The sequence below is a fragment of the Methylobacterium sp. Leaf117 genome (assembly GCF_001422985.1).
GTDB lineage: Bacteria > Pseudomonadota > Alphaproteobacteria > Rhizobiales > Beijerinckiaceae > Methylobacterium.
Genome location: NZ_LMNL01000001.1, coordinates 683,537 through 796,273 on the forward strand (window position 1 = coordinate 683,537; position 112,737 = coordinate 796,273).

General features: G+C 69.9%; 104 protein-coding genes and 2 tRNA genes (1 of these 106 running past the window's edge). 50 read left to right on the top strand and 56 right to left on the bottom strand.

The window, feature by feature from the left end; translation table 11 throughout:
- Positions 1–247 precede the first annotated feature (247 nt).
- The gene (locus tag ASF57_RS03065; protein WP_056479749.1) at positions 248–766 is read left to right on the top strand and encodes a hypothetical protein; all 519 of its coding nucleotides are present in this window, start codon (positions 248–250) and stop codon (positions 764–766) included.
- Between the two features lie 36 nt (positions 767–802).
- Here the strand turns inward: ASF57_RS03065 and ASF57_RS03070 are convergent, their stop codons facing one another.
- From ASF57_RS03070 to ASF57_RS03085, 3 genes are all read right to left on the bottom strand, one after another.
- Positions 803–1,255 carry a hypothetical protein gene (locus ASF57_RS03070; protein WP_056479754.1) on the bottom strand — a complete coding sequence of 151 codons (453 nt, stop codon included), beginning with the start codon at positions 1,253–1,255 and terminating at the stop codon, positions 803–805.
- A gap of 198 nt (positions 1,256–1,453) precedes the next feature.
- Positions 1,454–2,284 (bottom strand): alpha/beta hydrolase, encoded by an 831-nt coding sequence (locus ASF57_RS03075; RefSeq protein WP_056479757.1) that lies wholly within the window; start codon positions 2,282–2,284, stop codon positions 1,454–1,456.
- A gap of 473 nt (positions 2,285–2,757) precedes the next feature.
- A complete protein-coding gene (locus ASF57_RS03085; protein WP_056479763.1) occupies positions 2,758–3,708 on the bottom strand; it encodes a 2-dehydropantoate 2-reductase in 951 nt (316 codons plus the stop codon).
- 266 nt (positions 3,709–3,974) lie between these two features.
- On the opposite strand from ASF57_RS03085, the gene ASF57_RS03090 reads away from it, so the two are divergent.
- The gene (locus ASF57_RS03090; protein WP_056479765.1) at positions 3,975–4,988 is read left to right on the top strand and encodes a zinc-binding alcohol dehydrogenase family protein; all 1,014 of its coding nucleotides are present in this window, start codon (positions 3,975–3,977) and stop codon (positions 4,986–4,988) included.
- Between the two features lie 85 nt (positions 4,989–5,073).
- Here the strand turns inward: ASF57_RS03090 and ASF57_RS03095 are convergent, their stop codons facing one another.
- The 3 genes from ASF57_RS03095 to ASF57_RS03105 all read right to left on the bottom strand — a co-directional run bounded on the left by ASF57_RS03095 (position 5,074) and on the right by ASF57_RS03105 (position 8,098).
- Positions 5,074–5,952, bottom strand: a complete 879-nt coding sequence (locus ASF57_RS03095) for a LysR substrate-binding domain-containing protein (protein WP_056185900.1) — start codon at positions 5,950–5,952, stop codon at positions 5,074–5,076.
- Positions 5,953–6,131: 179 nt separating this feature from the next.
- Positions 6,132–6,557, bottom strand: a complete 426-nt coding sequence (locus ASF57_RS03100; RefSeq protein ID WP_156375923.1) for a DUF1236 domain-containing protein — start codon at positions 6,555–6,557, stop codon at positions 6,132–6,134.
- Positions 6,558–6,790: 233 nt separating this feature from the next.
- A complete protein-coding gene (locus ASF57_RS03105) occupies positions 6,791–8,098 on the bottom strand; it encodes an alpha/beta hydrolase (RefSeq protein ID WP_082503640.1) in 1,308 nt (435 codons plus the stop codon).
- 415 nt (positions 8,099–8,513) lie between these two features.
- On the opposite strand from ASF57_RS03105, the gene ASF57_RS03110 reads away from it, so the two are divergent.
- A complete protein-coding gene (locus ASF57_RS03110; RefSeq protein ID WP_056479771.1) occupies positions 8,514–11,171 on the top strand; it encodes a glucosidase in 2,658 nt (885 codons plus the stop codon).
- 324 nt (positions 11,172–11,495) lie between these two features.
- Positions 11,496–12,392, top strand: coding sequence for a diguanylate cyclase (locus tag ASF57_RS03115; protein WP_056479774.1), 897 nt, complete (start codon positions 11,496–11,498; stop codon positions 12,390–12,392).
- Between the two features lie 145 nt (positions 12,393–12,537).
- On the opposite strand, the gene ASF57_RS03120 is transcribed toward ASF57_RS03115, so the two are convergent.
- The gene (locus tag ASF57_RS03120) at positions 12,538–12,909 is read right to left on the bottom strand and encodes a PilZ domain-containing protein (protein WP_156375924.1); all 372 of its coding nucleotides are present in this window, start codon (positions 12,907–12,909) and stop codon (positions 12,538–12,540) included.
- A gap of 392 nt (positions 12,910–13,301) precedes the next feature.
- On the opposite strand from ASF57_RS03120, the gene ASF57_RS03125 reads away from it, so the two are divergent.
- From ASF57_RS03125 to ASF57_RS03140, 4 genes are all read left to right on the top strand, one after another.
- A complete protein-coding gene (locus ASF57_RS03125; RefSeq protein ID WP_056479780.1) occupies positions 13,302–14,243 on the top strand; it encodes an aldo/keto reductase in 942 nt (313 codons plus the stop codon).
- Positions 14,233–14,958, top strand: coding sequence for an NAD(P)-binding domain-containing protein (locus ASF57_RS03130; RefSeq protein WP_056479783.1), 726 nt, complete (start codon positions 14,233–14,235; stop codon positions 14,956–14,958). The genes ASF57_RS03125 and ASF57_RS03130 overlap by 11 nt, the downstream gene beginning before the upstream one ends.
- A complete protein-coding gene (locus ASF57_RS03135; protein WP_056479786.1) occupies positions 14,955–16,316 on the top strand; it encodes a hypothetical protein in 1,362 nt (453 codons plus the stop codon). The genes ASF57_RS03130 and ASF57_RS03135 overlap by 4 nt, the downstream gene beginning before the upstream one ends.
- Positions 16,317–16,646: 330 nt before the next feature.
- Positions 16,647–17,120, top strand: coding sequence for a MucR family transcriptional regulator (locus ASF57_RS03140; protein ID WP_056185878.1), 474 nt, complete (start codon positions 16,647–16,649; stop codon positions 17,118–17,120).
- A gap of 67 nt (positions 17,121–17,187) precedes the next feature.
- On the opposite strand, the gene ASF57_RS03145 is transcribed toward ASF57_RS03140, so the two are convergent.
- Together ASF57_RS03145 and ASF57_RS03150 are read right to left on the bottom strand one after the other, a co-directional pair.
- The gene (locus tag ASF57_RS03145; protein WP_244476780.1) at positions 17,188–17,445 is read right to left on the bottom strand and encodes a hypothetical protein; all 258 of its coding nucleotides are present in this window, start codon (positions 17,443–17,445) and stop codon (positions 17,188–17,190) included.
- A 219-nt stretch (positions 17,446–17,664) separates the two neighbouring features.
- A tRNA-Glu gene (locus tag ASF57_RS03150) sits at positions 17,665–17,740 on the bottom strand.
- A 157-nt stretch (positions 17,741–17,897) separates the two neighbouring features.
- Between ASF57_RS03150 and rlmB the strand changes: the two genes are divergently transcribed.
- On the top strand, positions 17,898–18,728 hold the full coding sequence (rlmB, locus tag ASF57_RS03155; RefSeq protein WP_244476781.1) for a 23S rRNA (guanosine(2251)-2'-O)-methyltransferase RlmB: 831 nt from the start codon (positions 17,898–17,900) through the stop codon (positions 18,726–18,728).
- A 22-nt stretch (positions 18,729–18,750) separates the two neighbouring features.
- On the opposite strand, the gene ASF57_RS03160 is transcribed toward rlmB, so the two are convergent.
- Positions 18,751–20,406, bottom strand: coding sequence for a CYTH and CHAD domain-containing protein (locus tag ASF57_RS03160; RefSeq protein ID WP_056479789.1), 1,656 nt, complete (start codon positions 20,404–20,406; stop codon positions 18,751–18,753).
- Between the two features lie 268 nt (positions 20,407–20,674).
- Here ASF57_RS03160 and ASF57_RS03165 point away from each other — a divergent pair, with 268 nt between their 5' ends.
- The 10 genes from ASF57_RS03165 to ASF57_RS03210 all read left to right on the top strand — a co-directional run bounded on the left by ASF57_RS03165 (position 20,675) and on the right by ASF57_RS03210 (position 27,033).
- The gene (locus ASF57_RS03165; protein WP_082503641.1) at positions 20,675–21,511 is read left to right on the top strand and encodes a TlyA family RNA methyltransferase; all 837 of its coding nucleotides are present in this window, start codon (positions 20,675–20,677) and stop codon (positions 21,509–21,511) included.
- On the top strand, positions 21,508–22,764 hold the full coding sequence (locus tag ASF57_RS03170) for a class I SAM-dependent RNA methyltransferase (RefSeq protein WP_056479792.1): 1,257 nt from the start codon (positions 21,508–21,510) through the stop codon (positions 22,762–22,764). The genes ASF57_RS03165 and ASF57_RS03170 overlap by 4 nt, the downstream gene beginning before the upstream one ends.
- A gap of 68 nt (positions 22,765–22,832) precedes the next feature.
- Positions 22,833–23,291: a hypothetical protein gene (locus ASF57_RS03175; RefSeq protein WP_056480230.1), complete on the top strand. Its 459-nt coding sequence runs from the start codon at positions 22,833–22,835 to the stop codon at positions 23,289–23,291.
- A gap of 292 nt (positions 23,292–23,583) precedes the next feature.
- Positions 23,584–23,979, top strand: coding sequence for a hypothetical protein (locus ASF57_RS03180; protein WP_082503642.1), 396 nt, complete (start codon positions 23,584–23,586; stop codon positions 23,977–23,979).
- Positions 23,976–24,377, top strand: coding sequence for a hypothetical protein (locus ASF57_RS03185; protein WP_056180454.1), 402 nt, complete (start codon positions 23,976–23,978; stop codon positions 24,375–24,377). The genes ASF57_RS03180 and ASF57_RS03185 overlap by 4 nt, the downstream gene beginning before the upstream one ends.
- Before the next feature lie 77 nt (positions 24,378–24,454).
- A complete protein-coding gene (locus tag ASF57_RS03190; protein WP_056180451.1) occupies positions 24,455–24,733 on the top strand; it encodes a hypothetical protein in 279 nt (92 codons plus the stop codon).
- A gap of 65 nt (positions 24,734–24,798) precedes the next feature.
- Positions 24,799–25,338, top strand: a complete 540-nt coding sequence (locus tag ASF57_RS03195) for a DUF2934 domain-containing protein (RefSeq protein WP_056479795.1) — start codon at positions 24,799–24,801, stop codon at positions 25,336–25,338.
- A gap of 186 nt (positions 25,339–25,524) precedes the next feature.
- Positions 25,525–25,812 (top strand): hypothetical protein, encoded by a 288-nt coding sequence (locus tag ASF57_RS03200; protein ID WP_056180551.1) that lies wholly within the window; start codon positions 25,525–25,527, stop codon positions 25,810–25,812.
- Between the two features lie 119 nt (positions 25,813–25,931).
- The gene (locus ASF57_RS03205; RefSeq protein ID WP_056479799.1) at positions 25,932–26,606 is read left to right on the top strand and encodes an HAD family hydrolase; all 675 of its coding nucleotides are present in this window, start codon (positions 25,932–25,934) and stop codon (positions 26,604–26,606) included.
- A gap of 217 nt (positions 26,607–26,823) precedes the next feature.
- Positions 26,824–27,033, top strand: coding sequence for a hypothetical protein (locus ASF57_RS03210; protein ID WP_056180441.1), 210 nt, complete (start codon positions 26,824–26,826; stop codon positions 27,031–27,033).
- 34 nt (positions 27,034–27,067) lie between these two features.
- On the opposite strand, the gene ASF57_RS03215 is transcribed toward ASF57_RS03210, so the two are convergent.
- The 4 genes from ASF57_RS03215 to ASF57_RS03230 form a co-directional block, all read right to left on the bottom strand.
- Entirely contained in the window at positions 27,068–27,301 is a 234-nt protein-coding gene (locus ASF57_RS03215; RefSeq protein ID WP_338011490.1) for a hypothetical protein, read from the bottom strand.
- Between the two features lie 103 nt (positions 27,302–27,404).
- Positions 27,405–27,653, bottom strand: a complete 249-nt coding sequence (locus ASF57_RS03220) for a hypothetical protein (RefSeq protein ID WP_200935799.1) — start codon at positions 27,651–27,653, stop codon at positions 27,405–27,407.
- Positions 27,654–27,700: 47 nt separating this feature from the next.
- The gene (locus tag ASF57_RS03225; protein WP_156375925.1) at positions 27,701–28,138 is read right to left on the bottom strand and encodes a hypothetical protein; all 438 of its coding nucleotides are present in this window, start codon (positions 28,136–28,138) and stop codon (positions 27,701–27,703) included.
- Positions 28,139–28,244: 106 nt separating this feature from the next.
- Positions 28,245–28,748 carry a peptide deformylase gene (locus tag ASF57_RS03230; RefSeq protein ID WP_056479805.1) on the bottom strand — a complete coding sequence of 168 codons (504 nt, stop codon included), beginning with the start codon at positions 28,746–28,748 and terminating at the stop codon, positions 28,245–28,247.
- Positions 28,749–28,897: 149 nt separating this feature from the next.
- On the opposite strand from ASF57_RS03230, the gene ASF57_RS03235 reads away from it, so the two are divergent.
- Positions 28,898–29,098: a hypothetical protein gene (locus ASF57_RS03235; protein WP_056180429.1), complete on the top strand. Its 201-nt coding sequence runs from the start codon at positions 28,898–28,900 to the stop codon at positions 29,096–29,098.
- Between the two features lie 31 nt (positions 29,099–29,129).
- Here ASF57_RS03235 and ASF57_RS03240 read toward each other — a convergent pair whose 3' ends face one another.
- Together ASF57_RS03240 and ASF57_RS03245 are read right to left on the bottom strand one after the other, a co-directional pair.
- Positions 29,130–33,416, bottom strand: a complete 4,287-nt coding sequence (locus ASF57_RS03240; protein ID WP_056480233.1) for a translocation/assembly module TamB domain-containing protein — start codon at positions 33,414–33,416, stop codon at positions 29,130–29,132.
- Between the two features lie 200 nt (positions 33,417–33,616).
- Complete coding sequence (locus ASF57_RS03245) at positions 33,617–35,548, bottom strand: autotransporter assembly complex family protein (protein WP_244476797.1); 1,932 nt, start codon at positions 35,546–35,548, stop codon at positions 33,617–33,619.
- Positions 35,549–36,254: 706 nt separating this feature from the next.
- On the opposite strand from ASF57_RS03245, the gene ASF57_RS03250 reads away from it, so the two are divergent.
- Positions 36,255–36,464, top strand: coding sequence for a cold-shock protein (locus ASF57_RS03250; protein WP_056180426.1), 210 nt, complete (start codon positions 36,255–36,257; stop codon positions 36,462–36,464).
- A gap of 277 nt (positions 36,465–36,741) precedes the next feature.
- Positions 36,742–37,116 carry a DUF6481 family protein gene (locus tag ASF57_RS03255; RefSeq protein ID WP_056180422.1) on the top strand — a complete coding sequence of 125 codons (375 nt, stop codon included), beginning with the start codon at positions 36,742–36,744 and terminating at the stop codon, positions 37,114–37,116.
- Positions 37,117–37,265: 149 nt separating this feature from the next.
- On the opposite strand, the gene ASF57_RS03260 is transcribed toward ASF57_RS03255, so the two are convergent.
- Positions 37,266–37,553, bottom strand: coding sequence for a hypothetical protein (locus ASF57_RS03260; RefSeq protein ID WP_056180420.1), 288 nt, complete (start codon positions 37,551–37,553; stop codon positions 37,266–37,268).
- 143 nt (positions 37,554–37,696) lie between these two features.
- Positions 37,697–39,778 carry a TonB-dependent receptor gene (locus tag ASF57_RS03265; protein WP_244476782.1) on the bottom strand — a complete coding sequence of 694 codons (2,082 nt, stop codon included), beginning with the start codon at positions 39,776–39,778 and terminating at the stop codon, positions 37,697–37,699.
- A gap of 726 nt (positions 39,779–40,504) precedes the next feature.
- Between ASF57_RS03265 and ASF57_RS03270 the strand changes: the two genes are divergently transcribed.
- The 5 genes from ASF57_RS03270 (at position 40,505) to ASF57_RS03290 (ending at position 45,993) form a co-directional block, all read left to right on the top strand.
- Positions 40,505–40,993, top strand: coding sequence for a GNAT family N-acetyltransferase (locus ASF57_RS03270; RefSeq protein ID WP_056479811.1), 489 nt, complete (start codon positions 40,505–40,507; stop codon positions 40,991–40,993).
- Between the two features lie 49 nt (positions 40,994–41,042).
- A complete protein-coding gene (locus ASF57_RS03275; RefSeq protein ID WP_056180410.1) occupies positions 41,043–41,309 on the top strand; it encodes a ferredoxin in 267 nt (88 codons plus the stop codon).
- On the top strand, positions 41,306–42,598 hold the full coding sequence (locus ASF57_RS03280; protein WP_056479814.1) for an FAD/NAD(P)-binding oxidoreductase: 1,293 nt from the start codon (positions 41,306–41,308) through the stop codon (positions 42,596–42,598). Before ASF57_RS03275 ends, ASF57_RS03280 begins: the two co-directional genes overlap by 4 nt.
- A complete protein-coding gene (locus ASF57_RS03285; protein WP_056479817.1) occupies positions 42,595–43,839 on the top strand; it encodes a cytochrome P450 in 1,245 nt (414 codons plus the stop codon). The genes ASF57_RS03280 and ASF57_RS03285 overlap by 4 nt, the downstream gene beginning before the upstream one ends.
- A 156-nt stretch (positions 43,840–43,995) precedes the next feature.
- Positions 43,996–45,993 (top strand): HAMP domain-containing methyl-accepting chemotaxis protein, encoded by a 1,998-nt coding sequence (locus tag ASF57_RS03290; protein WP_056479822.1) that lies wholly within the window; start codon positions 43,996–43,998, stop codon positions 45,991–45,993.
- Between the two features lie 718 nt (positions 45,994–46,711).
- On the opposite strand, the gene ASF57_RS03300 is transcribed toward ASF57_RS03290, so the two are convergent.
- Positions 46,712–47,824: an acyltransferase gene (locus ASF57_RS03300; RefSeq protein ID WP_162241532.1), complete on the bottom strand. Its 1,113-nt coding sequence runs from the start codon at positions 47,822–47,824 to the stop codon at positions 46,712–46,714.
- Positions 47,825–48,104: 280 nt separating this feature from the next.
- Here ASF57_RS03300 and ASF57_RS03305 point away from each other — a divergent pair, with 280 nt between their 5' ends.
- Positions 48,105–48,701 (top strand): AprI/Inh family metalloprotease inhibitor, encoded by a 597-nt coding sequence (locus ASF57_RS03305; protein WP_056479831.1) that lies wholly within the window; start codon positions 48,105–48,107, stop codon positions 48,699–48,701.
- A gap of 139 nt (positions 48,702–48,840) precedes the next feature.
- On the opposite strand, the gene ASF57_RS03310 is transcribed toward ASF57_RS03305, so the two are convergent.
- Positions 48,841–50,463, bottom strand: coding sequence for an outer membrane beta-barrel protein (locus ASF57_RS03310; RefSeq protein ID WP_244476783.1), 1,623 nt, complete (start codon positions 50,461–50,463; stop codon positions 48,841–48,843).
- Positions 50,464–50,827: 364 nt separating this feature from the next.
- On the opposite strand from ASF57_RS03310, the gene ASF57_RS03315 reads away from it, so the two are divergent.
- The gene (locus ASF57_RS03315; RefSeq protein WP_056479838.1) at positions 50,828–51,856 is read left to right on the top strand and encodes a KpsF/GutQ family sugar-phosphate isomerase; all 1,029 of its coding nucleotides are present in this window, start codon (positions 50,828–50,830) and stop codon (positions 51,854–51,856) included.
- Positions 51,857–51,860: 4 nt separating this feature from the next.
- Here the strand turns inward: ASF57_RS03315 and ASF57_RS03320 are convergent, their stop codons facing one another.
- Positions 51,861–52,949 carry a glycosyltransferase family 61 protein gene (locus tag ASF57_RS03320; protein WP_056479841.1) on the bottom strand — a complete coding sequence of 363 codons (1,089 nt, stop codon included), beginning with the start codon at positions 52,947–52,949 and terminating at the stop codon, positions 51,861–51,863.
- Between the two features lie 161 nt (positions 52,950–53,110).
- On the opposite strand from ASF57_RS03320, the gene mutL reads away from it, so the two are divergent.
- Positions 53,111–55,060 (top strand): DNA mismatch repair endonuclease MutL, encoded by a 1,950-nt coding sequence (gene mutL / locus ASF57_RS03325; protein WP_056479844.1) that lies wholly within the window; start codon positions 53,111–53,113, stop codon positions 55,058–55,060.
- Positions 55,061–55,079: 19 nt separating this feature from the next.
- Here mutL and ASF57_RS03330 read toward each other — a convergent pair whose 3' ends face one another.
- Positions 55,080–55,691: an FMN-dependent NADH-azoreductase gene (locus tag ASF57_RS03330; RefSeq protein WP_056479847.1), complete on the bottom strand. Its 612-nt coding sequence runs from the start codon at positions 55,689–55,691 to the stop codon at positions 55,080–55,082.
- Positions 55,692–55,767: 76 nt separating this feature from the next.
- Here ASF57_RS03330 and ASF57_RS03335 point away from each other — a divergent pair, with 76 nt between their 5' ends.
- Positions 55,768–56,163, top strand: coding sequence for a helix-turn-helix domain-containing protein (locus tag ASF57_RS03335; protein ID WP_056479850.1), 396 nt, complete (start codon positions 55,768–55,770; stop codon positions 56,161–56,163).
- A gap of 13 nt (positions 56,164–56,176) precedes the next feature.
- Here the strand turns inward: ASF57_RS03335 and ASF57_RS03340 are convergent, their stop codons facing one another.
- From ASF57_RS03340 to ASF57_RS03355, 4 genes are all read right to left on the bottom strand, one after another.
- On the bottom strand, positions 56,177–57,304 hold the full coding sequence (locus ASF57_RS03340; protein WP_056479854.1) for a spore photoproduct lyase family protein: 1,128 nt from the start codon (positions 57,302–57,304) through the stop codon (positions 56,177–56,179).
- A gap of 125 nt (positions 57,305–57,429) precedes the next feature.
- Positions 57,430–57,987, bottom strand: coding sequence for a 16S rRNA (guanine(966)-N(2))-methyltransferase RsmD (rsmD, locus tag ASF57_RS03345; RefSeq protein WP_056479857.1), 558 nt, complete (start codon positions 57,985–57,987; stop codon positions 57,430–57,432).
- Entirely contained in the window at positions 57,984–60,026 is a 2,043-nt protein-coding gene (locus ASF57_RS03350; RefSeq protein ID WP_082503665.1) for a pseudouridine synthase, read from the bottom strand. The genes rsmD and ASF57_RS03350 overlap by 4 nt, the downstream gene beginning before the upstream one ends.
- Before the next feature lie 1,126 nt (positions 60,027–61,152).
- The gene (locus tag ASF57_RS03355) at positions 61,153–61,356 is read right to left on the bottom strand and encodes a CsbD family protein (protein WP_056180530.1); all 204 of its coding nucleotides are present in this window, start codon (positions 61,354–61,356) and stop codon (positions 61,153–61,155) included.
- Between the two features lie 156 nt (positions 61,357–61,512).
- Between ASF57_RS03355 and ASF57_RS03360 the strand changes: the two genes are divergently transcribed.
- Positions 61,513–62,001 carry a nucleoside deaminase gene (locus ASF57_RS03360; protein WP_056479860.1) on the top strand — a complete coding sequence of 163 codons (489 nt, stop codon included), beginning with the start codon at positions 61,513–61,515 and terminating at the stop codon, positions 61,999–62,001.
- A gap of 4 nt (positions 62,002–62,005) precedes the next feature.
- On the opposite strand, the gene ASF57_RS03365 is transcribed toward ASF57_RS03360, so the two are convergent.
- Together ASF57_RS03365 and ASF57_RS03370 are read right to left on the bottom strand one after the other, a co-directional pair.
- Positions 62,006–62,314: a hypothetical protein gene (locus tag ASF57_RS03365; protein ID WP_056180368.1), complete on the bottom strand. Its 309-nt coding sequence runs from the start codon at positions 62,312–62,314 to the stop codon at positions 62,006–62,008.
- 96 nt (positions 62,315–62,410) lie between these two features.
- Positions 62,411–63,898: an MFS transporter gene (locus ASF57_RS03370; protein ID WP_056479863.1), complete on the bottom strand. Its 1,488-nt coding sequence runs from the start codon at positions 63,896–63,898 to the stop codon at positions 62,411–62,413.
- A gap of 130 nt (positions 63,899–64,028) precedes the next feature.
- On the opposite strand from ASF57_RS03370, the gene ASF57_RS03375 reads away from it, so the two are divergent.
- Positions 64,029–64,283, top strand: a complete 255-nt coding sequence (locus ASF57_RS03375; RefSeq protein ID WP_156375927.1) for a hypothetical protein — start codon at positions 64,029–64,031, stop codon at positions 64,281–64,283.
- Here ASF57_RS03375 and ASF57_RS03380 read toward each other — a convergent pair.
- The 6 genes from ASF57_RS03380 to ASF57_RS03405 form a co-directional block, all read right to left on the bottom strand.
- Positions 64,267–65,349: an ABC transporter permease gene (locus ASF57_RS03380; RefSeq protein WP_056479869.1), complete on the bottom strand. Its 1,083-nt coding sequence runs from the start codon at positions 65,347–65,349 to the stop codon at positions 64,267–64,269. The two genes, ASF57_RS03375 and ASF57_RS03380, sit on opposite strands and share 17 nt — an antisense overlap.
- The gene (locus ASF57_RS03385) at positions 65,346–66,269 is read right to left on the bottom strand and encodes an ABC transporter permease subunit (RefSeq protein WP_056479872.1); all 924 of its coding nucleotides are present in this window, start codon (positions 66,267–66,269) and stop codon (positions 65,346–65,348) included. Before ASF57_RS03385 ends, ASF57_RS03380 begins: the two co-directional genes overlap by 4 nt.
- Positions 66,266–67,864, bottom strand: a complete 1,599-nt coding sequence (locus ASF57_RS03390) for a peptide ABC transporter substrate-binding protein (protein WP_056479876.1) — start codon at positions 67,862–67,864, stop codon at positions 66,266–66,268. The genes ASF57_RS03385 and ASF57_RS03390 overlap by 4 nt, the downstream gene beginning before the upstream one ends.
- A gap of 7 nt (positions 67,865–67,871) precedes the next feature.
- Complete coding sequence (locus tag ASF57_RS03395; protein WP_056180351.1) at positions 67,872–68,306, bottom strand: heme-binding protein; 435 nt, start codon at positions 68,304–68,306, stop codon at positions 67,872–67,874.
- Between the two features lie 70 nt (positions 68,307–68,376).
- A complete protein-coding gene (locus ASF57_RS03400; RefSeq protein ID WP_056479879.1) occupies positions 68,377–69,360 on the bottom strand; it encodes an alpha/beta fold hydrolase in 984 nt (327 codons plus the stop codon).
- A 790-nt stretch (positions 69,361–70,150) separates the two neighbouring features.
- A complete protein-coding gene (locus ASF57_RS03405) occupies positions 70,151–72,025 on the bottom strand; it encodes an ABC-F family ATP-binding cassette domain-containing protein (protein WP_056180346.1) in 1,875 nt (624 codons plus the stop codon).
- A gap of 209 nt (positions 72,026–72,234) precedes the next feature.
- Between ASF57_RS03405 and ASF57_RS03410 the strand changes: the two genes are divergently transcribed.
- Genes ASF57_RS03410 through ASF57_RS03425 form a run of 4 tightly spaced genes read left to right on the top strand, consistent with a single transcriptional unit; the run spans position 72,235 to position 75,704 of the window.
- Entirely contained in the window at positions 72,235–72,927 is a 693-nt protein-coding gene (locus tag ASF57_RS03410; RefSeq protein WP_056180343.1) for a Crp/Fnr family transcriptional regulator, read from the top strand.
- A 16-nt stretch (positions 72,928–72,943) separates the two neighbouring features.
- Positions 72,944–74,032 carry an ABC transporter ATP-binding protein gene (locus ASF57_RS03415; RefSeq protein ID WP_056479882.1) on the top strand — a complete coding sequence of 363 codons (1,089 nt, stop codon included), beginning with the start codon at positions 72,944–72,946 and terminating at the stop codon, positions 74,030–74,032.
- A gap of 2 nt (positions 74,033–74,034) precedes the next feature.
- Positions 74,035–74,934 (top strand): ABC transporter permease subunit, encoded by a 900-nt coding sequence (locus ASF57_RS03420; protein ID WP_056479885.1) that lies wholly within the window; start codon positions 74,035–74,037, stop codon positions 74,932–74,934.
- Positions 74,931–75,704, top strand: coding sequence for an ABC transporter permease subunit (locus tag ASF57_RS03425; protein WP_056479888.1), 774 nt, complete (start codon positions 74,931–74,933; stop codon positions 75,702–75,704). Before ASF57_RS03420 ends, ASF57_RS03425 begins: the two co-directional genes overlap by 4 nt.
- A gap of 28 nt (positions 75,705–75,732) precedes the next feature.
- On the opposite strand, the gene ASF57_RS03430 is transcribed toward ASF57_RS03425, so the two are convergent.
- Entirely contained in the window at positions 75,733–77,613 is a 1,881-nt protein-coding gene (locus ASF57_RS03430; protein ID WP_056479892.1) for an AsmA-like C-terminal region-containing protein, read from the bottom strand.
- A gap of 390 nt (positions 77,614–78,003) precedes the next feature.
- On the opposite strand from ASF57_RS03430, the gene ASF57_RS03435 reads away from it, so the two are divergent.
- From ASF57_RS03435 to ASF57_RS03445, 4 genes are all read left to right on the top strand, one after another.
- Positions 78,004–78,732 carry a CoA transferase subunit A gene (locus ASF57_RS03435; RefSeq protein WP_056180324.1) on the top strand — a complete coding sequence of 243 codons (729 nt, stop codon included), beginning with the start codon at positions 78,004–78,006 and terminating at the stop codon, positions 78,730–78,732.
- A gap of 23 nt (positions 78,733–78,755) precedes the next feature.
- A complete protein-coding gene (locus tag ASF57_RS03440) occupies positions 78,756–79,415 on the top strand; it encodes a 3-oxoacid CoA-transferase subunit B (protein ID WP_056180321.1) in 660 nt (219 codons plus the stop codon).
- Positions 79,416–79,555: 140 nt separating this feature from the next.
- Complete coding sequence (locus ASF57_RS26320; protein ID WP_200935800.1) at positions 79,556–79,729, top strand: hypothetical protein; 174 nt, start codon at positions 79,556–79,558, stop codon at positions 79,727–79,729.
- A gap of 339 nt (positions 79,730–80,068) precedes the next feature.
- The gene (locus ASF57_RS03445) at positions 80,069–80,356 is read left to right on the top strand and encodes a hypothetical protein (RefSeq protein WP_056479895.1); all 288 of its coding nucleotides are present in this window, start codon (positions 80,069–80,071) and stop codon (positions 80,354–80,356) included.
- Positions 80,357–80,469: 113 nt separating this feature from the next.
- On the opposite strand, the gene ASF57_RS03450 is transcribed toward ASF57_RS03445, so the two are convergent.
- Positions 80,470–80,970 carry an HD domain-containing protein gene (locus ASF57_RS03450; RefSeq protein ID WP_056479899.1) on the bottom strand — a complete coding sequence of 167 codons (501 nt, stop codon included), beginning with the start codon at positions 80,968–80,970 and terminating at the stop codon, positions 80,470–80,472.
- A gap of 266 nt (positions 80,971–81,236) precedes the next feature.
- Between ASF57_RS03450 and ASF57_RS03455 the strand changes: the two genes are divergently transcribed.
- Both ASF57_RS03455 and ASF57_RS03460 read left to right on the top strand, forming a co-directional pair.
- A complete protein-coding gene (locus ASF57_RS03455; RefSeq protein WP_056180313.1) occupies positions 81,237–81,644 on the top strand; it encodes a hypothetical protein in 408 nt (135 codons plus the stop codon).
- A gap of 342 nt (positions 81,645–81,986) precedes the next feature.
- The gene (locus tag ASF57_RS03460; RefSeq protein WP_056479902.1) at positions 81,987–82,337 is read left to right on the top strand and encodes a DUF3140 domain-containing protein; all 351 of its coding nucleotides are present in this window, start codon (positions 81,987–81,989) and stop codon (positions 82,335–82,337) included.
- An 82-nt stretch (positions 82,338–82,419) separates the two neighbouring features.
- Here the strand turns inward: ASF57_RS03460 and ASF57_RS03465 are convergent.
- A tRNA-Ala gene (locus ASF57_RS03465) sits at positions 82,420–82,495 on the bottom strand.
- A 121-nt stretch (positions 82,496–82,616) separates the two neighbouring features.
- Here ASF57_RS03465 and ASF57_RS03470 point away from each other — a divergent pair.
- Positions 82,617–82,919 (top strand): YggT family protein, encoded by a 303-nt coding sequence (locus ASF57_RS03470; protein ID WP_056180307.1) that lies wholly within the window; start codon positions 82,617–82,619, stop codon positions 82,917–82,919.
- Positions 82,920–83,014: 95 nt separating this feature from the next.
- A complete protein-coding gene (locus ASF57_RS03475) occupies positions 83,015–84,061 on the top strand; it encodes a MaoC family dehydratase (RefSeq protein ID WP_056180304.1) in 1,047 nt (348 codons plus the stop codon).
- On the opposite strand, the gene ASF57_RS03480 is transcribed toward ASF57_RS03475, so the two are convergent.
- Positions 84,037–84,948, bottom strand: a complete 912-nt coding sequence (locus ASF57_RS03480) for a LysR substrate-binding domain-containing protein (protein ID WP_056479905.1) — start codon at positions 84,946–84,948, stop codon at positions 84,037–84,039. The genes ASF57_RS03475 and ASF57_RS03480 overlap by 25 nt on opposite strands.
- A 107-nt stretch (positions 84,949–85,055) precedes the next feature.
- Here ASF57_RS03480 and ASF57_RS03485 point away from each other — a divergent pair, with 107 nt between their 5' ends.
- Entirely contained in the window at positions 85,056–86,024 is a 969-nt protein-coding gene (locus ASF57_RS03485) for an SMP-30/gluconolactonase/LRE family protein (RefSeq protein WP_056479908.1), read from the top strand.
- 100 nt (positions 86,025–86,124) lie between these two features.
- Positions 86,125–86,337, top strand: a complete 213-nt coding sequence (locus tag ASF57_RS03490; protein ID WP_056479914.1) for a DUF4287 domain-containing protein — start codon at positions 86,125–86,127, stop codon at positions 86,335–86,337.
- A gap of 75 nt (positions 86,338–86,412) precedes the next feature.
- Here ASF57_RS03490 and ASF57_RS03495 read toward each other — a convergent pair whose 3' ends face one another.
- Together ASF57_RS03495 and ASF57_RS03500 are read right to left on the bottom strand one after the other, a co-directional pair.
- Positions 86,413–87,213 carry a TSUP family transporter gene (locus ASF57_RS03495; RefSeq protein WP_056479917.1) on the bottom strand — a complete coding sequence of 267 codons (801 nt, stop codon included), beginning with the start codon at positions 87,211–87,213 and terminating at the stop codon, positions 86,413–86,415.
- A 66-nt stretch (positions 87,214–87,279) separates the two neighbouring features.
- A complete protein-coding gene (locus ASF57_RS03500; RefSeq protein WP_056180290.1) occupies positions 87,280–87,852 on the bottom strand; it encodes a L,D-transpeptidase in 573 nt (190 codons plus the stop codon).
- A gap of 247 nt (positions 87,853–88,099) precedes the next feature.
- Between ASF57_RS03500 and ASF57_RS03505 the strand changes: the two genes are divergently transcribed.
- The 3 genes from ASF57_RS03505 to ASF57_RS03515 all read left to right on the top strand — a co-directional run bounded on the left by ASF57_RS03505 (position 88,100) and on the right by ASF57_RS03515 (position 93,384).
- Entirely contained in the window at positions 88,100–88,552 is a 453-nt protein-coding gene (locus ASF57_RS03505; RefSeq protein WP_156375928.1) for a hypothetical protein, read from the top strand.
- A 329-nt stretch (positions 88,553–88,881) separates the two neighbouring features.
- A complete protein-coding gene (locus ASF57_RS03510; RefSeq protein ID WP_244476784.1) occupies positions 88,882–90,216 on the top strand; it encodes an efflux RND transporter periplasmic adaptor subunit in 1,335 nt (444 codons plus the stop codon).
- Between the two features lie 3 nt (positions 90,217–90,219).
- Positions 90,220–93,384 carry a multidrug efflux RND transporter permease subunit gene (locus tag ASF57_RS03515; protein ID WP_056180284.1) on the top strand — a complete coding sequence of 1,055 codons (3,165 nt, stop codon included), beginning with the start codon at positions 90,220–90,222 and terminating at the stop codon, positions 93,382–93,384.
- 131 nt (positions 93,385–93,515) lie between these two features.
- On the opposite strand, the gene ASF57_RS03520 is transcribed toward ASF57_RS03515, so the two are convergent.
- The 16 genes from ASF57_RS03520 to ASF57_RS03595 form a co-directional block, all read right to left on the bottom strand.
- Positions 93,516–94,319, bottom strand: coding sequence for a succinate dehydrogenase iron-sulfur subunit (locus ASF57_RS03520; RefSeq protein WP_056479922.1), 804 nt, complete (start codon positions 94,317–94,319; stop codon positions 93,516–93,518).
- Positions 94,320–94,321: 2 nt separating this feature from the next.
- Positions 94,322–94,621, bottom strand: a complete 300-nt coding sequence (locus ASF57_RS03525; RefSeq protein ID WP_056479925.1) for a virulence factor — start codon at positions 94,619–94,621, stop codon at positions 94,322–94,324.
- A 55-nt stretch (positions 94,622–94,676) separates the two neighbouring features.
- Entirely contained in the window at positions 94,677–96,503 is a 1,827-nt protein-coding gene (sdhA, locus tag ASF57_RS03530) for a succinate dehydrogenase flavoprotein subunit (RefSeq protein ID WP_056479928.1), read from the bottom strand.
- A 47-nt stretch (positions 96,504–96,550) separates the two neighbouring features.
- Positions 96,551–96,964 (bottom strand): succinate dehydrogenase, hydrophobic membrane anchor protein, encoded by a 414-nt coding sequence (gene sdhD, locus ASF57_RS03535; RefSeq protein ID WP_056479931.1) that lies wholly within the window; start codon positions 96,962–96,964, stop codon positions 96,551–96,553.
- Positions 96,965–96,976: 12 nt separating this feature from the next.
- Positions 96,977–97,378: a succinate dehydrogenase, cytochrome b556 subunit gene (gene sdhC / locus ASF57_RS03540; RefSeq protein ID WP_056479934.1), complete on the bottom strand. Its 402-nt coding sequence runs from the start codon at positions 97,376–97,378 to the stop codon at positions 96,977–96,979.
- 167 nt (positions 97,379–97,545) lie between these two features.
- Positions 97,546–98,865, bottom strand: a complete 1,320-nt coding sequence (locus tag ASF57_RS03545; protein WP_056479938.1) for an SLC13 family permease — start codon at positions 98,863–98,865, stop codon at positions 97,546–97,548.
- Between the two features lie 118 nt (positions 98,866–98,983).
- Entirely contained in the window at positions 98,984–101,209 is a 2,226-nt protein-coding gene (locus tag ASF57_RS03550; RefSeq protein ID WP_244476785.1) for a glycosyltransferase family 2 protein, read from the bottom strand.
- A gap of 119 nt (positions 101,210–101,328) precedes the next feature.
- Positions 101,329–103,152 carry an allophanate hydrolase gene (gene atzF, locus ASF57_RS03555; RefSeq protein WP_056479941.1) on the bottom strand — a complete coding sequence of 608 codons (1,824 nt, stop codon included), beginning with the start codon at positions 103,150–103,152 and terminating at the stop codon, positions 101,329–101,331.
- Between the two features lie 4 nt (positions 103,153–103,156).
- Complete coding sequence (uca, locus tag ASF57_RS03560) at positions 103,157–106,699, bottom strand: urea carboxylase (protein ID WP_056479944.1); 3,543 nt, start codon at positions 106,697–106,699, stop codon at positions 103,157–103,159.
- Entirely contained in the window at positions 106,699–107,334 is a 636-nt protein-coding gene (locus ASF57_RS03565) for an urea amidolyase associated protein UAAP2 (protein ID WP_056480245.1), read from the bottom strand. Before ASF57_RS03565 ends, uca begins: the two co-directional genes overlap by 1 nt.
- Positions 107,335–107,346: 12 nt before the next feature.
- Positions 107,347–108,153, bottom strand: a complete 807-nt coding sequence (locus ASF57_RS03570) for an urea amidolyase associated protein UAAP1 (protein WP_056479948.1) — start codon at positions 108,151–108,153, stop codon at positions 107,347–107,349.
- 103 nt (positions 108,154–108,256) lie between these two features.
- Positions 108,257–109,630 (bottom strand): type III glutamate--ammonia ligase, encoded by a 1,374-nt coding sequence (glnT, locus tag ASF57_RS03575; RefSeq protein WP_056479951.1) that lies wholly within the window; start codon positions 109,628–109,630, stop codon positions 108,257–108,259.
- Complete coding sequence (locus ASF57_RS03580) at positions 109,614–110,417, bottom strand: creatininase family protein (protein ID WP_056479955.1); 804 nt, start codon at positions 110,415–110,417, stop codon at positions 109,614–109,616. The genes glnT and ASF57_RS03580 overlap by 17 nt, the downstream gene beginning before the upstream one ends.
- Entirely contained in the window at positions 110,417–111,355 is a 939-nt protein-coding gene (locus tag ASF57_RS03585; RefSeq protein WP_056479958.1) for an ABC transporter ATP-binding protein, read from the bottom strand. The genes ASF57_RS03580 and ASF57_RS03585 overlap by 1 nt, the downstream gene beginning before the upstream one ends.
- Entirely contained in the window at positions 111,352–112,335 is a 984-nt protein-coding gene (locus ASF57_RS03590; RefSeq protein ID WP_156375952.1) for an ABC transporter permease, read from the bottom strand. The genes ASF57_RS03585 and ASF57_RS03590 overlap by 4 nt, the downstream gene beginning before the upstream one ends.
- Positions 112,336–112,424: 89 nt before the next feature.
- A protein-coding gene (locus ASF57_RS03595; RefSeq protein WP_056180233.1) for an ABC transporter substrate-binding protein crosses the window boundary here: on the bottom strand, positions 112,425–112,737 show its 3' end. 701 nt of this gene lie beyond the right edge of the window; the window shows 313 of its 1,014 coding nt (coding positions 702–1,014); the start codon falls outside the window, past its right edge — the gene reads right to left on this strand; it ends in the stop codon at positions 112,425–112,427.

A 112,737-nucleotide genomic window follows, 5' to 3' on the forward strand; every position in this document is an offset into this window, starting at 1 on the left:
CCCCTGATCGAGGACCGGATCGGCCGCCGCGATACCTTGTGCTCCACCGACAATGCCGCTCGATTTGATTCCATGCCCAAATCTGCTCAGCCTCGTCCGAGCGCAAGACTTATCGGTCTTTTTGACTAATCTCGATTCGCATCCACCTAAATAGACTCCGACCCGGAGGGTTTTTTCAGCAAAAATACAGCAGCGCCCGTCACGGCGATGCTTTACACAGAGCCTGACCTTGCCCTGGAGTGAGCCCGTGACAACAAGCCTGCCGAAATCCGCCAGCGTGGCCGCCCTCGCCGTCCTGCTGATGGGCGCCGTCGCGATCGCCAAACCCGTCACCGTCGTCCCCGGACAACCACCGGTCACGGTGGACCTCCCGGCCGGCTGGACATCCTCGGCGATCAAGCGTGGCATCCAGGCCAAGACGTCCGACGCGGAGGTCTTCGTCTGGTTCGAGAGCTTCAGGCCGGCCGAACTGAAGGAGCTCCTCGCGGAACACGAGAGCGACTTCAAACGCCGGGGCGTGACGGTCACCGGCGAAGCGAATATCGAGGAGAAGGACTTTCCGACCTATTTCCTCAAGATCACGGACGTTCCCGCGACCTACGAAGGCAAACCAACCCTTTTGCGCTACGTCGCGGTCTCGCCGAAGGACCCGAACAAGCGCCAACTCCTCGTCAGCGTCTGGGCCTTGCCCCAGGGCGGGACCCGCTATGCCACAGACCTGAACGCGATCTTCGACAGCTTCCGGATGTCCGTCGAAGCGCTGTAATCCCGCCGGCGCGTCTCAGGCTGCCCGGTTCGCGCGCTATCCCGCCGGATCGGTGAGGACCAGCTTGCCCTCGAAGGGGGCCTTCTGGTTGCGGTTGCTGGTGCAGGCATAGGTTTCCTGCCCGGCCTTCAGCGTGCGGATGCGCAGAACGCCCTTGCCGTTCTGCTTGACGAGATAGCCCTTCTCGCTCGCCACATGGACGAGATCGCCATCGGCGTGCAGCACGTTCGCGTTCTCGAACTGCCCCGGGGCGGTGATCGTCACCGGCTCGGCCGCCTGACTGACGATGTGGAGTTCGACGTTGGTGTTGGCCGGAAGCTTCAGCTCGGCCGGCGCGCAGACGGGCTTGTCCCCCTCCATCCGGATGGTCAGTTCGACGGGCGGCATCACATCGGAGGAGGCGGGCGGCAACGGCTTGCTCTGCGCGACGACCCCCGTGGCGAATGACGTGACCGCGAGCGCGCTCAATCCGAGCAAACCATAGCGCATGTGACTGACCTCGACCGATCCGGGTTGGATATCGAGGAAAGGGCCGCGGGAGTCCGCGAGTTCCGGTTTGCGGCGGCACGCCGCAAGGCCTCCTGGCAGGGCGGCAAGGCCCCCTGGCGGGTCGGCAAAGCCTCCTTGCAGGTCGGCAAGGCCCCCTGACAGGTGGCGGGGTCTCGCGGCGTGGCTCGCCCGATGGCCTCAGGCGCGCACGAACGCCAGCAGATCCGGATTGATGATCTCCGGATGCGTCGTGCACATGCCGTGCGGCAGGCCCTCATAGGTCTTGAGCGTGCCTCGCTGTAGGAGGGGGTGCGAGAGCATCGCCGAATCGGCGATTGGCACGATCTGATCGTCGGTCCCGTGCATCACCAGGACCGGTACCGCGATCGCCTTCAGATCCTCGGTGAAATCCGTCTCGGAAAACGCCTTGATGCAATCGTACTGGGCCTTGGCACCGCCGATCATGCCCTGGCGCCACCAATTGTCGATCACGCCGGGCGAGACCTTCGCGCCCTCCCGGTTGAAGCCGTAGAACGGGCCTTCCGGCACGTCGCGGTAGAACTGCGCCCGGTTGGCCGCCAGCGCGGCGCGAAAGCCATCGAAGACGTCGAGGGGCAAGCCGCCGGGATTGGATTCGGACTTCACCATCACGGGCGGCACCGCGCCGATGAGCACCGCCTTGGCCACGCGACCGGGCTCCGAGCGGGCGACGTAGCGCGCCACCTCGCCGCCGCCGGTCGAGTGACCGATATGGACGGCGTTGCGCAGGTCCAGCGCCGCGGCGAGTTCGATGACGTCGGCGGCGTAGGTGTCCATCTCGTTGCCGGTCGCCGTCTGCGAGGAGCGGCCATGGCCGCGGCGGTCATGCGCGATCACCCGATAACCCTGGTTGACGAAGAACAGCATCTGGTTGTCCCAGTCGTCGGCGCTGAGCGGCCAGCCATGATGGAAGGCGATGACCTGCGCGTCCTTGGGACCCCAGTCCTTGTAGGCGATCCGCGTGCCGTCCCGTGTCGTCAGGAAATCCATGGTCTCGGTCCTTCCTCGAGGGTGAACTCTGTGGTGGGGTGAAGTCTGTTCCGCGGCCCCGACGAAGCCCGGTTTGACGGGTGCCGGATCGGGCTGGCCGGCGCGAACGGGAGGCGTGTCCGGCTGGACGCTGAGGGCACAGGCCCGGGCCTTCGCGATCAGCCGGTCTCCGTCCGCAGACCGACGACAGGGTTCGGAATTGCGACTTCGGGATGGAGAATTCGATCCGCCCGATCATGCAGTCTTCGCGTGTATCGCCGATGATGTCTGACGGTATCATCGCAGATCGTCTTGCCGGCAGCGTCGATGTCGTCGGCGAAAGCGACCCGGCCCAAGCGATACAAGCTGCGGGCGACGGGCGAAACCATACGAAGGTAGAGGGTTCCTCTCCCCACAACGTGTCGGCCGCGCAGGCGACCCTCACGTACCGGCGCCTCCGATGATCGACGTCCCAGGTGCGTCAGGACAGCGGCTCACCCCGTCGCTTCGGCGCCCCGCGCTTCGCCGGCCCGGGCTTCGGCCGCCTGCACGAGGGTGCTCAGCAGCCGGTTCACCGGTGTGGGCACGCCGGTCTCTGCCCCCTTCCGGACGATCAGACCGTTGAGATGCGCGATCTCGCTCGGCCGGCCCCGGGCCAGATCCTGCGCGGTGGAGGAATGCTGGTCCGGCATGGCGGCCGCGAGAGCGAGGACGCGGTCGAGGATGTCGCCCGGCACCGCGACGCCGGAAGCTTCGGCGACGGCAACGCATTCGGCCACCACGTCGGCCATGACGGTGGCGATGCCGGGGACCGCAAGCAGGCGTCCGTACGGGAGTTGCGTGATCGCCGACAGGGCGTTGTAGGCGCAATTGACGACGAGCTTCCCCCACAGGGCGTCGACGGCCCGGGCGGAGACCTGCGTGGGGATGCCCGCGGCGGCGAACGCGGCGGCGATCTCCGGGCTCGTCGCGGAGGCGCCGATCACTAGGTCTCCGCGCCCATGGTGCTTCACGTGGCCCGGCCCCACCATCTCGGTGGCGACGTAGACCGCCACCGGCACCACCGGGCGATGGAGAACCGCCTGCAAGCGCTCCGGATTGTCGACCCCGTTCTGGAAGCTCAGCACCGTCGCGTCGGGCAGCAGGTGCGGGGCGATGGCCCGTCCGGTCGCCTCTGTATCGCCGGACTTCACGCAGACCAGCACCCATTCGGCCCCGGCGACGGCGTCGACCGCCGTCGTGGCTCGGACCGGGACCACGATCCGCTCCTCGCCGATCTCCAGCCAGAGCCCACGCGCCTCGACCGCGTCCACGAGCGGGCGCCGCCCGACCAGGACGACTTCGAGCCCCGACCGCGCCAGCAGGCCGCCGTGATAGCATCCGACCGAGCCCGCCCCCACGATAGCGACCTTCTTGCTGGCAACCTTCTTGATGGCGACCGTCATGCCCTGGGAAACCTCGTGGCGAACCGGTGCCGGCGCGACGCCGGCCGGAGCGCCAGTCTGGACCCGCCGGGCGGCCGGGACCAGACGCAGGCGCGGGACAGCAGGCCCGCGCGGCGGACCGGAGCGGGCGCGATGCAGTCGGAAATCCGATCGCAGCCATCAGAACTATGCGTTTCTCAAATGATCGCGTTCGAGCGAGGGTCCTCCCGCGGTGCCGACCCGACAGGTGTTGGCAGCTTTCCGCATCGCCGATCAGGAGCATCCCCATGAAGGCCGTCGGGTTTCACACCTCCCTGCCCATCACCGAGCCCGAGGCTCTGATCGATCTCGACCTGCCGGAGCCGGATCTGCGCCCGCGCGATCTTCGCGTCCGCATCCAGGCGATCTCGGTCAATCCCGTCGACGTGAAGGTCCGGGGCCGCGTCACGGCCGAACCGGGCCGGCCCCACATCCTCGGTTACGATGCGGTCGGCATCGTCGCGGCGACCGGCCCGGAGGTCCGCCTGTTCCAACCGGGCGACGCCGTGTTCTATGCTGGCGCCCTCGACCGGCCGGGCACCAACGCGGAATTCCACGCCGTCGACGAACGCCTGGTCGGTCTCGCCCCGAAGACCCTGACCCCGCAACAGGCCGCCGCCCTGCCGCTGACCGCGCTCACCGCCTGGGAGTTGCTGTTCGATCGCCTGCGCGTGCCCTACGGCGTCATGGCGGGCTCCGACGCGCTCCTCATCGTCAACGGCGCCGGCGGCGTCGGCTCGATCCTGACCCAGATCGCCCGGCGCCTGACGGGGCTCACCATCATCGCGACGGCCTCGCGTCCCGAGACCGAGGCGTGGTGCCGCGCCATGGGCGCCCACCACGTCATCGATCACCGCCAGCCCCTCGACCAGGAACTCGCCCGGATCGGCATTCCGCAGGTTCGCTATGCCGCCAGCCTGGCGGGCAGCGACCAGCATCGGGACGCCCTCGTCGCCGCCCTGGCGCCGCAGGGTGCGCTGGCGCTGATCGACGATCCGGAGACGTTCGACATCGTGCCGTTCAAGCGAAAGAGCCTGTCGGTGCACTGGGAACTGATGTTCACCCGCAGCCTCTTCGGCACGCCGGACATGGACCAGCAGCACCGTATCCTGACCGAAGTGTCGCGTCTCGTGGATGCCGGGCTCCTGCGCAGCACGTTTCGCGAGGAGATGGGCCCGATCAACGCCGCGAACCTGCGCCGGGCCCACGCCGCGCAGGAGAGCGGACGCAGCATCGGCAAGACCGTGCTGACCGGCTTCTGAGCACGCGCGGCAGGGGCGGCAGAGGCCGCTGGGGGGAAGGGCCGCCAGGGGGCAAGGGCCCCGCAACGGCGGCGCCATCTCCGCGTCAGGCCACCAGGGCGAGGCCGTCGCTGCCCGCGAGGCTCTCGGTCAGGAAGGTGATCAGCGGCCGGATCAGGGCGCCGGCCCGGTCCTCGCCGATCACCGTGACCTCCGTCATCGGCAGGGCGGGCCAGAGGTCGGGCGCGCGCAGGATCTGCAAACCCTCCTGCAGGAAGGAGCGGCCGAGCAGCGTCACCCCGAGGCCGCCGGCCACAGCAGCCTGCACACCCATCAGGCTGCTTGCCGTACAGGCCGCGACCCATTCGCAACGGACCGAGTCGAGCGCCGCGATCATCATGTCGCGATAGCTGCAGGGGGCCGGCAGCATCACCAGACGGGCGGGTCTGCTGAAATCCGGCTGGTAGTCGGCGGCCGCCAGCCAGACCAGCGGCTCCCGCCAGATCACCCGGCCGCGCGGGCTCGCGCCGCTGCGCTTGGCGATGACCGCATCGAGCCGATCGGCGTCGTAGGCCTCGAGCAGGGTGCAGCTCAGGCCGGTCATCAGGTCGATATGCACGCCCGGATAGAGCCGTCCGAACCGGGCCAGGAGCTTCGGCAACTGGCCCGGGATGAAATCCTCCGCCACCCCGAGACGCAGCGTCCCGCTGGCCGGGGGTTCGTGCCAGGCGCGGATCACCGCATCGTTGAATTCCAGCATCTGCCGGGCCGCCACCAGCAGGCGCTCGCCGTCCGGGGTCAGGCCGAGGGTCCGGCTGGTGCGCTCGAAGACGCGCTGCCCCAGGATCTCCTCCAGGCGCAGGACCTTCTGGCTCACCGCCGATTGTGAACGGTGGACCACGTCCGCCGCGGCCGTGAAGCTGCCGGTCTCGGCCACGGCCACGAAGGCGCGCAGGAGATCGATCTCAAGATCCGGGCGGCGCATGGCTCAATCGCGATTCTGCTGGATGCCGATCCATCTATGCAGATGTCGCATCGCTCGCAACGCGGACCCGGTCATCTCCGGGTGCGCCCGACGAGATCGGGCTCGTATCCCCGTGGCGGGACGCGTCGCTGCCGGAGCGCGTCCCGCCTTTGCCCTGAGTCCGGACCGCGCCGAGCCGATCAGTCGATGATCTCGACCACCCGGCGGGTGCGCGGCTCCACCAGCACCGGGTGATCGTTGACGATGGTGTAGTTGTAGCCCGAGATCGCGAATTCCGCCGGGACGTCGTAATAGACGATGCCGTCCTCCGGCAGCACCGAGCCGACCCGAAGGTTGCCCGCATAGGCATAGGAGGGCCGGCGCTCGGCCGTGGTGTAGATCCGGAAGCGCTCGCGCCGGTCGATGCCCAGGATGCCGTTGGCCGTGCCGACCGCTGCCCCGATGGCGCCGCCGACCACGGCCCCGAGCGGCCCGGCCGCCATCCCGCCGCGCGCCGCCCCTTCCTCCGCCCCCTGGACGAGGCCCTGCGCCTGCGCGGTGGCGAGGCCCGCCAGAACCAGGGCGGATGCGGCCGTGAAACGCGCGAGGGTCATGGGGAGGGTCATGGGATCAACTCCAGGCAGGCCCGAACCGGGCCGGTCAACGAGGGGGGATGAACGGTTTGGGATACGGTCTCACCACGGCGCGGCGGAGACCGGTAACCCTTGGCGGCAGCCAGGATGCGGAGCCTGGCTGACGCGGGGCTTGGCTGATGCGAGGCTTGGCTGATGCGGGGCTCGGCTGATGCGGAAGACCCCGACGACATCCCAGGACGCATAGCGGAGCGGACCGAAGGGCATCATTCGGGCGTGCCGGTGACGGCCCGCATGGGGGCGCCGGCCAGATCCACCGTCGAGCCGACCGTATCGGTGACGCCGTGCCCGACATTGGACAGGTGCTGCCCGTAGGTTTCCCGCGTCTGCGGATCGAGGATCGCCACCGGCGCCGCCACCGCCAGCGCCGCTCCGGTGGCGACCGTCGAGGCCGCTCCGGCCGCCGTCTGGACCAGCTTGTCGCCCAGCCCGACATGGCTGTCGGAGATCGGCTGTCCATCGGCCAGTCGCTTGCCCAGGAGCGCCACCACCTCGCTCGATGCGAACTTGCCGTGGTTCAGCGAATCCCCCGACTGCACCCCGGTCAGGTTCAGGATGCCGATGTTCTCCCGCTCCAGTTCCGAGCGGTAGGGCTCCTGGTTCGGGTCGATGGCGCCGAGGCGGACCGAATCGCCCCAGACCAGGCGCGACACGGCCAGGGCCCGGTCGTCGCCGGACACCATCAGGGTGAGGCGGGGCCGGTCCTTGCCCATGTCGTGGAACGCCGCGCGGGCGAGGTCCATGTCGACGTCGGGGGCGGCCAGCATCACGTTGCGGATCTTGGCGGCGACGCGGCCGTCGCGGATGGCCATCTGGCGCAGGCTTTCCAGCGCGAGCCAGTTGCCCATGGAATGGGCAAGGACGGTGATTTCGCCGACCTTCGGGTCCTTGGCGAGATCGCGCAGGAGGGTCTCCAGGCCGTTGCGGGAGAAGTTGGTGCTCTCGCGGTCGTAGCCGTAGGCGAGGACGCTGCCGCGGGACGGCCAGGTGAACAGCACCGGCACCACCTCGGCCCCGGAATCGTGCACGATCTGGGCGAAGCGGAAGACCGCATCCTCGAACCGGTTGTTGAAGCCGTGCACGAAGACCAGCACCTGGCGCTTGCGCGATTGCTTCAGGGCACGCCCGGTCCAGGCCGGCACGTCCTTGCGCGCCAGGGGATCGGCCCGCAGGGCGACGAAGTCGGTGGCGGGATTACCCGGCAGGGCCTTCGGCCATTGCACGGTCCCGGCTGCGCGGGTCGCATCGGGCGGAATCGAGACGGCGAGATGGGTGTAGCTCACCGCCGCGCCGCGCTCGCCGGAGAACAATTCCCCGGGCGCGCCCGCACTCTTGCGGTTCGTCACCACCAGCATCTCGACCTGCGAGGTTCCGGGCGCCGTCACCCCGGCGGCCACCGGCAGAAGCACGCCGGTCGGGCGCCCGGCGCAGGCGGGCAGGGCGAGAAGCAGCACCAGGACCGGCATCAGCCGTCGCGCCCGGACTCTACGGTCCGCTGTCGTCCCGATGGTCATGCTCGCCACGCGTGTCTCCCTGTGACCGGACCGAGACGGCCCGTCGGTTAACCAGAGGTTAAGCCCGGGCTGGAGCCCTGGACCGGTATTGCGGCGGGGACGCGGTCGCCGCACCGCCAAACGGCGCTTCCGCCTTCCGAATCGCCTCGCGACCTGCCAGGAAACGGGCGATCACACGATGACGTGAAGGCGCCGCCCCGCCTGCTGGGCCGCCGTGGTTGCGAAATCGCGACGCGTCGGGTGAGCTTGGCGCTGATGATGCATCGGCGCCTGCCCTGACCCCGACCCCACCGGACCTGATGATCGCCTCACCGTTGCCCGCTTCACCGTCCGTCGCCGCGCCGCCCCTCCCTTTCGCGGCGACGGCGGCCCGCATCCGCGCGCCGCGTCCGGCCGGCGGCGAACGGGGGCGGACGTGAGCGAACTCGACGGCTGGGCCGAGCGTCGCCGCATCGCCGAGCAGGGACGCGGCGAACGCCCCTGGTCGCTTTGGGGGCCGTATCTCAGCGAGCGTCAGTGGGGCACGGTGCGGGAGGATTACAGCCGCGACGGCAATGCCTGGCGCTCGCTGCCGCATGACGAGGCGCGCTCGCGGGCCTATCGCTGGGGCGAGGATGGCCTGGCGGGGATCTGCGACGAGCGCGGGCAGATGTGCCTGGCGCTCGCCCTCTGGAACGGGCGCGACCACATCCTCAAGGAGCGACTGTTCGGCCTCGCCAACGAGGAGGGCAACCACGGCGAGGACGTGAAGGAGGTCTATCACTACCTCGACGCGACCCCGAGCCACGCCTACCTCAAGTTCCTCTACCGCTACCCGCAGGGCGCCTACCCCTACGACGATCTGGTGCAGGAGGGGCTGCGGCGCGGGCGCGACCAGCCGGAATACGAGATCGAGGACACCGGGCTGTTCGCCGAGAACCGCTTCTTCGACGTCACCGTGGAATACGCCAAGGAGGACGCGGAGGACATCCACGTGGTGATCACGGCGGTGAACCGGGGGCCGGAGACCGCCGACCTGCACATCATCCCGCAGCTGTGGTTCCGCAACACCTGGTCGTGGCGCGAGGAGGCGAGCCATCGCCGCCCCGCCCTGACCCTGCGCCCGGACGGCGCGATCGCCTGCGACCACCCACGCCTCGGGCTCTACCGGCTCAGCTTCGACGGCTATCCCGATCCGCTGTTCTGCGAGAACGACACCAACCTGCGCCTGCACGGCTGGGAGCCCGATGCCCCCGGCCCGTTCAAGGACGGGCTGCACGCGGCGATCGTCGACGGCGACGACGGCGCCGTCGGGCGGGAATCCGGCACCAAGCTCGGCCTGCATTACTTCCGCCAGCTCGAACCCGGCGAGACCACGCGGGTCACGCTCCGGCTGTCCGCGGGCACCCGCGCCCGTCCCGTCGACCGCGAGGGCACCATCGTGCATCGCCGGGTCGCCGAGGCCGATGCCTTCTACGAGTCGCTCCAGGACGGCCTCGTGGATGCCGATTCCCGCACCATCTACCGTCAGGCCGCCGCCGGCCTGATCTGGTCGAAGCAGCTCTATTCCTACGACGTCCGGCTCTGGCTCAAGGGCGACCCGCTCCAGCCGGTGCCGCCGAAGGAGCGGGACAGCGGCCGCAACGTGCATTGGCGCCACTTCGCCGGGGCGGACGTGCTGTCGATGCCGGACAAGTGGGAATATCCCTGGTTCGCCGCCTGGGACCTCGCCTTCCACTGCCTGCCGCTCGCCCTGCTCGACCCGGACTTCGCCAAGAAGCAGCTCCTGCTCCTCACCCGCGAATGGTACATGCACCCGAACGGCCAGCTGCCGGCCTACGAATGGGAGTTCGGCGACGCCAACCCGCCGGTCCATGCCTGGGCCACCTACCGGGTGTTCGAGATCGATCGGGACCGGCGCGGCGGACGCGGCGACATCGCCTTCCTGGAGGGCGTGTTCCACAAGCTCCTCATCAACTTCACCTGGTGGGTGAACCGCAAGGACGCGGACGGCCGCAACGTGTTCCAGGGCGGCTTCCTCGGCCTCGACAATGTCGGGGTGTTCGACCGTTCGCGCCCGCCGCCCGGCTTCGGCCGCATCCATCAGGCCGACGGCACCGCCTGGATGGCGATGTACGCCCTCAACATGATGCGGATCGCCCTCGAGCTGGCCCTGCACAACGACGTATACGAGAGCACCGCGTCGAAGTTCTTCGAGCACTTCCTGCTCATCGCCGAGGCGATGACCGACATGGGCGGCGAGGGCTTCGGCCTGTGGGACGAGGAGGACGAATTCTACTACGACGAGGTCGATATCCCCGGCGGCGGCATGCTGCCCCTGCGGGTGCGCTCGGTGGTCGGTCTGGTGCCGCTCTTCGCCGTCGAGGTGATCGAGCCCTCGGTGCTCCAGCGCCTGCCGGACTTCGCCCGGCGCCTCAACTGGCTCCTGGAGCACCGCCCGCACCTCGCCTGCCTGGTGTCGCGCTGGGACGAGGGCGGCGTGCAGGACCGCAAGCTGCTGTCGCTGCTGCGCGGCCATCGCATGAAGGCGCTGCTGCGCCGGATGCTCGACGAGGCGGAGTTCCTCTCGGCCCACGGCGTGCGCTCGCTGTCGAAGGCGCACCGGGACCAGCCCTATGCGCTCAACGAGTTCGGCGCCTCCTTCACGGTGCGCTACGACCCGGCCGATTCCACCTCGAACATGTTCGGCGGCAACTCGAACTGGCGCGGCCCCGTGTGGATGCCGATGAACTACCTGATCGTGGAGGCCCTACGCCGCTTCCACACCTATTACGGCGACGACTTCCTGGTGGAATACCCGACCAGCTCCGGCGCCCACCTCACCCTCAGCGCCATCGCGGACGCCCTGGAGGATCGGCTGATCGCCCTGTTCACCAAGGATTCCGAGGGCCGGCGCCCGATCTTCGGCGACCGGCCCCCGATCGCGCCGGCGCCCGGCACCGAAGAGGCGCTGCTGTTCCACGAGTTCTTCGACGGCGACACCGGCCGCGGCCTCGGCGCCTCGCACCAGACCGGCTGGACGGCCCTGATCCTCAACCTGCTGCACACCCGCGCCCGGCGGGCGCCCGCGTAGCGCCGGGCCGGACCACCGCGCGCCAGCACCGTCTTCCGCTCGGGGAAGATGCCGCTGAATCTGCGACGGTTCACCCGGAAACTCGGGAACTCAACCGGTAGAATTAGGGAACCCGTAAATTCTACCGGTCATTGTGGAATCAAGAAGGCGAATTTAAGCGTCGCGAGCAGGGCCGCAGGAGGCATCGACCCCCTCCACGGTCCACGTCAAACCCAACGTGCGACAGCTCGCACTCACTCTAAATCCGGCGTCCGCCGACACGCTCCACCCGATCGCACCCGCCCCGGCATCCGGTTCGCTCGATCAGTCCGCAGAAGGGCCGTTATGCACGTTGTTCTGGTCGATTCGAGCCGGCTAATGCGCAAGGCGATCGCCCGGATGCTGGTGCATGGGGGCCATACAGTCGTCGAGTTCGCGGATTCGGCGGCGGCGCTCGCCTATGTCGCGGGCAATCCGGCCGCGACCTGCGTCCTCACCAGCCTGGAGGTTCACCCCCTGGATGGACTGGAACTCTGCTGGTCCTTGCGCGCCCTCGCGGATGACCGCCGCCCGCTCACGATCCTGGCGATGTCGTCGGCACGCGACACCCGACCCATCGACGAAATCCTGGACAGCGGGGCAGACGACTTTCTGGCCAAGCCGCCGAGTTCGCGGGAGCTGTACGGACGGCTGCGCGCGGCCGAGCGGGTCCTGAAGCTGCAGCATGCCCTGATCAAACAGGCCGACACGGATCACCTGACGCAGCTCTTCAATCGCGGCGCGCTGCTGCGTCTGGCCCGCGCGGAACTCCACGCCGCCTCCGCCGATCAGCCCCTCTCGGTGCTGCAGATCGACATCGACCATTTCAAGAGCATCAACGATCGCCACGGTCATGATGTCGGCGACCTGGTGATCCGCAGCGTCGCCCAGATCCTGCGCGAAACCGGAAGCCTCGCGGGCCGGATCGGGGGCGAGGAATACGCTTTGGTCATGCCGGGGCACAGTCTCGGCGGCGCCTCGGTGGTGGCGCACCGCATCCGTCGGCAATGCTCCGCACGCCGGATGCTCGACCGGACCAATTCGCTGCGATTCACGGTGAGCATCGGCGTGAGCAGCTGGGTCGAGGGCGACGAGGTCGGAACCCTGCTCAAACGGGCGGATCTCGCGCTCTACGCCGCTAAGGCCGCGGGACGGGATCGCGTCGCCGTCACCAGCGCCAAGCTGACGACCGAGTTCGTCTGATCGCGCCTCCCGCCGCGGCCTCGGACACGCGATCCCGGACCACCCGCGTTCCGCTTCGGCCATCGCTGATCGCGGCATCCGAGGGAGGTGCCGATGCCGGGCCGGCGGCGGGCCGCGCCTCTGATCGTCACGGCAAAGCGATGAATCAGTCGAGCCGGCGATGGCGGCGGGTGCCATGGCGTTGATGCGGCGCCCAATCCGTCGCTTCGCGCGAGTCCGCGGGAAGAACCCGCTTGGGGACCAGCTTCGCGAACTTCACGATCCGCACGCCGACGAGATTTCCCACGCGCCACGCGAGCGCCACCGCGCACACATAATCCATTCCAACAACTTTGAGCATGAATTCGTACGGGAGCTGGATGTTCTCGGAGACACTGAGCTTGGCTCCGGTCGCCGAAACATCTTTCACGCCGCAGGGAATTTCAGTTCCCTCCTGCGTCCTGATCAGACCGATCCATTCCGTTTTGCTCCTGCTTGCTCGATCTTCGTGCAATGCAGCATCTTGATCTTGAGTCAAAGAACTGTTCCCAGGCTCTTATCGTCAATATACCACCCGACCATCGGTATTCAATCATGCCTTGTCTGTATCGGAAACGAAACTGAATTTCAGCTCCGCCTCCCGGTGACGCACCAACAACCCCGACAGACCAGAGTGGAAGGCCGCCGGGCGCGATCGGCACAGGCATCGGGAACCCGGCCACGTGTCGACGATGGCCTCTGCAGTCGGGGCCGCTCCGATCAGAGCGCCGCCGGCAACGTCTCCCTGCGGCAGCCACGCGCTCGTCAGGGCGGCACCGATACCGGACTCGGCCCATCTCGACGTCGGCCCATGTCGAAGTCGGCCCATGTCGAAGTCCGACGCACGGCCCTAGATGAAGCTCCGCACCCGTCCCGCCGGAGACCCTGCCGATGCCTCCTTCCCGACGCGCCGTCCTGGCCGGCGCCGGCCTGCTGCCCCTGTCGCTGTCCCGCTTCGGCACGTCCGCCGTCGCGGCGGAGCCGGCCGCCCTGCTGCGACGCCCGATCCCGTCCACGGGCGAGACTCTTCCGGTGATCGGCATCGGCACCTCGCGCCGCTACGAGGTCGAGCCCACCGCTGAGGCGATCGCCCCCTTGCGGGAGGCGGTGCAGCGGTTCGTGGCCCTGGGCGGCAGCGTCATCGATACGGCGCCGAGCTACGGCACCGCCGAAGACGTGCTCGGCCTGATCCTCGCTCCCGATGGCATCCCCGGGCAGGGCAGCCTGCGCGAAAAGGTCTTCCTGTGCAGCAAGGTCGGAACGCCGGGCCGCGAGGCCGGCGCCGCCGAGATCGCCCGCTCGTTCAAGCGCCTGAACACCGGGATGATCGACCTCATCGCGGTCCACAACCTCATCGATCCGTCGGCGAATCTCGCCACCCTGCGGGAGCTGAAGGCGCAGAAGAAGATCCGCTACGTCGGCGTCACGGTCTGGCGCGACAGCCAGTTCGGGGACCTCGAAGCCCTGATGAAGCGCGAGACCCTGGATGTCATCCAGGTCAATTACGCCCTCGACGACCGCCGCGCCGCCGAGCGCATCCTGCCGCTCGCCGCCGAACGCGGCATGGCCGTGATGGTCAACGTGCCGTTCGGGCGCGACCGCCTGTTCAAGGCCGTGCAGGGGCGGGCGCTTCCCGCCTGGACCGCCGAGTTCGATTGCGCGACCTGGCCGCAATTCTTCCTGAAATACGTCCTCGGGCACGCGGCGGTGACCTGCCCGATCCCCGGGATGGCCAAGGCCGCCTATGTCGAGGACAACCTCGGGGCCGCGCGCGGCCGCCTGCCCGATGCCGCCCAACGCACCCGAATGGAGGCCTTCGTCGATGCACTCTAGGTTCATTTCCCGCCGCGTGATCCTGGCGCTCGCCGCCATCGCGCTCGGATCGGCGGCGCCTGCCCAGGCCCAGACGGCGGCACAGCCGGCCCGGATCGGCATCATCGGCGCCGGCAATATCGGCGGCACCCTCGGGGGGCTGTGGGCGAAGGCCGGGCATGAGGTGATGCTGTCCTCCCGCCATCCCGAGACGCTGACGTCCCTGGTCGAGGAACTCGGACCGAAAGCCCGCGCCGGCACGCCCGCCGAGGCGATCGCCTTCGGCGAGGTCATCCTGGTCGCGGTGCCCTACAAGGCCTACCCGCAGCTCGCGCAGGATTACGCCGGCGCCTGGGCGGGCAAGGTCGTAATCGATGCCGGCAACGCGACCCAGGCCCGCGACGGCGAGGTCTACGGCGAAGTGCAGGCGAACGGCATCGCGGCGATCTCGGCCAAGTATCTCGCCGGCGCCCGGGTCGTCCGGGCCTTCAATGCGGCCAACTACAAGGTCTTCGCCAAGAACGCCCGCCGCGACGGCGGCCGCATGGCCATCCCGATCGCCGGCGACGACGCCGAGGCGCTGAAGAGCGTGGCGCAGCTCGTGACCGATGCGGGCTTCGATCCCGTACCGGTCGGGCCGCTGGCGAAGGCGGACAGCTTCGCCATGGGGTCGCCGGGCTTCGGCCTGGACCTGACCGCGCCGGAACTGGCAACCCGTCTGGGCGTGTCGCGGTGACGGCCGGGGCCGGCGCCGACCCGCGCGCATCGACCTGGCTCGGGCGCCTGGTCGATGTGCGACCGGGAGAGGCGCCGGCCCTCGCCTGGTCGTGGGCCTACATCTTCTCGATCCTGGCCGCCTACTACGTCCTCCGCCCGATCCGCGACCAGATGGGCGTCGCCGGCGGGATCGAGAACCTGCCGTGGCTGTTCACCGGTACGCTCGTGGGCATGCTGGCGCTCAACGTTCCGTTCGCCTGGCTGGTCAAGACGCTGCCGCGCGCGCGCTTCGTGCCGCTGACCTACCGGTTCTTCGCCGCCAACATCCTGCTGTTCGCCGGCGGGCTCTATCTCGCCGGCCCCGAGGGCGACGTCTGGATCGGCCGGGCCTTCTTCATCTGGCTCTCGATCTTCAACCTGTTCGTGGTCTCGGTGTTCTGGGCCACCATCGTCGACGTGTTCTCCACCGAGCAGGGCAAGCGCCTGTTCGGCTTCATCGCCGCCGGCGCGACCCTCGGCGCCATCGCGGGCTCGGCCACCACCGCCATCCTGGCCCGCGACGCCCCGACCTGGGCGCTCCTGCTCGGCGCGGCGCTCCTGCTCGAAGTGGCCGTGTTCAGCATGCGCGGGCTCGCGCGTCTGTCCGACCGCCTGCACCGGGCCCCAGGCGCCGGCGCGGCGATCGGCTCAGAGGCGCACCCCGCGGAAGCGATCGGCGGCAGCGTCTTCGCGGGCATCACCCGCACCGTCCGCTCGCCCTATCTGCTGAACATCGGCCTGTTCCTGCTGCTGTTCTCCGTGACCTCGACTTTCCTGTATTTCGAGCAGGCCGGCATCGCCAAGCGCAGCTTCCCCGATCGCGGCGCCCAGACCGCCTTCTTCGCCAGCGTCGACCTCCTGGTGAACCTGCTGACGCTCGGGGTGCAGTTTTTCCTCACGGGGCGGATCGTACGCCGGATCGGCGTCGGCCCCGCCCTCGCGCTGCTGCCCGCCGCCAGCATCCTCGGCTTCGCCGCGCTCGCGGTCTCGCCGACCATCACCGCCATCGTGGTGTTTCAGGTGCTGCGGCGGGCCGGGAACTTCGCCATCGCGCGCCCGATCCGCGAGGTGCTGTTCACCGTCGTGCCGCGCGAGGATCGCTACAAGGCCAAGAACTTCATCGACACGGTGGTGTATCGCACCGGCGACCAGCTCGGCGCCTGGTCCTTCGCCGGCATCGGCGCCCTGGGGCTCGGCTCGACGGCGGTCGCGGTGACCGCCATTCCCCTGTCGGCGCTCTGGCTCCTGAACAGTCTCTGGCTCGGCCGCCGGCAGTCGGAACGCCAGCGGGCGGCGCTGACGGACGAGCGGACCGTACCCGAAGTCACGAAGTCTTAAGCATCCGGGGCGGACTCTCCTGTCGAGGCCGCCGCGCGCGCCATCGCTCCGGTGCGATACCGGCCGTTCCGGGGCGTGGCGATCAGGCCCGCTCAGGCGGCGAGCCGCATGGCAGAGCGCCCTGCACCCGACAGATTCACCGCTTCGCGCTGGAACAATCCAGCAATATTCGTGCGGAACAACCTTCACGGTAGCCTCGGAGTTGTGGACATCTCCTATCCGAATCGTGCATATCTGCCCTGTTGGTCGACGGAATTGGCGGCTGGCGCTTGATAAATGCCTTCGGATGGGCGATTTGCCGTCTGGGGGCGCAGGAAAAGAAAAGTTCGCATGTCCGAAAATACCGAAATTCAAACAACTGACTTCGTCGACCTCGCGGCTGACATCGTGGCGGCCTATGTTTCGAACAACCCGGTTCGCCCGAGCGATCTGCCGGATCTGATCCGCAACGTGCATGCGTCCCTGAGCGGCCTCGCCGGCGGGGTCGCTCCGGTTTCCGAGGAAGCCGAGATCGAGAAGCCGAGCGCCGCCCAGATCCGCAAGTCGGTGACGCCGGACGGCATCGTCAGCTTCCTCGACGGCAAGAGCTACAAGACCCTGAAGCGTCACCTCAGCAGCCACGGTCTCGACCCGCACAGCTACCGTCAGCGCTACGGCCTGCCGGCCGATTACCCGATGGTCGCACCGTCCTACGCTGCCATGCGCTCGGAACTGGCCAAGTCGATCGGCCTCGGCCAGGTTGCCAACCGCAACGAGGACGAGGACGTGCAGCCGAAGGCCAAGGGCGGCAAGAAGGCCGCCTGAAGCGCGTCCCCGCGCGCCGAGACGTCCGAAGCCCCGCTGCCGTCACCGGCGCGGGGTTTCCTCGTTTTCAGGGGTCGGGCAGGGGCGTTGCGCCGAACAGCCAGCGCTCGTCGAGATCGGTCGCGTTCCGCGTGGCCATCGCCTGGGTCTCGTCGCCCTCGGCGAAGATCACCACGTCGTCCGGGCCGACATCGCGGGTCGCGTAGAAATCCCAGCGCCGGTGGATGACGCGCGGGCCGCCGAACACCCGGTAGGCGTTCTGGTAGCGATCGTCGCGGAAGCCGACGTAGTGGACGCAGCGCGGCGGACGAGCCCCGCCGCTCACGATCGCCGATCCGGCCATGCAGGGTGCCGGGGCGACACGGGCTCGCGCCGGTCCGATCCCGCGCAGGCCGGCTTGGGAAGTTCGGTCGTCGGATAGCGCTCGCGAGAAATCGGACCCATCGCCTGAACATAGGGCGGCACGCACACGGGTGTTGCGACAGCGGTCACGAAGACGTCAGCGATGGAAGGGCGGTCGATTGGCCCGTAGGCCTGAGCAAAATGGCGCGCCCTACGGGAATCGAACCCGTGTTTTCGCCGTGAAAGGGCGACGTCCTGGACCGCTAGACGAAGGGCGCTGCTGCGGTGAGCGGTTCTATAGGCGGCTTCGGCCGCGGGGGCAACGGGGGAGGCGACGCTAGTTTGCCGCTTGACGAAAACGGCCCCGGCCGGTTTGTCGGACCCCAGACGCGGCGCGCCTGTTTCAGAGGCGGCCGGAAAGCGGATCGACATCCCATGACGACGCGACGCGACGGCCCGCCGGGCCCGAGGACGAACAAGCCCGGCTTCTCGCGAGGCCCCTTCCGGCGCGGTCCCCCGCAGAACCAGCGCGGCGCCGCCAGCGTGGCGGCGGCGTCGGGCGACCACGTGGTGCTCTACGGCTGGCATCCGGTGGCGCAGGCGCTGGCCAATGAGGGGCGCAAGCTCCACCGTCTGCTCGCCACCGAGAACGCCATGACGCGGCTCGCCGAGGAGATCGGTCCCCTGCGGATCGATCCCGAGATGGTGCGGCCGAGCGCCATCAACGCCCTGCTCGGTCCGGACGCGGTACACCAGGGCCTGTACCTGGAGGCCGACCCGCTGCCGGGGCCGGACCTCGACGAACTCGGCGACGATGTGCTGCTGCTCGCCCTCGACCAGATCACCGATCCGCACAATGTCGGCGCCATCGTCCGCACCGCCGCCGCCTTCGGCGTGGCCGGCATCATCACCACGGCCCGCCACTCGCCCAACGCCACCGGCGTCCTGGCCAAATCCGCCTCGGGCGGGCTGGAGCACGTGCCGCTCATCGTGGTGCGCAACCTGTCGGACGCGCTGGTCGACCTCGGCAAGCGCGGCTTCACCCGGATCGGCCTCGACTCCGACGCCGAGACCGCCCTCGACAGCATCGGCCCCAAGCGGCCGGCGGTGATCGTGCTGGGGGCCGAGGGCAAGGGCCTGCGCCAGCGCACCCGCGACAATTGCGACGTGCTCGCGCGCATTCCGTTCAGCGGCGAGATCCGCAGCATCAACGTGTCGAACGCGGCCGCCATCACGCTCTACGCCCTGAGCCCGCGCGAGGCCTGACGCCCACCCGGGGCGCCCGGCCTCAGCGCCAGAACGGCTTGACGTCGAGCAGCTCGGCATGGGCCGCGGCGGCGGCCTTCAACAGGGCCTTGGCGCCGGCCTCGTTGTCGCCGGCGGCGAGGCCGGCCGCGAACACGGTCTCGCCGGGGATCTCCGACGGATCGGGGCCGGTGACCAGGCTGGACAGCACCATATGGGCGGTGGCCTGGTCGTTCAGGGTGCCGAGGTGGTCCTGCAGGTCCGAGAGCGTCGAGACGAAGGCCTTGTGCCGCTTGTGGGCCTTCTTGCCGGCATAGAGGCTGCCGAAGAACTCGGCCCCGTAGCGCAGCTTCTTGGCCTCGATCCGTACCCGGTGCCGCTCCTCGGCCTCCAGGCGGGCGAGATGGCGGCCGCGCTTGCGGATGCGCCGCAGAACCTTGTTGAGGACCGTGGCGGCGAAGTCGCGGGCGGGCGCCTGCGGGTCGACGCCCTCTGGGACGGCTCCCTCCCGGCCGGCTCCCTCCGCCGCCGTATCCTCTGCCGCCTCGGCCTCGCGCCGGGTGCGCCAAGCCCCCGTCTCGAGCCAGGCGGCGATATCCAGGATGAGGCTGCGCCATTCCTGCGCCTCGAGGGTCGCGATCACGCCGTCATGGGCGCGGTCGCGCTCCGCCTCGAGGCGCCGGCGCAGGTCGTCCAGTCCGGCCTCGTCCGGGCGCCGGGCCATCTCGGCCGGCAGGGTCTCGGCCAGGAAGACGTCGAGGTTGCGGGCATGTCCGAACGGCTCGGAGATGCGCTTGATCTCCTCGCGCAGGGGCGCGGCCACCGGGTCGTTCGCCAGCATCGGCTTGAACAGGGTGAAGGCGGAGCGCAGGCGGCGCAGGGCGACGCGCAGCTGGTGCAGGGCCTCCACGTGCCGGTTGTGGAGGAAGACGTCCTCGTTGCGGCGCAGATGCGCGAGGCAGGCCTGCGCGATGGCCTGGAAGGCCTCCCCCGTGGTGGCCTCCGGGGACAGCCGCACCGGCCGCGCCTTGCTCGGCCGCCGCAGGGTGCCGTCGAGGAGGCTGAAGCCGCGGGCCGACTTGCTGAGGGCGCCGAGGCGCAGCGGCACCGTCTCGGCCAGGGCCTGGGCCAGAGTGAACAGGTCGTCGGGGCGTCCCTCGATCAGTTCGAGTTCCAGCTCCCACAGGGGAGCGTCGCCGTTCCGGGTCTCGATCCGGCCCTCGTCGAACGCGGCCTCGATGCGCGAAGCCCCGTAGCGCACGATGCGGGTGCGCCGCTCGACGCGGGTGACGAAGGCGGGCGCGAGGTCGGCGTCGGAGGCGGCCTCCAGCACGGCGGGCACCGGCGTGTCGCCGAGAACCGCGAGATCCGGAGCCTCGTCCGCGACGGGCATCTCCCACTCGGCCCGGTCGAACAGCCCCGCTCCCGCCGAGGCGGCCTTCACGGTCTGGACGAATCGGTCGCCGTCGCGGCGCACGCGCAGGGTCAGGCCGGCGGCACGCAGGTCGCCCTCGGCCGTGTCGAAATAGGTCGAGGTGAGGAGAGCGGTCTCCGGGCGCGGCGCATCCTGGTCCGACGCGGCATCCTGAGGCGAATCCTGGAGGAACGGGTGCCGGCTCAGTTCGGCGAGGTCGCCCGCCTCGCACTGCAGCTTCAGCTCGATTTCCTGCGGCACATCCGATTCCTGCGGCACACCCATGACTCGTCCTATGTCTCGACCGAGATCCGGCGCAGATCGAATCCGTCGCCCGCGACGGACCGCTCGGCTCCTGCGTCCGGGCACAAACCCGGTCCAGCGCAACCGTTCCGCGCGCGACCTGAGTCGCATCCCCTCCACGTCTATGGCGCAGAGCGCCCCGGAAGGGCGACCGAAATCGTCACGAATTTCGTTCGCCCCCGGGATGTTGTGGTGTAGCGGGAAGAAACGGCCCGGAGGCCGGCGGGATGTCAGTGCGTTGGATGGGGTGATGAATCGGGACCGGCTGAGGGCCGACCGCCTGCTGGTCGAGCGGGGTGTGTTCGAGAGCCGGGCCCGGGCCCAGGCCGCCATCGCCGCCGGACTGGTGCGGGCGGACGACCAGCCGGTGGCGCGGGCTTCGGACCTGCTCGACCGCGACGCGCGGCTCGAGGCGACCGCCCCGCACCCGTTCGTTTCCCGCGGTGGCGTGAAGCTCGTCGCCGCCCTCGACGCCTTCGGGCTCGATCCGGCCGGCCGGGTCTGCCTCGATGTCGGCGCCTCCACGGGGGGCTTTACCGACGCGCTGCTGCGCGCCGGGGCCTCGCACGTCTACGCCGTCGATGTCGGGCGCGACCAGTTGCACGCGTCGCTGCGGACCGACCCGCGCGTCACCAGCCTGGAGGGTGTCGATATCCGCGCCCTCGACCGGTCGTCGATCCCGCGCGCGCCCGAATTCTGTACGATCGATGTCAGCTTCATTTCCCTGCGCCTCGTGCTGCCGGCGATCCTGCCGCTGCTCGCCCCCGGCGCGGCGCTCGCAGCGCTGATCAAGCCGCAATTCGAGGCCGGTCGGGCGCGGGTCGGGCGCGGCGGGATCGTACGCGATCCGGCCATCCACGACGCCGTCTGCGCCGAGATCCAGGCCGTGCTCACCGCCGCCGGGATGCGTGTGCTGGGGCTGATCCCGTCCCCCGTCACCGGCGGCGACGGCAACCGCGAGTTCCTGATCGGGGCCAGACTGGGTCCGGAACCGCGCACTTCGAAGCGCCTGACTTCGGAAAACCCGGATTCGGAAAACCCGGCCTCGGACCCTCCGACCTTGAGACCCTTGGACCCAACTGCATGACCGAGTCCCCCGTGGAAACCCTCGAGATCCGCCGCCTCGGCGCGCGCGGCGACGGCCTGGCCGAGGACGGCACCGCCGTTGCCCTGGCCCTGCCGGGCGAGCGGGTCACGATCCGACGCGCCGGCACGCGCGGCGTCCTGGTGGCGGTGGAGCAGGCCTCGCCCGACCGGATCGCGCCGTTCTGCCCGTATTTCGGTGCCTGCGGCGGCTGCGCCGTCCAGCACCTGGCACCCGAGCCCTATCACGCCTGGAAGCGCGGGCATCTTCTCCAGGCCCTGTCACAGGCGGGGCTGGCTGTCGCGCCGGAGCCGGTGGTCGACGCGCGGGGCGAGGGCCGGCGCCGCCTGACCCTGCATGTCCGCGCCGTCGAGGGGGCCGCCCAGGCCGGCCTCATGGCCGCCCGCAGCCACGACCTCGTCGCCATCGATCTCTGCCCGATCACCGTCCCGGCCCTGCACCGGGCCCCGGCGGTCGCCATCGCCCTCAGCGCGCCGCTCGGCCACGGCCGCAAGCCCCTCGACGTCGCCTTCACCGCCACCGAAGCCGGCCTCGACGTGGATATCCGGGGCCACGGCCCGGCCGCCGAGGGGGTACGCGCGGCCCTCGTTCGCCTCGCCGACGACCTCGATCTCGCGCGCCTGTCCCTGCACGGGGAGGTGCTGGTGGAGCGCCGCGCGCCGGCGGTCGCCAGCGCGGGCCTGCGGCTGGTGCCGCCGGCGGGCGGCTTTCTCCAGGCCACGCAGGCGGGCGAGGCGGTCCTGACCGAAGCGGTGATCGCCGCCCTCGACAAGAAGACCAAGCGGGTGGTCGACCTGTTCTCCGGCAGCGGCCCCTTCAGCCTCGCCATGGCCCGGACCCGCGACGTCCACGCGGTCGAGGGCGATGCCGCCGCGCTGGCGAGCCTCGACCGGGCGGTCCGGGCGGTGCCGGGCCTGCGCCAAGTGACCACCGAGCGCCGCGACCTCTTCCGCCGTCCGCTGCTGCCCCTCGAACTCGACGCCTACGACGCGGCGGTGTTCGATCCGCCCCGTGCCGGAGCCGGTGCCCAGGCGGCCCGCCTCGCCGAATCGAAGGTGCCGCTGGTCATCGGCGTGGCCTGCGACGTCGGCACCTTCGCACGCGACGCCGCCACCCTGGTGGCGGGCGGCTACACCCTGGAGCGGGTCACCCCCGTCGATCAGTTCGCCTATTCCGGCCATCTCGAGGTGGTGGGGGTGTTCCGGCGTCCGCGTCCGCCGCGCAAGCGCCTGTGACATTCGCGGCCGGAGGCATCGGCGCGTGCGCGCTCGACAAGCCGCCGCTGGCCCTTAGATGGACGGACATGCGCGCCCCCATCTCCGCCTTCCTCCTCGTCCTCGTGCCCGCCCTGTTCCTGGCCGACCCCGCCGCGGCTGATTCCTGCGGCGACCTCATCGACCGGGTCGTGGCCGAGACCCAGGCGCGCCTGGTGAACCGGACGACGGATTTCGCCGAACTCGGCGCCGCCGACGGCATCGGCATGACCCTGGCGTGCGGCGACCTCTCGGCCACCGGCGTGCAGTACAAGGGCACGCCGCTGCCGGCCGGCTATTTCGCGCTGGTCGGACGGGCGGGGCATGCCGTGACGGGGCTGGGCGCTGATTCGATCGCCGCAGCGGCCACCAAGGCCCACGAGGCGGCCACGGCGACGCGCCACAGCAAGGTCGACCTCGGGGCGGCCCTCGTGACCTGCTCGGTCTCGGAGATGGGTGGTCGCCCGGTCACGGCCTGCGCGGTGATCCAGAAGGGTGATCGCACCTGAGCGACCGGCGACCGGGGGTTTCCCGCTCCATCTACGACCGCATGGCGATGAGCATGTAGCCGGAATACGCCAGGGCGGCGGCCATCAGGAGGTAGACGTTGGGTTCCATGGCGTCCTGTTAGGCCGTGGCTCCGGCGGGGGTCGAGCCGACGCGCTGCCGCTGCGGCATCCGGTTCCCTTCAGCACCTGTTAACCCTCTTCGGCGGAACCATGTGTCAGGCCCCGTCGGTATCCATCGGGCGCAGGTCCGATCCATGCAGGTCCGATCCATGCAGGTCCGATCGAGGAGTCGATGCAGCTGAGCTTTCGCACCGCCCTGGCAATCACCGGTAGCCTCGCGACCCTCGCGCCTGCTATCGGGGTGGCGACGGCGGGCATGGCCCAGGCCCAGGAACCGCTGTTCCTGCGCATCCGTCCCGCCGGCGAGTCGCTCACCGGCCTCGGCGGCGCGGCGACCTCGGACGACGCGATCGCACAGGCCGCGCGGGCCCGGAGCGAGGCGGTCTGGCAGCGGGCCGAGGCACGGTCCCGCATCGCCATCGCCTCCGTCTGCACGGGATGCCTCGCACCCCTGCGCCCGGCCACGCCGCCGGTTCCGGTGCGCCCGGAGGCGGACGCACCGATTCCCATCGCGGCCGGTCTCGCGGCCGCGACCCCACCACCCCTCGCACAGGCAGACGCTCCATGACGCAGTCCCATCCGACCAGCGGCGCCGTTCCGGACCCGGATTGCCCGGTTTCCCTCGAACTCCTCGGACAGGTCTACCGGGCCGACGAGGACGACCTGCCCGAAATTCTCGACGCCATGTCGACCACCACGCGGGCGCGCCTCGCGGTCTACCTCTACGGCAAGAGCCACATGCACCAGCTCGGCCTGCGGGTGGCGCGGGCCTGCGAGCGCGAGGATCTGGTGCGGGTCGCCGACGAGATCGGCTCCGTGGTCTACGGCCAGTCCCGCCTGAAGCCGGCCCGCCCCGCCGTCCCGAGCCCGGCCGCCGCGCCGCCGAAGAAGATCAGCCTCGGCGGATCGGGCGCCAAGAAGATCAGCCTCGGCGGATCGGGCGCGAAGAACCGCCTGTTCGATTGATCCCCAGGCGACCGTCGGCGCGGCGGGAACGGATTGGCCCGGCGAAAGCTTGACGCTGGCTTTGGGAGTGAGGCTGCATGTTCGGTTCGTGGTGGAAGCTCGGCATGGATGCGACCCTGCTGGCGATGGAATCGCAGCAGGTGATCGGTCTGCGCCTGGCGATGATGACTGCGGGCGGTGCGGCGGCTCAGATCGAGGCCGAGCGCATGGTCACCGAAAAGATCATGGCCGCCAATGAGGCGGTCCTGCTCATGGCGACCGGCGGCTCTCCCGCCCGGGTGGTCGCGGGCTACCGGCGCACGGTGCAGGCCAATGCCCGCCGCCTGTCCGAGCCCTCGGCCAAGGGACGCGGTTAACGCTGGCTTAACCATCCGGTTTCATCTTCGGCGGCACACGGGACCGCACGGATGAGGAAACCGCGATGAACCCCTTCGACCATCAGGTGCGCGAGCGCGCCTATTTCATCTGGGAGGACGAGGGCCGGACCTTCGGCCAGGCCGAGGCCCACTGGCTGCGCGCCGAGCGCGAGCTGCAGGCCGGCTTGCGTTCCGAGATCGCCGTGGTCCACAGCGTCGCCCCGGATCTGACCCTTTTGGCCAGCCCGGCCGAAGTTCTGTCCGGGACCCTGAAGGCCAAGGCGAGCCGGAGCCGCAGCGCCGGCGCCGCCGTCGAGGTCAAGGCCAAGGCGGCCGCCAAAGCCTCGGACAAGGGATCGGCGAAGGATGCCGGCGCCGGCAAGTCCGCGTCGAAGAAGGCGGAGTCCAAGACTGCGTCGGCCAAAACTGCTGCGACCAAAACTGCTGCGACCAAGACTGCTTCGTCAAAGGCTGCTGCATCCAAGACCCAGGCGGCCGACAAGGCCGGCACGACGAAGAGCGCTTCCACCAAGAGTGCCGCAACCCGGGCGCCCCGTGCATCCGCCCGTCACCTCGGTGCCGAGAGCGTCGCCACGGTGCACTGAGCTTCGCCCGAGGCTTCTCGGACTGCGATGAGAGCAAAAGCCCGCTTCCCCTGGGGGAGCGGGTTTTTTCGTATCCGTCGCGACCCCGCCCCTGCGGCGGAACGAAGCGGAACCTTGACCGTTGACCGCGTCAAGGCGGCGATGCGCCGGCCGGTTGCGCGCACCCTCCTGTCTCCGCGAGGCATCATGAAGACCACCCTCTCGACCCTCCTGGCCCTCAGCATCGCGGGCCTTCCGATCGGCGCCGTGGCGGGTCCCGGCCCCCTGCGGGACGGCCCGGTGATCCTCGATGTCGACAGCACCGGCGGCGTCGGCGGCCGTGCCCCCTGGAGCCGGCCCTACGAGTACGATTCGGGCGGCGACAACGACCGGCGCCCGGAGTTGCCCTATTACCAGCAGGGCCGCGGCCAGCAGACCGGCGGTCCGGCCCGCAATCTCCTGCCCGACGACGGCCTGCACATCTTTCCGCGCTAGACCCGCCCCGCACGCCCCGGAAAACCGAGGCGACGGCGGAACAGTCGGGATCATCACCGGTTCGCCCCCGGAGCCCCGGCCGTCCGGCCGGCGGACGAATCCGGGACCGGGACGACGTGATGACCAAGACCGTGCGGGCGGTGATCTTCGATATCGACGGGACCTTGCTCGACAGCGTCGATCTCCACGCCCAGGCCTGGGTCGACGCCTTCGCGCATTTCGGCGTGACCGTCTCGCACGACCAGGCCCGGAGCCAGATCGGCAAGGGCGGCGACCAGCTCCTGCCGGTGTTCCTCGACGCGGAGCGGATGGAGCGTGAAGGCGAGGCGATCGAGGCCTATCGCTCGGACCTGTTCAAGCGCGATTATCTGCCGAAGGTGAAGCCGTTTCCCGGCGTTCGCGCCCTGTTCCAGCACCTCAAGGAGGAAGGGATCACCCTGGCCCTGGCCTCGTCCGGCAAGGGCAGCGAGGTCGCGCATTATCAGTCGCTCCTCGAGATCGAGGATCTGACCGACGTCGTCGTCAGCTCCGACGACGTCGAGCGCTCGAAGCCCTTCCCCGACATCTTTCAGGCCGCCCTGACAAAGCTCGCGCCGCTCTCGGCCGAGGCGGCGATCGTCATCGGCGATACGCCCTACGATGCCGAGGCCGCGAACAAGGCCGGGCTGCGCACCGTCGGCGTGCTGTGCGGGGGATTTCCCGAGGCGGGTCTGAGCGCGGCGGGCTGCATCGCCCTCTACCGGGACCCGCAGGATCTTCTCGACGGCTACCGGGATTCTCCCCTGGCACGGTGAGGTCGATTCGCATCGCCTGAGCCGGCATCCGGATCACAGGCGGTGCGGGATCTGCAGCGATCCACACATTTCCCACTTGATCCGTGTTTGTTCCGGTGCGCAGGACAGGATTGCGTGCCGGCTATGGATAGATGGCAAAAAACTCTGGCGCCCCGTCAAATGATGGCGTAGCGAGCCGGCCGTGATCGCGTCCGATCACGCAACGGATCCGCGGACCATGCCCCAGCCGGCCCAGACGAACCCGACCTCTCAGATGCCCTGCGAGCAGGCGCCCCTCCACTCCCTGATCGATGCGGCGGTCCAGGACCGGACCACGCCGATCAGCCGCCTGCTCCGCCTGATGTCGGCCCTGGATGCCGACACCACCGCCAACGAGAACCTTCGGCACGTCCTGCGCGCCCGCATCGGCGCCCCGCTCAGCGTCTGATTTCGACCCGCCGGGGCGTCATGAGGCCTCGGCGCTAGGTCCGGGGCCGTTCCCGCCGGCGCGGGGCGGCCGGATTCCGCTTCATGCAGGCGAAGTAGAGCTGACGACCGATCGCGTAGAGGCCGAGGCCCTTCGGATCGGGGGTGGAGAACACCTTGTCGCGGGCCTCGTCGCGGCAGGCCGCGTCCTGCGGGCTCTGGATCGGCGTCGAGGCGCCCTGGGCCAGCGCCCCCGTCGCCGCCACAGCCACCGCCATGGCAAGGCTCACGCAGCCCAAGATTCCCACACCGCGCGCTCGTATCGGTCCCGACATACATCCCCTCATGGTCTGGTCTCGCGTCGTCCCGTCCGGACGCGCGGCCGGTTTCAACTTATGGCAGAATCCACGCGCACGCACTCGCCTGCGTGACGGCGAGGCATTCGAACGGGGCACCGCCGACCATGGCGCGATGCTCCGCCGCCCCGATCCGAGCCCGTGCGATCCGGCGACAGCCCGGATGGCCGGGAAGGGCGGCTTCGATCGCCGCGTGATCACCCCGCGCCATCAGAACCCGAAGCTCGACCAGGGTGTCGCAGCCGATGACATCGGTCGATTCGGCGGCCCGGGCCGGTGCCGCCACCCCGGTGGCTCCCAGAAAAAGGAAACTTGCGAACAGACAGGGACGAATCATCGGCGGGCTTTCTCCGATGGCGCGGCTTTCTCCGGCGGTGCGGCTTTCTCCGGGGCACGCCCCTTGTCGCCGGATCGGGATTTGCCCGGCGTGGCGCCGGACGGCGCAACCGTGCCGGCGACCACCCATTGGCAGATGGCGGTGGTCCTCAGGGTCAGGCAATCGTACGCGTTGCCGTTGAGCGAGAGGTGCTCCGAGATCCCCGAAACCGTCTCACGGGCGACGACGGCGCAGCCGAGGTGATCGGCCTTGTCGTCGGCCAGCATCGCGGCGGCCCCGCCGGCATCGTTCTTCGCCTGCCGCAGGAGCAGGCGCAGATTGGCCAGCGACGGGCAGCCGATGGCCGGGGGCGGCGCCACCGCCGCGGCCGGTGCGGCCGAGGCACCGAACGGCACGACGGCGCCGAGGGCGAGGACGAGCAGGAGAAATCGCATCGGGTCTATCGGGCCGATCTGCGCGCGAGCGGCGCTCAACAGGGGGAAGGGGCGTTCCGCTGCCGTGCGATAACGCATGGCGGCCGAATCCGACCCACGATCGGCCTCAGGCACCGGCTCGGCGCAGCTTGGCGAAGCGCTTGATCGCGCGCTCGCGGCGCAGGCGGGACAGGCGCTCGATCCAGAAGAGGCCGTCGAGCTGATCGATCTCGTGCTGCAGGCAGGCTGCCCGGAACCCCTCCGCCTCCTCTTCCCGCTCCGTCCCGTCGAGGTCGCGGTAGCGGACCCGGACCCGCACGGCGCGATCGACCACCTCCATCACCCCCGGCATCGACACGCTCCCCTCCGTTTGCGGGCCGCGCTCCGGCGAGGCCCAGACGATCTCGGGGTTGACGTAGGCTGTCACAGGCTCCCCCGGCTCCATCCGCAGCAGCACGAGGCGCTGCGGGCGACCGATATGCGGCAGGGTCAGCCCAAGGGCCGAAACCGCCAGCATCACCGCCTCGAGGTCGCGGGCGGCGGCCCGTAAGGCCTCGTCGACGTGCAGGACAGGCTCCGCGACACGGCGCAGGCCGGGATCCGGGTAGATCAGCAGGGATGCGGCGGTCACGGGATTGGGCGTGTCCTGACGGAGTGGGGGGACGGGCGAGCCGCAGCCTTCACGGTTGCGCGAGAGGCCGGCGAAAGCCGGGTCTCGAACACAGGCTGGCCCATGCCTTGCGGCGGGACACGTCAGATCAAACCCGCTCCGGAGACGCAATGGCCAACCGCGCGCACGATCCCGTTTCTCCCTCCATGTCCTCCTCCGTCGCCCGTCGCTTCCTGCGGCTGCACGAATCCGGCGAGGTGATCCTGCTCGGCCTCACCACGCTTCTCGGCACGCTGTGGGCGATCGTTCTCGTCACCCATTTCCACGAGCCGATGAGCCGGTTCGGCCAGGCACTCTGGGTGATGCGCTGAGGCTGATGCGTTCGGGCTGATGCGCTGAGGCTCAGTATTCCCACTCGGCGCCGACACCCACCGCCGTGCGGCCGTCGCTGCCGGCCTCGCCCTGGATCTTGATGCGCCGGGTCACGTCGTAATCCACCGTCGCCGCCGTATCGGCCGGCTTGGCGCCGGCCTTCACGCCGACGCTGAGGCGGTCGCTGAGATAGCGCGAGGCGCCGAGCGCCGGTCCGCCGCTGGCGCCCGTGGAAACGTCGAGGCTGTCGAGCCCCAGGCCCTTGCGGGCCTGCTCGAACACGTCCACGCCGCCGGCCCCGCCCGAGAATTGCGCCACCGCCTGCGCCAGCTGCAGCGCCTGGAACGGCGACAGGCCGCCCGAGGCCTTCTTGAACAGCAGGCGCGACAGCACCTCGTCCTGCGGCAGGCTCGGGTCCGAAGTGAGCAGGAAGCTCGGCTGGTTGGCCGGCCCGGTGACGGCGATGCGCGCCGTGACCTCGGCGGCCTTGGTCTCGGCGACGAAGTCGAGGTCGGGGGTAGCGATCTCGCCGCCAAAAACCAGGCGCCCGCGGGTGAAGTCGAGGCGCTGGCCGACCACGCTGAGGCGGCCGCGCCGCATCTCGAAATCGCCGGTGGCGACGGGGTCGCGCGAGGAGCCGGTCAGCCGGAGCGATCCGCCGAGTTCGGCATCGATGCCGCGGCCGCGCACGAAGATGCGGTTGGGCGCGTTCACCGCCACGTCGAGGGTGGCGTCGAAGGGCGCGGCGGCCTTGCCCTTGCGGCCCAGGGCCGCGATCTTGGCGCGGCGGTCGGCGCGCGCGGCGAGGCGGGCGCGGACGTCCGGCGGCGTGTTGACCCGGCGGATCTCGGGCAGGGGCTGCACCGTGGCGGGCAGGCGGTCCGGCACCGAGACGTCGACCGAGACGAGGTCGATGCGGCCGGCCACCTTCGGCGTCCGGGCCAGCGGCCCCGTCAGCGCGAGATTGAGGCTCGCCACCGCCGTCATCAGCGGGCTGGAGACCAGTTCGGCGCGCTCGGCCATCACCCGGATGGAGCCGGGGAAGCCGGCGGCGGGATCGAGCGCCACCTTGCCGTCGCCGCGCAGGCTGCCGCCATTGCGGGTCAGGGCGGTCAGGCGCTCCACCACCAGGGTGTCCCCGCGCCCGGTCACCCGGCCCTCGATGTTGGTGAGGCGGATGCCCTGGAGCGGGTCGGTGAAGGAACCACCCGTCAGGGTGGCGCTGCCCTCGGCCCGGGGGGCCGCGAGGGTGCCGGCCACGCCGGCATCGAGGGCGATGCGGCCGGCGACGCGCTGGCCGCCGACGCTGAGGAAGCTGTTGGCGAGCGCCGCGTCGAGGGTCCCGCGCAGCTTCACCGCCAGGGCCTCGCCCGGCGCCACCGGCAGCGAGCCCGTCACCGTCATCTCGGCCCCGCGTCCGGCGGACACCCGTCCGTCGATGCCGGCCCGTCCGTCGCTCACCGTGCCGCTCGCCCGCGCGTCGATGGGCGGGAGGCCGGCCTTGCGGGTCTCGGGCGTGACGAGGCGGGCGACCGTCAGGGCGTAGCGACCCTCGGGCCGGCTCGCCGAGCCGCGCAAGTCGGCCTCGCCGTCCAGGGTCCCGGTCAGGGCGAGGTTGGGCGAAGCGATCCGCGCCAGGGCCAGGGGCAGGCTGCGGATACCGAGCTTGAGGTCGAGGGCCTGTCCGACCCGACCCGACAGGCTGAGGCGGCCGCTGCCGGCGGCGACCACGAGATTGTCGATGACGGCCGAGCCCGCGTCGAGGGTCACGCTGGCGGGGCCGGCCAGGGCGAAACGGTCGCCGCCGCGCGCGGCGGAGAAGCGGGCCAGCTCGATGCGCGTGCGCTCGCCGGGCACGAGCCGGGCGGCGCCGTCGAGGTCGAAGCCCCGGGCTTTGGCCGTGAGGGTGATGTCGCTGGCGCTGGGCGAGCCCACGGCGACGAGCCGCACGGTGTCGAGGCTCTGGCCGGAGGCGAGGATGCGGTCGGCATTGACCCGCCCGTCGACGACCGGACGGCCGAGCAGGTCCCGCCCTTTCAGATCGGCGTCGAGGCGCGACAGGCCGAATGCGCCGAACCGGAGCGACGCCCCGTTCGTCAGGATGGCGGCATCCTGGCGCCCGCCCGCGCGGGACAGGGTGATGGCCGCTTCGACGTTGCCGCCCATGGGCGTCAGGGCCAGGGGGGCGAGATCGTCGAGGTTGCCGGCCTTGAGGGCCAGCGCCCCCTCGGTGAGAAGGGTGCGGGCGTCGAGGGCGGCATGGCCGTCTAGGGCGACGGAGCCGAGGCCGAAGGCGAGGCGGTCGAGGATCCAGGCATCGGGCGACGGCCGGGCCACGTGGGCATCGCCGCGCAGGGCCTTGCCGCCCACCTCGCCGGACACCCGCAGGGTGCCTTCGAGGGCGCCGGTGACGTCCGTCAGCGCCGTCTCGACCCGGAGGTCGCGCAGGGGCCGCCCGAGGGCGCGGGCGTCGTCGGTGGTGAGCGTGGCTTTGAGGTCGGGCTTCTCCAGGGTGCCGGTGAGGCGTCCGTCGAGGAGCGCGCGGCCGGCGAGCTTCGGGTCGAGGGTCGAGAGGTCCTTCAGGTCGACCACCAGCTTGGCGTCGGCCAGGCGCGCGGTGGCGCGCCCCTCCAGGCGGCCGACGATCTCGGCCCCCTCGAAGCGGGCATTGTCGAAGGCGTAGCCGTCATAGACCTGAGACAGGCGGCCGCTGAAGCGCGGCGAGGGACCGAGCGTGCGGTCGAGCGCCGGCAACGACAGGACGAGGCCCGAGGTGCGCAGATCCACATCGGCGTTGACCGCCTTGCGGGCCGGATCGCCGCTCAGCGCCGCCCGCGCCGTCAGGGTGCCGGAGAGCGGCCGCCCGGCCACCTCCGAGAAGGCCGCGAGATCGGACAGGGCCGCGTCGAGCGTGCCCGTGAGGGTGTTCTGCCCGACCTTGCCGGCATAGGTCGCGCGGGCCGTCGGCCCGTCGAGCGTGAACGCGGCGACATCGACGACGCCGTCGGGCTGCAGCGTGCCGCGGAAGGTCAATCCGGCCCGCGATCCGATGGCCCGGCGCAGGGCCGGATCGGCGAGGCGCAGGCCGTCGACCTTGGCGTCGGCGGAAAGCGCGAAGCGCGCGGCCGCCGGGTCGGTGCCGGCCGGCACCATCGACAGAGCGGCGTCGATCCGCTCCAGGGCCGAGCCGCCGGCGCGCAGGCCCGCGGCCTTGAGGGTGCCGTTGACGATGGGACGCGCGATCGGTCCCTTCAAGCTGCCGTCGAACACCAGGGTGTCGAGTTCGGCATCCGCCGCCTTGGTGACGCCGCCCTCGGTGGGCACGGCGCGGGCGGAGACGAGGAAGTCGGCGACCCGATCGGCGGTCAGGGTACCCCGGGCCTCGAGGCGTGCCGTGCGCGAGGTGAGTTCCAGGCGGTCGATACCGAAGGCGCCGCTGTCGGAAAAGCGCAGGCCACCGTCGAGCTTGGTCGTGCCGGAGAAGATCGCCGCGGCCGGGCCGGGCAGCAGCCCCTCGATCCGCGAGGCGAGGTCGAGGGCGAGCCGCCGCTCCGCACCGATGCGGGAGATGCGGGCGGTGCCCCGGGCGCCGAGATCGGGGCCGGCATCGAAGTCGAGGCGGGCATTCCAGGCGTCGAGGCTGCCGCGCCCGTCGAGGTCGAGATTGATCGCCGGCGTCCCCGGCAGGTTGGCGGCCTTGGACAGGAGCCCGCCGGCGGGCTCCACCAGGGTGGTCTTCAACTCCAGAATCTCGCCCTTCGGCACGAACAGCAACCGGGCGCCGAACCGGCCCTCGGCGTCGAGGCGGCGCACGGAGACGTCGAGGTCGAGGCCCTCGGACGGGGCACCGAGCTTGGCCCGGCCCTCGGCGGTGAGGCGGGCCGGCTGCCCGGCCAGGGCCTCGCCCAGGATCAGTTCGGCGAGCTTGAACGTCTTGATCTCGACCTTGACCGGCAGGTCGGGCAGCAGCGACCCGTCGGGCTCGGGCGTCGCCGAGACCGGAGCGGGAAGGGGGCGGCGCAGCACTTCGAGGCGCCCGACTTCCAGGCTCTCCACCTCCAGGCGCCCCGACAGCAGCGCCAGGCGGCGCCAGACCAGGCGCGCCCGGTCGAGCTTCAGCCAGACGCCGTTGGCGTCGCTGATCGCCACGTCGCGGATGGTGGCGTCCGACGACAGGGCACCGTCCACCGCCCCGATGGCGACCCGCGACCCCGGCGTCGACAGGGCCTTCGACAGCAGGCCGCCCAGCACGGTCTTCTCGCCATCATCGGCACGGGTGAGGGTGGCGGGCGTCGCGGCGAAGACGGACAGGCACAGGGTGGCGGCGAGGAGGCGCGCTTTCCCGCCCCTCCTTGCGAGGGAGGGTGACGCGCGGAGCGGGTCGGGAGAGGGGAGCGACGTGTCCGGACAGGGCGCCCCCTCTCCCGCCTGCTCCGCAGGCACCCTCGCCTGCAGAGGGGAGAGGGTCGCTATCCGCGCGATCGAGATCCCCGCATGGGAACGCTTCCGAAATCCCATCAAAAGGACTGTCCCAGGCTGATGTACAGGGCCACGGGGCGCTCGCGGTTGCCCTTGATGCGGTCCATCGGAAAGGCGACGTCGACCCGGATCGGGCCGATGCCGGTGTAGTAGCGCAGGCCCAGGCCGACCGCGTAGCGGATGCGCTCGTCGAAGTCGGGGACGCTGCCGGCGAAGGCCGTGCCGGCGTCGATGAACGGCACCACCCCGATCGTGTCGGTGACCTTGATGCGCGCCTCCACCGAGGCTTCGAGCAGGCTGCGGCCGCCGATCGGCAGGTTGAAGGGTCCGCGCGGCCCGAGCGTCCGGTAGGGGAAGCCGCGCACCGAGCCGCCGCCGCCGGCGAAGAAGCGGATATTGGCCGGGATATCCTCGAGGCTGGCCCCCGAGATCGAGCCGAAGCCGATGCGGCCGGCCAGGATGTAGCGGGCCTCGTCGTCGAAGGCGTAGTAGGTCGAGCCCTGCGCCTTGGCGACGAAGATCGACGGGTCGGAGCCGAGGATGCCCGCATAGGGCGTCGCCGAGGCGGTCAGGCGCACGCCCTCGGTCGGATCGAGCAGGTTGTCGGTGGAATCGTAGGACACCGAGACCGGCACGCCGATGAGGCGGTAATCGACCTTGCCGAGGGCATCCTGCGAGCGCCCCGCCTGTCCGTCGAGGCCGACCTGGGCGAAGAAGGTGTCGGAGAAGCGGTGGCGCAGGGCCACCGTGCCGCCGGCCGCATCGCTGACGTAGGATTGCTGCGCCTCGCGGCCCGCGAAGACGTTGGCGATGAAATCGTTGCGGGTGCCCCACAGGGCCGGCTTGACGAAGGTGGCCGAGAGCCGCCCGCCGAGGCCGTTCGAATCGATACCGGCGGCCTTGCGCTGCTTGGCGTAGAGATCGTTGCCAAGATAGTAGATGTCGGCATCGACCCGGAAGGTCTCGCCGCCGCCGAACAGGTTGCGGTTGGCGTAATAGGCCCGGATGCCCGGTCCATCGACGGTGGAGTAGCGGGCCGCGACGCCGATCAGGTTCTTCTCGCGTTCCGTGACGTCGACGAAGATCGGCAGGTTGCCGGAGGGGTCGAGGGTCTCGCCCTCGCGCACCCGGATCGAGCCGAGGCCCTCGACCTTGGCGACCGAGCGGCGAATGTCGGAAACCGCCTTGGGCGAGTAGGGATCGCCCGGCTCGGCGTAGATGAACGAGCGCACCACCGCCGGATCGATGTCCTTGGTGCCGCGCACCGCGACCTCGCCGAGGCCGGCGATCGGACCCGGATCGATGGTGTAGGTCACGTCCATGACGTGGGCGGCGTCGTCCACGACGGGATCGCGCGCGGCCGCCTTGGCGAAGGGATGGCCCAGCGCCCGGAAGCGGTCGACGATCTTCGCCTCGCGGGCCAGCACGGTGGCCGAGCGGGCCGGCACGTCGGCGCCGACACGGGTGAAGCGCTCCGGCAGGATCTCCTCGGGGAACGGGTTGCCCCGGAGGTCGCGGGCCGCGATCGAGCGCAGGGTGTAGAGCGGGCCGGGATCGACCACGATCTTGACCGGCACCAGGGCGCGGGCGCGCGACGCCTCCGCCGCGCGGGCGGCCGGGACGACGCTCGGCTCGCCGGCCAGCACCACGCCGTCGATGCGGATCGTCACCGTGCCCTGGCAATAGCCGTAGCCGGACAGCACGTCGGAGAGGCGGCGCTGGTCGGCCTCCGCCCGGCGGACCAAGCCCTCGCCGTCCGGCGGCGCTTCCTGGCGCAGGCGATAGAGGGTCGAGGTGTCCTGCAGCGCCCGCAGGACGTCGTTATCGTCGATGCCGGAGATCTTCACCGTGTAGGGCAGGGCCGCGGCGCTCGGCGCCGGCGGCTCCTCCTCGGAGCCGAACAGCCCGAACAGGTCGAAGGCCGCCGCCGGCACGGCAGCGCCGCCCGCACCGGCGAGACCGGCGGCCAGAGGCCAGGCGGCGCGCGCCAGCCTCAGCAGCGTCACGTGTCGAACCCGCCCCCGAATCCGCGTCACGAATGGCTGTTCCCGACCGGGCCCGGCATCAGGCCCCGCTTTGAGCCCCGCGTCGGTCCCCGGATGCATCGTCGCTGACTCACGGACCCCGTCATTCCACCTCCGCCCCGACCGCACGGACCCAGGATCGGGCGCCGCCCTCTCCAAGCCGTTAAGGCCATGGCGGCCTTCGAAAGCCCGTTCGGGCCAGATCGTGAAGGCCGTCAACCTATCGATGCGGCGGCGTGGCAGCAACCGCGTCACCCCCCACCTCGCCCGGACGTGATGCCGCCGTCCCCGTCCTCCACCGGTTCGCAAACCCGGTCTGGCGAATCCCGTTCAGCAAGGCGCGATCGCGTAAGCCCCTGTGGCGGGATGCGCTTTCGTCGATCGGCGAGGGAACCCGATTCACGCCAGCGCCTTGTCCTCCCGTCGCAGGCTTCCGAATTTTGACCCCATCGCTCCATGGCCGGTTCCCACCGGGTAGCACATTCGTCATTGCGTCGAGCCTGCCCGCCAGGCCCGTCCACGGATGCCGCTGCGATCGCAATTCCATTCGAAGACCCTGCGCCTCGGGTGCCCGTGCGAGATCGCGCGGGTGCCGGGCAGCCGATGGCAGGCAAGATCACGCTCCACCCCAAAACGCTTCAGGAGGATTCCCATGAGCACGGGCACCGTGAAATGGTTCAACGAGACCAAGGGCTACGGCTTCATCCAGCCGGATGATGGCGGCAAGGACGTGTTCGTCCACATCTCGGCCGTGGAGCGCGCCGGCATGCGCAACCTCATCGAGGGACAGAAGGTGTCCTACGAGATCGAGAGCGACCGCCGCACCGGCAAGCAGTCGGCCGGCAATCTCCAGGCGGCGTGAGCCGCATCGACCGACTTGCGGCGTGAGCCGCATCGTTCAACTTGCGGCGTGAGCCGCATCGGTTGAATTTCGGCGCTGCGATGCCGAACTACTGAGGCATCGTTTCAACAAGCTGTCAGAAGCCGCTCGCCCATGGGCGGCTTCTGTTGATTCCCGCCAGTCCCTCAGGCATGGGGCTGCTGCGATTTGAACCACCCGAAACGATCATTCCCCCACGGCCCCATGCCGCGCGTGCACCACGCCGGATGCGGGCGACTCACCACATGAGAAAGGTCAGATGGGCGCCTTCGACTATCGGAATTTCGACGACCGCCGTAAGAACTCCCTCAGCGCCAAGCAGATGCTGCTGGAAAAATTCAAGGCCCGCCCGCCGGCCGACGATCCGGAGATGATCGCCAAGGCCCAGGCCCGCGCCGAGGTGGCTCGCGCCCGCGAGGAGCGCGCCCGGGAGCGGGAAGCCGCCCGGATCGCTGCCGAGAAGGCCGCAGCCGAGGCCAAGCGCGCGCGCGAGGAGGCGGAACTCGCCGCCCAGATCGCCCGCGAGGAGGCCGAGGCTCTGGCCGCCGCCGAGCGCAAGGCGGCGGAACTGGCCGAGAAGAAAGCGGCCCGCGATGCCCGCTACGCGGCCCGCAAGGCCAAAGCCCGCCGCTGACATCCGGCAATCGGCCGACATTTGGTTCCGGGCCGGCACGCCGCTCCGGGCCGACATCACCCCGAAACGACAGAAGGGCCGGCGATCCCTCGCCGGCCCTTCTGTCGTTTCGGCACCGCCCGGCAGCGGGCGATGCGAACCGGTCGCGATCAGGCGTCCTTGTGATCTTCGGTCTCGCGGTCCTCGGTCTCCGAATCCGCAACCTCCGATTCTTCGACCTCCTGGCCCTCGTTGCCCTCGGTCTGCGGCTCGGCCTGCTCGCTGGTCTCTTCCTCGGGGCGCGGACCGGCCTTGAAGGTCCGGCGCGGCGCGTTTCCGCGCTTCATCTGGATCGGCTTCTCGATCGCACCCAGCCGCTCGGACAGCTGCTTGGCGCGCTCGTTGAAGTCATTGGTCGAGCGCGATTGCGACGCACCGCTCTTGAACGCGTTAGCCACTTGGGCCTCATGGAGTTGCCCAGGACACGGGGTCGTGCGGGGTTGGGTTCTTCTAGCACGCCCGCGTCGACACGTCGGCCTTTATCTTCGCGTGTCCAGGTTGAGACCAAGACCGGCGGAAGAAGGCCATCACAAGAGGGCCGTCAGAACCGGGCGGTCAGGAACAGCCTGACGTTGCGGCCCGGCAGCAGGATCTCGTCCTTCTTGAACGAGGCCGAGTTGCGGATGCGATCGTCGAGCAGGTTGCGGCCCTGGAGGCCGAGGGTCACCTCGCTCATGCCGTAGAGGCGCGGATCGAGGGGCTTGGTGTAGCTGACTTCCGCCCGCAGGTCGTCGTAGCCCGGCGTGACGGTCTCGATCGGGGCGATCTCGGTATGGGCGAAGGCATGGAGCAGGTTCACCCGGGCGAACCAGCCGTCGGCCCGCACGAACAGTCCGCCGCCGAGGCGGTGGGGCGGGATGCGCGGCACGAAGGTGCCGTCGTCGAACTGGGCACGCACGAAATCATACTGCGCGTCGAGGCCGGCAAAACCGTTGCCCACCCGGATCAGGTCGAGCTGCGCGCCGATCTCGGCGCCGTAGAAGGTGGCGTTGCGCTGAGAGTAGACGATCTGCTGCAATTCGTCGTCGCTGCCGCACGAGGCGAAATCGTCGCCGCAGCGAGTGCCGGTATCGCGCTTGTAGATGAACCCGGTGTAGCGGGTGAAGTAGCCGGTCGCGTCGAGGCGCAGCGGCCCCTCGGCCCGGCGGATGCTGGCTTCCACCGTGCGGGCCAGCTCCTTCTTCAGAGTCGAGCTGCCGATCTCGAAGGTCTCGGTCGCGTCGTGCGCGCCGCGCGAATAGAGTTCGTAAGCGGTCGGCGCCCGCTCGACGAACGAGCCGTTGACGCTCGCCACGAAGCCGTAAGGCAGGTCCTGCAGGACGCCGAAGCTGGCGCTCTTCGGGGCGAACTTGCGGCGGCGCCCGAAGGCCAGGGGCTCTTCGCCCTCCACCGGCAGGTAGTCGCCGGGGAACGCCGTGGCGGTGCCGGTGGCGCGGTCGCCCTCGATGCGGCCGGCTGCCTGGAAGCGCAGGCCGCCGCCCACCGCCAGTTCCTCGAACAGGTAGACGGCATTGCTGCGGGAATCGGTCGGGGCCAGCAACCCGCCGGCCTCGCCGGCCGTCCCGAGGGTGCGCCGGCCGGCCTGAAGACCGAGGGCGCCCGTGAGTGTACCGAACGGCAGGGCGACGGGCACGTGCTGGAGCTCGACCCGCCCCTCCGCCTCGCGGTTCTTGAAGGTGGCCTGGATGCCGTCGACCCCGTTCTCGCCGATGCCGATCTCGTCATGGCGATAGATCGACCCGCCGAGCCAGAAGCGCACGGCCGCGATCGGTCCCTCGACGGGGCGGTACTCGCCCCGGGCCAGCAGGCGGTCCTGACGCGGATCGAGGCGCGTGCGGCTCTCGACGGCGTCGCCGCCGGGGATCTGATAGACCGCGTCGTAATGGCTGTAGGACAGGCCGACGAAGCCGCGCTCGCCGATGAACGACATGCCGACTGCGCCGCCCTGGCTCTCGTTGGCCGAGTTGCGCTGGATGCCGCCCGGAATGGCGTAGCTGTCGGCGGCGGTGCGGAAGCCGTCGGCATGGACCGCGACGTTGCCCGATCCGCCATCCACCGTCACGGCGGCGAGGCGGCCATTGTCCACCGAGGAGTAGCCGGTGGTGGCCGAGCCCGACACGCCGTTGGCCGGAATGTAGGTCGGCACCCGGTTGTTCTCGGCGCTGACCACGCCGCCGATCGCCTGCGAGCCGAAGCGCAGGGAGGCCGGCCCGCGGATCACCTCGATGCGGTTGGCCACCAGCGGGTTGATCGGGACGCCGTGATCCTCGCCGAGTTCGGAGACGTCCTGGATGCCGACGCCGTTCTCCTGGATACGGACCCGGTTGTTGTCGAGGCCGCGGATGATCGGGCGGTTGGCCGCGCCGGGCGCGTAGCTCGTGCCCGAGATGCCGGGCCGGTCGAACAGGGCGTCGCCCAGGGTGCGCGGCTGGTCGCGGGCGATCTGCTCGGCCGTCACGACCGTCACCGGCGAGAAAGTGTTGGTGACGACGGGCAGCACGCCGATGGGCGGCCCGGAGATGGGACCCGTCACGGGACGGGTCACGATCGGGCTCGGCGAGGTGACGCTGAGTTCTTCCAGGGTCGCCTGCGCCTGCTGCGCGCCGGCCGGCTGAACCGTCATCCCGGCTCCCGCCAGCATCGCGCCGGCCAGAACTGTCCTTGATCGCTGAACGCGCATCTCGCCTCACACACAAACGTTATAATGTTTCGTGGCCGAAGTGTAATAGTATTACAATCGCGATGTCGCAGCCCGCCGCGCTTGGCCGCCCGGTGTGGCACGGACGCATCACTGTGACGCATCGGTCTCTCGCGTCACCGACGTCGTCCCCCCGATCGCCGCGGCCGGTTTGGTGTGCCGTGCCCGTTTCCCGTTCGGATGACCCGATCGACACGGTTCTGACGAGGCGACCGTCGATCAGGACAGTGGGATGGTGGTCATTCCAGGTGAGTTCGCGGTGCACCGGCTCCCCTTCTATGGGAAGGCTATTCTTGGAAGGCTACCGGAATGGCAACTCCGCGTCTTCAAGATCTCGACGCGTCCCTCTCCCCCCTGTGGGGAGAGGTTAGGAGTGGGGGTGGCTCCGCTGGCCTCGCCGGCTGTAAGGTCACCCATCCACCTCCTCCCCATAAGCTCGACGGATCTCAGGCTTGCCCCCAATCCACCGGGGAGGAGACCCCGCAGACATCCCAGCCCTTTTCGCCTGCACCCGCATCCGTGGCGTTCACGCGGAACCGGTAACGGCCCGATCACAGTCGGCTTCCTGCCGTATCGTGGCGATCGAGGGCCGTCCGCGAGCGCGGCCGATCTGCCCACTGCCTTCCTGACCACCCCCCGGGAGCCCGCGCGATGACGATCACGATCCGACCGGCCGGCCCCGCCGATGCCGACGCCGTCTGGGCGATCCTCGAACCGACGATCCGCGCCGGCGAGACCTACGCGCTGCCCCGCGACGGCAGCCGGGCGGCGATGCTGGCCTACTGGTTCGCACCCGCCCACGGGGTTCTGGTAGCCGAAGCGGGGGGCGATGTCCTCGGCACCTACACCCTGCGAGCGAATCAGGCGGGCGGGGGAGACCACGTGGCCAATGCGAGTTTCATGACCCGGCCCGACGCCACCGGGCGCGGCGTTGCCCGGACCATGGGCGCCCACGCCCTCGACACCGCCCGTGCCGCCGGCTTTACCGCGATGCAGTTCAACTTCGTGGTGGCCACCAACACCCGCGCGGTCGCCCTGTGGACGAGCCTCGGCTTTGCCGAGGTCGGTCGCCTGCCGGGGGTGTTCCGGCACCCGGATCTCGGCTTGGTCGATGCCCTGGTGATGCACCGCGTCCTGTAACCACGCCCCCGGGGCGGAACCCCGGCCGGGTCGGGTCCATTGCGCAAGCATGACCGACGTTCCCGAACCCGCAGCCTCCCCGCCCGATGCCCGCCATTCCGCCGGCGGACTCCGGGTCACGGTCGACCTCAACCTCTGCCAGGCCTATGCCCAGTGCTGCTATGCGGCGCCGGACCATTTCGTGCTGAAGGGCCGCGAGGCCCTGCATTACGATCCCGCCCCGTCCGCCGGCGCCCGCGACGACATCGAGCGCGCCCGCATCGCCTGTCCGGTCCAGGCCATCCGCGTCGAGGATGCCGGGGCTGCCCGTCGATGAGCGATGCCGAGACGCGGGTCGTGGTGGTGGGCGCCTCGCTCGCCGGCCTTCGCGGCGCCGAGGCCCTGCGAGAGGCGGGCTACGCCGGTGCCCTCACCATCGTGGGGGCCGAACCCCATCGCCCCTATGACCGGCCGCCCCTGTCGAAGGCCGTGCTGACCGGCGAGGTCGCCGCCGACGCCACGACCCTGCCGAACCTCGTCGCCCTCGAGGCCGACTGGCGCCTCGGCGCTCCCGCCACGCATCTCGACCGGACTCGCCGGCTGCTCACCCTGGCGAGCGGCAAGACCCTGCCCTACGACCGTCTCCTGATCGCCACCGGCGCCTCGGCCCGGCCCTGGCGCGATTCCGCGCAGGCAGCATTCCGGGGCGTCCACACCCTACGGGGCCGCGACGAGGCAGAGGCCCTGCGGCGCGATCTCGCCGCCGGCCCCGGCCACGTCCTGATCATCGGCGGCGGCTTCATCGGCTGCGAGGTCGCGGCCGCGTGCCGGACCCTCGGCCTGCCGGTCACCCTGGCGGAGACCGGGCCGACCCTGCTCGCCCGGGTGCTCGGCCAGCATCTCGGCGCGGTGGTGGGAGCCCTGCACGAGCGCCTCGGCACCACCCTGCGCAGCGGGGTGAAGGTCGAGGCCCTGGAGGATGACGGCACCGGCCGCGTCGTGCGCGCCCGCCTTGAGGACGGCAGCGTCATCGCGGCGGACGTGGTGGTGGTGGCCCTCGGAGCGGTGCGAAACACCGCCTGGCTCGAAGGCTCGGGCCTCGCCTTCGACGCGGGCGGGATCGATTGCGACGCGCAGGGCTACGTCCTCGACGCGGCAGACGCGCCCGACCCCCGCATCGCGGCGGCGGGCGACGTCGCCCGCTTCCCCCACCCGCTCTATCCCGGCCGCCGCATCGCCCTCGAGCATTGGGGCCATGCCGTCGCGCAAGGGCGCCATGCCGGGCGCCTGCTCGCCGGGCTTGCGCCCGAGCCCTATCGCGACGTCCCCGCCTTCTGGTCGAGCCAGGGCGGGATCACCCTCAAGTCGGTGGGACTCACCGAGGGCGCCGACGGGTTCTGCATCGCCCGCGGCAGCCTGAAGGAGGGCCGCTTCCTGGCGGTCTACGGCCGCGAAGGCCGCTGCATCGCCGCCGTGGCGTTCGATTGCGCCCGCTGGCTCCCGGCCTATGCGGACCTGATCGCCGAGGGCGCGCCGTTCCCGCCGGAGCCCACCGGCGTCGATGCCGGCCCCTTCACGGTGCTGCCGCCCGACTTCCCGGAACCCGCCCGCAAGGATCGGTCATGACCGACGACACCCTGTTCGCGCGGATCAAGGACGAGGCCAACCGGCCCGACCCCTATCCGCTGTTCGCGCAGCTGCGCACCTGCCCGGTCTCGCGCCAGGAGGACGGCACCTATGTGGCCGCCACCCACGCGGCGATCACGCGTCTGCTGCACGATCCGCGGGTGAGTTCGGAGACGCTGCCGCCGGCCGACCGGCCCAAGACCGGCAACCCCTTCAAGGACTGGCTGGTCAAGCCGGTGCGCGACCACCTCACCGACACCCACCGGCCCTTCATCTTCCGCGATCCGCCGGACCACGACTGCCTGCGGGCGGCGGTGATGCAGCAATTCACCCCGGAGCGGGTCCAGGCGATGCGGGCACGCTCGCATGTGCTGGTCGACGAGATCCTCGACAAGCTCGGCGATGCCACCAGCATCGATATCGTCGACGACCTCGCCTATCCGCTGCCCGTCACGGTGATCTGCGAACTTCTCGGAATCCCGCCCTCGGACGAGGAGCGCTTCCACGGCTGGGCGACGCAGCTCGCCACCGCTCTGGAGCCCGACACTCTCCAGGACGACGCATTGCGGGCCGAGAACAGCCGGACCTTCGATGCCATTTCCGAATACATGCAGGGCCTGATCGCCGAGAAGCGCAAGGACCCGCAGGACGACATGCTGTCGGGGTTGGCGACGGAAGGCGTCGACGGCCGCCCGCGCATGAGTGATTTCGACCTCATCGCCACCGCCATCCTGATGCTGGTCGCCGGCCACGAGACCACGGTGAACCTCATCACCAACGGCATGCTGACCCTGCTGCGCCACCCGGACGAGCTGCGCCGCCTGCGCGAGGACCCCACCCGCGCGCCCCGCGTGGTCGAGGAGTTGCTGCGCTTCGAGCCCCCGGTCCAGTTCCGGACCCGCACGACCCTGTGCCCGATCACGCAGGACGGGGTCACCATACCGGAAGGCGCGCCCCTGGTGCTGCTGCTCGCCTCCGGCAACCGCGACCCGGCGGTCTATGCCGAGCCGGAGCGCTTCGACCCGGACCGCACCGACAACCGCCATCTCGGCTTCGGCGGCAGCCTGCATTACTGCGTCGGCGCCCCGCTGGCCCGCTTCGAGGTCGAGGCCGCCCTGGTGGCGCTCGCCCGGCGCCTGAAGAACCCGCGCCTGACCGCCGACCCGCCGCCCTACCGGTCGGGCTCGGCCCTGCGCGGCCCGAAGCACCTGCGCCTCGCCATCGACGGCATCGCCCCCTAGGCGACACCGGGACGAAGCCATCGCGAAGATCAGGCGGGAACTATAGGCAATGGTCCGCGACATTTATGAGGCAATAGACTGATATTTTAACCGAATTTTACGAGCTATATTGTACGAAAGGTCTCACGGAAAAATCTTACCCAGCGAGACCCTGCAATGAAGTTTGGTATTCGCACCCGCCTGTATGCCGGCTTCGGCACGCTGATGGTCATCATCGCCGCCCTGGGCATTGCCTCGCGCCATCAGCTCGCCGAGCTTACCGACCAGTACGCGCGCCGCAATCGGGTCGAAACGAATACGCGCAACATCTACACTGTCACGGGCCTGACTGACCGGTTCATCGCCCAGTCGCTCGAATATAAGGCCACGGCCAAGCCGGACATCCTGGTCGCCCTCGAACAGACCCGCCGGAGCATCATCGAGACCGGCGACCTGGTGATGGGGAACACGATCTCGGAGGAGCGTCGAAAGCTCTATGCCCAGCTGCCCGACGGCGGCCGGAGCCTGGAGCAGGACGTCGTCCGGCTGGGGACGAGTGGTGCCACCCTGGTCGAGGCCCGCACCCGCCTGTTCGAGGGGGGCAACGTGCTGAGCCGCCTGAATCAGGACCTGCTGAAGGACATCCGGGCCAACGGCAGCGTGGCCCAGATCAGCCAGGCCCAGGCGTTCGAGAGCGCGGTCCTGCTGACGCGGATGTCGAACTGGCGCTTCCTGGCGACGCTCGACCCCAAGGGTCCGGCCACCTTCGCGGAGAACGCCCGGAAGGCCGTGGCCGCCGGCAAGGCGTTGCGGGGCCTCGATCCCGATCAGGCGTTCACCGCGGCGATCACCCGCAGCGAGGCTGCGCTCAACACCTATGTCGACGCCTTCCAGGAGGCCGCCACGGCCATGGAGGAGAGCCGGGTCGAGTTCGAGCAGAAGATCAAGCCCAAGATCGCCGCCATCGAGGCCGCCGGTATCCGGGCCCGCGCCATCACCGAGACGCGGATGAAGGAGATCGCAGCGATGACCGACTCGACCGTGGCCCTGTCCGAGCGGGTGCAGCAGGCCCTGATCGCCCTGGCGCTGGTTCTGGGCGGCGGCATGGCTTTCCTGATCACCCGGAGCCTGATCCGGCCGATTACCGGAATGACGCACGCCATGAGCCGCCTCGCCGCCGGCGAGACCGAGATCATCGTGCCGTCGCAGGACGCCACCGACGAGATGGGCGAGATGGCCAAGGCCGTCGACGTGTTCCGGCGGAACGCGATCGCCCGCCGCGACCTGGAAGCGCAGCAGGTCACCGAGCGATCCGCCCGCCAGCGCCGGGCCGACCGCGTCGACGAACTGGTGCAGGGCTTCGAGCGGACGATCGGGGATTCCATCGGCATCGTCACCGCCGCCTCCACCGAACTCGACGCCACCGCCCGGTCCATGACCAGCGTGGCCGATGCGACCAGCACCCGGGCGATCGCCTCCAGCGCGGCGGCCGAGCAAACCTCCGCCAACGTGCAGACCGTCGCCTCCGCGGCCGAGGAGATGGTGGCCTCGCTGCAGGAGATCGATCGCCAGGTGAAGCAATCGAACGTGGTGGCCGCCGCAGCGACCCGGGACGCGCAGGCGACGGATGTGACGATGGCCCGGCTGACCGAGGCCGCAGACCGGATCGGCGAGGCCGTGACGATGATCTCGGGCATCGCCGGCCAGACCAACCTGCTGGCGCTCAATGCCACCATCGAGGCGGCGCGCGCCGGCGAGGCCGGACGCGGCTTCGCGGTGGTCGCCACCGAGGTCAAGGAACTCGCCGGCCAGACCGCCCGGGCGACCAGCGAGATCGGCGGACACATCACGGCGATCCAGCAGGCGACCGGCGAGGCCGTCGCGGCGATCCGGCAGATCAGCCAGACCATCGTGTCGGTCAACACCATCACGGGCTCCATCGCGACGACCGTGGTCGAGCAGACCGCCGCCACGGGCGAGATCTCCCGCAACGCCATCGAAGCCGCCCGTGGCACCCAGGACGTCTCGATGAACGTGGCCGGGGTGCTGGCCTCGGCCGGCGAGACCGGCACCGCCGCCCAGCAGGTTCTGATGGCGGCCGGGGAACTCTCGACGCAGTCGGTGAACGTCCAGCGCGAGGTCGCGACGTTCCTCCAGGCCATTCGGGCGGCCTGACCGGGACACGTCTCCATCGAACGCCGCGGCGCGAAAACGCTGCGGCGGCCCGGAATCGCTGCGGCGGCTCGGAAGTCCTGCGGCGGCATGCCGAGGAACCCGCCCTTCGCCCCAGCCGAACCGCCGAGGTGGCGGCACGCCGGGGCCGTTCGGCCGTACCGATCCTGGTCCGAACGGGAACCCGATGGCCGGACGAACGGAGATGCGCGCGATCGATGCCGCCCCCCGCATCGCGTTGCCTGTCCTCGCGGGAGTTCGGACCGGTCCGACCCGTTCTTCACCGCAGCCGGCGTCGTTCATGCGCCATCCGCCGACATCTCGCGGGATCGTGCTGAAGCCGGACGAACCTGTCTTGGAGACGACGGCAGATCTCTTCTGACGGTGAGCAGGTCATTGAACGTTACGGACCGTCAATTCCTGGGACGGGCGGTCGGGCAATCGGCTCCGCCCCTTCGTCCCAACTGATACGCGTTGTCCGCCGTATCGCCGGACGGGGAACGAACCCGGTCGCGCGAACGGCCGGACGGTTTCGCTCGGGTTTGGATGTTGGTTGCGGGGCAGGGAAGCTGGTGCGGGGCAGGGGAGCCGCATCAGGTCGGGATGCGGGACGTGTGAGCCACCCCGACCCGAGGAAGGCGGCAGACCGGGCGTCGACCCCTTCCACGGCGCCGGGCTGTCAATGGACCTGGGCTTCGATCCCGCTCCGATCCGGTCCCGCTCAGGGTTCCGAACGACCGAGGGCGGGTGCCGGTGCGGCGACGGGCGCGGGCTGCTCGATGATGCGGCGGGTGATGGTGCGCCCGAGGTCGATGGCGGGCGCTTCGATCCAGCGATAGACCAGGGCCGCCACCGCGACGGTGGCCAGAGCGGTCGCGCCCGCGAACAGGTGGATCGGGATCACCGCCTCATATCCGGCGAGCGCGTGCTCCAGCACGACCTGCACCACCGGCCCGAACAGGTAGATCGAATAGCTGATGGCGCCGAGATAGACGAAGACCCGGCCCTCGATCCGCAGCCCGACGCTCAGGAGCCAGAACAGCGCCATCGCGAGCCAATAGGTGATCGTGTACTTCATCCAGTTCTCCTGGAAGCCCATGTCCCGCCCGTAGGCGAGCACCGACACCAGGGGCACCGCGCAGACCAGCGCCCCCGTGACCAGGGCCAAGGCCCCGCCCCAGCCCGGGCGCCGCTCGAAGACATGGTAGCGCAGGCACAAACCCCACAGCATGACCGCCAGCGCGAGGGGAACCGCCACCGGGACCTTGCGCTGGAGGTGATAGCGCAAGCCAGCCAGCACCACGGCGGCGGCGATCATCAGAAGGGTGGTGGCGACGACGCTGCCGCGCCGGTCGAGGTGACCCATGGCGAACAGGGCGACACACAGGCCGTAAAAGATCAGCTCGATCTGCAGGGTCCAATACAGGCCGATGATGTTCTCGACCCCGACGAATTGCTGCAGCATCGTGATGTTGGCCGGGACCAGGAGAGCCGGAATGTCCCGCCCGGCCCAGACGAACAGCACCAGCAGGCCGCACGGGATCGACAGCCAATAGGCGGGATAGAGGCGGAAGAACCGCGAGATCGCGAAGGCCAGGATCGGCCGGCGGCTCGGCTTGAACAGCGAGAACGGCACCACGAAGCCCGACACCGCGAAGAACATCGTCACGGCGATCTTGCCGAGGTCGAGCCACTCCGTGAGCCCGGCCAGGACGGCCTGCTCGGCGGGAAACGGCCCAAGCCGGGTCTTCAGCCCGAACTCGACGGTGTGCGCGTAGATCACAGCCAGCGCGGCCAGGCCGCGAATCGAATCGATGCTGTGGAGGCGGCGCATGGCAGACGCGAGTGTTGCGCCCCCGAGATTGAGGACCATCCGAGGCTTGCAGGTGGCGGCCGCGGAGACAAGGCGCATCCCTCCGCGTGGTAAATAGCGCACGGGATTCCGCGGTTCGTCCTGAGGCACGAGCGCCACACCGGGCGGCAAATGTCGGGCCGTCCCGGCAAAACCCGTGCTCGCCCCCTTCGGCGCCTTGCCGCCAGCGCAATTGACGGTGACGCAGGCCATAACGCGGGGCCTCGGCCCCGACCCAACTCCCCTTCGGATTTTGCCATCGATGCCGCGTTCGCTCCTGTCGACAGCCGCCATCCTCGCGCTCGCCGCCGGCCTCGGCGCCTGTGCCTCGCAGCGCCTCGAAGGCCCCGTGCGCGGCCGGGCCGCGCCCGGTCCCCAGGCCGCCCTCGAGCCGATCGCCCCGGCCATGCCGTCCGGACCCGTCACCTCCGAGCCGCTGGCCCCGCCGCCGGGCGCCTCCGCCTCCCCGGCCGACTTTCCGCCGCCGGTCGGCGCCAACGTCGCGGTCGCCCCCTCGACGCCGGTGATCGCGCCCGACCCGACGCCCGTCGCGCCACTGCCGCCGCCGGTGGTCGCCAGCGGCAGATCCTCGGTGGTCGGAACCTGGAACGCCAAGGACGCCACCGGCGCCAGCTGCAAGGTCTCGCTGTCGAGCGCCCCCGCTCTCGACCTCTACAAGGCCAGCGCCTCGGGCTGCCCGAACAAGGACCTGTCCAAGGTCACGGCCTGGGATTATCGCGACGGCGAGGTCTACCTGTACCAGCCGGGCGGCACCGTCGCGGCCCGTTTGCGCCAGAGTGGCGCAGCCCTCGACGGCGCACTTTCGAAATCCGGCGCCTCCCTCGCGATGGTGCGCTGACCGGCCGTGACCGCGACACGACCCTGCGGGTATTCCAAGGTCCGGAACGCCCGTCAGGTCCGTCACCGCGACGCGTCGCTTCGGTATACCAAGGCCCGAAACGCGCGTCGCGTCCGTCACTCCGGACGCGGCATCGCCGCTAGGGATTGACCCGCAGGCCGAGCAGGAACGTGTTGGCGTGGAAGCTCGATCCCGCCGATGAGCTGTCCAGGCGCTGATAGATGTAGCTGCCGCGCATCGCCAGCCAGCGATTGAAGCGATAGTCGAGGCGCGCCGTCGCCGAGAATCCGCGCTCGGTGATATTTACCCGGTCGTAGTCGTTCGACAGATACGTGACCCCGCCGATGAGCGAGAGATTGCGCAGGAGGTCGTGTTGGACTTCCAGGGTCGCGGTTTGTGTAAGAACTCCGCTCGAACCCGGTACCGACGTCTCGATGACGCCCGTGGCTGCATTGAGCCGCACCGTCGTGAGCGGGCTCGCGCTCCAGATCAGCGCCGCGTTCACGACCGGCGCCGTCAAGTCGCGCAGGGACGGGTCGACATAGGTCCGGTGCTGCAATCCGCCCGAGATTTCGCCGGTCACGAAACGGGTCAGCGCAAAGGTCGCGCCGCCCGCTAAGGTCACGCCATCGGAGTCGCGGCGAATTCCCGAGGAATCCACCCGTAGATCGTAGACGCGGGTATCGGCCAGGACATCGACGAACGGCGTGATGACTGGCGAGATCTCGTATCCGGCCCGGAGCTGCAGGCCGTACTGGTTCAGGTTGCGGTCGCTCTGACGCACGATGGTGCCGTCGGACAGTTGCGCATCCTCGAATTCGGACCGGTCGAGCAGGCCGCGCACCGACACCTGCACCCGGTTGAAGCGCTCGGTGACGCCGAGCGTGGTGCCGTAGCTCGCAATCAGCGGCCGGGTTGCCGTCGCGGCCGCCAAGTCGGGGGTGCCAGTGCGTTGTGTTTCCAGGAGAAAACGGCCCTCGACATCGATCCGCGTATCGCGGTTCGCGTCGATCCGCAGCCGGGTCACGCCCGACCCGTTGGGGCGGCTCGCCCCCTCATTATCGGGGAAATCGACATAGCCCCCCCGCAAATCGCCAGTGAGTTCGCTCGACGACCAGTCGCTTCGGAAGCTCACCTCACCGTCCGTCCGCAGCGCCAGAGACGGCCTGGCCAGGCGGTTGGTGATCTGGTCGGGGTTGGTGTCGTAACCCATGCTCTGCTGCAGAGCGGGCAGGATCGTGAAGGTGCCGAACTTGATACCGAGCGGCGCGTAGGCCTCGTCGATGGTGATCGGCCGGCGCAAAGCCGTCGACAGGAAGAACCCCGGCGTCTGCACGCCGGCCAGGGGGAGCAGCGTCGGCAGCGGCACCCCGCTGACGGCGCTGCGCACCACCGGCGTTAGGCGCAGGTCGTAGCTCGGCACCTGCGTGATCGACCGGACCGGACGGACGGTGGCGCTTCCGAACCGGCGTGGCGGAATCGCTCGAAGTTTCAGGATGTTGGTCGGGCCGCGATTGTTGGCCCCATTGGTCCCGCCGGACGCGATGGCGCTGCCCGAACGGCTGCCGGCCAAGGCGCGCGTGGCGAGCCCGCCACTGCCGGCCCCGTCGTCGGTGGCGCTGCCGTTGCTGTTCAGGACGCCGCTACCCGAAATCGTGCTGCCGCGCAGGCCGGAATTGAGGGGCAGGACGTCGCCCACATTGGCCGCTCCGGACGCGCTGTCGGGGGCCCCCGACGGCAGGGTCTGCGCCGCAGCCGCCAAGGGGGGTAGTATCAGGAGGGCAGCCAGCGCGAAGCCCGAGCCTCGAACGCGCCATCCTGAAATCGGCCCTGCACCTGTCACGGATCGACGTCTTTCCGCTGACCTTCGCGCCGGATACGGCGCTTCGAGACGAGGACCGCCAGCGGGACCGTCTGGCGGGCAGTCCGTGGCCACGCTTGGCGTGAGCGGCCCGGCACCATGGTTAAAAGGGCTACAACGAGCACGGTTAATGGCCCGTCAACGCAGGCAGCCAGACCCGCATAGGCTCATCGGAGTCGCCATCCGACCACAATCGCTGTTCATAGCGAGCCTACACCGTCGCGGCTCACGCGCGCGCGATCAGACCAGAAGGATACGGGCCGGGATGGCTCCAGCAGACACCGCCTTGGCCGCGCGCCATCCCATCGACGCCGCTGGGAATTCCCCGTCTGCCGCCGTGGCCTCCGCCCTGCGCACCATCGAGACCGAACGCGACGGTCTCGCCTGCCTGATGGACTCGATCGGCAATGGGCTCGGCGACGCCTTCACGGCGGCCGTCTCGCGGATCGCGCGGGCGCAGGGTCGCGCCATCCTGACGGGCATGGGCAAATCCGGCCATATCGGGCGCAAGATCGCCGCGACGCTGGCCTCCACCGGGACCCCGGCGCTCTACGTGCATCCAGCTGAGGCGAGCCACGGCGATCTCGGCATGATCCAGCCGGAGGATGTCGTCGTGGCCTTGTCGTGGTCGGGTGAAACCACGGAACTCGCCGACATCATCGGCTACGCGCGGCGATACCGGGTCGGCCTCATCGCCATTACGGCCAATGCGGGATCCACCCTGGGCCGCGAAGCCGACGTTTGCCTGACGCTGCCGAAGGCGCGCGAGGCTTGCCCGAACGGCCTTGCCCCAACGACCTCCACGGCGATGCAGCTGGCGCTCGGCGACGCGCTCGCGATCGCTCTTCTGGAGGCGCGCGGATTCTCGGCAAGGGAATTCGGCATCTATCATCCGGGCGGACGCCTAGGCGCCTCCCTGCGACAAGTCCGGGAGGTGATGCACAGTGGCTCGCAGTTACCGGTGGTCGCACGCGGAACATCGATGCGCGCCGCCATCGCCGAGATCGACGCCAAGGGCTTTGGATCGGTGCTTGTGGTCGAGACCGACGGTCGGCTCGCCGGGATCGTCACCGACGGCGACCTGCGCCGCAACGTGTTCCGCAGTGACCTCGACAGTCTTGCGGTCGAGGCCCTGATGAGCGGCAAGCCCCGCACCATCGCGCCCGAGACACTCCTGGCGAAGGCGCTCGAAATTCAGGAATCGATGAAGATCACCGCGCTGATCGTTGTTGAAAACGAGCGCCCGGTCGGCCTCGTGCACTACCACGACCTCCTGCGCTCGGGCGTTGCCTGACCGATCAGATCTGCCGCCGAAGCCAGCGCCCGACCCGCTGCAGGGGCGATACCCGTCCGGCATGCCGTCGGACCGCGTCCTCCTCCGCATCCCGGGTATCAAGGGTATCGAAGGCCCGCGCGCGTGCCAGCATTTCAACGGCGACGGCGGTCGGATCCGGCAGGGACCAGCCGAAGTGGAAGCCAGCCTCTTCACCTGTTTCAGTGCCGATGGCGGAGTAGTAGCGCGCCTGGGTTCCGTTCAGGGCATCGAGGAGCGGGAAGTTGGCGTTGATATGCGCCGCCCAGTTCAGGCCGAGAATGCGCCGGCCCGGCGCAGCAAAGACGGCAGTGTGGAAGGCCGACCCCGCCGTCCCGAGCACCATGCGCCGCTCGGATAGTAAGCGCGCAAGTTCGGACAGACGTAGACTCTCCGGATAGACGATGTCGACGCCTCCGCGCTCCAGCGCCTCGCATAGGACCTGCTCGTTGCGAAGGCGCGAGATTCCGGTGCCCAGACGCGTTTTGGAAAGGTAGACGGGTCGCGGTTCTGTATCGACCAGGGCCGGGTCCCAGAAAGGCTGTCCGACGAAGCGCGCCAGGGTGCCGTGCACGTCGTGGACGAAGTCCTGCTCGCGTAAGCTCGGCCCAGGCACCATGAGGCGCGGAATGCGGGTCGGCCGCTCGAACGTCGCGAGATCGTCGAGCGTCATGTCGAACCGGGAGAGAATCTCGATCAGGAAGGGCAGCGCCGCCCAGGTCTCGCACCGTATTTCAGGTGGCCCGAGCGGATGACACAGTAGGCGCGGCTTCGGGCCGTCCCAGGTGAGGAGCGGCCACAGTCGTGCAAAGGTGCCAAACAGGAAGTGGCCGTAATGGGTGATCAGCGGTCCGACGTAGAGAGTTGGTCGATCCTCCGCACAATCGGTGACCTCCGATACGACCGGTTCGCCACTCGCCTCGATCGTGTTTCCGGCAGCATCGAGCAGGCCCCAGCGGCCGTCTGCGGTCACGGGTTGATACACGGCATCGGTGACGACCCGAAGGCTGGGAAGGGCGTCACGATGCTCCGTCCGCCCCCAGACCGTACGGCAACGCTGAAGTGTCACACTCATGGATGGACCGGACCTTAAGGTTGAGACCGTGAAGGCATCGGTCCGGCAGCCTCGCCACGGTCCGACAGACGCTTCATGGTACCGAACCGCTATGTGGCACGAGGGCTCGGTTCGAAGACGACCTTTCGGGCAGGTCCTTGTACACCTATAGTTTCTCCCACATGTCCACGCCGCTTCGTCCTGTCCGCCGCCTCGATCCAATTCTCGTCGACCGCATCGCAGCGGGCGAAGTGGTTGAACGCCCTGCCTCGGCCGTCAAGGAACTCGTCGAGAATGCCATCGATGCCGGCGCGCGCAGCATCGAGGTGACGATTGAGGCCGGCGGACGGCGGCTCATCCGCGTCGTCGATGACGGCGCGGGCATGAGCGCCGACGACTTGGCTCTTGCGGTGGAGCGCCATGCCACATCAAAACTCCCGGGCGGCGATCTGACCCGTATCGAGACGCTCGGATTCCGCGGCGAAGCGCTGCCCTCGATCGGCGCCGTCGCCCGCCTGACCCTGACGAGTCGCACGGTCGAGGCCGAAACTGGCGCCACCCTAACGGTGGATGCCGGCATGAAGGGCGAGGTTCGGCCGGCACCGAGCGCGCGCGGAACCCGCATCGAGGTGGTGGACCTGTTTTCCGCCACCCCGGCGCGCCTGAAGTTCCTCAAATCCGACCGGGCCGAGACGACGGCGATTGGCGATATCCTACGCCGGCTTGCTGTGGCGCAGCCGCAGATCCGTCTGGCGTTGCGCTCGGAATCTGGAACACCGGCGGTCTTCCCCGCGGAGGCCGAGACCGGTCCGGCCGCGACCCTGCGGCGGCTGACCGCGGTGTTCGGGACCGATTTCGGCACGAATTCGCTGGTCCTCGACATGGCGCGCGAAGGCTTTGCCCTGTCGGGCCATATCGGCTTTCCGAGCTACCATCGCGGGGCGGCCAACCAGATCCACTTCACCGTCAACGGCCGCCCGGTTCGTGACCGGCTCCTGCTTGGTGCCGTTCGGGGTGCCTACGCGGATACCATGAGTTCGGATCGGCATCCTGTCCTGGCACTTACGATCCGGTGCGATCCGGCCCTGGTCGACGTCAACGTACATCCGGCTAAGACAGAGGTACGCTTTCGCGACCCTGGCCTGATCCGAGGACTGATCGTCAGCGCGATTCATGAGACGCTGCGGCAGGCAGGCCTACGCGGTTCGACCACAAGCGCCGCCCGAACCCTTGACGCGCTGCGACCGGCGAGCCTCCACGTTCATACTGGCGCGAGCCCATATCCGGTACCGAGCCCGAGCCAAGCCCGAGGACTTCCATCCTTCGCGGCTCCGATCGGCTATCGCCAGAGCTCGTACCAGTCTTCCGCCTTCACGGGGTTCGGGGAAACGCCCCAAACGCTGATCGACGAAGCGCCTGCGGCCCAACGCAGCGGCCCAACTCAGGCTCAGTTCGCTGATGAATTCGCGCCACCCTCGGCCGATCTGCACCGGGAGGCAGAGTTGCCCGAGACAGTCGGGCATCCGCTCGGCGCGGCGCGGGCGCAACTGCACGAAACTTACATCGTCGCCCAGACCGCCGACGGATTGGTGCTGGTGGATCAACATGCGGCGCATGAGCGGCTCGTCTACGAGCGTCTGAAGCGCGAGCGGGCGCTTGGCGGCATTGCCCGCCAGGGCTTGCTTATTCCTGATGTGGTGGAGATGGCCCCGGGAGATGCGGAGCGTCTGGTTGCGGCGGCACCCGACCTGGACCGACTCGGCCTCACCCTGGAAGCTTTCGGTACCGGTGCGGTCCTGGTGCGCGAGGTGCCGGCGGCCCTGGCGAATGCCTCGATCCGGGGTCTCGTCACCGATATCCTCGATGCGATGACCGAGAGCGGGCTTGAAGACAGCAGTCCCGATGGAACCGATGGCAGCGGCGGCCCCCTCGGTCGGCGCCTCGACGCGATCCTGTCGCGCATGAGTTGTCACGGCTCGATCCGAGCCGGGCGCCGCCTCCGCCCTGAGGAGATGAACGCTCTGCTGCGCGAGATGGAGGCGACGCCGCTGTCAGGCACCTGCAATCATGGCCGCCCGACCTTTGTGGAGCTGAAGCTCCACGACATCGAGCGGCTGTTCGGCCGGCGTTAGATCGCGGGGCCTGTGATCCTTAAGCCGCCGGCAGGTTGGCGGCGGCCTTGAGAGCTTCGGCGAGCGCCTTCTCGCGGGCCTCCGGACCGAGCGCGATGCCCTCGGCCACAATGATTTCCGGCTTGGTGACGCCGATGAAGCCAAGGACGGCGCGGAGATAGGTTTCGGCGTGCTCCGCCGCCGCATTCGGGGTGCCAGCCCCGTAGAGGCCGCCCCGCGCCACGGCGACGATGACCCGCTTCTCGGGTACGAGACCGACAGCGCCAGTCTCCGTGTATTTGAAGGTCCGGCCCGCCACAAGGATGCGGTCGACCCAGGCCTTGAGCTGCGAGGAAATCGTGAAGTTATAGAGCGGTGCGCCGATCACCACGATGTCGGCAGCGAGGAATTCCTCAAGCACCTCGCGCCCCAGGGCGACGTCGTTCTGAATGTCGGGGGTGTTGCTCGCGTTCGGCTGCTGGCCGGCCAGGTAGGCACCCGACAGGTGCGGGATCGGGGTCGCCGCCACGTCGCGATAGGTGACGTCGAGATTCGGCGCCCCAGCCTTCAAGTGCGAAACGATCGCGGCCGAGACGGAGCGGCTGACGGAGTGATCCCCCAGGATGCTGCCGTCGACGTGCAGAAGCTTCATGTTCAATCCCCGGTATCAGAAGTGTACCGAGGCGCTATAGAGGACCAGACCCGCGCGAGCGCAAGGAGGCACATTCGTGAAACCCGGGCACATCGAGGATACCGCGACAGCGCGCGATCACCGCCCCGCCGACTGTCGAATCGTCGGGACCGTGCTGGCACGCATTGGTGACAAGTGGAGCATCCTCGTGGTGATGACGCTGACGGATGGACCGCGGCGCTTCAACGAGTTGAAGCGAACGATCGGCGGTATCTCGCAGCGGATGCTGACCTTTACTCTGCGCGGCCTGGAGCGGGACGGACTGGTATCGCGAACGGTACATCCGACGATCCCGCCGCGCGTGGATTACGAACTGACGGCGTTGGGTCGCTCGTTGCAGGACCCCGTTCAGGCCCTGGGAGCCTGGGCCTTCGCCAATCTGCAGGCAATCCAGGATGCGCGGACGCTCTTCGACGGCGAGCAGATCTCGTGACCGCCCCACTCCGTCAGGTCCAGTACAGCACCCGCGCACGTGGCAATTCGCGTGCAACGGCAGCCGTGATTGTCTCGCGCATCTGTCGCATCAGGTCACGCGGGTAGACGTATTTCAGTGAACCGAACTTGGTCATCTTCCGGGTGCGTTCGTCCTCTCGCATCGGAAGGTCGGAGCCCGGATACCAACCCTGCAAAACGTCTTTCGAACCGGGAGTGAACCGATGCGTGATCAGCTCGACGGTCAGATCGACGTCGGGCAATCCGGCGAGGGCATCGGCAACGTCCCGCAGAAGCGCGGCATAGGCGTCCGGCCAGTTCGGCACGGGGAGGATCGGCGCGATCGTGAGCCCGACCGGGTAGCCGGCGCGCGCCACCGCCGCGAGAGCGCCGAGACGCTCATCGAGGCTGGCGGTGCCGCCCTCGTAGCGGGCTGCCGCGCGGGCATTGACCGAGAAGCGGATACGGGTACGTCCGCGATGCGGCAGGTCCAGCAACGGCGCCACGGCCGCGAATTTGGTGGTGAAGCGTAGTTGTACCGGCGCGTCCCACGCACCGAAGTACTCAATCGCAGCGGAGAGTGATCCCGTCAGGTGTTCGATGCCAAGAGGGTCGGTATAGCACGAGGCCTCGAAAGTCGTTCCCTCCTGCGCGCGCTCTTCCTGGGCTGACGTTATCCCGCCTTGGCCGAGATAAGCTGGGAGGTTGCCGAGGATCGCGTCGAGATTGGCGTAGGCCCGGGTCACCGGCGGACCCGAGAGCGAACCCGCGAGGTAGCAATACTGGCAATGCGCCGGGCAGCCTTCCGCGAGGTCGAAGCGCCAGTCGGCGCTCGGCGGGATCGGCTGAAGTTTCAGCTTGGTGGGTGGGGCAACGACGATCGCGAGGGTCGCCTTGGCCTCGCGATAGGCGATGCGCGGATCCGGATTACGTAGGCCCGTCAATCGGTTGGCACTCAGGTGCTCGACCGGCAGCCCGAGCGCGGCGGCGCGTTCCACCATGGCACGGCCATGGGCGTGCTCGAGGGCGGCGGGGGTCACGAGGACGCGGCGCGGCCGCCAGAGGCGGGTCGGGCGCGGCGCGATAGGAGGTGCGGACGGAGCCCATTCCGCGGCGTCGGCTCGGGGTTCGGCGAGGACCATGCGGGGTGAACGCATCGGCCGCCTCAGGGGTCCGAACTGCGCAAAAGTGCCGCCGGTATACACCGAGGGTCACGTCGAGGTCGCGCTGGTATACGACGCAGAACGCGAAACGTCGTAGTCGCGTCTCAGCCGGTATAGCGCGCATAGGCAACGGCCGTGTCGCCGTAGACCCGGCGCTCCAGCTCGGTGAAGCCGGGTGGCAGAGCGACGTGCACGCTGGCCGCCTCCTCGACCACCGCGAGGGCGCCGGGCGCGAGCCAGCCGCCGGCCGCTGCGCCGGCCAGGGCCGACGGGGCGAGATCGCGCTGGTAGGGGGGGTCGCAGAACACGAGGGTGAAGGTGCCGCTGGTGCCGACCGGGCCGAGCCGGGTGGCGTCCCGCCGGAACAGGCGGGTCGACCCCTCCGCCCCGAAGGCCTCGATGTTCTCGCGAATCAGAGCCCGGGCCTCGACACCCTCGTCGACCAGGAGCGCGTAGGCGGCGCCGCGCGACAGGGCCTCGAAACTCAGCGCGCCGGTGCCGGCGAACAGGTCGAGGACCCGGGCTCCGGCGACGGCATCGTCATACGCGTGGGCAAGGACGTTGAAGATCGCCTCGCGCAGACGATCCGAGGTCGGACGAATCGCGTCGGTCTTCGGCGTGGCGAGGCGGCGCCCGCGATGGTCGCCGCCGACGATCCTCACCGGCTCCCACCGCGGGGCGGACGACCACCGCCGCCGGGCCTGCTCCCACCCGGCTTGCTGCCGCCTGCGCCGCCCCGGCTGAAGCCACCCGGCTTGCCACCGCCGGGCTTAGCGAACCCGCCGGGCTTGCCGAACCCGCCTGGCTTGCCGAACCCGCCGGGCTTGCCACCGGCCTTGAAGCCACCGCCCGGCTTGCCGGCTCCCTGGAAGCCGCTGCGCTCGCCATCCTGGCGCGCGGAACCGCCCTTGAAGCCGCCGCGATCGCTGCGGTCGGCGCCGGAGCGATCGTTACCCCGAAACCCACTCGGTTTGTCGCTCTGGAAGCCGCGGGGCTTGTCACCCTGGAAGCCGCTGGGCTTGTCGCCTCGAAAACCGCTGGGCTTGTCGCCCCGGAAACCACTCGGCTTATCGTCCCGACGGTCGTCGCGAGCCGGCGCGCCACGGGCGGCCGGGCGAGCGCCGCGGGCGTCGTCGCCTTCGGAGCGGTTCGGATGGGTGCGGAAGGGGCCACGCGGGCGGTCCTCTCCGCCGCGTGGCGGGCCGCGACGCTCGGCGCCGTCCTGAGGCCGGAAATTCCCCCGTTGGCGGTCGTCCTCCCGGCGCGGCGGCCGGCCCTCACCGCCGAAACTGCGGGCGGGACGGTCGCCGGCGGAACGGTCCGAACGGTCTTCGGTCTGCCGGAACGGGCGGGCCTGCGCCTCGGCACGGGGGAAGCGGCCCTCGCGGGGCGCGGCCTCATCACCCCGGCGTCGTCCGGCGCTGTCGCGGCGGTGCGGCTCGGCAGCGGATTCCTGCGGGCTCGACTTCAGCCGCTCCACGAGGACGCGGCGCTCGCCGGTGCTGATGGCGCCGACACGCTCGCGGCCGCGGACGGCTGCGGCTTCGCGCTCGGCCTTCGGATCGGCACCCCGGCGCGGGATCTTCACCCGGCGCGGTGCGTCCTCGGCCCGGCCCTCGTCCTCGGCCCGCCAGACCGAGCGGCGCGGACCGGCGCTGTTGCCGCCGGTGGGCACCCGGGCGGGCTTGGCCGGCGCCATCGGGCGATCGCCGCCGCGGGCGCCGCGCGGCGCCCCGTCGTCGCTGCCATAGGAGTCGCGGCGCTGGGCGGCCGAGGCGCTGCGGGCGGGCTGCTTGGCCTGCTGCTTCGGCGAGCCGAAGGGCGCGATCGGCTCCCGCACCGGGCTCTCGAAATCGACGCCGGCCTGCTCCGACAGGGCAGGACCGAGCTGTTCCTTCAGCACCTTGGTGCGAATTTCTTCCGCCAGGCCGGCTTCGAGGTCGCCGAGCTGGAACGGCCCGAACGAGAGCCGGATCAGCCGGTTCACCGCCAGTCCGAGATGCTCGAGGATGCGCTTGACCTCGCGATTCTTGCCCTCGCGCAAGCCGAGGGTGATCCACAGGTTGTCGCCGGACGACCGGTCGAGGGTCGCCTCCACCGGCCCGTAATCCATGCCGTCGATGGTCACGCCCCGGCGCAGCTTGTCCAGCTCGGCCTGGGTGGTGTCGCCGTGGGCGCGCACGCGGTAGCGGCGCAGCCAGCCGGTATCCGGGTGGGCGACGACCTTGGCGAGACCGCCATCGTTGGTCAGGAGCAGAAGCCCCTCGGTGTTGATGTCGAGGCGTCCGATCGCCACCACGCGGGGCAGGTCCTCGGGCAGGTTGTCGAAGACGGTCTGGCGGCCCTCGGGATCGCGCGCCGTGGTCACGAGACCGCGGGGCTTGTGGTAGATCCACAGGCGGGTGCGCTCGCGGGCCGGCAGCGGCTCGCCATCGACGGTGATCCGGTCGTCGGGCGTGACGTTCATCGCCGGCGAGGTCAGCACCCGGCCGTTGAGGGTGACGCGGCCCTGCTCGATCATCGCCTCGGCATCGCGACGCGAAGCGATGCCCGCGCGGGCAATGGCCTTAGCGATGCGGTCGCCCTCGGGCGTCCCGGCGTCGCGGGACGGTCCATCGGCGGAGGCTGCCTCGGGCTTCGCGATCGGCGCCTTCACCAGCGGGGTCTTGCGGCGCAGGGGCGCGTCGCCGCCGCGCGGCATGGCGGCGTGCCGAACCTTGGGCTTTTCCTCGGCCGAAGGCCCGGGAATGCCCGCATCGGTCGCCGGCGCCCAGGCCTCGGCCTTCTCGGTGGATTTCGGTTCCGGGGCTTGCGGCGGGGTCACCGCGTCAGCGGCCTTCGCCTTGGCGCGCTTGGCTGTTTCGGGCTTGGCTGTCTCGGGCTTGGCTGTCTCGGGCTTGGCTGTTTCGGATTTGGCAGTCTCGGGCACGCTCGCCACCGGCTCAGCCGTCTGCGTTTCGGGCTGAGACGGCGCAGCTTTCGGCGCCTTGGATTTGGCGGCTTTGGATTTGGGGGATTCCGGTTTGGCCGCCTCGGAGGCGGGGGCCTCGGATTCGGGCGTCGCCCCCTCGCTCGACGGCGCCGCCTTCAGCTTCCGGGGCTTGGTCGTCGCGGACTCGTTCGCGCCGGGTTCATCCTTCGCCGCCTCCGACTTCGCCGACTTGGCTGTGTCGGACTTGACCACTTCGGACTTGGCCTTCTCGGACACTGCTTTGCGGGACACTGCCGTGTCGGATTTGGCCTTCGCAGGTCCAGGGGCGACGATCTCAGGCGTCGAGGTATCGGCTGTTGCGTTGCCGGCCTTGGCAGACTTGCCGGCTGCAGCCTTGGTCTTGGAGGCTTTCGCTTCGGATGCGTCGGTCATCGAGGGGCCAGCCTTCGAGGAACCAGCCTTCGAGGAACCAGCCTTCGAGGAACCAGCCTTGGCATCGAAAACCTTGCCATCAGACGCCTTGCCGCCGGCCCCTTTGGCGTCAGACGCCTTGGCGCTCGAAGACTTCGTCTTCACGGGCTGGCTCGCGGAGGCCGCGGGTGGCGCAGCAACGGGCGGAGTCGCGCCGGTCTCGGGTGCTGCCTTCGTCGAGGCCTTGGCCTTCGAACGGGAAATCTTGGCAGGCGCGTCCTCGGACCCGCCCATCGTCTTATCAGTCTTGTCGGTCATGCCTGCCCCATAACAGAGCGGACGCGTTGTTGCGAGTGATCCCGCGCGCTTGAGCCGCGGGTTCGCGCTAAGACCGGGCCCCACACGCGAAAAGGCGGCTCGCGCCGCCTTTCCTGTCCCGCCTGACGGCGCCGCCCGCGTGAGGGGGCGCGCGGTCTGGAGGTGCTTAGAGCTTGCTCTTCACGGTGTCGGCAGCGTTCTTCACGCCGTCCTTGGCATCGCCGACCGTCTTCTGGGCTTCGCCCTTCAGCTCCTGGGCCTTACCCTCGGCCTTCAGCTTGTCGTTGTCGGTAACGTTGCCGATACCCTGCTTGACGTTGCCGACGGCCTCGTTGGCGAGACCCTTGATCTTGTCGGTGGTGCTGCTCATCGTGCGCTCCTCGTCTGTCGTTGGCAGCCGAACCATTCATCGATCCAGCCGCATCGGGCTTTCCAACGGCCACGTCACGGCGATGTTCCCAGGCGTAACATTCGCATGGGTTAACGTTGGTTTCCGTGGTTTGCCGAACGCGCTACGCTTTTCCCGATGTCCGAACCGATCCCCGTCTTTCCCCCGACCCACCTAGACGCTGACGATCCCTTAAGCCTCGCCTTCGATGCCGCGCGAAAGGCGGCGGCGGAGGGCGAGGTCCCGGTCGGGGCCGTGGTGGTGAAGGACGGGGCGGTGATCGCGGTGGCGCACAATCGGCCGCTGGGCCTGCGCGATCCGACGGCCCATGCGGAGATCCTGGCGATCCGCGCGGCCTGTCTCGCCCTCGGTGACGAGCGCCTCAGCGGATGCGACCTCTACGTGACGCTCGAACCCTGCGCGATGTGCGCGGGGGCGATCTCCTTCGCCCGTATCCGGCGCCTGTATTTCGGGGCCTACGACGCCAAGGGCGGTGCGGTGGAGCACGGACCGCGCTTCTTCGCGCAGCCGACCTGCCATCACAGCCCCGAAATCTATGGCGGCTTCCGCGAGACGGAAGCCGCCGACCTGCTGCGCAGCTTCTTCGCAAACCGCCGCGAGCGCTGAACCCTCAACTTCCGCCGGCGCCCCCGCCGCCGCCGGTGTTGGCGATCGGCTTCTGGTTCTGCTCGGCATTGCCGGAGGCGGCCGAATTGTTCGAGATGCTCGACGCGCCGGTGGCTCCGGGCGCGATGGTCCCGACCGAACCCGGACCGCCATTGTCGATGCCGCCGGGCTTGACCACCGGGCCGCCCGCGACCCCGGGCGCCGTCAGGCGTGGCGGCCCGGGCTGCTTGATCTCGGCCGGCGCATTGCCCTGGGCGAGGGTGAAAGACGTGCTGGCCAGAACCAGCGCGAGCGTGGTGGGGATGATCCGCATGAGGTCCCTCCGAGCTGAGTGTGACACCATCAGTCTCAGACCAACACAGACCATCCCCGGCGGTTTCAAGCTTTGCCGGCGTCGGATGCGCCGGCGTCAGGCCGCTGCCAAAGGTTTCGAGACGTCCTCCAGGGATTTGCCTTCCGCCGCCGTGCCGAACAGGCCGCCGACAATAGCCGCCACCGCCATCAGGGCCGCGCCGATCAGGTAGCCGATCAGCACGTTGTCGCGTGAGCCGGTCTCCACCAGAGCGCCGAACAGGAGCGGACCGGAGACACCGCCGATGCCGGTGCCGAGCGCATAGAACACCGCGATGGCGAGCGCCCGGATCTCCAGCGGGAAGGTCTCGGCCACGGTGAGATAGGCCGCACTCGCCGCTGCCGAAGCGAAGAAGAACACCACCATCCAGGCCGCGGTCTGGCCCACCGGCCCGAACACCTCGATCTTGAACAGGTAGCCGGTGATCGTGAGCAGAACCGCCGAAATGCCGTAGGTGAAGGCGATCATCGGGCGTCGGCCGATCGTGTCGAACAGACGTCCGAGGAGCAGCGGACCGAGGAAGGAGCCCAGCGCGAATGGCAGCAGGTACCAGCCGACATGGTCGCCCGGCACGCCGTAGAACCGTTGCAGCACCAGCGCGTAGGTGAAGAACAGAGCGTTGTAGAAGAACGCCTGCGCCACCATCAGGGCCAGACCCACCAGGGTCTGTTTGCGATGGCCGACCAGCATGGTGCCGAACACCTCCTTGAGGGGGGTGTGGCTGCGGGTCCTCAGCTTCATGCGCTTGCCCTCGTCGATGGGCGGCAGGGTGTGGCCCTCGTCGGTGAAGCGCTTCTCGATGCCGGTGACGACGCGGTCGGCCTCGGCGACGTAGCCGTGGGTGGCGAGCCAGCGCGGGCTTTCCGGAATCCAGGTGCGCAGGAGGAGGATCACCAGGCCGATGCCGCCGCCGACGAAGAAGGCGATGCGCCAGCCCCAGGCCGGGTCGATCATGCCCGGACGCAGCACCACGATGGACAGGAACGAGCCCATCGCGGCGCCGATCCAGAAGGAGCCGTTGATCACGAGGTCGGTCCAGCCGCGCACGCGGGCCGGGACCAGTTCCTGGATGGTCGAGTTGATGGCGGTATACTCGCCGCCGATGCCGGCCCCGGTCAGGAAGCGGAACAGGCAGAAGCTGTAGATATCCCACGACAGCCCCGTCGCGGCGGTCGCCGCGAGGTACAGCGCCAGGGTGATGAAGAAGAGTTTCTTGCGGCCGATGCGGTCGGTGAGCCAGCCGAAGCCCAGCGCGCCCGTGACGGCGCCGACGAGGTAGGAACTGGCCGCGAGCCCGATGTCGAATTCGGTGAAGCTCATGGGCTCGGCCCGCAGCGCCCCCACGAGGGAGCCCGCCAGTGTCACTTCGAGGCCGTCGAGCACCCAGGTGATGCCGAGCGCCACGATGACGAGGACGTGGAAGCGCCCCCAGGGCAGGCGGTCGAGCCGGGCGGAGATGTCGGTGTCGATCACGGTGCCCATCGGGACCCGTTCCGGCGCCGCGCCTTGCGCGCCACCCCGTTCCGCCACGGCTCTGGTTGCCATCGAACCCTCATTAACCTTGTATCACGACAGTTGTTGGCAATCCGCGCCGCGCCCCGGGAGTTCCGCCAAGCTTCGCCCGAACGGTTAAAGACTTTTGGCTGAATTCGGGATGTTCGACCGGACGCCCCCGATGCCTTCCTGCTTCTTCCGCCGACCCTTCCGCCTGATCCTCGCCGTCACCGCCCTCGGGGTCATGCCCGCCGCGGCGTCGGAGGCGGGGCGCGGTCCCGCTTCGGGCAATCCCGATCCGTGGCGCCTGCGAACGAGGGACGTGGCCGTGGCGACCCTCGACGGGCGCGCCGGGAAAACCCGGCCGGCCTCCGCGATCCCGGAGGCGCGGCGCGTGGTCCGGGTGGTCTATCCCGGCCTTACCGAGCCGCGCTGAGACGCGGGTCGAGGGCATCGGCGAGGCCGTCGCCGAGGACGTTGAGCGCCACCAGCGTGGCGACCAGGAACCCCGCCGGGGCGGCGAGCATCCAGGGCGCCGATTCGATGGCGCGCGAGCCCTCGGCGATGAGGGCGCCCCAGCTCGTGGACGGCTCCTGCACGCCGAGGCCGAGAAAGGACAGGAAGCTCTCCAGCAGGATCACCCGGGGCACCAGGAGGGTCGCCGCCACGGTGACGGGTCCGAGGGTGTTCGGCACGATGTGCCGCCGCAGGATCGCCCCGGTGGAGAGACCGAGCGCCTCGGCCGCCCGCACGAAGTCGCGGTGGCGCAGCGACAGGGTCTGCGCCCGGGTGATGCGGGCCATGTCGAGCCATTCCACCGCCCCGATGGCGACCAGGATCAGCCCGAGCCCGGCCCGGAAGAACACCAGCAGCAGGATGACGAAGAACACGAATGGCAGGGCGTAGAGCCCGTCGACGAGCCGCATCATCGCGGCGTCGACCCGGCCGCCGGCATAGCCCGCCACCGCCCCGTAGGTGACCCCGATGAGGAGAGCGACGCCGGTGGCGACGAGGCCGATCAGGAGCGAGACGCGGCCGGCGACGAGGCTGCGGCTGAGGAGGTCGCGCCCGAGCATGTCGGTGCCGAGGGGAAACACCAGCCGCCGCACCGGCGCCTCGACCACGAGGCGGCGCCCCTCCGCCGCGCGCGAGACGACGGTGGCGGGGCCGAACAGGTCCGAGCGGGGCAGGTAGCTGAGCGCCCGCTCGTTGATCGGGGTCGCCGCCGACAGGATGACGTACAGGACCCCGTCCGCGACCCGGATGTCCTCGGCCGTCACCCGCATGCGGAAGGCGAGGCGCTCCACCGCGGGGGCGATCGTCTCAGGGCGCGGATGGGGCGAGAGCGAAGGCGGGGTGCGCACGAGGTCGGGATAGATCCGCGCCGGATCGTGCCCGGTGAGCAACGGGCCGACGAGGCACGCGAGGGCGATCAGCACCAGGACCGCGAGGGCCGCGACGGCGCCCGGGTCGCGGACGAGGCGCCCGAGGGCGCGCCTCACCGGGCGGCCCTGAGGCGCGGGTCGAGGAGGCCGGAGAGGAGGTCGGCCACGAGGTTGAGAACGATGACGAACAGCGCCACCAGCACGACGGTGCCCATCACCAGGGTGTAGTCGCGGTTCAGCGCCCCATCGACGAAGTAGCGGCCGATGCCGGGCAGGCCGAAGATGGTCTCCACCACCACCGACCCGGTGAGCAGGGAGGCCGCCGTCGGCCCGAGGATCGCCACGACCGGCAGCAGGGCGCCGCGCAGGGCGTGGCGGGCGATGCGCCGGGGCGGCAGGCCCATGGCGCGCTGGGTGCGGATCGGCTGGGCCGCCAGGACCTCCGCCATCGACGCGCGGGTGAGCCGGGCGAGCGCCCCGACCTGGGGCAGCGCCAGGGTGATCACCGGCAGGACGAGGTTGGCCGGGGCACCGTTCTCCCAGCTGCCCACCGGCAGCCAGCGTAAAGACAGGCCGAAGACGATCTGCAGCAGGGGCGCCACCACGAAGGTCGGCACCGCCAGGGTGAGACCGGCCAGCAGGCCGACCAAGCGGTCGACCAGGCTGCCCCGGCGGAAAGCCGCGAAGGCGCCGAGCCCGATGCCCAGCACAAGGGCGAGCGCCAGGGCGAGGGCGCCCAACGTCATCGAGACGGGCAGGCCACGGGCGAACAGGTCGCCGACGGTGAGGTCGCGAAACGAGAATGACGGCCCGAAATCGCCGGTCAGCAGGGCGGCGAGGTAGCGCCCGTATTGGACGATCAGCGGCTGGTCGAGGCCGTAGACCCGGGCGAGGTTGGCCATGGCGGCCGGGGGCAGGGGGCGTTCGAGGTCGAAGGGGCCGCCGGGGGCGAGCCGGATCAGGAAGAAGCTCACGGTGACGACGGCGAGCAGGGTCGGGACCGTCTGAACCAGACGGCGCAGCACGAAACCGATCACGCGGTCAGCCTCAGGAAGCGCGTCGGCGACGCGTTGCGCAGGTTCGGGTGATAGCCGGCAAGACGCGGGGCGATCAGCGCCTTGGAGCGGGTGTGCATCACCGGAATCCAGGGCAGCTCGGTGACCACGATGGTCTCGGCCGCGTAGAGGAGGTCGGCCCGCCGGCCGATGTCGCGCTCGGCGGCGGCCTGCCGCATCAGAGCATCATAGGCCGGGTTGCCGTAATGGCCGGGGTTGAGGCCGTCATTGCCGGTCTCCAGCAAGAACAGAAAGTTCTGGGGATCGGAATAGTCGGCGATCCAGGACATGCGCGCCACGTCGAAGTCGCCGCCGTCGCGCAGGTAGGCGAAGTGAGTCTTGGCGTCGGTGTAGACGAAGCGGGAGACCACACCGATGCAGCGCCACATGTCGGCGATGGCGAGCGCGGTGTTGCGGTTGTTGTCGCTGGTGTTGAAGCGATACTCGACGCGCAGGGGCTTGGCCTCACCGAACCCGGCGGCGGCCAGGAGCGCCCTCGCCTCGTCCTCGCGGTCGATCGGCAGGGCGTCGCGCCCGGCGGTCTCGGGCGGCTGGCGATAATGGTCGAGGCCTGGCGGGCAGAGGGAGTAGGCCGGGTCCATGGTCTCGCCCCAGAGTTTCTGGGCCAGGAACTCGCGGTCGATGACCAGCGAGAGGGCGCGCCGCACCCGGACGTCGTCGAACGGGGCCTTGCGGGTGTTCACCGCCAGCGCGTAGAGGCCGAGCGCCGGGCCGAGAACCACCTGATCGGCGAACCGGACCTTCAGCGAGGCGATCTGGTCGCCGGGCAGGTCGGCCAGCGAGTCGATCTCGCCCGCCGCGTAGCGCCGGACCGCGCTCGACAGGTCCGGGGTCGGCAGGAAGGCGACCTGTGGGATCGCCACGGTGGCCGCCGCGTGGAAATGCGGGTTGCGCTCCAGGGTGATGCGATCGTTCGGCACCACGTCCCGCAGCCGGTAGGGACCGTTGGTGACGCTGTTGCCGGGACGCGCGAAGGCGTCGCCGTGGCGCTCCAGGGAGGGCGGGTGCACCGGCAGGGCGGTCTGGTGGGTCAGCAATTCGAGCAGGTACGGCGTCGGCTGCTCCAGGGTCAGCACGAGGCGCCTTGCCTCCGGTGCGGCGGCCCCGAGAGCCTCGGGCGGCAGCGCGCCCCGGTTCACCGACCGGGCGTTCTTCAGCGGGAACAGGACCTCGGCGTATTTCGCCGCCGTGGCGGGGGACAGGATGCGCCGCAGGGCGAAGACGAAGTCGGAGGCCAGAACCGGATCGCCGTTCGACCAGCGCCCGTCCGGTCGGAGTTCGAAGTCGTAGGTGAGGCCGTCGTCGGAGACGGACCAGCGGATCGCGGCGCCCGGGATCAGGGCGCCGTGATTGTCGTAGGTCAGCAGGCCCTCGGAGAGGTCACGCAGGATATGCGCCTCGGCGACGGTCGAGGATTTGTGCGGGTCGAGGGTCTCGGGGTCCGCATCGTTGCCGCGCCGATACACGTCGGCCGGTGCGGCGGCGGCCCGGCCGACGCCTCCGGCGGCCAGGAGCGCCGCACCACCGACCAGCCATTGGCGCCGATGCGGGCGCATGCGCGGATCAGGCGCCGGTCTGCGCGATGAGGCCCGCCGCCTCGATGCCGGCCACCGCGCAGAGCTCGTCATTGTCGGAGGTGTCGCCCGAGATGCCGACCGCGCCGATCACCGCGTCGCCGGAGCGGATGAGGACGCCGCCCGGCACCGGCACGAGGGCGGCGGGGCCGACGAGATGGCTGACCGCGGCGACGAAGTAGGCCTGCTCCTCGGCGCGCTTGTGGATCGCGCGGCCGCCGAGGCCGAGAGCGAGGCAGCCATTGGCCTTGCCCATCGCCACCTCGGTCCGGCGCAGGGAGGTGCCATCCTCCGCGCCCAGCGCCTTCAGGGCACCGCGCGCATCGTAGACCACCACCGCCAAGGGCTTGAGCGCGTGGGCGCGGGCGGTCTCCAGGGCGGTGGCGACGATGGTCTGGGCAGCGGCGAGGGTGAGGTCGGACATCGGGGCTCCGGGCTGTTCTCAAACGGGCGTACCCCTCGACTAACCCGGAGCGACGCGAGCGACCAGGGGCTCAGCGCCCGAGCCGGGCCAGGAAGGCGTCGTAGCGGGCGGTGACCGCGTTCAGACGCTCGAAATGCGGGAAGGCGCCGGTCTCCAGCACCTCGACGGTCCAGCGCGGATCATCCCGGAAGCGGTCGGCATGACGGTAATCGACGAAGTCGCCGCGGGTGCCGTGGACCATCCAGACCGGCCGGTCGAGCCGGGGATAGACCTGGCCGGTCTCGGTGGCGAAGAGGTGGCCGGCGAGGAACGAGAAGGGTGCGAATTCGGCGCCCGGCTGGTGGGCCGAGACCTGGTCGTAGGCGAGCAGGCCCTCGTCGATGTCGCGCGAGCCCCAGGTCTTCTCGAGGAAGAAGCGCATGCTGGGGCGGCTGACCAGGAGGTCGAACAGGGCCCGGCCCCAGAGGGGACAGGCCGCCACCGCGCGGGCCGTGTCGCTGCCGGACGGGTTGCGGCGCGCATAGCGCTTGTCGAACCCGGTCGGGCTGATCAGGCCCAGGCTGCGGTAATCGTCCGGCCGCTCCAGGGCGGCGCGCGCGAGAAATTCCGCCGACAGCGACAAGGCCACCGCATCGATGGCCGTGCCGGGGTGGCGCCGCCGGATCTCCGCCGCCATGGCGTGGATCGCCTGCGTCATCAGCTCCGGCGTGTAGATCCGGTCGCTGCGCTCGGAGAAGCCGAAGCCGGGCAGGTCGAGGGCGTAGACCGGACGTTCCTTGGCGTAATGGCGGTAGAGCGGCCGGACCTCGTAGGCGTTGGCCGCCGCATTGACCGAGTGGATCAGCAGCAGCGGCACGCCCTCGGCGGGTCCGGCCGCAGCGAAGCTGAGGCCGCCGGCCGCGCTGGCCAGGCATTCCTGCCGGCCGGGGAGGGCCGGGTGCATGCGGCGGCGATGATCGATGCCGAGGCGACTATAGGCGATCCAGGCGCCGGCAGCACCGAGCGGCAGCAGCGCCAGCAGAGGCCCGATCCGGCGGCGGGGTCGATGGGGCATCGTCGGGTTCCCTCCGGTTGCACGCGGTCGGAAACGCCCCGGCGGTGGGGAATGTTGCCGGGCCGGAGGCGGGATGGAGGGGAAAATGCGCGGGTGTCTGCGGCAGCAGAACGCGTCCCTCTCCCCCTTGTGGGGAGAGGTTGGGAGTGGGGGTGGCTCCGCCGGCCTCAGCAGGTCGAAGGTCACCCGACCACCCCCGCCTCCAACGCCTCCCCGCAAGCTCGACGAATTCTGGGCAGGCCGGAGATCCACTGGGCGGAGAGCCGCGTCACATCAAAGTGTGTGCCATCGATCCTGTCGGGTGCGGTCACGCGGCGTGAGGGCGGTGACGCGGGTGATCAGCCAGTGACCCGAGACGGATCGAGGAGATCCCAGGCGCAGGCGAGGATGATTCGAACACGGGTCCCCTCTCCTGGAAGGAGAGGGGGCGCGGTCGGCTCGCACGGTCCCGGGCGATTGACGGACCTTTGCGCCTTACGGGCTGCTCGATCCGTCGGCGGGCGGATCGGTGGCCCGCATGAGCGCGACACGGGCGGAGATGCGTGCGTCGGCGCCATCCCCGGAAAGGCGAAGGCCACCGCGCCGTCATTCCAGGGCTCCAGAGGCGAGCCCGGCCCCGAAAGGGGCGCGGCAAGGGTCTGCAATCCCGAGCCGGCCACGGTGCAAAGTCCTGCCCCCCTGTGTTTCCGGCTCCCGGGCTTCCGCTGCGCGGCCCCGGGATGACGCGGTGGAGCAAGCGGGTTTTCGAATGGGAAACATCCCACCCCGCAGGGAGCGGCGCGATTCCCGCTCAGGCCGTCGCGCCCTCGATCTCGCCGCTGAGTTCCAGCCACTCCTCCTCGGCCGCCTCCAGGGCGGCGGCGGCGTCCGAGCGCATCTTGGCGATTTCGCCGGCTTTGGCCGGGTTGGCCTGGAAGGCGGTGCCGTCGGCCAAGGCCGCGTCGATCTTGGCCATCGCGTCGGTGAGCTTCTTCATCCGCGCCTCGACGCCCTCGAGCTTCTTGCGCAGGGGCGCGAGGGCGACGCGGCGGTCGGCGTTGGAGCGCCGCTCCACCGCCTTGGCGCTGCCGGTCGACTCGGCCGTGCCCTTCTCGGCCTCGCGCTCCGGGCCGGCCAGCACGAAGCGGCGGTAATCGTCCATGTCGCCGTCGAAGGCCTTCACGCTGCCGTTCGAGACGAGCCAGAGCCGGTCGGCGCAGGCCTCCACCAGGAAGCGGTCGTGGCTGACCAGGATGACGGCGCCCTCGTAATCGTTGATCGCCTCGACCAGGGCCTGACGGCTCTCGATGTCGAGGTGGTTCGTCGGCTCGTCCAGGATGAGCAGGTGCGGGCCGCGGAAGGCCGCAAGGCCCATCAGCAGGCGCGCCTTCTCGCCGCCGGAGAGCTGAGACACCGGCGTCTCGGACTTGGTGCCCGAGAAGCCGAGGCGGGCGGCCGCCGCGCGGGCCTTCGATTCCGGCACATCCGGCATCAGGTCTCGGACATGGGCATAGGCACTCTCGGCCGGGCGCAATTCGTCGAGCTGGTGCTGGGCGAAGTACGCGACCTCCATCTTGGAGGAGCGCCGCATCTCGCCGCTCAGGGGCGGAAGCCGCCCGCCGATGAGCTTGCAGAAGGTCGACTTGCCGTTGCCGTTGGCGCCCAGCAGGGCGACCCGGTCGTCGGGGGCCAGGCTCAGGTTGAGGCCCGAGAGCACGATCCGGTCCGGGTAGCCGGCCTGCACCCGCTCCATGGCGACGATGGGCGGCGACAGCGGCCGCTCCGGACTCGGCAGGCGGAAGGCCGGCACGTCGTCCTCGATCACCGAGGCGATGATCTCCATCTTGGCGAGCCGCTTGACCCGCGACTGGGCCTGCCGGGCCTTGGTGGCCTTGGCCTTGAAGCGGTCGACGAAGCTCTGGAGATGGGCCCGCTCGGCATCCTGCTTGGCTTTCGCCTTGGCCTGGAGCACGCGCTTCTCGGCCACCTGCCGGGCGAAGGACGTGTAGCCGCCCTTGTAGATGCTGAGCTTGCCGCGATCGAGGTGCAGGATGTGGTCGACGCACTCGTCGAGGAGGTCGCGGTCGTGGGAAATGATCACGGCCGTGCGCGGATAGCGCTCCAGGTAGTCGTAGAGCCAGATCGTGCCCTCGATGTCGAGGTAGTTGGTCGGCTCGTCGAGCAGCAGCAGGTCCGGCTCGGAGAACAGCACGGCGGCCAGCGCCACGCGCATGCGCCAGCCGCCGGAGAAATCGGCGCAGGGGCGCCCCTGCGCCTCCGCGTCGAAGCCGAGGCCGTGCAGGATCGCCGCCGCGCGGGCCGGCGCCGAATGCGCCTCGATGTCGACCAGCCGGGTTTCGATCTCGGCGCGCCGGAGGCCATCGGCCTGCTCGGCCTCCGCCATCAGGCGGGCGCGCTCGGTATCGGCGGCGAGCACCACGCTGTGCAGGGTTTCGGGGCCGGCGGGGGCCTCCTGCGCCACCGCGCCGATGCGCATGCCCTTGGGCATCGACACCGTACCGCCCTCGGTGGGCAATTCGCCGAGGATCGCCCGGAACAGGGTGGTCTTGCCCGCACCGTTGCGGCCGACCAGCCCGACCCGGGCGCGGTCCGGAATGACGAAGGTGGCGCCGTCGAGGATCAGGCGCTCGCCGATGCGGTAGGTGAGATCGTTGACGCGGAGCATGGCGCGCTTTTGCGGGGTCGGGGCGTCAGTGGCAAGCGGGCGCCGCATCGCGCCCCGCTTCCGGCGGGGTTGGCGCCGTTGGCGCGCGTTTCGCAGAACTGGCGCGCGTTTGGCATCCACGCCTATCGGCAGGTGGGACGAGCCGGACAGCTTGACCCAGGAATTGCACGGCGTATCGATCAGGTCCGACAAACGAGGGGGCAGGACGCGTGACCACAGGACGGCTGACGACCATCCCGTTCTTCAAGGAGCCGGGAATCGAGCTGTCGGTCTACGAGACGCGCTGCCACTGGCGTCGCTTCGACGAGAACGAGGTGCTGGTCGATTACGACGACGTCTCCACCGACGTGTACTTCCTGGCCTCCGGCGAGGTCCGCATCCTCAACCGCTCGCAATCCGGCAAGGAAGTGATCCTCGGCGAGATGCGCGGCGGCGCCTTCTTCGGCGAGCTGGCGGCTTTGGACGGCATCGGCCGCTCGGCCAACGTCACGGCGCTGACCCGCGGCGAGGTCTGCGTCGTGCCCGCCCCGGTGTTCCGGCAGATCATCTTCGCCTCCGAGGCCATCGCCGACCGGTTGTTCCGGCTGCTGGCCAAGCGCGTGCGCGAACTGAACACCCGCCTGATGGAGCACGCGCTGCTCGATCTGCGCCACCGGCTCTATGCCGAGCTGCTGCGCCTGTCGGTGCCGCGCGCCGGCGGCGACGGCGAGCGGGTGGTGACGCCGCCGCCCTACCACCACGTGCTCGCCGCCCGCATCGGCTGCCGCCGCGAGCAGGTCACGCGGGAATTCACCGTGATGGCGGCCGACGGCCTGATCGACCGGACGCGCGGCGCCCTGGTGATCCGCCGGCCCGACCTGCTGGAGGCCCGCGTCGCGGAAGCGCTGCGCGAGGACGGCTGAGGCGCCGGCGCACGCGATGGCGTCGACGCCCGATCCCGCCGGCCGGCTGACCTGCACCGGCCTCGGCAAGCGCTTCGGCGCGCATGCGGCCCTTGCCGAACTCGACCTGACCCTGGAGCCCGGGGAGTTCGTGTGCCTGCTCGGACCCTCGGGCTGCGGCAAGAGCACCCTGCTGCGCCTGATCGCCGGCTTCGAGACCCCGACCGCGGGCACGATCCGCCTCGGCGGCACCGACATCACCGCCGATCCGCCGCACCGGCGGCCGGTCAACATGATGTTTCAATCCTACGCCCTGTTTCCGCACCTCAGCGTCGCCGCCAACATCGCCTACGGGCTGAACGGGCTGGGGCGCGCGGCCCGTGCCGAGCGGGTGGCCGAATTGCTGCGCCTCGTGCGTCTCGACGGCTTCGCGGCCCGCCGGCCCGACACCCTGTCGGGCGGCCAGCGCCAGCGGGTGGCGCTGGCCCGGGCGCTGGCGCGGGAGCCACGGGTGCTGCTGCTCGACGAACCGCTCGGCGCCCTCGACCGCGCCCTGCGCGAGGAAACCCAGGGCGAATTGCGCGCCCTGCAGAAGCGCCTCGGCACGGGCTTCCTCGTGGTCACCCATGATCCGGCCGAGGCCCTGGCCCTGGCCGACCGGATCGGCGTGATGAAGGACGGCCGCCTCGTCCAGATCGGCGACGGCGCCAGCCTGTACGAGCGCCCGGCGAACCGCTTCGTCGCCGCCCTTCTGGGGGATGTGAACCTGATTCCCGGTCGGGTGCTGGCGCGGGAGCCCGGCGGGCTCGTCACCCTCGAGACCGCGCTCGGGCCGTTGCGGGCCTCGCGTGTTGCCTCGGATCTGGCCGAGGGGGAGGGGGTGATCGCCCTGCGGCCCGAGCGCATCGCCCTGGCCGGCGCCCCCTCCGGACACGATCCAGCACTGGCCGGACAGGTGGTCGAGACGACCTATCTGGGCGACCGGGTTCGGGTTCAGGTCCGCCTCGCCGAGGGGTCGGTCTGGCGCGTCAGCGCACCCACGGGATCGGACACCCCCGCCGTGGGGCAGACCGTCGCCGTGACCTACGCGCCGGAGCGGGCCTGGCTGATGCCGGCGGCGGGGTGAGCATGAAGCGCCTTCTGCCGGTCCTGCCCGCCCTGTGGCTTGCCGCCTTCGTACTGCTTCCGGTGATCCTGACCCTGAAGATCAGCCTGTCGACCCCGGCCACCGCCCAGCCGCCCTACCTCCCGGTGCTCGACTGGAGCGCCGGGATCGAGGGCTGGGGCAGCTTCCTCGAAGCCCTCGACTTCACCAATTTCGAGACCCTGGCGAGCGATGCGCTCTACCGCGACGCCGCCCTGTCCTCCCTGACCCTGGCGGGCCTCGCCACCGCGATCCTGGCACTGGTCGGCACACCGATCGCCCACGCCATGGCCCGCGCCCCCGCGCGCCGGCAGCCGCTCCTGGTGGCGCTGCTCATCGTGCCGTTCTGGACGAGCTTCCTCATCCGCATCTACGCCTGGATCGCGATCCTGAAGCCCGAGGGGCTGCTGAGCGCGGGCCTGATGAAGCTCGGGCTGATCGGCCAGCCCCTGGAGATCCTCAACACGCAGGGGGCGGTGCTGATCGGGCTCACCTATGCCTACCTGCCCTTCATGGTGCTGCCGCTCTACGCCGTGTTGGCCAAGAGCGATCCGCGCCTGCCCGAGGCCGCGGCCGATCTCGGCGCCGGGCCGGTGCGGGTGTTCTGGACCGTGACGCTGCCGCTGGCCCGCCCCGGGCTGGTGGCCGGGGCGCTGCTCTGCTTCGTGCCGATGGTCGGCGAATTCATCATCCCGGACCTGCTCGGCGGCTCCGACACCCTGATGCTCGGACGCGTCCTGTGGAGCGAGTTCTTCTCCAACCGCGACTGGCCGCTCGCCTCCGCGGTGGCGATCCTGGTCCTCATCCTGGTCGTCGGCCCGCTGATCCTGTTTCGCGATGGCGATGCCGCCACGGCGCAGGGTGGCGCGGAGGCGAGCCGATGAGGGCGCTCGACCGCATCGCCCTGATTCTCGGGCTCGGTTTCCTGTACGGCCCGATCCTGGTGCTGGTGGCGTACTCCTTCAACGCCTCGGCCCTGGTCACGGTCTGGGGCGGGTTCTCGACGCGCTGGTACGGCGTGCTGTTGGCCGACATCCCCTTGCGGGAGGCGGCCTTGGTCTCGCTCGTCGTGGCGCTGGCGGCGGCCAGCCTCGCGACCGTTTTCGGAACCCTGGCGGCCCTGGCCCTGGACCGGGGCGGCCGCTTCGCCTGCCGGCGCCTCTTCACCGGCCTGATCTACGCGCCGCTGGTGATGCCGGAGGTGATCACCGGGCTGTCCCTGCTGCTGCTGTTCGTGGGCTTCGGGCTCGACCGGGGCATCCTGACCCTGGTGGTGGCGCACGCGACCCTCGGCCTCGGCTTCGTGGCCGTGATCGTCGGCGCGCGGCTGCACGGGCTCGACGGCGCGCTCGAGGAGGCGGCGGCCGATCTCGGGGCGAGCCCGGTCCGCGTCTTCGCCACCATCACGCTGCCGCTGATCGCCCCGTCCCTGGCGGCGGGGTACCTGCTCGCCTTCACCCTGTCCCTCGACGACCTCGTGATCGCGAGCTTCGTGTCCGGGCCAGGGGCCACCACCCTGCCGATGCGGCTCTACAGCCAGGTCCGGCTCGGGGTGAACCCGGAGATCAACGCGGCCTCGACGCTGCTCATCGGCCTCGTCACCGCCGTCGTCCTCACCGCCTCGTGGCTCAGCGGCCGCAAGGGCCTCGCCTGACCGGCGGCTGGGTCGCCGCCCCGGCCCGTCACGGCGCGTAGGCGCGGGCTCCGGCCGGGAGCGCCCATCCGGCGGCGGGGCTGCGCGGGCCGTTCGGCGGCACCATGGCGCCGCCGCGCAGGTCGGGCTCGGTCTCCCGGGTCAGGCTCTGGACGTCGAGGCCACCGAACGGCCCGGCGATGCGGAAGCGCATCGGTGCCCGCTTGGCGCCCTCCGGTTGGCCGCCGCGCGCGGTGATCTCCGCCAGGGTGTCGCAGCGGCGGTCCGGCAGGGACACGGTCCCGCGCAGGGAGGCGGCCATCAGGACGCCCTCCATCGTGCCTTCGGTGATCTCGCCGACGCCGTCGCGGAAGCGCAGGCCGAGGACGGCGCGGTCGAAGGCCGTGCGCCCGACCTGCCGGACCGGCGCCCGATGGCGCAGGGCCGCCTCGATCAGGTCGAACCCGACCAGGGTGCCCCCGTCGATCGCCAGGGTCGCTTGGCCGTCGAGTTGACGCAGGAAGGCCTGCAGATCGGCGCCGGAGGCCTCGGCCTGGAACTGACCCTGCGCGGCGCCGAGAATCCAGGGCTCCGGGCGCAGGTCCGCCGGGACGGCGGCGAGGTCGAGCCGATCGAAGGCGCCCTGCAACCGCGCATCGGTCACGGCCGGGTTTCCAGGCGCGGCGGCCAGCACGAGGCGCCCCTTCAGCGTGCCGCCGGCCAGGGTGGCGCGGCCGAGAGACGCCTCGATGTTTCCAGAGCGGACCAGGACGCTCGCCGCCAGATCCTCCGCCAGGACCGGTCCGAACCGGGCGGCCCCCGCCGAGATCCGAAGGTCGAGGTCGCCGCCGGTGTAGGGGCCGAGGTCGAGGGGGCGCGTGCGCCAGTCCGGCGTGCCCTCGGAGACGGAGGTGATTCCGGCGGTCCGGAGCACGTCGGCCAGGGCCGGGGCGAGATTGAGCGTCTCGGCCGCCAGGGTCGCCTGCACCGCCGGCCGATCCGGGCCGAAGACGATGGAGCCGGCCCCTTCGAGCTGGTTGTCGCCGAACGACACCCGGACGTTGGGCAGGAGGAGGCGGCGCCCGTCCACCTCGAAGCTTCCCGAAAGACCGAACGCCCCGACGAAGGGCGACAGCGCAACGGTGCCGCCGGCCCAGGCCAGGGTCTCCGGCAGGGACCGCGTCTCGAGCTGTCCGAGGCCGGTCAGCGTCAGGCCGTCGGCGCGGGCGAGACCGTTGCCCTCGGCCGTCAGGGTTCCGGCGGACCAGGTCGCGGAGAGCGCGAAGGGGGTCACGCCGCCGTCGAGGAGGTCGACCACCCGCAGGCCCGAGAGGGTGAACCGGGTCGGCATCGCGCTCCACTGGAAGCTGCCGGACAGCTCGGCCTGTGCGCTCCAGAGCGGCCAGGACAGCGTGAGGTCGAGGTCGCGGGCGGTCTGGGGCGATCCGTCGCGCGGATCGAAGCCCGTGACGGTGGCGCGCGACAGGCTGATCCGGCGCGGATGCGCGGCGCCGTCGGCCGCGAGGCGGGCCTGAAGCAGGCGGATCGGCTCGGCCCAGCGTGAATCCCCGTCGCCGGCGGGCAGATGCACCGCCGCGCCGTCGAGCGTCAGGGTGTTCACGTCGAGGCGCCCGGTCAGCAGCGCGAGAAGGTTGAGCTGCAGCGACAGCGTACCGCCCTGCGCCAGGACCGGCCCGTCGCGGCCCCCCGACGCGAGGGTCACGTTCCGGAAGCCGAGGCGCGGCAGCGGCAGCAGCGTCACGTCGGTCGGACCTTCGGCCGTCAGGGCGAGCCCGTAGGCGCGCACGAAGTCCCGGGCCACGATGCCCTTCAGCCGCGGCGTCGAGACCGACCAGGGCAGGCAGGCCGCCACCAGGGCGGCTCCGAACGCCCCGAGGCTCAGTATCGATAGGATGCGGCGCAGCGGCATTCCACTCCATCCGGCGCCTGACCCGAGCGACGCGGTGCGCGATCGTCGCGGGGAAAGGCCCATCGGCCCCGGGCAGCCGCGACGCCGGATGAACCGGCGACCATCCCTGATAGTCCTCGACGGCCGGCTTGTCTCCCCGAGCCGGCCGGCTGCGGGAGTCTCATCCACTGCGCAGAAGGATGCACGCCGAAGACGCATGCACGTCGCCGAGGGGGTGAACACGCACATCGCCGGACATCGCTTGCCCGCCGGAGTTCGACGCGCTCAAAGGCCGGGCGGCATGCCGCGCCCTGTGAAATGTAACGGCGGCCTCGTCACAAGGGCTTGGCAGGACGCGACTTTCGCGTGACGGTCGCGCCGACGAAGAACAAACCCACCAGGAGGGCTTCCATGAAGAAGGTTTATCCGGACGCCACGGCGGCGCTCGCCGGCGTGCTGAAGGACGGCATGATGATCATGTGCGGGGGCTTCGGCCTCTGCGGCATTCCCGACGCCTTGATCGACGCGATCCGCGAGTCCGGCGTGAAGGGCCTGACCGTGGTGTCGAACAATGCCGGCATCGACGGCGTCGGCCTCGGCAAGCTCCTGGAGACCCGACAGGTCGCCAAGATGATCTCGTCCTATGTCGGCGAGAACAAGGAATTCGCCCGGCAATACCTCGGCGGCGAACTGGCGATCGAGTTCAACCCGCAGGGCACCCTGGCCGAGCGCATCCGCGCCGGCGGCGCCGGCATCCCGGCCTTCTACACCAAGACCGGCGTCGGCACCCTGATCGCCGAGGGCAAGGATGTCCGCGAATTCGACGGAGAGGACTACGTGATGGAGCGCGGCCTGTTCGCGGATCTGGCCATCGTGCATGCCTGGAAGGGCGACACCGAGGGCAACCTGATCTACCGGAAGACGGCGCGGAACTTCAATCCGATGATGGCCACCGCCGCCAAGGTCACGGTCGCGCAGGTCGAGCACTTGGTGCAGCCCGGCGAGATCGACCCCGACACCATCATCACCCCCGGCATCTTCGTGAAGCGCATGGTTCACGTGCCGGTGCGCGAGAAGCGCATCGAGCAGCGCACCACCCGCACGCGCGGCGAGCCCGCCGTGCCCGCCGCCGCCGTCTGAGAGCCGACAAGGAGACCACGATCATGGCCTGGACCCGCGAACAGATGGCGGCGCGCGCCGCCAGGGAGCTGCAGGACGGCTTCTACGTGAACCTCGGCATCGGCATCCCGACCCTCGTGTCGAACTACATCCCGGACGGCATGTCCGTGCAGCTGCAATCCGAGAACGGCATGCTCGGAATGGGGCCGTTCCCGTACGAGGGCGAGGAGGATGCCGACCTCATCAATGCCGGCAAGCAGACCATCACGGCGCTGCCGACCACCAGCTACTTCTCCTCGGCCGAATCCTTCGGGATGATCCGGGGCGGGCACATCAACCTGTCCATCCTCGGCGCCATGCAGGTGGCCGAGAACGGCGACCTCGCCAACTGGATGATCCCCGGCAAGATGGTGAAGGGCATGGGCGGCGCCATGGACCTCGTGGCCGGCGTCAAGAAGGTCGTGGTGGTGATGGAGCACACCGCCAAGGGCAAGGACGGGTCGGAGAGCCCGAAACTGCTCGAGGCTTGCGACCTGCCGCTCACCGGCACCCACGTGGTCGACATGGTCATCACCGATCTCGGCGTCTTCCTGATCGACAAGAAGGGCGACGGCGGCATGACGCTGGTCGAACTCGCCGACGGGGTCACCGAGGACGAGATCCGCAGCAAGACCACCGGGCGGTTCACCACCAAGCTCGCCTGACCGCCGCAGGCACCCTCGCTCGCAAACAAGCCTCCAAACCCGCCCGACGCACCGTCGCGGCGGGTTTTTGCCGTCCGGCCGGTCCCCGCTCGTGCTCGGCCCCCTAGCTGACGCAGGACGACAACAGGGGAGCGAACCACATGGCGGCGATTTCGAAGCAGGTTCTGGAGGAAGGCCGGGCGGCCAAGGCGGCGGGGCAGCCCGACGACGCGAATCCCTACCCGGCCGGCTCGCAGAACAGCGCGGATTGGCTCGAAGGCTATACCGTCGACGAGCCCGAGCAGAACACCGACCGGGCCGAGAGCGACACCTGAGCGGAGCCCAAGGAGCGGGGCGGTCCAAGCCGCCTCGCGCGCCCGTCGCCGGTGCCGGACCGGTGGCGCCAGCCGCCCCCCTCGGGGCACGATCTCGCGGCCGCGTCCACGGCCCGTCGAGACCGGATCATCGGGCCATGGTCACAGCTCTGGATTGCACGCGAACCGGCCCAGGCTGAATAGTCCGCCGGTCAAACGGCACCTTACTAAGATGACGCTAAATGTTTGTCGCGCTCGGTGAAAATCATCGTGCCGGGATGAACAAATGAGACACGGCCGCGTTTGTCCACCACATACCAAGAACTCCACCACGTACCAAGAACTTGGAGACAACGCAGCATGTCCATCAAGACCTTTGCCATCGCCAGCTCCCTTGCCCTCGCCCTGACGGGATCGGCCTTCGCCCAGACCGCCGCCGGCGGCGGGTCTGCGGAAGGCAACATGAACAACCCGGGCAGCGTGAAGAGCAACAGCGAGAAGTCGATGGAGCGCACCGGCGCGCCGGCGAGCACGGGCTCCACGATGGCGCCGGCCGGAACCTCGGGCGGCCCGAGCACCGCGACGGTGGGTGCGCCCGGCGGCGGCAACGGCGAGACCGGCAGCGGCGCGGCCCCGAGCGGCAAGTAAGCGCGCGATCAGCTCAGCGCTGAATCAACCGGCCCGGTCGTTCGCGACCGGGCCGCCTCGTGACATTCGGCCCCGCAGCCTGAACGGCTGTGGGGCCGTTTGTCGTCGGGCCGTCAGGCACCCGTGTAGCCGAGGGACGCGGCGGCCGCCTTCAGGCGACCGAAGGCCTCGGCATAGGCCGCGCGCCGCGCCTCGCCGTCCTTGAGGGTGCGGTCCGGGCTGAGATTGTCCTCGGTGTCGGACATCTTGATCAGGATCGCGCCGAGGTTGCCCTTGGCGATCAGCGCGGCGATGCGTACGTCGTAGGGCAAGGGCATCGGCTCCGGCGGCTTGGTCAGCATCACGACCATCGCGATCACCGCATCCGGGAAACCTTCGGCGCGCAGGGCCACCGGCGTCGTCGGGGTGTCCTCGAGGACGTCGTGCAGGATCGCCGCCTGCATCACCTGCATCGGATCGAGGGCGAGGCGATCCACCGACTTGGCATGGCCCGCCCGTGCCACGGAGGCGTTGGCGACGCGCTCCAGGTGCCGGATATAGGGCTGCCCGCCCTTATCGATCTGTCCCGCATGCGCGACGATCGCGAAGCTGTGGGCCTCGAAGATGGATGCCATGACGCGTCCTTCGGCAGGGCCGCCGCCGGGCGCGGAAACGCCCGCCGTTGACCGCTTCCGCCGTGTCTGCCCCGATTCCGCGGGACCGTAAACCATCCCGCGCGCGGACGATCGCCGCATCGCGCGGGGCCTCTGGAACGCGATGGCCCGGAAACGGGACGCCGCCGTCCGGCAGCGTTAGCGGCCCATTAAGCGGAACCATCGAAATCAAGGGATCATCAGGGGGCGTTCCCCGGCCTTCGGGCACAGCGTGAGGACAGTGGCGTATGGGCAGCGTTCCGGCGACGATGGACAATGTGGTTCCCTTCCGACGCGCCCTTCGCACCCAGCACACGGAAGCGGCCGCACCCCGGGGTGGTCTGGCGGCCCGCCGCAGCGAGCAGCGCGCACTGATGGATTCGGTCTACGCCACCGGCAGCCTCCCGGTGGCGGCCGGCGACCGAGAGACGAAGCTCATCGCGGCCCGGCTCCAGGTCTACGGCTTCGTAACGATCGAGGAGATCGCGACCGACGGCACGGCGCGCCGCCTGCGTCCCTCCGAGGCCATCCGGGCGCGGACCGATTCGCCGTGGCGCCTCACCAAGGCGAGCTACGGCGCCGGGGCCGGCCTCGCCGTCACCATTCCGGCGATCGACGGCTTCCTGTTCGACCAGCCCTCCGGCGTTCCCGCCTGAGGCTCGACGGAGGTCGCCGGACCCGGCTGTGGCGGCCGGGAGACATCGGCAATTTCCTCGCCGGCACCGTAGTCGGGATCATCGAATTTTCAGGGCGGCCGTGACATGAGTGGGTTCGTTCCACACCCGGCCATACCGCCATGCTGTCCGCCTCTGAAAACCTCGTCATCCAGCACCGTGAGATCGTCGCCGTCCTGGCGACGTACGGGATCTTCCTCGCCGGCGTGATGGCGGTGGCCTGGCTGATCGCCTGAGGCCAGGCGTGCGGGTCGCGCCGTCGCGGGCGCGGAACCCGCGGGGTTTCGCCCCGGTTTCTCGCCCGACTTTTCGGGAGACGACACCATGGCCAAGGCCGACGACCACGCTGAAACCTACGCGGCCTTCCACGAAGCCGTGAACATGACCCCGGCCAAGCTGGAAGCCTACCTGGAGACGGACGAGAGCCAGTCCGTCGGACAGAAGACGGGCGGCGGCGAGGCCACGGGCCATCGCGAGGGCCGGCGCATCGTCGCGCTGCTGAGGACCAAGAAAGCCGATCTCAGCGACGACGATTACGCCCACATGGCGAAGGTCTTCGGCTACGTCCACCGCCACCTGAAGCAGGGCGGCCCGGAGGACAAGAGCGCGGTGAAGGACTCGCCCTGGCGCCTGTCGCTGATGAACTGGGGCCACGATCCGCTCAAGCACGACTGACCGGACCGGATCGGCCGTCGCGATGTCTCGCGAGCAGGGTGTTGGAAAAAACCACCGGCAGCCCCCGCGCCTGGGGGTAACCTGGTGGAGCTGAGCGGGATCGAACCGCTGACCTCCGCAGTGCGATTGCGGCGCTCTCCCATCTGAGCTACAGCCCCGTTCCGGGGTGGCGGCCTTTTAGGCTTGCCCACGTCGACCTGTCAATTCCAGAAATCCTGCAGCTTTGCGTGCGCGTGATGCGTCCCGCGAGCGCGGGCCACGAGGACATCGTTTCCGCGCATGAACGCCTTCATCTGGCTCTTCGACACCGTCGTGCAGCTCTACATCTACGTCCTCATCGCCAGCGCGGTCCTGAGCTGGCTCGTCGCGTTCAACGTGGTGAACGTGCGCAATCCGATCGTGTCGCAGATCGGTGAGGTGCTCTACCGCCTCACCGAGCCGGTGCTGCGCCCGATCCGCAACATTCTCCCGAACCTCGGCGGCGTCGACCTCTCGCCGATCGTGCTGGTGCTGCTGCTGCTGTTCGCGAGCCGCCTGCTGCACGAGTTCGTGCCGACCCAGACCGTCGTCTATCCGGGCTGACCCGGCACCGTGGCGGCGAGCCGGTCCCGGCTCGCCGCCCAGCCTGACACAACAAGAAACGCGAGCCGCCGCGCCGTTCGAGGGACGCCCGAATCATGAAGACCAATCCCGGCCGCTTCTTCGAGGATTACCGCCTCGGCGAAACCATCCGCCATGCCACCCCGCGCACGGTGACCCTCGGCGACGTCGCGCTCTACACCGCGCTCTACGGCCCCCGCTTCGCCGTGCAATCCTCGGACGCCTTCGCGCGCGCCATCGGCTATCCGCAGAGCCCGCTCGACGACCTCCTCACCTTCCACGTGGTCTTCGGCAAGACCGTGCCGGACATCTCCCTCAACGCGCTGGCCAATCTCGGCTACGCCGAGGGCGGCTTCCGCCGGCCGGTCTATCCGGGCGAGACCCTCTCGACCGTGTCGGAAGTCATCGGCCTCAAGGAGAGCTCGAATCGCCAGACCGGCGTGGTCTACGTGCGCTCCACCGGCTCGGACGCCCAGGGCGAGACCGTGCTGAGCTATTGCCGCTGGGTGCTGGTGAAGAAGCGCGACCCCGAGGCGACGATCGCGCAGGAGCACGTGCCGACCTTCGCCAAGGTGGTGGACCCGGCCGACCTCGCCAGCGCCCTGCCGCCCCTGAATCCGGGCGCCTACGACGTCGAACTCGCCGGCTCGCCGCACCGCTTCGGCGACTACGTGGTGGGCGAGAAGATCGACCACGTCGACGGCATGACCGTGGAGGAGGCCGAGCACCAGATCGCCACACGCCTGTACCAGAACACCGCCAAGGTGCATTTTGACGGCTACGCGGCCAAGGACACCCGTTTCGGTCGGCGCCTGATCTACGGCGGCGTCGTGATCTCGCTCGCGCGCGCCCTCAGCTTCAACGGTTTGGGCAACGCCTTCGCGCTGGCGGGCATCAATGCCGGGCGCCACGTGGCCCCTCTGTTTGCCGGCGACACCGTCTATGCCTGGAGCGAGGTGCTGGAGACCGCCGACCTGCCCGGCCGCACCGACATCGGCGCCCTGCGCCTGCGCACCGTCGCCACCAAGAATCAGCCTTGCGGCAACCACCCCGACAAGACCGGCGACGGCTACGACCCGTCGGTCATCCTCGACCTGGATTACTGGGCCTTCATGCCGCGCTGATCCGCGTCGAAATTCGCGACCAGAAAGTCGACGAAGACGCGGAGCTTCGGCGACAGGTGGCGGTTCGAGGGCCAGACGAGCCAGAAATCGCCGCCCTCGGCCAGAGCCTCCGGAAGGACTTCCGTCAGCGCGTCCTGTGACAGCGCCTCGGCGGCCAGGAAGCGCGGCATCGCGGCGATCCCCAGACCCGCGATGGCGGCGGCGCGCAGGGCCTCCATGTTGCTGGCGACGAGGGGGGTCGGAAAGGCGTCGGCGGCCGTCGCGGCCATGCCGCGCAGGACCCAGGGCTGCGGGTTCGCCGCCGATGCCTGCCGGAAGCGCAGGCAGGCATGGGCGCTCAGATCGTCGACGGCACGGGGGGTTCCGGCCCGCGCGAGGTAGGACGGCGCCGCGCACAGCACCATCCGGAAACCGCCGATCCGGCGCGCGACCATGCGCGAATCCGCCGGCACGCCGCTGCGGATCGCGGCATCGAAGCCTTTCTCGACCAGATCCACCATCCGATCGCTGAAATCGAGATCGAGCCGGATGTCGGGATAGAGTCGGGCGAAGCCCGGCAACAGCGGCACCAGGAAGCGATACCCGATCGTCGGCAGGCTCAGTCGCAGCCGTCCGCGTGGGGACGACGCCACCGCGCTGACGGCGAGATCCGCCTCGGCCAAGGCGTCGAGCGCCCTGCGGCACGGTTCGAGGAACAGGGCGCCTTCCGCCGTGAGGCTGACGCTCCGGGTGGTGCGCTGGAGCAGGCGGACGCCCAATTCGGCTTCCAGCTTGGCGACGCTCTTGCCGATGGCCGACGGGGACAGCCCGAGGGTGCGGGCGGCGGCTGCGAAGCTGCGGGCATCGGCGGTGCGGACGAAGGCGGTAAGGGCGGCGAGGCGGTCCATGTGTGGGATCATAGCGTATCCGTCCGCAGTGCCAGTCCCGGGCGAGCCATTGTTTCCAAAGTTGCGGCGATGGACCCTGAGCGCCCGCATCCCGACCGGAAACAGCCATGGACCACGCGACGCCCCCCTACGCCTTCGTGGAGAACGTTCCCCATCCCGAGGATCTCGTGCGCCTCGACGGAACCGCCTGGATCGTCGTCAGCAGCATGCCGTCGCCCCGGGGCGGCGGCGGCCGCCTCTCCGTCGTGGATGCGGAGCATCCGGACCGCCCGCCTTTCGCCCTGTTTCCCTCGGCGGACATGCTGACGGGCGCCCCCGTCGCCGGCACGTTCTCACCCCACGGCATCAACACCCGGGCCACCGGCCCGGGCGCGTTCGAACTCTACGTCGTCGATCACGGCGCGGGCGAAGCGGTCGACATCTTCGATCTCGCAGTGACGCCCTCCGGCCCGCGCGGACGGGCCGTGCGCCGGGTGGCGATGCCGCCGGGCACCTGGGGCAACGGCATCGCGCCGACCCCGGAGGGCGGCTTCGTCGTGACCAGCATGTTCGATCCCGGCGATCCGGACTTCCTGGCGAAATTCGAGGCCGGCACGCCCACCGGCGGGGTCTGGCACTGGTCGCCCGAGGGCGGATGGGCTTCGATCGCCCCACGCCCGCTCTCCGGTGCCAACGGGATCGAACTCACCCGCGATGGCCGCTTCGTGATCGTGTCCGAATGGGCGACGCGTCGGCTCTGGCGCTTCCCGCTGATGGGGGAGGGCGGCATCACCGCTGTCGACCTCGACTTCCTTCCGGACAACCTGCGCTGGGGATCGGATGGACGCCTGCTGCTGGCAGGCCAGAACGCGACGCCGCGCGCGGTGTTCGGCTGCGAGGCCGCCGGACGGCCCTGCCCGATGGCCTTCACGGTGATGGAGGTCGATCCCGAAACCCTGGCGACCCGTGTCGTCGTGCGCGGCGGGGATTCCCGCTTCGGCGGCGCGACCGGAGCCCTCGGGGTCGGCGGTGAGGTCTGGGTCGCCAGCTTCACCGGCCAGCGCGTCGCTCGCTACCTTCGGCCCGGCCGCCCGTGACCCGACCGGCTCCGTGCCATGGTTGCGAAGGCGGCAGGATGTGTTCAGGTTGGCTTGTTCACATTGAAGTCATCCGCCTGCACGCGAAGGACGACGCGCCGTGGCAACCGAGACGACCAAAGGTCCGGCCTCCTATTTCCCGTCGATCGAGAAGACCTATGGCCGGCCCATCGCCGTCTGGCAGCAGATCGTTCTCGACAGGCTTCCGGCCAAGCACATGGAACTCGTCGCGATGCTGAAGACCCAGCATGGCATGGGCCATGGACACGCCAATGCGATCGTGGCGCATGTCCTGGCGACGCGGAAAGCGTGACGCCATCCCGCCGAGACACCGACGTGCAGCGACGCTCGCGAAGCCCTCGGCTTTACGGGCGACCGCGTTCGGCGATCACCCCCCGAACCATCCGGCCACGGCGCGGCGCAGCGGATTGGCCGGATCGGACAGGAGGCGCAGAGCCATCAGGCACGCGATGGTGACGAGGAGGGGACGGATCAGGCGGGCGCCCATGCGGATCGCCAGGCGCGAGCCGATCTGCGCGCCGACGAAGGCGCCCACCGCCATCACCAGGCCGATGGCCCAGACCACGTGGCCGCCGAGCGCGAACAGGGCGAGGCTGCCGAGGTTGCTCGCCGCGTTGGCGAGCTTGGTGTGGGCGGTGCCCTTCACCACGCCGAGGCCCAGCAGGGTGACGAAGCCGATCATGTAGAAGGCCCCGGCACCGGGACCGAACACGCCGTCATAGAAGCCGACCGCCGGCGCCCAGGTCAGGGCGAACCAGTTCGGCGTGATGCGGGCGGTGGCGTCCTCGTTACTCATGCGCTTGGCGGTGGCGAAATAGATCGCGATCGCCACCAGAAGGATGGGCACGGCCGCGTCGAGAACCGGCCGCGGCAGCAGGCTGACGCAGAGCGCGCCCGCGATGGAGGCGCAGCCGGCGCTCACCGCGATTTTCCAGGCGTCCGGCCAGTGGATCAGGCGGCGGCGGGCGAAGGCGAGGGTGGAGGAGACCGCGCCGGCGCTGCCCTGGAGCTTGTTGGTCGCGATGGCGGAGACGGGATCGAGACCGGCGAGCAGCAGAGCCGGCAGGGTCAGGAGGCCGCCGCCGCCCGCGATTGCGTCGACGCAGCCGGCCGCCAGCGCGACCGCGAACAGACCCGCGATCAGGCCGATATCGACTCCGAAGATCATCCCGTCCTCACGTCTCAGGTCCAGCGAGGCCGGCCGGCGGCGGTCTCGCCGGGGTGGTGGCCGTCCTCAGTTGCGGACGACGACCTTGGTGCCGACCTTGGCGCGATCGTAGAGGTCGACGATGTCCTTGTTGGTCATGCGGATGCAGCCGGACGAGACGGCGGCGCCCATGGTCTCGGGCTCGTTCGAGCCGTGGATGCGGTAGAGCGAGGAGCCGAGATAGAGGGCGCGGGCGCCGAGCGGGTTGTCCTGGCCGCCGGCCATGAAGCGCGGCAGGTCGGGCCGGCGCGCCAGCATCTGCGCCGGCGGGCGCCAATCCGGCCATTCCTTCTTCATCGTCACCGTCTTCTCGCCGGACCACGAGAAGCCCTGGCGGCCGACGCCGACGCCGTAGCGCACGGCCTGGCCGCCGCCGAGCACGTAGAAGAGCCGGCGCTGACTCGTGGAGACCACGATGGTGCCGGGCTTCTCGGCGCCCTTCCAGGCGACGGTCTCGCGCGGGATCGCCTGCTCCTTGAAGATGTTCATGAAGTCGGCGATCGGCCCGCTGTCGAACGGGTTGCCGGCGAAGGCCGGTCCGGTCGCAAGGGTCAGGGCCGCCGCCAGGGCGGATGCGGCGAGAGCGCGGCGCGTCTGCATGGTCTGTCCTCCAGCCGATAACCGGGGGAGCGCAGGCGCGAGCGCCCGGCGTGTCCGGAAGGCATGTGGTCGAGGGCGAGAGCCTTGGCGGGATGGGAGAGGGCGGTCAACCGAGCCAGGATCGAAGGCGCCGCCCCTGTGTGATCCCGGCAACGCCCGCGACTCGGGCTCTCCGATCCGCCCGTCCGCCCTGACACAATGCCGCAGGAACTTGCGGCCAAGGCCCTTTGACCCCAGACTCGGAACCGTGAGTTCCGCAGATTTCCATACCGCGCGCGCCGCCGACCCGGCTTCGCCCGAGCGCGTCCCGGCTTCGCCCGGGCGTCTTCGGGCTTCGCCGATCCTGGCGCGCCCGGTCCTGCGGGCTCTCGGCGTGCTCGCGTCGGGTCTCCTCGCGATGCTGCTTCTGGTCTGCGCCGTGCTGCCGCTCCTGCGGATGGCGGGCGAGGTCCCGCGCGGTTTCGAGCGTCAGGCCGTGATGGCCGCTTCGACGCTGCCGCCGAATCGGGACACGAACCTGCGCATCTCGGCCGCGATGATCGACCTCGACGACAGCTACGGCAACGTCGCGGCCCTGCGCATCCCGCAGGCGACCGAGCACCGGACGGATCGCCTCGTCCTGCCGCGCGTCCTGCCGGCGCCCGCCACACGGGCGGTCGCGCCCCCCGATCGGCCCCCCAGGCTCGCCCTTCCGGCCTGAACCGTCTGCCGCTTTCCGGCGGACGCGGGATTCGACCTGACTTTTTCGTGTCGAATACAACCTGCGTCGTCGGAACGCCCAGATTGTGCGCCATCCCAGCCTCGTCATCGGACGATTCGGACCGGGTCCGGCCGATCCGCGCCCCCTGGGCACGGGCCAAGCCGCCGCACCTGTGACCGCCACCACCCCACGTCCGGCCATGCAGAATGGCCCGGCGCTTGCCATGGCCCCAGCCGCGCGCGGCGATCAGGGGGCCCGGACCTTGAACGCGGCGATGCCGGCCCGTGTCTGCGGGCCATCCGCCGGAATTGCGCAGGAGCGACGCGATCGTGACGTCTTTCAACCACCGCCTGTTCGGGGCCCGGCCGACCGCGCTCGCCGCGGGCATCGTCCTGGTCGCCCTATCGGCCTGCAATCAGAAACAGCAGGCGGCGGCCCCGGTCCCCGGACCGGTGCCCGAAGTCAGCATCGTCACCGTCCGCGAACAGCCGATCCCCTACGTGCGCGACCTGCCGGGCCGCGTCGCGCCGCTGCGCATCGCCGAGGTGCGCTCGCGCGTCTCCGGCCTCGTGGTGAAGCGCACCTTCGAGCAGGGCAGCTTGGTCAAGGAAGGCGACGTTCTCTACAAGATCGACCCGGCCCCGTTCGAGGTCGAGCTGCAGAGCGCCGAGGCCGCCTTGGCCCGGACCGAGGCCGCGCAGGTCCTCGCCGGACAGCAGGCCGACCGCCTGGAGCAGCTGCTCTCGCGCCAGACCGCGAGTCAGGCGCAGTACGACGCCGCCTATGCGGGCCTGAAGCAGGCCCAGGCCGAGGTCGCGGGCGCCAAGGCGACGCGCGACCGGGCCAAGCTCAATCTCGGCTACACCGATGTCCGCGCCCCGATCTCCGGCCGCATCGGCCGCGCGCTGCTCACCGAGGGCACCCTGGTGGAGCAGGGCGGCGCCGCCAACCTCGCCACCATCCAGCAGCTCGACCCGATCTACGTCGACATCACCCAGTCGGTCGGCGAGCTGAACAAGCTGCGCCGGGATCTCGCCAGCGGCGAACTCTCGCGCCTCTCGGCCGACACCGCCAACGTCCACCTCATCATGGATGACGGGACGCTCTACGGCTCGGCCGGCAAGCTGCTGTTCTCCGATGTCACCGCCGATCCGAGCACCGGGCAGGTGACCCTGCGCGTGCTGTTCCCGAACCCGCACGACGAGCTCTTCCCCGGCATGTACGTGCGTGCCCGCATCAAGCAGGGCATCGACACCGATGCGCTCGCGGTGCCGCAGCAGGCGATCCAGCGGACCAACGACGGCAAGGCCGAGGTCTGGGTGGTGCGCGACGACAGCAAGGTCATGCTTCAGCCGGTGGAGGTCGGCCCGGTGGTCGACAACCAGTGGGTCATCCGCTCCGGCCTGAAGGCCGGCGACCGCGTGGTCGTCGAGGGCGTGCAGAAGATCACCGCCGGCCAGCAGGTGAAGACCGTCGAGCTGCGGGTCGCCACCGCCGACGCCGAGCCGAAGCCCCGCGACACCGAAGTTCCGGAGCCCGAGGCCGCCGAGGTGCCGGGCGCGCCCAAGCCCGCGTCGCCCATGCCCGCGTCGCCCAAGCCCGCGTCGCCCCAGACGGCGGCACCCAATACGGCTGCCCCCAAGCCCGTGTCGCAGGTGCGCTGAACCATGGCTCGCTTCTTCATCGACCGGCCGGTCTTCGCCTGGGTCGTCGCCCTCTTCATCATCCTGGGCGGCCTGCTCACGATCCCGCAATTGCCGGTGGCGCAGTATCCCGTGATCGCGCCGCCCTCCATCGCGCTCTCGACCGCCTATCCGGGCGCGTCGGTGGAGAACCTCTACACCGGCACCACCCGGCTCATCGAGGATGAGCTGAACGGTGCCGCCAACATCCTCAGCTTCGAATCGGCCAGCGATGCCTTCGGCGTGGTCGAAATCACCGCGCAATTCCAGCCCGGCACCGATTCGAGCCTCGCGGGCGTCGAGGTGCAGAACCGCCTCAAGCGCGTCGAGGCCCGCCTGCCGGCGGAGGTGCGCCAGCAGGGCACCCTGGTGGAGGAGGCCTCCGCCGCGACCCTGCAGATCATCACCCTGGTCTCGCCCGACAAATCGATGGACGAGATCGCCCTCGGCGACTTCCTGATCCGCAACGTCATCAACGAGATCCGCCGCATCCCGGGCGTCGGGCGCGCGACGCTGTATTCCACCGAGCGCAGCCTGCGCATCTGGATCGATTCCGACAAGCTGCGCGGCCTGTCGCTCAACGCCTCCGACGTGTCGAAGGCGATCTCCAACCAGAACGTCCAGATCGCGTCCGGCGCCGTCGGCGCGATGCCCAGCCCGCAGAGCAACCCGGTCAACTTCCCCATCATCGTGAAGGGCCAGATGACCGCGCCGGAGGAGTTCGGCGCCATCGTGCTGCGCGCCAATTCCGACGGCTCCAACGTGCGCCTGCGCGACGTCGCCCGGATCGAGCTCGGCGGCGAGGACTACAAGTTCACCACCCGCCTCGACGGCGGCGAGGCCGCCGGCATCTCGGTGACCCTGGCCCCCGACGGCAACGCCCTCCAGACCGCCTCGGCCATCCGCGCCAAGATGGAGGAGCTGTCGCAGTTCTTCCCGTCGAACGTGAAGTGGGACATCCCCTACGACATCACCCCGGCGGTCGAGGCCTCCATCGAGAAGGTTCTGCACACCCTGGTCGAGGCGGTGGTGCTGGTCTTCATCGTGATGTTCGTCTTCCTCCAGAACATCCGCTACACGCTCATCCCCACCATCGTGGTCCCGATCGCCCTGATGGGCACCTGCACGGTGATGCTGCTCGCCGGCTTCTCGGTGAACGTGCTCACCATGTTCGGCATGGTGCTGGCCATCGGCATCCTCGTCGACGACGCCATCGTGGTGGTCGAGAACGTCGAGCGCATCATGAACGAGGAGGGCCTCTCCCCGAAGGAGGCCACCCGCAAGGCGATGACCCAGATCACCGGCGCCATCATCGGCATCACGCTGGTGCTGATCGCGGTGTTCATCCCGATGGCGTTCTTCCCCGGCTCGGTCGGCATCATCTACCGCCAGTTCTCCATCGCGATGGTGACGTCGATCGCCTTCTCGGCGCTGCTGGCCCTGTCGCTGACCCCGGCCCTGTGCGCCACCCTGCTGAAGCCGATCGAGAAGGGCCACGGCCATTCCAAGGGCGGCATCTTCGGCTGGTTCAACCGGGTGGTGGACCGCGAGACCGCCCGCTACGGCCGCGGCGTCGCCGGCCTGATCAAGCGCTCCGGCCGGGTCATGCTGGTCTACCTCGCCCTGGTCATCGGCCTCGGCTACGCCTTCCTGCGCCTGCCGGAGGGCTTCCTGCCGGTGGAGGACCAGGGCTTCTTCACCGTCGACATCCAGACCCCGCCCGGCTCCTCCTTCAACCGCACCGAGGCGGCGGTGAAGAAGGTCGAGGAACATCTCCTGGCGCAGCCGGGCGTCGCCACCGTGACCGTCGTCAACGGCTTCTCGTTCTCGGGCCAGGGACAGGTCACCTCACAGGCCTTCGTCACCCTGAAGCCCTGGGGCGAGCGCGATGCCGACAACTCGGCCGCCAAGCTGATCGAGGGCACCAACAAGGCGCTGGCATCCTACAAGGACGCGGTGATCCAGGCCCTCGAGCCGCCGCCGATCGACAATCTTGGCAACGCCTCCGGCTTCAGCTTCCGACTCCAGGACCGCGCGCAGAAGGGCTACTCGGCCCTGATGGCGGCCCAGGAGCAGTTGCTGTCGCTCGCCCGCAAGAGCCCCGTCCTGCAGAAGGTCTATGTCGAGGGCCTGCCCCCGGCGCCGCAGGCGGAACTCGTCATCGACCGCGAGAAGGCGGCCGCCCTCGGGGTCGATTTCGAGGAGATCAACAACACCATCCAGGTCAATCTCGGCTCGGTCTACACCAACGACTTCCCCAATCGGGGCAAGATGCAGCGCGTCATCGTCCAGGCGGAAGACGCGCAGCGCCTGAAGGCGGCCGACATCCTGAATTACGGGGTGAAGAACGCCTCCGGCACCATGGTGCCGATGTCCTCCTTCGCCGACCTGAAATGGGGCGTCGGCCCGGCCCAGATCATCGGCTTCAACGGCTACCAGTCGGTCCGCATCACCGGCGAGCCGGCCCCGGGCTACACCTCGGGCGACGCGCTCAACGAGATGGAGCGGCTGATGGAGCAGCTGCCGAAAGGCTTCGGCTACGCCTGGACCGGTCAGTCGCTGCAGGAGAAGCAGGCGGGCTCGCAGGCCTCGCTGCTGCTCGGGCTGTCGATCCTGATCGTGTTCCTGTGCCTCGCCGCGCTCTACGAGAGCTGGTCGATCCCGTTCTCGGTGCTGCTCGTGATCCCGCTCGGGGTGATCGGCTCGGTGGCGGCGGTCTACCTGCGCGGTCTGCCCAACGACGTCTACTTCAAGATCGGCATCATCACGATCATCGGTCTCTCGGCCAAGAACGCGATCCTGATCGTGGAATTCGCCAAGGACCTGTGGAAGCCCGGGACCTCCCTGGTGGACGCGACCATCGAGGCGGCGACGCTGCGCTTCCGGCCGATCGTGATGACCTCGCTGGCCTTCATCTTCGGCGTGGTGCCGCTGGCGATCGCCACCGGCGCGGCCTCGAAGAGCCAGCAGGCGATCGGCACCGGCGTGCTCGGCGGCATGGTCTCGGCCACCGTGCTGGCCGTGCTGTTCGTGCCGGTGTTCTTCGTGGTGGTGATGCGGATCTTCCGGCGCAAGGACGCCACCGAGGGCATCCGGTCGGAGGCCGAGCCCGGTGCCGTGCACGTGCCGCACCACGCACCCGCCGAGTAGGACGCCGCCACCCTGAGGCCGCTGCGCGGCCTCAGGGCAGGCTACGAACATCGGGCAATGGACAATCAAAAAGGGCGCGCGGTTCAGAACCGCGCGCCCTTTTCAGTGGGTCTTACGAGGAGGGGGAAAAGCTACACCTCTCGGGCGATCATCATCTTCTTGATCTCCGCGATGGCCTTGGCCGGGTTCAGGCTCTTCGGGCAGGCGTTGGCGCAGTTCATGATCGTGTGGCAGCGATAGAGCCGGAACGGATCGTGCAGGGCGTCGAGGCGCTCGCCGGTGCTCTCGTCGCGGCTGTCGATCAACCAGCGATAGGCTTGGAGCAGGGCGGCCGGGCCAAGGAAGCGATCACCGTTCCACCAGTAGCTCGGGCACGAGGTGGTGCAGCAGGCGCAGAGGATGCACTCGTACAGGCCGTCGAGCTGGGCCCGGTCCTCGGGGGTCTGCTTCCACTCGCCCTCGGGCGCGGGCGTCTCGGTCTGGAGCCAGGGCTCGATCGAGGCGTGCTGAGCGAAGAAGTTGGTCAGGTCCGGAACGAGGTCCTTCAGCACCGGCATGTGCGGCAGCGGGTAGATCCGCACCGCGCCGGTCTTCTTGCCCTTGGCGTGCTCCTGGCACTCGTCGATGCCCATGGTGCAGGCCAGCGCGTTCTGGCCCTCGATGTTCATGGCGCAGGAGCCGCAGATGCCCTCGCGACAGGAGCGGCGGAACACCAGGGTCGAGTCGACCTTGCTCTTGATCCACAACAGGGCGTCGAGCACCATCGGCCCGCAATCGTCCCGGTCGACCTGGTAGACGTCGACGCGCGGGTTCTTCCCGTCGTCGGGATTCCAGCGATAGATCCGGAATTCCTGAAGGTTGTTGGCCCCCGCGGGCCGAGGCCAGGTCTTGCCCTCGGTGACCTTGGAGTTCTTGGGAAGGGTGAATTCAGCCATGATTAGTCGTCGTCCTCATCATCGAGGGCAATCATCAGATCGTTATTTTCTTCGATTCGGAGCATCCGGATGTCGCGAACGGATGGTTTGAACCAAGCATAACGGCGGGAAAGTTTTTGGATCACGCGCACACAACGAACAGCATCGACGGTTTCATCGCCGAAATACGCGCTTCCTTGCTTCCACTCGAAGCCGCGAGACGTCAGATAGTTTCGGACATCGGCGTAAGGGTTGTTCCAGGATGGATTTGGATAGAGCTGCCGCAGGGTCTCTGTGTCGAAATCGAAGACGATAGCGTACACCCGCCCACCCCCTCGGCTGTTATGACCTATTGAAGCAGATCGTGACGCCATCAGCTCAATACACCCGTGCCTTCGGCTCGATGTACTGGATCTCGTTCGACATCGTGTAGGTGTGGACCGGGCGGTAATCGATGCTGACCTGCTTCGACGTGTCGTCCATCCAGGCGAGCGTGTGCTTCATCCATTCCTTGTCGTCGCGGTCCGGGAAGTCCTCGCGGGCATGGGCGCCGCGGCTCTCCTTGCGGTTGGCCGCAGATTCCATGGTGACGACGGCCTGACCGATCAGGTTGTCGAATTCCAGGGTCTCGAGGAGGTCGGTGTTCCAGATCAGCGAGCGGTCGTTGACGTGGATGTCCGGAATGCCGGCGGCGACCTTGTGGATGAGGGTCTTGCCCTCCTCCAGAACCTCGCCGGTGCGGAACACCGCGCAGTTGTTCTGCATGGTCTTCTGCATCTCGGCACGCAGCTGCGCGGTCGGGGTGCCACCGTTGGCGTAGCGGAAGCGGTCGAGGCGGGCGAGCGCCTTGTCGGCGGAGTCCTTCGGCAGGTCCATCTGGCGGGCGCCCGGCTCGACGATCTCGGCGCAGCGCAGCCCGGCGGCCCGGCCGAACACCACGAGGTCGATCAGCGAGTTCGAGCCGAGGCGGTTGGCGCCGTGCACCGAGACGCAGGCCGCCTCGCCCAGCGCCATCAGGCCCGGCACCACCGTATCGGGGTTGCCGTTCTTCAGGGTCAGCACCTCGCCGTGATAGTTCGTCGGGATGCCGCCCATGTTGTAGTGCACCGTCGGCAGCACCGGGATCGGCTCCTTGGTTACGTCGACGCCCGCGAAGATCTTGGCCGATTCGGAGATGCCCGGCAGGCGCTGGTGCAGGATGGCCGGGTCGAGATGGTCGAGGTGCAGGTAGATGTGGTCGTTGGACTTGCCGACGCCGCGCCCGGCCCGGATCTCCATGGTCATCGAGCGCGAGACCACATCGCGGGAGGCGAGGTCCTTGGCCGAGGGAGCGTAGCGCTCCATAAAGCGCTCGCCCTCGGAATTGGTCAGGTAGCCGCCCTCGCCGCGGGCGCCCTCGGTGATCAGGCAGCCGGCGCCGTAGATGCCGGTGGGGTGGAACTGCACGAATTCCATGTCCTGCAGCGGCAGGCCGGCGCGCAGCACCATGGCGTTGCCGTCGCCGGTGCAGGTATGGGCGGAGGTGGCCGAGAAGTACGAGCGGCCGTAGCCGCCGGTGGCCAGGATGGTCTGCTGGGCGCGGAAACGGTGGATCTCGCCGCTGGCCTGGTCGATGGCGATGACGCCGAGGCAGCGGCCCTCCTCGTCCATGATGAGATCGAGGGCGAAGTACTCGATGAAGAAGTTGGTGTGGTTCTTCACCGCCTGCCCGTAGAGGGTGTGCAGCATGGCGTGGCCGGTGCGGTCGGCCGCCGCGCAGGTGCGCTGGGCGGTGCCCTTGCCGTAATCCGTGGTCATGCCGCCGAACGGGCGCTGATAGATCTTGCCCTCTTCGGTTCTGGAGAAGGGCACGCCCCAATGCTCCAGTTCGTAGACCGCCGCCGGGGCGTTGCGCACGAGGTACTCGATCGCGTCCTGGTCACCGAGCCAGTCCGACCCCTTCACGGTGTCGTACATGTGCCAGCGCCAGTCGTCCGGTCCCATGTTGCCGAGGGAGGCCGAGATGCCGCCCTGGGCCGCAACGGTGTGCGACCGGGTCGGAAACACCTTGGAGATGCAGGCGGTGCGCAGGCCAGCCTGGGAGCAGCCCACGGTGGCGCGCAGGCCCGCGCCGCCGGCGCCGACCACCACCACGTCGAAGGTGTGGTCGTTGATGGTGTAGGCGGGGGCGCCGTTGCCGTCGCTGGCGGTTCCGTTGGTGGCCATGGGCAGATCCTTCGGGTTCGGGATGCGGGTCAGACGAGCGTGCCGGGCTAGACGAGCTTGCCGAGGCTGACGCGGAGGATCGCGTACAGGCAGGCCACGGCGACGATGACCGCGTAGAAATTGTTGGCGAAGAAGGCCGTGAGCTTCAGTCCCTTGTGGTGGACGTAATCCTCGATGACGACCTGCATGCCGATCCTCATGTGGAGCGTGACCGAGATCACGGCGAGGATCAGGATGAGCGCAACCGCCGGGTGCGACATCAGGGCGATCGCCTCGGGGTAGGAGCGATTGGCCATCAGCGCGACGATGACCACGAACGCGATCATCAGGGGAGCGTTGGAGGCGGCGGTGAGCCGCTGCAGCCACCAATGGCCGGCGCCGTGGCCGGAGGCGCCGAGGCCCTTCACGCGGGCGCGCGGCGTACGCATGGTGACGTTGGTGTTCTGGCGGTTATCGACCATCGGGACGGCTCCTCAGCGCAGCACGAGGGCGAGCGCCCAGATCAGGACAGTCAGGATCACGGAGCCGATGAGCGTGCCGCGAGCGAGCCACATGCGGCGCTCCCGGTCGAGGCCGTGGCCGAAATCCCAGATGAAGTGGCGCAGGCCCCCGAGCATGTGGTGCATCAGGATCCAGGTGTAGACGAACAGCACGAGGCGCCCGACGATCGAGCCGAAGAACCAGGCCACGGTGCCGTAGGCGCTCGGACCCGAGGCGAGGGCCACCAGCCAGATCGCCACCAGGGCCGAGCCGCCATAGAGGGCGGTGCCGGTGATGCGATGGAACACCGACATCGCCATGGTCCAGGTCCAGCGGTAGATCTGGAGATGGGGCGAGAGCGGTTGGGCGACCGTGGGACGGACGGTGGGAGCCATCGTGCGGAAGGTCCTCGACTGGGCGACGCCATCCTTTTTTCAGATGGGCCACAAGAAAAATTTGGACTGTCTCTAAAGTGCTAGCGGGCACCCGCCAATGCGCAACCCCGGCTTGCTGCAGTGCACATGCGACACAGCCGCCGATTCGTCATTCGTCCATCGGACCCTCATGGCAGCCACCCGAGCGCACGCCACCAGAGATAATCCAGGGGTGCGACGACGACGAGCGAGGCGAAGCCCATGGCCAGGGTCAGCTTCGTCGCGGCCCGCAGCGGCACCGTTCCGAGCTCGATCGCGAGGACGATGGGCGGCGCCTGATACGGCAGGAACAGGGTCGAGTAGCCCACGACCTGGATCATCACCACGGCCATCAGGTCGAGGCCGCCGGCCCGGGCCATCTCGCCGGCGAGCGCGGTGTAGAGCGCGGGCGCGCCGTTGGCCGTGACCGCGATGGCCAGGATTGAGGCCAGCCCGGTCAGGATCGCGAAATTCGCGGCCGGGGCGTCGGGCGTCAGCGGCGCGACGTGGAGCAGGGCGTGGCCGAGGCGGGCGCCGAGCCCGGTCTCGTTGACGGTGGCGACGAGGCCGAGGAGCGCGGCGACGTAGAAGCAGGTCCGCAGATTGACCGCGCCGAAGGCCTCGGCCGGCAAAACGCCGATGCGCGGCATCAGGCACAGGATCGCCGCGACGAGGCCGACCCAGGCGGGGGCGATGTGGTGCAGGCTGTCGGTGACCCAGAAGGCCAGGGTGGCGGCCAGGATCACGGCGAGGCGCCGGGCCTCGGGGCGCAGGGGTTCAGGCGGTAAGGGCTCCGTCGCCGAGGCGGTGCCGGTCGAGTCCGGGTCGAGCCGATCCGGAAACAGCCAGAGAATAGCCAGGACGAGAAGGGCGCCCTTCGCCAGCGCCAGGACCGGTGCGTGCAGCAGCAGATAGGGCAGGTAGGCGATGTGCAGCCCGTACTGCGTCTCCGCGGTGCCGGCCATCACGAGATTCGGCACGTTGGCGGGCAGGATCGCGGCCGAGAGGAGGGGGGTTGCGAGGCCCACCGCCAGCACGGCGCCGTGGCGGCCGGCCCGGCCGGCACCGAGGCCGAAGGCATCGCAGAGGGCGAGGACGACCGGGACCAGAAGGGCGATGCGCCCGAGATTGGACGGCATCACGAAGGCGACGGCGAAGGACAGGGCGACGATGCCGGCGATGAAAGCCGGGTAGGAGGCCGAAAGATGGCCCGAGAGGCTTCGCGCCAGACGGTCGCCGAGGCCGGACCGCGTCATGGCGAGCCCCACCACCATGCCGCTCAGGACCAGCCAGAACGCCGAGGAGGCGAACCCCGAGAACACGGTCGCGGGGGGCGCCAGCCGGAACAGCATCGCGCCGGCGAAGAACAGCATCGCGGTGACGATCTCGGCGACGAGGCCGCTCGCCCACAGGCCCATGCAGAGCACGAGCAAGAGCGCGGTCACCGCGACCGTCGCCTCCCCGCCCATGAACGTCCCTGCCGGCATCGACCGCTGCCATCCCGATGATGAGCCGGGACACTGCTCCTACCTTGGACCGGTTCGCAATTCGAGATTTTCCGATTCAGCCTTCGCGTGCGGCGAAGGCTCAGAAGCGCGCGGGATCGAGTTCGAAGGTCGGCGGCAGGGCTTCGAACCATTCGCCATAATAGGGATCGCGCGGGAGCTTCGCCGCCCAGCGATCCCGGAAGCGCCGGTGCTCGGCCGGGTCGACGATGCGTGCCCGGTTGCGACTCTCGTAATGGTAGAGGCTGGCCTGCGGGCAGTAGACGCTGCGCAGGTTACGCTCGCGCAGCCGAAGACACAGATCGACGTCGTTGTAATTGACCGCGAAGCCTGCATCGAACCCGCCGATGCTCTCGAAGTCGGCGCGGCGCACCATCACGCAGGCGCCCGTGACCGCGAGATAGTTGCGCGTTCCCACCGTGGAGAAGAAGTGCCCGGGATCGTCGCCCGGATAGCCGCGCCGGACATGGTCGGGCGTCGCATCGACGATCGAGACGCCCGCGTGCTGGATCTCGCCGGTCTCGAACAGGAGCTTGGGGCCGACCGCGCCGACGCCGGGGATCTGCAGCTGCGCCAGCAGGGCCTCGATCCAGTCGGGGGTGATGACGGCGATGTCGTCGTTGAGGAAGACCAGGACTTCGCCGCTCGCCGCGGCGGCGCCGAGATTCATCTTGGCGGCCACGTTGAAGACCGGCTCCGCCCAGGTGACGCGCCGGGCGCCGTGGCGGACGAGGGCCGCCTCGGTTGCCGGGCGCAGGTCGCCGTTGTCGACCACCACGAACTCGATGTCGGGGTAGGTGCTGAGGGCCGCCACGCTGTCGAGGCAGGCGGCGAGGAGATCGACCGCCTTGCCGCCGACGAGGCTGTCGCGCCCGGCGGTGGGAATCACGATCGAGACGCGGGGGCGCGCGGTCAGCCTGCGCCGCATCTCGAAACAGCCCTTGAACGCGCTCGGGCGGGCGAAGTCGAGCTCGCCCGTGCGCCGGGCACGGTCCTCCAGACCTCGGATCGCCGCGGCGATGACGTAGTCCTTGTTGTCCATGGTCTGGGCGGTGGAGCCCGGAATCGCGCGCCAGTGATAGAGCACCTTCGGCACGTGCACGACGTTGCGGACGTGCTCGGTGTAGCGCAGGGCGAAGTCGTAATCCTGCGCGCCGTTGCAGGCATCGCGAAAACCGCCGATCCGCCGGACGATGTCCATGCGGTAGAGCGCCAGATGCGCGGTGTACATGCAGGCTTCGAGGGCTTCCGGCGACCAGTCCGGCTTGAAGAACGGCTCGTAGCGCACGCCGTCGATCGAGATCTTGTCCTCGTCCGAGTAGATGAAATCGACCGTGTCGTCGGCGTTCAGGACGCGGGCGAACGCGTAGAGCGCGTTGTCGGGGATCAGGTCGTCGTGATCCATCAGCGTCATGTAGGCGCCGGTCGCCAGCGCCATGGCGTCGTTCGAAGCGCCCGAGATGCGGCCGTTGGTGGCGCGGCGATGGATCTTGATGCGCGGATCGGCGGCGGCGTAGGCCTGGAGCATCGGCCAGATATGCGGTGCCGGCGAGTTGTCGTCACAGAGGCACAGTTCCCAATCCTCGTACGCCTGCGCCTGCACCGACGCGATGGCGGCCTCCAGCCAGCGCTTCGGCGTATCGTAGACCGGCATGACGATCGAGATGCGCGGACGCAGGCGAAAACCCGCGATCTCGGCGCGCATCGCCGCCACGCTGAGACGGGACGGGGTTTCGACCTTCTCGATCCAGGCGGTGTAGGAGGCTGGCACGGGGCGCGGCCGGGCGCTGGCGCGGAAGTCGCGCCAGAGGTCGCGCACCGGTCGTTCGCGCGCGGCGGCCCGGATCGCGGACACGATGCCGGCGGCCGTGCGCGCCTCCGCCGGCAGCCGGTCCAGAAGTCGACGGGCGGTCTCCAGTGTGGCGCCGACGACGCCGAGATGCGTCAGGCTGACATGGCCGAGGTGGAAGCGGCCGGCACCGCTCATCGGATCGAGGCGCAGGCCGCGGACGCGACGGGGCAGGTGCACCAGGTTGTCGATGCCGGCGGCATCGGCCTCGAGCGGGATGGTCAGCGTCTCGCGAAACCCCTTGCCGTCATCGACGTAGAGGATCGGGACGAGCTTGGTCCGGTCGAGGGCGGTGAGGTCGGCGCGGATGCGGACCCAGCCGCCGCGATGACGCCTGCGTCCGGCCGCCGGCCAGAGCCGGAAATGCGGGTCCGACCCGGTCGCGCGCCACGTGTCGGGGGAACCGTCCGCCTCGATCTGGCTGAACGGGTCGAGGCGACAGCGTAGAATGCGCGGCAAACCCGGATCCTCTTCGATGCGGGCTCAGGGCTGGCCGAGCCGGCCGGCAGGCCCTGAGCCCGCCGCGCCCGGGGTTTAGGGCATGCCCGCCGACCCTCGCAAGGGCGGCCGGGGCCGCCTCAGGCCGACTCGGCCGCGAGGTAGGCGCGCCAGCCCCCGTACCGGGTGATCTCGGGGGCGCCCGCCACCGCATGCGCCTCGCACAGGAAGCCCGAGACGGATTCGCCGTCGGCCAGGGTGATCTTGCCGATGCCGAGCGGCGCCGGGATCGCGGCGGCGAAATGCCCGAAAGCCGCCGGCTCGAGGCCCCAGACCTCGACCTCCAGGCCCGGGCCATCGAAGCCGGGTGCGCGCACGAGGCCGGGCTTCGGCGGCACCGTACCGGGCAGGGCGTAGAGCCGGTAATCGGACGCCGTCCGGGTGGCGCGCAGAAAAGTGGCGCCGAGATCCTGAAGTTGGTGGTTCAGGGCGAGCCCGGTGAGATGGGCGCCGACCACCACCAGGGGGATCTGCCCGGAGGCGACGGGCGGAACCCGGCTCGCCTCGGGCAACGCGCGCCCGCGCTCGATGCCCATGCCCGCGCCCGCGCCCGCGCCCGCGCCCAGCGCGCGATGCAGCGCATCGGCCCAGGGTGCCAGTGCCTCGTCGCTGAAGCCCGGGCCGACCAGCATCACGCCGGCCGGCAGCCCGTCGCGGCGGAACCCGGCCGGGACCGCGATGGCGGCCATGCCGAGCAGGTTGGCGAAATTGGTGTAGCGGCCGAAATGACTGTTCCGCGCGATCGGCTCGGCCTGCATCTCGGCCACCGTGTAGATGGTCGGGGAGGTCGGCAGCAGCAGCACGTCGAGATCGGCCAGGATGGTGTCGGTGCGGCGTTTCAGGGCCTCGAAGGCGTAGCGGCCGCGGAAGGCGTCGACCGCGCTGTAGCGCTTCGCGGATTCGACGATGGCGCGCACGCTCGGGTCGAGGGCGTCGGGGTGGTCGGCGTAGAATTCGGCGATGGCCGCCAGCCGCTCGGCGACCCAGGGGCCGTCATAGAGCAGCGCGGCGATAGCGCGGAACGGCGCGTAGTCGAACGGCACCGCGACGCCGCCGAGGCGCTCGAGCCGGGCGATGGCGCCGTCGTAGAGCGCCGCCGTCTCGGCATCGCCGTAGAACTCCCGCTCGGCGGGGCCGAGCACCCCGAAGCGCAGGCCCGTGCCCGGGAGCGGATGCGGCCGCGCGGTCCGCGAATAGGGATCGGCCGGATCGAAGCCCTCGGCGATCCGTCGCACGGCGATGCCGTCGCCGACGGTGGCGGAGAAGATCGTAATGCAGTCAAGGCTGCGGCAGGCCGGGACAAGGCCGGTGGTGCTGAGCGCCCCCGGCGTCGGCTTGATGCCCACGAGATTGTTGAAGGCCGCCGGCACGCGGCTGGAGCCGGCGGTGTCGGTGCCGAGGCTGAAACAGGCAAGCCCCGCCGCCACGGCCACGGCCGAACCGGAACTCGATCCGCCGGAGACGAAATCGGGGTTGAACACGCTGCGCGGGGCACCGTAGGGCGAGCGGGTGCCGTTCAGGCCGGTGGCGAACTGGTCGAGGTTGGTCTTGCCCGTCACCAGGGCGCCAGCGGCCTTCAGGCGCGCCACCACCGCGGCATCGCGCTCCGGCACGGAGGCGAAGGCCGGGCAGGCGGCGGTGGTGGGCAGGCCCGCCACATCGATGTTGTCCTTGACGGCGAAGGGCAGGCCCCAGAGCGGCAGGGAATTCGGCTCCGGGTGCGCCTGCATCAGGGCGCGGGCCGCCGCGATCAGGTCGGCGCGCGGCACCGGCGTGATGAAGATGGCCGGGTCGGACGCGGCCGCCATCCGCTCGGCGACGAACTCGGCGAGACCGACCGGGTCGAGACTCCCGTCGGCGAAGGCCGCGCGCAGACTCGCGATGTCCAGGATCGTGGGCAGCATGGGTTCAGATCTCCTCGATCACCGCGACCAGGTCGCCGCCGCGCAGGGTCCGGCCGGGCTGGGCCCGGATCTCCCGCACGGTCCCGGCCACGGGCGCGACCACGGCGATTTCCATTTTCATCGATTCCAGGATCGCCACGGTGTCACCCGCCGCGATCCCGTCGCCCGGGGCTACCAGAAGCTTCCAGACATTGCCCGGCACCGTCGTCGGCACGCCGACGCAGCCGGCCGGGATCGCATCCTCCGTGCCGTCCGAGATCGCCTCCTCGGCCACGAAGCTGTCGAGCCCCTCCGCCTTCCAGCGCTGGCGCTCGGCTTCGTAGGCCGCCTGCTGGCGCGCCTTGGCGGCCGTGATCTCGGGCGCGTTCGCCGCCAGTTCGGCGCGGTGCGCCGCATAGGAGAACGTCCCGTCCTCGATCGTCACGGGATAGGCCCCGTGCGGGAAGGCGGCGCGCGCTTCGGTCAGTTCGGCCGGCTCGACCGGGAAGAACCGGATGCGATCGAAGGGGCGCAGCAGCCAGGGATGGCCCGGCACGAACTCCCGGGTGGTGCGCCAGGTGTTCCACATCTGGATGGTGCGGCCGAAGAGCTGGTACCCGCCCGGCCCCTCCATGCCGTAGATGCACATGTAGGCGCCGCCGATGCCGACGGCGTTTTCCGGCGTCCAGGTGCGGGCGGGATTGTACTTCGTGGTCACGAGGCGATGGCGCGGGTCGACCGGCGTCGCCACCGGTGCCCCGAGATAGACGTCGCCGAGCCCCATGACGAGGTACTGGGCGTCGAAGATGATGTCCTTGACCGCCTGCTCGTCGGCGAGCCCGTTGATCCGGCGGATGAACTCGATGTTCGAGGGGCACCACGGCGCATTGGGGCGCACCAGCTCCTGGTACTTGCGCATGGCCAGCGCCGCCTGCGGGTCGTTCCAGGACAGCGGCAGGTGGACGATCCGGCTCTCGACCGTGACGTCCTCCACCCGCGGCAAGCCGGCCTCGATCTCCCGCAGGGCGCCGAGGAGGCGCTGCCGGGGCAGGGCTGCGCCGTCGTAGTGGATCTGCAGCGAGCGGATGCCGGGGGTCAGATCGATCAGCCCCGCCAGCCGCGCCTCGGCGACCGCCCGGGCCAGCAGGTGGACGCGCATCCGGATGCCGATGTCGAGGGCCATCGGCCCGTACTCGACGAGCAGGTTGTCGTCGCCCTGGCGGCGGTAGACCACCGGGACGGGACCGGATTCGTCCCGGGCCAGGATGGGCGAGCCGCGCCGGATCGCAGGCGTCGGGAGGCCGGCGGTTGGCTCCACCGCGGCGTCGTCCTCCGGCCGTGCCACGGCCTCGAACCGGACCCGGTCGCCGGGGCGGAGCTGACCCATCTTCCACAAATCGTCGCGGGCGATCACCGCCGGGCAGACGAAGCCGCCGAGGCTAGGGCCGTCCGGCCCGAGCAGGATCGGCATGTCGCCGGTGAAGTCGATGGCCCCGATGGCGTAGGCGTTGTCGTGCAGGTTGGACGGGTGCAGGCCGGCCTCGCCGCCATCGGCCCGGGCCCAGCGCGGGGTCGGCCCCATCAGGCGGATGCCGGTGCGGGCGGAGTTGAAATGCACCTCGTAGGTCGCCGAAAACAGGTCGGCGATGTCGGCGTCCTGGAAGAAGTCCGGCGCCCCGTGCGGGCCGTAGACCACCCCGAGCGTCCAGTCGTGGGTCAGCGGCGCCGGCGCCGGGGTCTCGGCCGGGACTTCCGGGACTGCCCCGAGATGCAGCACGTCGCCGGCCTTCAGCACGCCGGTGGCGTGACCGCCGAAGGCCCCGAGGGCGAAGGTGGCGCGCGATCCGAGTACGATCGGCGCCGTGAGCCCGCCGTGCAGGGCGAGGTAGCTGCGCTGTCCGGGGCCGGCGATCGCCCCGAGGAGGAGGGTCTGGCCGGCCCGCACGGGGAAGGCGGCGTCGTGGGGCTGCGCGATGCCGTCGAGGGTCGCCGGCATCCGCGCCCCGCACAAAGCCACGATCGTGTCGGCGTGGAAGCGCAGGGTCGGGCCGGAGACGGTGAGCTCGAGAGCACAGGTGTCGGGCGGGTTGCCCACCCGAGCATTGGCCGCGCGGAACGAGCGCGCATCCATCGGCCCGCTCGGGGGCACGCCGACGTGCCAGAGCCCGATGCGCCCGGGCAGCTCCTGCAGGCTCGACTGGGCACCGGGCAGCAGCACCTCGACGCTGCGCGGATGAAACGCGAAGTCGCGCAGCGCGGTGGTGGCGACCCGGCCCTCGGCGAAGAAATCGGAGCCCGCGATGGTGCGCAGGTAGTCGCGGTTGGTCTCGATGCCGGACACCGCCGTCCCGTCGAGGGCCGCGCGGAGGGCCGCGAGCGCGGCCGGACGGTCGGCCCCGGTGACGATGATCTTGGCGAGCATCGGATCGTAGAACGGCGTCACCTCGGTGCCGGTCTCGATCCAACCGTCGATCCGGGGGCCTTCGGGAAAGCGCACCTCGGTGAGCAGGCCGGCGCTCGGGGCGAAGTTGGCGTGCGGGATCTCGGCATAGAGCCGCGCCTCCATGGCGGCGCCCCGCGGCACCAGCGGACCGGCATCCGCCAGGACGTCCTCGCCGGCGGCCTGGCGGATCATCCACTCGACGAGGTCGATGCCGAACACCGCCTCGGTCACCGGATGCTCGACCTGGAGGCGGGTGTTGACCTCCAGAAAGGCGAAGTCCTCGCGCACCGGATCGTAGATGAACTCCACCGTCCCGGCCGAGGCGTAGGCCACGCTCGCCCCCAGGGCGACGGCCGCCGCGTGCAGGCGGGCGCGCACCGCATCGGGCAGGTTCGGCGCCGGGGTCTCCTCGATCACCTTCTGGTTTCGGCGCTGGAGCGAGCAGTCGCGTTCGCCGAGCGCCACAACGCGGCCGCGGCCGTCGCCGAAGATCTGCACCTCCACGTGCCGGGCCTCGCCGACGAAGCGCTCGAGATAGACCCGGGCGTCGCCGAAGCTGGCCCGCGCCGTCCGCTCGACGGCGCCGTAGTGCTCGGACAACTCCGCGGCGGAAGCGCAGAGGCGCATGCCGATGCCGCCGCCGCCGGCCGTGCTCTTCAGCATCACCGGATAGCCGATGGCCTCGGCCTCGCGCAGAGCCGTCGCGAGGTCGGGCAGCAGGCCGGTGCCGGCCAGGAGCGGCACCCCGCTGGCCCGGGCGAGGTCGCGTGCCGTGTGCTTGAGTCCGAAGGCGGAGAGGTGCTCGGGCTTGGGGCCGATGAAGACGATGCCCTCGTCCGCCAGCCGCTCGGCAAAGGCGACGTTCTCGGACAGGAAGCCGTAGCCCGGATGCACCGCTTGCGCGCCGGTGGCCCGGCAGGCGGCGATCACGGCCTCGACGTCGAGGTAGCTTTCGGCGGCGGGCGCCGGACCGAGACGGACTGCCCGGTCGGCCTCCAGCACGCCGCGGGTGAAGCGGTCGGCATCGGAATAGACCGCCACCGAGGCGATCCCCATGCGGCGGCAGGTTCGCACGATGCGGCGGGCGATCTCGCCCCGGTTGGCGATCAGGAGGGTGTCGAACATCAGGCCGCGTCCCGGATCGTGACCCGGATCGGCGTCGGGTTGAAGCCGTTGCAGGGGTTGTTGATCTGCGGGCAGTTCGAGATCACGCAGATCACGTCCATCTCGGCCGTGACCTCGACATAGTCGCCGGGCGCCGAGACGCCGTCGACGATGGCGAGATCGCCGTTCTGCTCGATCGGCACGTTCATGAAGAAGTTGATGTTCGGCGGGATGTCGCGCTTGGTCAGCCCGTACTTGGCGACCTCCAGAGCGAAGTTCTCGCGGCAGGCATGGAGGTACTTCGTGGCGTGGCCGAAGCGGACGGTGTTGCTCTCGCACGAGCAGGCCCCGGCCGAGGTGTCGTGCCGCCCGCAGGAATCGGCGGTGACCCGGGCCATGATCCGGCCCTCGCTGGACACCAGGGGCGTGCCGACGGTGACGTAGGCGGCGCCCTGCACCCGCACGGTGTCCTGGGAGGAATAGCGCTCGCCCATGTCGTCGGCCCGGTAGAACAGGGTGTCGACCGCCTGGCAGCCTTCGCTGTCGGTGATGCGGATCGTCTGGCCCCGGCGCACGAGGCCGGACCAGGGTGCCTGGGCCGGCACGGTGACGTCGAGGATCACGGTGACGTCGAGGATGGTGGGTGCGTCGGTCATCGTCATCTCCCCTCAGAACCCGGCCCGGGCGTTGTTCTCGAAACCCCGCACGGCCTCCGGCGTGGCCGTGCGGCACAGGTCGTCGGCCCCCGGGACGGGCGCCCGGAAGCGCGTGACCTGGACCGGGTTCGGCGCATAGGTCGGAGCCGGATCGAGGGGATGCGGGCAGTTCGACAGGGTGACGGTCAGGTCCATCTCGGCGCGCAGGTCGACGAAGTCGCCGGCCCTGCGTCCGGCCTCGTTCCACACGAGGCGGCCTTCCGGCCCGACGCCGACGGGCGCGAAGACGCTGACCAGGGCCGGGATGTCGCGCCGGTCGAGCCCGGCCTTCAGGGCGGCGAGGACGAGGTTGTCGCGGGTGTTGCGGTGGGGGCCGCCGGGATAGCGCGCGGCGTTGGACGCGGCGTTCGACCCCCCGGCCAGCGAATCGTGGGCGCCGCAGGAATCCTCCGTCAGCGCGAGCATCACCCGGCCCATGTCGGAGAACAGAACCCGGCCCTTCTGCAGGGCGGTGGTCCACTGCACCTTGACGGTGTCGGCGTAGTTCAACCGCTCGGACGGGTCGGCCGCGCTCCAGGCCACCAGGGCGACGCTTGCCGGGCCGTGCGCGAGGGCGATGCGCAGGGCTTCGCCGCGCGCCAGATGCGTCGTCCAGTACCAGCCTCCCGGGATGGTCTCCACATGGAGGGCCGCGCCGGGGAGCGGCAGCCCGTGCGGGGAGGGCGGCGGCAGGGCGCGGGGCGCCTGATCCTGCCCGGCGCGCTTCAGCGCTTCGTAGCGCTGCCGGTACGCGGCGATCGTCTGGTCTGTGGTGGTCATGCCCGTTCCTCAAACGTCCGCCGGGTCGTCCCGGCCGATGGTGAGCCCTGTTCGCGGGGCCGGGTCGTCCCGGCCGGGCAGGTGAGGGGGTTTCGGAGGGCGCCTAGAACAGGTGGCTGTAGCGCTCGATCTCCCAGGCGCTGACGGTCAGATGATAATCCTGCCACTCGGCGGTCTTGTAGCGGATGAACTCGTCGCGCAGGGCCTTGCCCAGGGTCCGTTCCACCAGGGGATCGGCCGCGAAGGCCTCCACCGCCTCCATCAGGGTCTGCGGCAGGAAATCGATGCCGCGGGCGGCGCGCTCGGCGTCGGAGAGATCGTAGAGATTGTCCTCGTTCGGCGCGCCGGGATCGATCCGCTCGCGCACGCCCTCCAGCCCGGCGGCGAGCACCAGGGCGGCGGCGAGGTAGGGGTTCACGGCACCGTCCGCGTTGCGGCTCTCGCAGCGCCCGCCGCCGGCCGGCACCCGCACCGAGTTGGTGCGGTTGTTCGAGCCGTAGGAGTTGAACACCGGCGCCCAGGAGAAGCCCGCCATCGCGCCCTGGCGCACGAGGCGCTTGTAGCTGTTCACCGTCGGAGCGAAGGCGGCGCAGAGGGCGCGGCCGTGCTTCAGCACGCCGCCGATGAAGTGATAGCCGGTTTCGGTCAGACCGAGGCCGCGCGGATCGGTCGAGGGGTCGCACGCGAAGGCGTTGCGGCCGGTCTCGCGGTCGAACAGCGACATGTTGAAATGGGCGCCGTTGCCGGTGCGGTCGGCGAAGGGCTTCGGCATCATGGTGGCCAGCAGACCCTCCTCCTTGGCGTAGTGCTTCGCCATCATGCGGAAGAAGGTCAGCCGGTCGCACATGGTCAGCGCATCGGCGTAGTTGAAATCGAACTCGAACTGGCCGCAGGCATCCTCGTGGTCGAAGGAATACAGGTCCCAGCCGAGGTCGTTGATCGTGGTGGCGACCTTGTCGAGCCAGGAGAAGTTGTCGGTGAAGCCGCGGACGTCGTAGCAGGGCTTCACCAGCTTATCGTCCGGCACCGGCGTGTGCAGCGAGCCGTCCGCCGCCTGCCGCAGCAGGAAGATCTCGCACTCGATGCCGAGGTTGAAGCCGAAGCCCATCGCCTCCGCCTGGGCCAACACGGATTTCAGCGCGACACGGGTGGAGAGGGGGTAGGGCTTGCCCTGGAAGGTGAGGTCGGCCGGGGTCCAGGCCAGCTTCGGCTCCCAGGGCAGCTGGATCACGTGGGCGAGGTCCGGCACCGAGGCCAGTTCGTCCTCGTTGGGGGCCTGGCCGAGGCCGTCGAGGGCGTAGCCGGTGTAGCGCTCGGAGCCGGCGGCCATCTGGGGCAGGTGGTCGATGGGCACGACCTTGGCCTTCTGGGCCCCGTGGATGTCGACATAGGCGCCGATGACGTATTTCACGCCCTTTCCCCGCAGGTCGTCCTGCAGCGCGCGGATATGGGGATCGATGTCAGTCGTGTGAGCCACGGGCTCGCTCCTCTGGACCGGATGGGTCGTCGGGTGGGGACAGGGGCGGGGTCTCGGCGAGGCCGCGCCGGACGAGAGCGGCGAGGTCCGCGACCATCCAGCCGAACAGGCGCTCGCCCTCGGCGAGGCTCGCCTGCGACGGACGGCCGGTGACGCCGTTGCGGCTGGTGCGGTTGACCGGGTGGGCGAACACCAGCCCCTCGGTCCGGTCGGGATCGTCGGCGGCCGTGATCCGGTCCGGGCGGACCAGGGCCGGGGCGGTCGCCATCATCAGCGCGGTCTCGGCGGCATTGGCGTGCCAGTCGGCGGCATCGGCAAAATGGGCCGCGCGCACCCGCTCGCTGATCGTCGCCGAGTTCACCAGGGCGACCATCAGGTCGTCATGAGCGGCGCGCAGCATCTCCAGGGCACAGCGCAAGGGGGCCGCGTTGGTGACGTGGGCGTTGACCAGGAACAGGCGCCGGACGCCCGAATGATAGGCGGAGGTGCCGATCTGCGTTACCACCTGGGTCATCACCAGGGGATCGAGGGTGATGGTGCCGGGCCAGCGCCGGCTGTGGCCGAGCGAGCAGCCATAGGGCAGGGTCGGCAGCACCGGCACGCGGGTCTGCGCCGAGACCGCGTGGGCGAGGCGCTCGGCCAGCACGAAATCCATGCCGCAGCCGAGATGCGGTCCGTGCTGCTCGGTGGCGCCCACCGGCAGGATCGCGGCCTGCGACGCGGCCGCGAGGTCGCCCGGGATCTCCTCCCAGGTGCGGTCGGCCCAGAGCAGGGCGGAGGCGTCCATCACTCGACCTCGTCGCCGGTCGGCGCCATGCGGGTGACGAGGGCGGTGGCGGCGGGCTCGTCGGCATCGGCCTCCGCCTCGTCCTTCGCCGGGTGGATCAAGGCGTCGAGCCGGGCGCGGGTGGCGCGGAATTCCGGCCCCAGCATCTGGTCCGGGCTGCGCGGGCGCGGCACCGGCACCTCGATGAGTTCAGCCACCTCGCCCGGATGCGCCTTCAGCACCAGGATGCGGTCGGCGAGGTACACGGCCTCGTCGAGGTCGTGGGTGATGAACACGATGGTGATGTCGATCTTGCGCCAGATCTCGATGAGGTAGGCCTGCATCCGGGCCCGCGACTGGGTGTCGAGGGCCGAGAACGGCTCGTCCATGAGGAGGATGCGCGGCCGGGTGGCCAGGGCGCGGGCGATGGCGACGCGCTGCTTCATCCCGCCCGAGAGCTGGTGCGGGTAGGCGTCCGCGAAGGCTTCGAGGCCGATCAGCGCCAGCCATTGCCGGGCCTCGCGCTCGGCCTCGCGCCGGGGGGTGCCGTTCTCCTCCAGGCCGAAGGCGACGTTGCGCAGGACGCTGAGCCAGGGGAACAGCGTGTAGCCCTGGAACACCATGCCACGATCGGCGCCGGGGCCGGAGACCGGCACGCCGCCGACCCGGACCACGCCGGAACTGGCCGTCTCGAGCCCGGCGAGAATGCGCACGAAGGTGGACTTGCCGCAGCCGGACGGGCCGACCACGCAGAGGAATTCCCGCCGGTGGGTGACGAGATCGATACCCCGCAGGGCCGTGGTCTCGCCGCCGGCGGAGCGGAACACCTTGCCCAGCCCCTCGACGCTCAGGGCCACGTCCCGGCTCTTCAGCTTGGCGAAGCGCGCCCGCACCGGCTCGCATTGGGTGCGGTAGTCGCAGGGCTCCACCGGCAGGGGAATCGTGCTCCCGCGCGTCATGCCTCGCTCCGATCGTAGGGGAACAGCCGGCGCCCGATCCACGCCAGGGCAAGGTCGGTGGCCGATCCGACGAGGCCGATGACGAGGATCGCCGCGTAGACGTTGTCGAAATGCTGGTAGCGGGCCTGCTGCGTGATGAAGAAGGTGATGCCCGACGAGGTGCCGATCAGTTCGGCGACGATGAGGTAGGTCCAGGCCCAGCCCAGCAGGATGCGCTGGTCGCGGTAGAGCTGCGGCAGCATTGCCGGCACGATCACGCGGCGGATCAGGCGGAGGTTGCGCGCCCCGAGGGTCAGGGCGGCCTCGATCAGCAGCGGCTCGATCCGCCGCGTGGTGTTGGCGATCACCAGCACCTGCTGGAAGAAGGTCCCGATGACGATGATGGCGATCTTCGGCCCGTCATAGATGCCGAGGATCGCCACCATCAGCGCCCCGAAGGCGGGGGCCGGCATGTAGCGGACGAACTCGATCACCGGTTCGGTGAGGCGGGCGAGCGTCGGCTGCGCTCCGCACAGGATGCCGAGCGGCACGCCGACCACCGACGAGAGCAGGAAGCCCCAGACGATGATCTGGATCGAGTGCCACAGGCTCAGAGGCAGGCGGATCGCGTCGCGCTGGGTCGGCGTCGCGGTGAGGGAGGTCCAGAGCGCCGCCGCGACGGCGTGGGGCGTGGGCAGGTAGACCGGGTTGGCGGGAATGCCGACAGGCGCCGCGCCGTTGGCGGCCCCCGCGCGCGCGACCTCCTCCGCGAAGGCGGCCTTCGGCACCCGCATGCCGGGCTCCATCCAGGCCACATCGCCGGGCTCGGTCACCTCCACCAGGGGATGCCACAGGAACGGCACGTAGGAGACCGCCGCCCAGGCCAGGACCGGCAGCAGGAAGGAGAGCACCGCCAGCACGGTCCGGCGCCGGGTCGAGAGCGGCCGGGCGACCCCGATCCAGGAGCGGCGCCGGGCGCCGGTCCGCACCGGCGCGGCCATGGCCTGCTCCGGTCGGGCACTGGTCGCCTCCGCTGGCGCGCCGGCCGCCGGAATGGGGCGCTGCCTCTCGTCGCTGCGCGGCGCGGCGCTCATTTGCCGTCCGTCAGCGCCGGATCGATGTAGCCCTTCACGTCCTGTGCGGCTTTGTAGACCTCGTACCGGACGTTGAAGGCGTCGGCGTAGCGGCTCGACCCGTAGAGCGAGCCGAAGCCCTCGGCATCGGCCATCACCTTGCGGCCGTCGGCCAGGGTCAGGAGCCGGGTGCCCTTGAGGAAGCGGGTGAAGGTCGCGGGCTCGATGCCGACCTTGCCCGCCATGATGGCGACGGCGTCGGCCTGGGTCTTCGGGTCCTGGATGTAGGCGACCACCTTGTCCCAGACGGCCACGAACTTGATCCAGTCG

Excerpts from the sequence above, each read along its gene's own strand:
- ASF57_RS03070 (WP_056479754.1), bottom strand. The coding sequence starts at position 1,255 with ATGCGCTATGGTTTGCTCGGATTGAGCGCGCTCGCGGTCACGTCATTC.
- ASF57_RS03075 (WP_056479757.1), bottom strand. The coding sequence starts at position 2,284 with ATGGATTTCCTGACGACACGGGACGGCACGCGGATCGCCTACAAGGAC.
- ASF57_RS03085 (WP_056479763.1), bottom strand. The coding sequence starts at position 3,708 with ATGACGGTCGCCATCAAGAAGGTTGCCAGCAAGAAGGTCGCTATCGTG.
- ASF57_RS03090 (WP_056479765.1), top strand. The coding sequence starts at position 3,975 with ATGAAGGCCGTCGGGTTTCACACCTCCCTGCCCATCACCGAGCCCGAG.
- ASF57_RS03095 (WP_056185900.1), bottom strand. The coding sequence starts at position 5,952 with ATGCGCCGCCCGGATCTTGAGATCGATCTCCTGCGCGCCTTCGTGGCC.
- ASF57_RS03100 (WP_156375923.1), bottom strand. The coding sequence starts at position 6,557 with ATGACCCTCCCCATGACCCTCGCGCGTTTCACGGCCGCATCCGCCCTG.
- ASF57_RS03105 (WP_082503640.1), bottom strand. The coding sequence starts at position 8,098 with ATGACCATCGGGACGACAGCGGACCGTAGAGTCCGGGCGCGACGGCTG.
- ASF57_RS03115 (WP_056479774.1), top strand. The coding sequence starts at position 11,496 with ATGCACGTTGTTCTGGTCGATTCGAGCCGGCTAATGCGCAAGGCGATC.
- ASF57_RS03125 (WP_056479780.1), top strand. The coding sequence starts at position 13,302 with ATGCCTCCTTCCCGACGCGCCGTCCTGGCCGGCGCCGGCCTGCTGCCC.
- ASF57_RS03130 (WP_056479783.1), top strand. The coding sequence starts at position 14,233 with ATGCACTCTAGGTTCATTTCCCGCCGCGTGATCCTGGCGCTCGCCGCC.
- ASF57_RS03140 (WP_056185878.1), top strand. The coding sequence starts at position 16,647 with ATGTCCGAAAATACCGAAATTCAAACAACTGACTTCGTCGACCTCGCG.
- rlmB (WP_244476781.1), top strand. The coding sequence starts at position 17,898 with ATGACGACGCGACGCGACGGCCCGCCGGGCCCGAGGACGAACAAGCCC.
- ASF57_RS03160 (WP_056479789.1), bottom strand. The coding sequence starts at position 20,406 with ATGGGTGTGCCGCAGGAATCGGATGTGCCGCAGGAAATCGAGCTGAAG.
- ASF57_RS03165 (WP_082503641.1), top strand. The coding sequence starts at position 20,675 with ATGAATCGGGACCGGCTGAGGGCCGACCGCCTGCTGGTCGAGCGGGGT.
- ASF57_RS03170 (WP_056479792.1), top strand. The coding sequence starts at position 21,508 with ATGACCGAGTCCCCCGTGGAAACCCTCGAGATCCGCCGCCTCGGCGCG.
- ASF57_RS03175 (WP_056480230.1), top strand. The coding sequence starts at position 22,833 with ATGCGCGCCCCCATCTCCGCCTTCCTCCTCGTCCTCGTGCCCGCCCTG.
- ASF57_RS03180 (WP_082503642.1), top strand. The coding sequence starts at position 23,584 with ATGCAGCTGAGCTTTCGCACCGCCCTGGCAATCACCGGTAGCCTCGCG.
- ASF57_RS03185 (WP_056180454.1), top strand. The coding sequence starts at position 23,976 with ATGACGCAGTCCCATCCGACCAGCGGCGCCGTTCCGGACCCGGATTGC.
- ASF57_RS03190 (WP_056180451.1), top strand. The coding sequence starts at position 24,455 with ATGTTCGGTTCGTGGTGGAAGCTCGGCATGGATGCGACCCTGCTGGCG.
- ASF57_RS03195 (WP_056479795.1), top strand. The coding sequence starts at position 24,799 with ATGAACCCCTTCGACCATCAGGTGCGCGAGCGCGCCTATTTCATCTGG.
- ASF57_RS03200 (WP_056180551.1), top strand. The coding sequence starts at position 25,525 with ATGAAGACCACCCTCTCGACCCTCCTGGCCCTCAGCATCGCGGGCCTT.
- ASF57_RS03205 (WP_056479799.1), top strand. The coding sequence starts at position 25,932 with ATGACCAAGACCGTGCGGGCGGTGATCTTCGATATCGACGGGACCTTG.
- ASF57_RS03210 (WP_056180441.1), top strand. The coding sequence starts at position 26,824 with ATGCCCCAGCCGGCCCAGACGAACCCGACCTCTCAGATGCCCTGCGAG.
- ASF57_RS03225 (WP_156375925.1), bottom strand. The coding sequence starts at position 28,138 with ATGCGATTTCTCCTGCTCGTCCTCGCCCTCGGCGCCGTCGTGCCGTTC.
- ASF57_RS03235 (WP_056180429.1), top strand. The coding sequence starts at position 28,898 with ATGGCCAACCGCGCGCACGATCCCGTTTCTCCCTCCATGTCCTCCTCC.
- ASF57_RS03250 (WP_056180426.1), top strand. The coding sequence starts at position 36,255 with ATGAGCACGGGCACCGTGAAATGGTTCAACGAGACCAAGGGCTACGGC.
- ASF57_RS03255 (WP_056180422.1), top strand. The coding sequence starts at position 36,742 with ATGGGCGCCTTCGACTATCGGAATTTCGACGACCGCCGTAAGAACTCC.
- ASF57_RS03265 (WP_244476782.1), bottom strand. The coding sequence starts at position 39,778 with ATGACGGTTCAGCCGGCCGGCGCGCAGCAGGCGCAGGCGACCCTGGAA.
- ASF57_RS03270 (WP_056479811.1), top strand. The coding sequence starts at position 40,505 with ATGACGATCACGATCCGACCGGCCGGCCCCGCCGATGCCGACGCCGTC.
- ASF57_RS03275 (WP_056180410.1), top strand. The coding sequence starts at position 41,043 with ATGACCGACGTTCCCGAACCCGCAGCCTCCCCGCCCGATGCCCGCCAT.
- ASF57_RS03280 (WP_056479814.1), top strand. The coding sequence starts at position 41,306 with ATGAGCGATGCCGAGACGCGGGTCGTGGTGGTGGGCGCCTCGCTCGCC.
- ASF57_RS03285 (WP_056479817.1), top strand. The coding sequence starts at position 42,595 with ATGACCGACGACACCCTGTTCGCGCGGATCAAGGACGAGGCCAACCGG.
- ASF57_RS03290 (WP_056479822.1), top strand. The coding sequence starts at position 43,996 with ATGAAGTTTGGTATTCGCACCCGCCTGTATGCCGGCTTCGGCACGCTG.
- ASF57_RS03300 (WP_162241532.1), bottom strand. The coding sequence starts at position 47,824 with ATGCGCCGCCTCCACAGCATCGATTCGATTCGCGGCCTGGCCGCGCTG.
- ASF57_RS03305 (WP_056479831.1), top strand. The coding sequence starts at position 48,105 with ATGCCGCGTTCGCTCCTGTCGACAGCCGCCATCCTCGCGCTCGCCGCC.
- ASF57_RS03315 (WP_056479838.1), top strand. The coding sequence starts at position 50,828 with ATGGCTCCAGCAGACACCGCCTTGGCCGCGCGCCATCCCATCGACGCC.
- ASF57_RS03320 (WP_056479841.1), bottom strand. The coding sequence starts at position 52,949 with ATGAGTGTGACACTTCAGCGTTGCCGTACGGTCTGGGGGCGGACGGAG.
- mutL (WP_056479844.1), top strand. The coding sequence starts at position 53,111 with ATGTCCACGCCGCTTCGTCCTGTCCGCCGCCTCGATCCAATTCTCGTC.
- ASF57_RS03330 (WP_056479847.1), bottom strand. The coding sequence starts at position 55,691 with ATGAAGCTTCTGCACGTCGACGGCAGCATCCTGGGGGATCACTCCGTC.
- ASF57_RS03340 (WP_056479854.1), bottom strand. The coding sequence starts at position 57,304 with ATGGTCCTCGCCGAACCCCGAGCCGACGCCGCGGAATGGGCTCCGTCC.
- ASF57_RS03350 (WP_082503665.1), bottom strand. The coding sequence starts at position 60,026 with ATGCCGCGCGGCGGCGACGCGCCCCTGCGCCGCAAGACCCCGCTGGTG.
- ASF57_RS03355 (WP_056180530.1), bottom strand. The coding sequence starts at position 61,356 with ATGAGCAGCACCACCGACAAGATCAAGGGTCTCGCCAACGAGGCCGTC.
- ASF57_RS03360 (WP_056479860.1), top strand. The coding sequence starts at position 61,513 with ATGTCCGAACCGATCCCCGTCTTTCCCCCGACCCACCTAGACGCTGAC.
- ASF57_RS03365 (WP_056180368.1), bottom strand. The coding sequence starts at position 62,314 with ATGCGGATCATCCCCACCACGCTCGCGCTGGTTCTGGCCAGCACGTCT.
- ASF57_RS03370 (WP_056479863.1), bottom strand. The coding sequence starts at position 63,898 with ATGGCAACCAGAGCCGTGGCGGAACGGGGTGGCGCGCAAGGCGCGGCG.
- ASF57_RS03375 (WP_156375927.1), top strand. The coding sequence starts at position 64,029 with ATGCCTTCCTGCTTCTTCCGCCGACCCTTCCGCCTGATCCTCGCCGTC.
- ASF57_RS03390 (WP_056479876.1), bottom strand. The coding sequence starts at position 67,864 with ATGCGCCCGCATCGGCGCCAATGGCTGGTCGGTGGTGCGGCGCTCCTG.
- ASF57_RS03395 (WP_056180351.1), bottom strand. The coding sequence starts at position 68,306 with ATGTCCGACCTCACCCTCGCCGCTGCCCAGACCATCGTCGCCACCGCC.
- ASF57_RS03400 (WP_056479879.1), bottom strand. The coding sequence starts at position 69,360 with ATGCCCCATCGACCCCGCCGCCGGATCGGGCCTCTGCTGGCGCTGCTG.
- ASF57_RS03405 (WP_056180346.1), bottom strand. The coding sequence starts at position 72,025 with ATGCTCCGCGTCAACGATCTCACCTACCGCATCGGCGAGCGCCTGATC.
- ASF57_RS03415 (WP_056479882.1), top strand. The coding sequence starts at position 72,944 with ATGGCGTCGACGCCCGATCCCGCCGGCCGGCTGACCTGCACCGGCCTC.
- ASF57_RS03420 (WP_056479885.1), top strand. The coding sequence starts at position 74,035 with ATGAAGCGCCTTCTGCCGGTCCTGCCCGCCCTGTGGCTTGCCGCCTTC.
- ASF57_RS03425 (WP_056479888.1), top strand. The coding sequence starts at position 74,931 with ATGAGGGCGCTCGACCGCATCGCCCTGATTCTCGGGCTCGGTTTCCTG.
- ASF57_RS03430 (WP_056479892.1), bottom strand. The coding sequence starts at position 77,613 with ATGCCGCTGCGCCGCATCCTATCGATACTGAGCCTCGGGGCGTTCGGA.
- ASF57_RS03435 (WP_056180324.1), top strand. The coding sequence starts at position 78,004 with ATGAAGAAGGTTTATCCGGACGCCACGGCGGCGCTCGCCGGCGTGCTG.
- ASF57_RS03440 (WP_056180321.1), top strand. The coding sequence starts at position 78,756 with ATGGCCTGGACCCGCGAACAGATGGCGGCGCGCGCCGCCAGGGAGCTG.
- ASF57_RS26320 (WP_200935800.1), top strand. The coding sequence starts at position 79,556 with ATGGCGGCGATTTCGAAGCAGGTTCTGGAGGAAGGCCGGGCGGCCAAG.
- ASF57_RS03445 (WP_056479895.1), top strand. The coding sequence starts at position 80,069 with ATGTCCATCAAGACCTTTGCCATCGCCAGCTCCCTTGCCCTCGCCCTG.
- ASF57_RS03450 (WP_056479899.1), bottom strand. The coding sequence starts at position 80,970 with ATGGCATCCATCTTCGAGGCCCACAGCTTCGCGATCGTCGCGCATGCG.
- ASF57_RS03455 (WP_056180313.1), top strand. The coding sequence starts at position 81,237 with ATGGGCAGCGTTCCGGCGACGATGGACAATGTGGTTCCCTTCCGACGC.
- ASF57_RS03460 (WP_056479902.1), top strand. The coding sequence starts at position 81,987 with ATGGCCAAGGCCGACGACCACGCTGAAACCTACGCGGCCTTCCACGAA.
- ASF57_RS03470 (WP_056180307.1), top strand. The coding sequence starts at position 82,617 with ATGAACGCCTTCATCTGGCTCTTCGACACCGTCGTGCAGCTCTACATC.
- ASF57_RS03475 (WP_056180304.1), top strand. The coding sequence starts at position 83,015 with ATGAAGACCAATCCCGGCCGCTTCTTCGAGGATTACCGCCTCGGCGAA.
- ASF57_RS03480 (WP_056479905.1), bottom strand. The coding sequence starts at position 84,948 with ATGGACCGCCTCGCCGCCCTTACCGCCTTCGTCCGCACCGCCGATGCC.
- ASF57_RS03485 (WP_056479908.1), top strand. The coding sequence starts at position 85,056 with ATGGACCACGCGACGCCCCCCTACGCCTTCGTGGAGAACGTTCCCCAT.
- ASF57_RS03495 (WP_056479917.1), bottom strand. The coding sequence starts at position 87,213 with ATGATCTTCGGAGTCGATATCGGCCTGATCGCGGGTCTGTTCGCGGTC.
- ASF57_RS03500 (WP_056180290.1), bottom strand. The coding sequence starts at position 87,852 with ATGCAGACGCGCCGCGCTCTCGCCGCATCCGCCCTGGCGGCGGCCCTG.
- ASF57_RS03515 (WP_056180284.1), top strand. The coding sequence starts at position 90,220 with ATGGCTCGCTTCTTCATCGACCGGCCGGTCTTCGCCTGGGTCGTCGCC.
- ASF57_RS03520 (WP_056479922.1), bottom strand. The coding sequence starts at position 94,319 with ATGGCTGAATTCACCCTTCCCAAGAACTCCAAGGTCACCGAGGGCAAG.
- sdhA (WP_056479928.1), bottom strand. The coding sequence starts at position 96,503 with ATGGCCACCAACGGAACCGCCAGCGACGGCAACGGCGCCCCCGCCTAC.
- sdhD (WP_056479931.1), bottom strand. The coding sequence starts at position 96,964 with ATGGTCGATAACCGCCAGAACACCAACGTCACCATGCGTACGCCGCGC.
- sdhC (WP_056479934.1), bottom strand. The coding sequence starts at position 97,378 with ATGGCTCCCACCGTCCGTCCCACGGTCGCCCAACCGCTCTCGCCCCAT.
- ASF57_RS03545 (WP_056479938.1), bottom strand. The coding sequence starts at position 98,865 with ATGGGCGGGGAGGCGACGGTCGCGGTGACCGCGCTCTTGCTCGTGCTC.
- atzF (WP_056479941.1), bottom strand. The coding sequence starts at position 103,152 with ATGCTGCCCACGATCCTGGACATCGCGAGTCTGCGCGCGGCCTTCGCC.
- uca (WP_056479944.1), bottom strand. The coding sequence starts at position 106,699 with ATGTTCGACACCCTCCTGATCGCCAACCGGGGCGAGATCGCCCGCCGC.
- ASF57_RS03565 (WP_056480245.1), bottom strand. The coding sequence starts at position 107,334 with ATGACCGACGCACCCACCATCCTCGACGTCACCGTGATCCTCGACGTC.
- ASF57_RS03570 (WP_056479948.1), bottom strand. The coding sequence starts at position 108,153 with ATGACCACCACAGACCAGACGATCGCCGCGTACCGGCAGCGCTACGAA.
- ASF57_RS03580 (WP_056479955.1), bottom strand. The coding sequence starts at position 110,417 with ATGGACGCCTCCGCCCTGCTCTGGGCCGACCGCACCTGGGAGGAGATC.
- ASF57_RS03585 (WP_056479958.1), bottom strand. The coding sequence starts at position 111,355 with ATGACGCGCGGGAGCACGATTCCCCTGCCGGTGGAGCCCTGCGACTAC.
- ASF57_RS03590 (WP_156375952.1), bottom strand. The coding sequence starts at position 112,335 with ATGGCCGCGCCGGTGCGGACCGGCGCCCGGCGCCGCTCCTGGATCGGG.